Below are 112,496 nucleotides of genomic sequence, written 5' to 3' on the forward strand. Positions count from 1 at the left end.
GCGGGTTACTGCTATCTCCCGCCTTGCGGCAGCTCACCCGAGTCCGGCGCATGCTCGATGAGGCGGACTTCACCGAGTCGATTGGTCGCGGCCTGTTGTCCGCAGCTGGAGAACTGTGCATATGTGCTGGTTGGCTGGCTTATGACTCGGGTGATCAGAGTCACGCGCGTCAACTGTTCGGCGAAGCACTCCTGTACGCCGAGCATTCCGGAGACGAGCGACTTCGGGTGAACGTGGCGTCCTACCTCGCCATGCACGCCGTACGGCAGGCGCGCACACGACCTGGCCGCGCCCGAGAAGCGCTTCACGCGGTCGCGGCAGGAAAGGACGCGGCCCGTCCATGGGCGACACCACGGGTGTACGGCCTTCTCGCCATCCGCGAGGCCACGGCTCACGCCGTAGTCGGCGACGAGATCGCGTGCCGTAAGTCCATCGCCACGGCATGGCGCGAGATAGAGCGCGGCACACATGAGGACGACCCTGACTGGACCGGCTTCGTGACTCCCACCGTGCTCACCTACTTCGAGGGCCTGACCGCCATGACCTTAGGGAAGCCCCGCCTCGCCGTCGCTCGTTACGAGCACCTGCTCGCTGATGCTTCCCTGGGGGAGCGGAATCGGACCTATTACCGTTCGTGTCTGGCGGGAGCGTTACTGGCATCTGGTCGCCGAGCTGATGCCCTCGCCGAAGGGGTGGCACTTCTGCCGGATATCGGTGGGTCCCGGCGGACCCTCCAGGAACTTACCGGGCTTCGCGAGGCCGCGGACGAATCATCGGAGTTCGCCTATCGGTATGACCGGCTCCTGGCCGCCTGAACTCGATCCGGCTTTCGGTCGTTTCCCCGGTTCGAGAGAGCGCACGGCGGATCCGGTGCAGATACCAATCGGAGCCTCGGACGTCCGGGAGAATCCTTGGACGGCGGTTCAGTCGGAGCTGCCATAGACGGTCAGGTGTCCGTTGACCGAGCGGGTGCCGCTGGCCATCGTCGCGGTGACCACGAACGTGTACGTGCCCACCGGCGTGGTGAGCGCGGGCTTGAACGTGAGCGTGGCCCCCGTGGGGTCGTAAACGATCGTCACGGCTAGGCCCGGGGGGAGAGGGCCGACCGCCAGGGCGAAGGCGGAGGGGTTGCCGGACAGCAGGACGAGGCGGACCTTGTACTCCACGCTCCCGCCGAGTGTGACCATCTGGTGAGCCGGGTCGATGGTGAGGGCGTAGTCGTCGGCGGCCACGGCGGCGACGTTGCGAACTTCCGTGGCGGCCTGCCCTGCCGGTGCCCCGGCGGGCGTGAAGGTGGTGCCCAGAAGCGCGAGCATCAGCCCCCCGAGCACGCCGAACCGGATGGCATTCCTCGGTGTGTTCGCGAGCATGCGACTCTCCGATCGGCCGACTGGGAAACGGGAGTTCGGCGCGTGACCGGCCCATATTAGAATCGGATATCAGGCGAGTCAAGCAACGCTTGTTATGAGCCGCCTTTAATGCCCGTCAGGCGAATCCGTATATCCGGCACCGCCTGGTCGGTTCCGGTCACCGGGCCGTCGATCGGACGGCCAGGTTTCTTTGAGAAGCGAGGTGAGCCGGCGCCTATTCGACTTTCGCCGCCGAACGGGTTTCCCTAGGTGTAACTTTCGGTGGTATATGGCCGAGGGTTTCGACTGGAATCAGTCGAACAGTATTGTCACGTCCAAGCCGCCCCCGGGGCGTGGGTGGGCCGTCAGCTGCGCGCCGTGTGCTTCGGCGACGGCCTGCACGATGGCCAGGCCGAGTCCGTGGCCGTCGACGGTATGGGTTCGCTGGGTACCGAGTCGCTGGAACGGTTGGAAAAGCCGTCGTAGGTCCTGCGATCGGATGGCCGGGCCGGTGTTGCCGACCGAGAGGCGGGCGCGACCATTCGTGAGTTCGATGGCGATGGTGACATGTCCGCCGGGAACGTTGTGGTGGAGCGCGTTGTCGACCAGGTTGCCGATCATGCTGGTGATCAGGTCGGGGTCACCGCTGATCGGTGCTGGGGCCAGCGATGCCTCGACCGTGATGGTCCGCCGGGTGGCCTCCGCGCGGCGCGACAGCATCACCCCCTTGGTGACATCGGTCAGGTCGACCACTTCCCGGTGCTCCAGGCCCTTCTGTCCTTCTGCCAGCGTGAGCAGGGCGTCGATCAAACGTTGCTGCCGTTCTCCGAGATCGAGTGCTTCCTCGCACGCGGCTCGCAGGCTGGCCTCGCTCGCGCCGGGGTCGGCGAGCGCGACCTGGAGGACGGCGCGCTGACCGGCCAGCGGGGTGCGCAGCTCATGTGACGCGTTGGCCACGAAGTGGCGCTGCGCCGCGAACGAGGAGTCCAGCCGCTCGAACAGGTCGTCGAGGGTGCGCCCCAGCCTGGTCAGCTCGTCGTCCGGGCCGCGCAGGCCGAGCCGCCGGTTGAGGTTGGTGGCCGAGATCTCCTGGGCGGTCACGGTCATGGCGCGCAGCGGGCGCAGGAAGCGCCCGGCCAGCCACCACGCGATCAGCACGGTGAGGACCACGACGGTGATCGCGATGATCGTGAGCGCGGCATCGATTTGCTGCGGGGTCGTTTCGGGCGGAGGGGCGGTGTCCCCGGCCCGGAGGCGGATCCGGTCCCTCCCGAAGAGGAAGCCGGCGAACAGCAGCATCGGGACGACGACGGCCAGGACCAGGCCGGCGTACAGCGTGGTGAGCTGCGCGCGCAGGGACGGCCGGCGCGGGTGGTGCCGGGTGCGGCCGGCACGGCCGGTCACCGTTGGGGCCAAGGCGGGACTCATCGCGGGACTCCGATCCGGTAGCCGCCCTCACGGATGGTCTCGATCACCGGCGGTTCGCCGAGTTTGGCCCGCAACCGGCGCACCGTCGTCTTGACGGCCGTGGTGAACGGGTCGGCGGCTTCGTCCCAGACCCGTTCCAGCAACTCCTCCGGCGACATGACCCGGTCACCGGCGGCGAGCAGGCATTCCAGCAGGGCGAACTCCTTCGGGGTGAGCTCCAAACGCCGTCCGCCGCGAAAGGCCACGCGCCGGCTCGGGTCCAGGGTCAGATCTTCCGCCCGGAGGATCGGAGGCACCGCGGGCGCCGAGCGGCGCCCCAGCGCGCGCACGCGGGCCACGAGTTCGGTGAAGTCGAACGGTTTGGGCAGGTAGTCGTCGGCGCCCAACTCCAGGCCCTCGACCCTGTCTCGCACGGCGCCCGCGGCGGTGAGCATGAGCACCCGCGACCCGGTGCCACCGGCGGCGATGTCACGGCATACGTCGTCGCCGGGTGTGCCGGGCAGGTCGCGGTCCAGCACCACCACGTCGTATCGGGTCTCGGCCAGGTGGGCCAGGGCGTCGTCGCCGTTGAGAACGATGTCCACCGCCATGCCCTCGCGGCGCAACCCGGTCCCGATCGTCCTGGCCAGAACCTCGAAGTCTTCGACGACCAGAACTCGCACGACCGTCCTCCTTCTCGTTGGTGGTGCCGCGTCGGCTGGGCACGACCGCACTGCTCACGATGCCAGGGATCCGGTGTCGGCCGGGTGTCAGCCGCTGACACCCGGCCGACACCGCCCGTGCCGTACAACCATCCCGGAACGGTGTCCGCGAGAGGCGCGACCCGTGAGCACGGTGTCCGCCCCACGAGCGAAATTCCCTTCGGAAAGGACCAGACGTGAAAGTCTCACGGTTGACGCGGCGGAGGTTCCTCGCCGTCACCGGTGCCGGTACGGCAACCGGCGCACTGCTGACGGCCGTCTCGGCGGGCAGCGCTGGCGGGCAGCTGACGAGCAGCTCGACGGACAGGGCCGGGGTGGCCACACGCGACCTCACCCAGGCGGTGCTCTCGGCCTTCGAGGGCCATCGGCTCGTCGCGATCGGTGAGTCACACGGCCAGCAGGAACACGGTGACGCGCAGCAGATGCTGCTCGCGGATCCGAGGTTGCCGCAGGTGGTCGACGACATCGTCGTCGAGTTCGGCAACGCGCTGTACCAGCCGATCGTCGACCGGTTCGTCGCCGGTGCGGCTGTCGACGACCAAGTGTTGCGGCAGGTCTGGCGGAACACCACGCAGTCGCCCGGGGCCACCGGCGACCAGCCGATCCGTGAACAGTTCTTCCGGACGGTCCGCGCCGTCAACTGGACGCTGCCCGCGGAGCGAAGGATCCGGGTGCTGCTCGGGGATCCGCCGATCGACTGGTCCCACATCACCGCCCAAGCCCAAGTGGATGCCCTTCTCGACCAACGCGACGCCCACATGGCGTCGGTGGTGAAACGGGAAGTGCTCGCCAAGAAACGCCGGGCACTGATCTTCTACGGCAGCGGGCACGTGATGCACTCGCCGGAGCCGGGACAGAACGTCGGCCACGGAGTCCCGCTGATCGAGGAACAGAGCGGCCAGCACGTCTACGTGATCGTGGCCGGTAGCCATCCCCGCTTGGTGACCTGTCCACGGCGCACCGTGATCCCGTGCTCAGGCAACTGGCTGGAATCCACCGACGCGGGACCGTTCATGGACGCGCCGCGGCTGTGCGGCGTCCCCTTGGGAAAGCTGGCCGACGCCGTGCTGTACCTGGGGCAACCGGCGGACCTGACACAGTCGCAGTGGGACCCCGCGATCTTCCACGACCCGGTGTACTGGGCGGAACTCCAGAGGCGCAACGCGATCAACGGGAACCTCATCGACCTGGAACAGTACCGGCGGCAGCAGCCGATCACCCTGCCCACGCCACCTCCCGTGAGCTGCGCCGCCGGTCGCGGCGACTGACGGGGAAAAGCACGGATTCACCCCAGGGTTTGGCCTACTCGGGGCCGATCACGGTCAGCTGGCCGAAGGCTGAGCGGGTGAGCATGCCCATTGTGGCGGTGACCACGAAGGAGTACGTGCCGGCCGGAGTGGTGGGGGCGGTCATGAGGGTGAGCGTCGAACTGGAGCCCGGGGGGACCGGGTTGGGGTTGAACGTGTGGATGACCGAGGCGGGAAGCTGGTTGACCACCACGGCGAAGGGTGCGGGGTTGCCGGACAGCATCACCAGGGCGACGGTGTACTGCACGTTTCCCCCGGCCACGACCGTACGGCTGAGCGGGTTGATCGTGAGGTAGTAGTCGTCGGCCTGCCTGGCGCCTTCCACGGCGGCGGCGACCTGGCGAGTCTCCACGGGCGCCTGCCCGGCCGGCGCCCCGGCGGGAGGAAAGGCGGTGCCCAGAAGCGCGAGCACCAACCCGCCGAGCACGCCGAATCGGAGTGCGTTCATCTGTGTGTTCGCCGGCACGCATATCTCCGATCGACCGGACCGTGACACGGAATTCGCTGTGCAACGGCCCAGATTAGAATCGGATATCAGGCGAGTCAAGATGAACTCTTTACGAGCCGCTGCTAATGCCGTTCAAGAGAATCCGTATATCCGGTGCCGCCTTGTCCGTCCGGTCGGCCGGGCCACCAGGCCGTCAATTGGCTGGCCGGCCTCTATCGGAAGGCGCAATTGCGGCGGCGCAATCGCATTTCCCGTCTGCGCCGCCGAACGCGTTTCCCTTCCGCGTGGGAGGGTTACGACAGCAGGCCGTCATAGGCGGCGAAGAGGAGGCCGAGGGCGCGGTCGTCGCCGAGGGTGCCGTTGTCGAGCATCTGGTTCATCGCGTACGCGAACGTGAGGCGGTTGTCGAGGTCGATCACGACCAGGGAGCCGCCGAGGCCGCCCCAGAAGCAGGTGCGCCCGCCGGTCGGCCCGGCCATGATGGCGTACCCCAGGCCGTACCGCATCGTCGCGCCCAGATAGCGGTCCGTGCCGTGGAACTGCTCCTCCAGGGCGCGGGCGCAGCCCTCGGGCGACATCAGCCGCACGCCGTTCACCGTGCCCCCGCAGGCCAGCACCGACTGGACGGCCGCGATCGAGCGGGCGTTGCCGTGCCCGTTGCCCGCGGGGATCTCGGCGCGCCGCCACCCGGTCGTGTTGGCGTCGGAGAAGTCGATCACAGGCGTGAAGGGGATGTCCGGCTGGGGCATGGCCGCGTCGCTCCGGACGGGCGGAGGGATGACCGGGGCGACGCGGTGGTCGTGCTCGGCGGGCAGGCCGATGTGGAAGTCGGCGCCGAGCGGCCCGGTGACCTCCTCGGCGAGGAAGGCGCCCACGCTCAGGCCCGTGACCCTGCGGATGACCTCGCCGACCAGGAACCCCTGGGTGACGACGTGGTACCCCGCGTCCGTGCCCGGCTCCCACAGGGGCGGCTGCGCGGCCAGCCGCGCGGTGGCGGCGGGCCGGTCGTACAGGTCCTCGACGGTCATCGGCGAGGTCCAGGTGGGCAGCCCCGCGGTGTGGGAGAGCAGGTGGCGCACGAGCACGCCATCCTTGCCCGCGGCGGCGAACTCGGGCCAGTACCGGGCGACCGGCGCGTCCACGTCGATCTCACCCCGGTCGGCGAGGATCAGCGCGCACAGCGCCGTCATCGTCTTGGTGGTGGACCAGACGTTGACGATGGTGTCGCGCCCCCACGGGACGGTGCGGGCCGCGTCGGCGTACCCGCCCCACAGGTCGGCCACCGGCTCCCCGTCCACGTACACCGCCACCGAGGCGCCGACGTCGTCCTTGTCCAGCGAGGCCGCCAGCGCTTCGCGCACCGCGCCGAACCGTTCGTCACACGTGCCGTTGATCTCGGCCATGGACGGAACCTAACCCGGGCCTCCGTCACGCCGCCACGCATTAAAACCGCGTGCCAGGCGCCTCACCCGGGCAGGCCGGAGGCCGCGGCCTTCGCCATGGCGATGACCTGGCCGGCGAGCCCGTCCCCTTGGGCCGCGGGATCGCGCAGGTCGACGAGCGACGCGACCGGCTCCGCCCCGTCCGGGGCACGGTCGTGGCTGTAGACGAGCAGCCGGTCGGCGTGCTCACGGATCCGGTCCAGCAGCCGGCGCGCCCGGCCGGGTGTCGTCTCCCGCAGCCGGTTGAGGCCGAGCAGGACGAGCCGGTACGACCGGCCGGGCCGCCACGGCGTCTCGTCGTCGAAGACGTCGCCGACCGTGAAGTTACCGGAGTGGCCGGGCCACAGGTCGCGGGCGTGGGCGATCCTCTCGGGGGAGAGGTCCACGCCGTACGGCACGAGCGCGGGCGCCGCCTCCTCGCGCAGCAGCCGCAGGAGCGCCCCGTTGCCGCAGCCGAGGTCGGCGACGTGCGGCTCCGGCACGGCCAGCGCCGCGCGCGCGGCTCTCAGCAGGCGCCGGTGCGCCCGATCCATGGCGGCGCGGCCGGAGAAACCGTTGTCGGCGTGGTACCAGGCCGGACGGGGGTCGGGCCGCGGGATCGGATTGGCGAGCCCCCGCGCGAAGGCGGCCGCCCGGCCGGCGGGCACCGGCCGCACCCGGTAGGGGAAGTGGAGCCCGCTCGCGCCTTCGCCGGGGTACTCGGTGCCCGCGCGCTGGACGACGCGCTTGCCCGTGAAGGCGTCCGTCGTCGTGGCGATCTTCAGGACGGGCGCGCGTATCTCGGCGATCCCGTGCAGGCTCGACCATTCCACGGGCCACGACAGGATCGCACGGCACCAGCCGGCCTCCTCGGCGAAACCCACGCGCTCGGCGAGTTCCAGGAGCCGCTCGCCGAGCGCGGCGGTGTCCTCGCAGTCGAACGCGCAGGGCAGGTGGGGCACCGCCCGCACGTCCACCCAGCGCCACAGGACGTTGGTGAACACCGGGCCCGACACCCGCAGCGGCCGCGCGTTCTCGCCGTCGGAGCCGCCGGCCATGGCCCACGTCGGGTCGAGCAGGCGCCGCCGCGCCCACACGGCGTCGAAGAAGGCCCGGCAGCAGGGCGGGTAGCCGAGCAGCGTCCCGATGGCGTCGTGGTCGCCGGCCGTCCAGGCGGCACTCAGGCGGCGCAGATCGTCCGCGCCGCCGAAGCCGACGCGCAGCGTCGCGGGGCCGTCGCCGGCCCGTGCCGGGGTTCGCGCCGCGTAGCCGGGGGCTCCCGCGCCTTCCCGGGCGAGGACGGCGGCGCCGACGCCGAGCGCCTCCCAGCGCAGGAAGTGCCGGGGCATCTCGTCCTGCGGCACGCGCAGCACCGCGCACGGCCGGATCCCCGCCGCGACCGACAGCCACTGCACCTCGCGCCACGCGGCCGAGACGCGCCGCAGCCTCGGCTCCCACACCGCGCGGGCCCGGTCGTCCACCCACGTGACCCGGGTGAACTCCGGGAGCTCAAACGGCAGGCGTCGCATGGGCCTCCCCGTCTCGCGCGTCCGCGCCGAAGCGCAGCATCCCGCTCATCGAGGGCGTGCCGCCCCGGCTCCACACCGCCATGAAGGCCGCCTCCAGCCGGGGCCGGATCGGGTGGCGGGAGAGTGGGACGAGCCCGCGCCGCAGGAACTCGCCCTCCAGCCGCTCGTACAGGCTCGTCCACACCGCGCAGTGCTCGGTGCGGTTGCGCCAGTCACCGTCGAGGGCCGTGCCGGGGCACTGCCCCTTGCACATGAGGAAGAACCGGCACCCCTGACAGCCTCCCGCGTCCTGCGGCGTCTGGTAGAGGGCCAGGTAGCGCTCGAAACCCGGCCGGTCGGCCTTGACGAAGTCGATGCCCTCCTTGTTGGTGCGGCCGCAGTTGGTCCGCCGGCCGTCCCCCTCCACGCCGCGCACCGCCCTGGTGGTGTACGGATCGCAGCCGGTCCAGACGCACGTGTTGCGGTCGTCCATCCCGACCAGCATCGCCCGCATGTCCTGGAAGAGGTCGAAGCGGACGGCGGGCAGGCCGGACTCCAGCCGCAGGAACGCCAGCAGGGCGGCGAGGTTCTCCTCCGCGGAGAGCGCGTACTTCAGGCGGACGACGGGGCTGTCCACTTCGAGCAGGTGGAGGCGGATCGAGGTGATGCCCGCCGCCGCCATCTCGCCGATCCAGTCGATGAGCACGGGCAGCCGCTCGGCGCTCGCGTTGCCGCGGTGCAGGGTGACGATCAGGCTGGGCACCAGGTCCGCGGCGCACAGCCGTTCGATCGCGGCCATGGTGCGCGCGGTGCGCTCGCGGGTCGCGGCCAGCGACCCCGCCCACCGCGCGTCGTTGAGCTCCCCGGGGCCGTCGACCGAAACCCCCACGTTCACGTTGTAGCGGGCGAACATGTCGAGGTGCCGGTCATTGAGCAGCGAACCATTGGTCTGGATGGCGCTGCCGCCGAAATGGTCGTGACCCCAGTGGAACAAATCCTCCAGGTCGTCTTCCGGTACCAGGAGCGGCTCGCCGCCGAAAAGGCTGAAAGGCCCGCCTTCGTGGTCGATGGCCGTTTTCATGAGCGCGATGTCGTAGGTGCGCTCCTCGTTCCCGGCGTCGCGCTCGGGATTCTGATAACAGTACTGACATTGGATGTTGCATCGCACGCCGAGCGGGCGAACCTCGACCCCCATGCGCCTACCCCCAGCCCCGTCGTGACGGCCCGGCCGTCAGGCTTCCGTGTCCGTGGTCCCGCGCTGCTCGATGACGCGGCCCTGCCGGGCCACGATCTCCTCGAGGACGGTCAGCCGCTCCTCGAACCTGCTCGCCAGCTGCAGGGCCCAGTGCAGTACGTTGCGCTGCTCGTTGATCAGAACGTTCCACGGCCGCCCCGGCAGGGTCGTGATGTCGCCGTGCAGGACGTCGCCGCCGTCGGCGTGGTCCCAGTGCGGCATGTCGCCGTGCAGGTCGTAATGGCCGTCGTGGAACGCGTCGTTGTGGCCGACGTCCCAGTGCGGCACGTCGGCGTGCGATGTGCCTTCGGCCTGCCCGTCCCTGATCAGCTCGCCGACCGTGTCGCTCAGTTCCACCTGGCCGAAGGTCAGCCGCAGCGCCTGCGCGTAGCGCGCGGCGAGCTCTTCGTACGACCGGGGGGCGGCGGCCGGCGCGGGTTCCGGGTCGTCGGTGTGAGGGGAATTGCCGGAATCGTCGGAGGCTTCGGATATCTCATGATTTTCAGGGCGCTCTTCGTGCGTCATCGGCCATCTCCCGGCGCCTGTTCGCTGTTTCCTTGGAAAATCCTCTCCTCGATCGTTCAGGTGTTCAAGGCCCGGCCGAGGTGAATTCAGCGGATTTCTCCGATATCGGCAGCCGGGAAATACCGTTTACGGTCCCATGATCGAATTCGCCGGTCCGTCGCGCGCCGGGGGCCGCCCGGGTCAGGACCCGCCGTCCCGTCCAGGCGTCCCCGTCGGGGGCGGCGCCGCGCACATAGTTGACATCAACTAGTCGGTAGCTGATAGTTGATGTCAACTAAGAGCGCGGAGGTGTGGTGGAGAAGCGGCGCAAGGTGTCCAACCCGTTGGCGCTGGCGGCGATGGCGTGGCTGGTGCGGGGGCCGATGCATCCCTATGAGCTGGGGCGGCGGCTGCAGGAGACCGGGATGGATCGCAGCATCAAGTACAACCGGGGGTCGCTCTACATGGTGGTGGAGCAGCTCAGGAAGGCGGGGTTCGTCGTCGAGCAGGAGACGGTGCGCGAAGGGCAGCGGCCCGAGCGGACGGTCTACGCGCTCACCGACCAGGGGCGCGCGGAGCTCTACGACTGGATGCGCGAGCTGGTGGCGGAGCCGCGGCACGAGTACCCCTACTTCGGCGTCGCGCTGTCGCTGCTCAGCGTCCTCGACCCGGGGGAGGCCGCCGAACTGCTCGGCCGGCGGCTGGAGACGCTGACCGCCGAGGTGGAGGAGACCCGGGCGGGCATGCAGGCCCTTCTCGACGGCGGCCTGCTGTGGATCTTCCAGATAGAGGAGAAGTACCGCCTCACGGTGCTGGAGGCCGAGCAGCGCTTCGTCACCGAACTGATCGACTCTCTCAGGCGGCCCGGCCACGCCGAGGCGTGGCAAGAGCTATTCAGGAGCGACACATGACGGGGATCAGAACGGCACTGGTCATCGGCGGCGGCATCGCGGGGCCGGTGGCCGCGGTGGCGCTGCGCCAGGCGGGCATCGAGGCCACCGTGTACGAGGCGTACGCCGGGAGCGCGGACGGCGTGGGCGCGACGCTCGTGATCGCGCCGAACGGCCTGGACGCGCTCGGCGTGATCGGCGCGCGGGAGGCGGTCCGCGGGATCGGCCTGCCGATCTCGCACAACCTGGTGGTGGACGGCCGGGGCCGGCCCATCGGCGAGTTCCCGCGGCTCACCGACCTGCCGCCCAGCCGGGCGATGTGGCGGCCGGACCTGTACCGGGTGCTGCACGACCACGCCAGGGCGCGGGGCGTCGCCTTCGAGTACGGCAGGCGGCTCGTCGGCGCGGAGGAGACCCCGGACGGCGTCCTGGCGCGCTTCGCCGACGGGTCCACCGCCGTCGCGGACGTGCTCATCGGCGCGGACGGCGTCGGCTCGACCGTGCGGTCCCTGATAGACCCGCACGCGCCGGATCCCGAGCACGTGCCGCTGCTGAACTTCGGCGGCCTCGCCGACCTGAAGGTGCCGGCCAGGCCGGACGCGGTGTACTTCGTGTACGGGAACAAGGGCTTCCTCGGCTACTGGGTGCAGCCCGACGGCCGTACCGCCTGGTGGAGCAACCTGCCGCACGGCGAGCCGATGACCGCCGCCCAGGCCCGCGAGACCCCGGCCGGGGAATGGCTGCGCCGCCTGGCGGAGGTCTACGCCGACGACGTTCCCGGCCGCGACCTGGTCCGGCACACGAGCCCCCGCGACCTGTCCGTGCTCGGCACCATGCACATCATGTCGTCCACGCCGCGCTGGCATCGCGGCCGGATGGTCCTGGTGGGCGACTCGGTGCACGCCCCGTCGTCCAGCTCGGGGCAGGGCGCGTCCCTGGCCGTCGAGAGCGCGATCGAACTGGCCCGCTGCCTGCGCGACCTGCCCGACGTGCCGGCGGCGTTCGCCGCCTACGAGCGGCTGCGCCGTCCCCGGGTCGAGAGCGTCGCCGCCCGCGCGGCCAGGACCAACAACACCAAGACGCTCGGGCCGGTGGGCCGGACCATGATGAAGCTGATGATGCCCCTGGCGATGAGGACCTTCCTCACCCCGGAGAAGACCCTCGGCCCCGAGCAGCGCCACCACATCGACTGGGACGCCCCGGCCGCCTAGCGCGGCGCCGGGAGGCTGGTCAGAAGGTGAGGGTCCAGCCTTCGCGCCGGGCCTGGTCGCCGGTGTAGGCCACGCCGTGGACCTTCAGCCCTGCCGGGTCCAGCAAGGTGATCGCGCCGCCGCCGTTGCCGAGCTGCAGCTCCGGGCCCGCCGGCAGGGTCAGGAACGCGCCCGCGGCCAGCGGCCCCGGCGGGAGCGGCCGCAGGCGCTTGGCGCGGTCGCTCAGGTTCCACCCGGTCAGGTCGACGGGGCCGGCGGAGGCGTTGAGCACGGTGACCGTCTCGTTCTCCGGCGCGGGACCCACCGGGTTGACCAGCGCGGCCACGATCCGCACCGGCTCCTCCCCGCCGGCCGGACGGCCGGGGGCGGTGACGAGAGTGTGGCCGCTGACGTCGTCGGTGTGCCAGGCCTGCGACTGGAACGCCAGGAAGATCGCGATCCACCGGGGATCGCCGGGCAGGTGGATCAGCAGCCCGCCGTCCTGCCACACCCCGTCGTCCTGGTGGAACCGGCCGCTGTTGCCCTGGTTCATGTGGACGTCGTGCACGCCGTTGCCGGGCAGGAACCCGAAGACCTTGTCCCGGGTGGACGGCTCGGGGCCCCAGCGCTCGCCGAAGACGTACACCGACGCCCCCGGGTCGCCGATCGCCCGCCGCACGTAGTGGTCGAGCTTGTCGCCGAGGTCGTTGTCGTCCCCGGTGACCTCGGGCGGCAGCGGGCGCATCAGCGCGGGGTCGAACAGGTTGCCGCGGATGAAGTCCAGTGCCGCGCCGCCGGGCCCGGAGGCGAGCGGCGTCCACCCCGTGCCCGGGGCGGGCAGGGCCTGGAGGAGCGGATGGGCGAAGTCCTCGACGGCCAGGTACAGCAGCTCGGACGGCGCCTGCTGCGACAGCACGTTCACCGCCGCGCGGTAGGCCGTCCCCGCCTGGTCGGCCAGGTGGATCTGGTAGTGCGGGGTGTCACCCCCGCCCTCACGCCGCCGCGCGACCGCGCGCGCGGCCAGCACCCCGTACGAGCGCAGTGGCATGACCGACCTCCCGTGGAGCGGATCCGGCACGACGGCGTCCGGCGCCGGGGCGCGGCCGCTGACGCAAACCTGCTCCAGGAAGCGCCTGTTGTCCATCACCCGGGCCCGTGCGACGTCCGAATTTCCTGGGCGTTCCATGGTTGTCAGGACATGGTTAGCCTGAGGGAAAGACTCTCCCGTGACTCCCGCCCCGAGGAGTTCAGATGCGCAGAGCGATCGTCGTCATCGGTATGGCCGCATGCGCGGTCACGGCCGTGCTCCCGGTGAGCGCGCGGGCCGCCGCCGCGCCTGTGCCCTCCGGGGCCGCCGTCGACCCCCCTGGCGACTGGCCCTGCTACCGGCAGGGGCAGATCGTCTACTTCGGCGGCCTCCCGTGGCGGGCCAGGCGCGACATCTGTGGTCCGGGTTTCGACCCGGCCAGCGTGCCCGCGCTCTGGGAGCCCGCCTGGTAGAGGCGCGCGCCTGAGCGAGGGCGGCTCGCGGGCGGCGGGTCAGCCGGCGCCGGGGACGGTGACGGGCTGCTCCTTGAACTCGAAGCCGCGCTTGGCGGCGTCCTGTTGCAGGCTGTCGATGGAGTTCTTGCTGCCGGCCAGGTCGGCCTCGGTGGCGGTGCCGCCCTTCAGCTTGTCGGTGAGGCTCTGGAACTTGCCGGTCACGCCTTCGACCGCCTTGCACAGCGTGGGGTTGGCCTGGGCGAAGCGCTTGGCGACCTTCAGCTCGTGCAGGGCGAACGCGCCGGCGACCGCCGCCTTGACGAACGTGCGCTTGCGCTTCTCCGCGCCCTCCTTGAACCCGCCGGCGCGCAGCGGCTTGTAGATGTACCGGTGGAAGGCGCCGAGGGCGAGGCCCGCGTGCAGCGCGAAGCGGGTCTTGGCGAACCTGCGGGTGTTGCCCTCGGTCGGGCACGCGCCGGTGTACTCGCCGTCGTCCGTCGCCGTGGGCGCCGCCGCGGCCGGGCTCGTGGCCACCACGGCGCCCGGCGGCGTGGTGGTGGCGGACCTGCCGCCGCAGCCGCCGACCAGGGCGGCCGACACCGCCGCCGACAGGGCCAGCGCGACCACCGTGCTCCGCGCCCGGCGCGGCACCGCCCCCGGGCGCACGCCGCCCTCGCTCTCCGCAGCCATCAGTTCCCCCCAAGGACGTCACGGCGCCCGATCCGCGCCCCCTCCTCCCTGTTCCCTCCGTGGTTGATCCAACACTCTCGGTGACGGCACAGGAGGGTCAGGCGCGGCGGGCGCGGAAGGCGGCGGTCTTGACCCGGTTCTGGCAGGTCGTCGAGCAGAAGCGGCGGGTGCCGTTGCGGGAGGTGTCGACGTAGACGCGGTCGCAGTGCGGGGCGGTGCAGACGCCGAGCCGGTCGTGCAGCTCGCCGCCGAGCACGATCGCGAGGCCGGTGGCGCAGGCGGCGGCCCAGTCGTCGCCCGCGGTGCCCGCGGGGCCGTGGAAGTGCAGGTGCCAGGGCTCGCCGTCGTGGCGTTCGAGGTGCGGGCGGGCCTGGGTGCGCTCCAGCAGCCGGTTGACCTGCAGGGCCGCGGTGTCGACGTCCCCGGCCTCGACGGCGTCGAAAACCACGCGCAGCTCGGCGGCCACCTGGGCGAGCTGAAGGGCCGTCTCGTCGGAGACCTCGCGGTCGCGCCCGCCCCCGGCCCGCAGGGCCTCGCGGGCCGCGTCGCGCCGCGCCGGCCCCTCGGGCGGCGAGAGGTGGGGCCTGCCGTGCGCCTCGCCGGGGGTGAGGCGGTTGACCAGCGCGGCCGCCACCGCCACCACGGCATCGGAGTGACTGTTGAAGTTCACTTGACCGGTTACATCCTTCGGTTCTAGCCTGTCACTATCCACAGGATAGACGACAGTTACCAGGAGGCTTTCGTGTCCATTCTCACGCGTGAGGCGGCCCAGAACTGGATCACCCGCTGGGACCGGCAGCAGGAGGGCTACCTGCCCGACCGCGAGGAGCGGTTCACCGCCCTGATCGACGCCGTCGAGGCGGGCGCCGGGCGGTCCGACCCGCTCGTCCTGGACCTCGGGTGCGGGCCCGGTTCCCTGTCCTCCCGCCTGCTGGACCGGCTGCCCGGCGCCACCGTCGTGGCCATCGACGCCGACCCGCTGCTGCTGGCCCTCGGCGACGCCGTCAACGCCGGACGTCCCGGCCTGCGCTTCGCCGACCACGACCTGCGCGAGCCCGGGTGGGCGGCGGCTCTCGGGCTGCCGCGCCCGGCCGACGTCGCCGTGAGCACGACGGCCCTGCACTGGCTGTCGCCCGGAGACCTGCGGACGATGCTGGCCGAGCTGACCTCGGTGCTGCGGCCAGGCGGGCTGTTCCTCAACGGCGACCACATGGAGGCCGGCGACGTCGCGCCCCGCCTCGGCGAGCTGGAGCGCGCCGTCCACGACCGGGCCACCGCAAGGCGGTTCGGCGCGGGCATGCCCGAGGACTGGCGCCAGTGGTGGGACGCCGCGGGCGCCGACCCGGAGCTGGCCGAGCTGTGCCACGCGCGCGAGCGCAGGGTCGCCGGCGCCGACCACCACGGCTCGGAGTCGCTCTTCCTGTCCACGCACGTCGCCGCGCTGCGCGAGGCCGGTTTCGGGGAGATCGGCACGCTGTGGCAGAACGGCCACAACCGCCTGCTGGGCGCCATCTACGGCTGAGCGGGGCCGAATCTGCCAAGATGGTGTCAGATTCCGGGTAATTCACTCGCCGGGACCGGGCCGGGCTGCCTAGGGTCGGGCGTCATGAGTACCCCATCGGCCCCATCCGCCGGCGCGTTCATCGCGGCCCTCCCGAAGGTCGAGCTGCACGTCCACCTGGTCGGGTCCGCCTCGGTGCCCACGGTGCTGGATCTGGCCCGGCGGCACCCCGGCGGCCCGGTCCCGACCACCGAGGAGGAACTGCGGGAGTTCTACGTCTTCCGCGACTTCCCGCACTTCACCACCGTCTACGAGGGCGTCAACAGCCTGGTCCGCGAGCCCGAGGACGTCGCCACCCTCGTCACCGGCGCGGCCCGCGACCTGGCCGCGCAGAACGCCCGCTACGTCGAGCTCACCGTCACCCCGTACTCCCACCACCGCATGGGCATGACCCCGCGGGCGGTCACCGAGGCGCTCGACCTGGCCGCCCGCGAGGCCGCCGGGTTCGGCGTGCGCGTCGCCTACATCTTCGACATCCCCGGCGAGTACGGCGCCGACGCCGCGCGGGCCACCCTGGACCACGCGCTGGCGGAGCCGCCGCGGGACCTCATCGGCCTCGGGCTCGCCGGCCTGGAGGAGGTCCGCGCGCGGCACCGCGACACGTTCCATGACGCCTTCCGCGCCGCCACCGCGGCCGGCCTGCACAGCCTGCCGCACGCCGGGGAGGTCGGCGGCCCGCCCATCATCTGGGAGGCCGTCGAGGACCTGCGGGCCGAGCGCATCGGCCACGGCATCCGCTGCCTGGACGACCCGCGGCTGGTCGCCCACCTGCGCGAGACCCGGCTGCCCCTGGAGGTCTGCCCGACCTCCAACGTCCGCACCCGCCAGGTGCCCGACCTCGCCTCCCACCCGCTGCCCCGGCTGCTGGAGGAGGGCCTGTACGTCACGCTCAACAGCGACGACCCGCCCATGTTCGGCACCACGCTGGAAGGGGAGTACCAGGTGGCCGCCGAGGTCTTCGGCCTCGGGCCCGCCGCGCTCGCCGACCTGGCCCGCGCCGCGGTCCTGGCCTCGTTCCTGGACGAGCAGGGCAAGCGCGAGATCATCGCCGAGATCGACCGGGTGCCGCTCCCGGCCTAGGCGCGGCCGTCCAGGCCGGTGGACCCCTGGACGGTCAGGGAGACGCGAGCCGGCCCAGGTCCGGCGGGATCTTGGCCGCCGCGCCCCTGTCCAGCAGGAACACCGTGCGCAGCCGTCCCCGCGCGCCCGCGCCCGGCACCTGGAACGGCCCCGAACCCTGGAGCGCCAGGCGGACGGCGCCCGCCTTCTCCTCGCCCGCCGCGATCACCCACACCTCGCGCGCGGCGCCGATCGTGGGCAGCGTCAGCGAGATCCGGGTCGGCGGCGGCTTGGGCGCCCCGTGCACGGCGACCACCGGCCGCTCGTCGTACAGGGCGGGCATCTCGGGGAACAGCGAGGCCACATGGCCGTCCGGGCCGAGGCCCAGCATGAGGACGTCGAACGACGGCACCGGCCCGTGGTCCTCGGGCCGGGACGCCCGGCGCAGCTCGGCCGCGTACCGGTCGGCCGCCTCCTCGGCGGTCAGACCGGAGTCGGGACCCGGGATCGGATGGACCCGCTCGGGGTCGGTCTCGACGTGGTCGAGCAGCGCCCGCCGGGCCGCGGTCTCGTTGCGCTCGGCGTCGCCGGTGGCCAGGAAGCGCTCGTCGCCCCACCAGATGTCCAGCCGCGGCCACTCCACCGCGTCGTGCGCAGGGTTGGCCGCCACCTCGGCCAGCGAGGCGGTGCCCATGCCGCCACCGGTCAGCACCAGGTGCGCCGAGCCCTTGGCGGCCAGCGCGTCGGCCAGCCCGGTGATGAGCCGGGCCGCGACCGCCTTGGCCAGCACCTTGGAGTCCCGGTGCACCAGGACCGTGGGAACACTCACGACAAGAACCGTCCTTTTGCTAGGGATGCGCCCCGGCGCGCGCCGCCGCGCCGGGGCGGGGAACCTCAGAGGGCGGCCACGCCCCTGATCGTCTCCTCGTACACCTCGTCGGGGTCCAGGCGGCGCAGCTCCTCGGCCAGCAGCTCGGCGGTGGACCTGCGGGCCAGCGCCACCTGCCGGTCCGGCTGCCCTGGCCGCTTCAGCGTGGCGGTGCGCGAGTCGTGCCGCTCGACGATCACCTCGCCGTCGTTCGTGCGCAGCCGCACCGTCGTCAGGCCCGGCCCCTTGGACTCGGCCACGCGGATCGGCGCGTCCAGCTTGGACGACAGCCACACCGCGAGCAGGCAGGCGCTCGGGTGGCCCGCCTCGCCCTCGACGTAGCCGTCGATCACCTCGCCGACGGGCTGGTCGAACGCCGCCGCCAGCAGGCTGCGCCACGCCGTGATGCGCGTCCAGGTCAGGTCGGTGTCGCCGGGGGAGTAGCCGTGGATCCTGCTCTTGATCGCGGCGACCTGGTCCGGCGCGGAGCGGGCGTCGGTGACCCGGCGCTGGCCGAACGCCCCCACCGGGTCCTTGGCCGGGGCCTGCGGCGCGTCGCCCGGCCACCAGACCACCACGGGGATGTCGGTGAGCAGCAGCGGCGCGAGCACCGAGTCGGCGTGCTCGGTCAGCTCGCCGTACAGGCGCAGCAGCACGACCTCGCCCGTCGTCAGCTCGCCGACCCGCAGCTCGGCGTCCAGGCGGGTGCCCTCCTCGCGCTCTCTCGGGATGACCGCGAGGATGCGCGAGGGATGCTCGCGCGAGGCCTCGGAGGCGGCGCGCACCGCGTCGTACTGGTGGCTCTCGTCGCACACCACGACGATGGTGAGCACCATGCCGACGGCCGGGGCGCCGAGCTGGTGGCGCAGGCGGGTGAGCTGCGCGGCCACCTCGGAGGCCGTGGTGCTGCTCATGAGGAAGCTGGTCACGGCGCCGCCCCTTCCACGCGCGTGTCGAGTGTGTTCACCGGAAGGGTCACAGCCGCCTCCAGGCGCGCCCGTCGCGGGCCATCATCGCGTCGGCCGAGGCCGGGCCGCCGGTGCCGGCGGCGTAGCCCTCGGGACGCCGGACGCTCTCGGCCCAGAACTTCTCGATCGGGTCGATGATGCTCCACTGGAGCTCCACCTCCCGCTGGTGCGGGAACAGCGGCGGATCGCCGATGAGCACGTCCAGCAGCAGCCGCTCGTAGGCCTCGGGGGAGGACTCCAGGAACGCCTCGCCGTAGGCGAAGTCCATGTTGACGTCCCGGACCTCCATGGCCGTGCCCGGCACCTTGGAGCCGAACCTGACCGTGATGCCCTCGTCCGGCTGGACGCGGATCACCAGCGCGTTCTGCCCGAGGATCTCGGTGTCGGTCTTGCTGAACGGCAGGTGGGGCGCCCGCTGGAACACCACGGCCACCTCGGTCATGCGCCGGCCGAGCCGCTTGCCGGTGCGCAGGTAGAACGGCACGCCCGCCCAGCGCCGGTTGGCGATCTCCAGCTTGACCGCGGCGTAGGTCTCGGTCCTGGAGTCCGGCGGGATGCCCTCCTCCTCCAGGAAGCCCGGCACCGGCACGCCGCCCTGCCAGCCCTCGGTGTACTGGCCGATGGCCGTGGAGGTCTCCAGGTCCGCGGGCAGCTTGATCGCCTCCAGGACCTTCTCCTTCTCGCGGCGCAGGGCCGAGGCGCCGAAGGCGGTCGGGTCCTCCATGGCGACCAGCGCCATGAGCTGCAGCAGGTGGTTCTGGATGACGTCGCGCGCCGCGCCGATGCCGTCGTAGTACCCGGCCCGCGTGCCGACGCCGATGTCCTCGGCCATCGTGATCTGCACGTGGTCGACGTAGCCGCGGTTCCAGATCGGCTCCCACAGCGTGTTGGCGAACCGCAGCGCCAGGATGTTCTGGACGGTCTCCTTGCCCAGGTAATGGTCGATGCGGAACACCGAGTCGGGCCGGAACGCCGAGTCGACGATCCGGTTGAGCTCCTTGGCGCTCTCCAGGTCGTGGCCGAACGGCTTCTCGATCACCACGCGCCGCCAGGCCCCCGGCGGCGGCTTGTGCAGGCCGGTCCGCTTGAGCTGCTCGATGATGACCGGGAAGAACTTCGGCGGGGTGGAGGTGTAGAACGCGTAGTTCCCGCCGGTGCCGCGGGTCTCGTCGATCTCCTTCAGCACCATCGCCAGCGCGTCGAAGGCGCCGTCGTCGTCGAACGAGCCCGGCACGAAGTGCAGGCCCTCGCAGATCTGCTTCCACACCTCCTCGCGGAACGGCGTGCGGGCGTGCTCCTTCACCGCGTCATGGGTGATCTTGGCGAAGTCCTGGGAGGCCCAGTCGCGCCGGGCGAAGCCGACCAGGGAGAAGCCCGGCGGCAGCAGCCCCCGGTTGCCCAGGTCGTAGATCGCCGGCAGGAGCTTGCGCCGCGACAGGTCGCCGGTCACCCCGAACAGCACCAGCACCGACGGCCCCGCCACCCGCGGCAGCCTCTTGTCGCGGGGGTCGCGCAGCGGGTTGGCCTCGGCGACCTCCAGCGTGGTGGTCGTGCTCGCCGCCGCCTGCGCGATGGCGACCGCCTCGTCCGGCGCCGCGGCCTCGGGGGACGCCGGCGGCTCGCTCTGGTTCATCAGACCTCCCGTGCGGCGTCCAGCAGGTGCCTGACGCCGGCCTTGCGATCGGTGAGGTGCAGCCGCACCACCGGACGGCCGCGGCCGCGCAGCGCGTCCAGGTCGCCGAGCGCCTGCGCGAGCTGGAGCCGTCCGAGGGTGTACGGCCGGCCCGGGACCTGCAGGTCCTCCTCGACGGCGCCGGTGATCTCCAGGAAGACGCCGTTCTGCGGGCCGCCCTTGTGGTACTGCCCGGTCGAGTGCAGGTAACGCGGGCCCCATCCGAACGTGACCGGGTGGTCGGTGCGGAACGCCAGCAGGCCCTGCAGGGTCGCCGGGTCGTGCGCGGCCCAGATGTCGGTGATCTCCTCGAACGACGCCTCCGGCGGCACCGGCACGTCGAAGGCGGCCTCGCGGTCCAGGAACGCCAGGATCGCCAGGTAGCCGCGGTCGGGGATCTGCTCCAGCAGCGCGGTGAACACGCCCGACAGGTCCTTCACGTCGGCGGGGAGGTCGCCGTAGACCTCCACCGGGCCGTCGACCAGCGCCGGGGCGCCCGTCGGCAGCGCGCCGTCGCCGCCGTCGCCCAGGATGCGGGCGGTGTTCTCCTTGGACTCGGCGACGTTCGGCTGGTCGAAGGGGTTGATGCCGAGCATCCGCCCCGCGACCGCGGTCGCGTACTCCCAGATCAGGAACTGCGCGCCGAGCGGCCCGTCGACCTGGACGCCGCCTTCGGTGTCGATGCCGGCGACGAGCTCGTCATCGGCCTCGTTCGGGTCGGCGCCGACGACGGGCAGGATGCCCTTGCCCTGCTTGCCGGTGGACTCGGCGATGAGCTGCTCGATCCAGTCGGGCAGGCCGTTGATCGCCGACAGGCTGTCCTCCAGGACGAGCTTGTCGCGGCCGGCCAGCGCGGCGGCGCCGAGGGCCGCGCCGAGCTCCAGGCCCGGGTTGCCCTCGCCGCCGGCGAGCTGCGGGCGCACCTCGGCGGCCTGGTCGAGCAGGCGCCCGATGTCGGCCCCGGCCAGCGCGCTCGGCACCAGCCCGAAGGCGGTGAGGGCGCTGTAGCGGCCGCCCACGTTGGGGTCGGCGAGGATCACGGTGTAGCCGGACTCGATCGCCGCCTGCTCCAAGGGGGAGCCGGGGTCGGTGACCACGACGATGCGGTCGGCCGGGTCGATGCCGGCGTCGCGGAACGCCTGCTCGTAGATGCGGCGGTGGCTGTCGGTCTCGACGGTCGAGCCGCTCTTGCTGGACACGACGAGGATCGTGCGGTCGAGGCGGTCGGCGAGCGCGCGCCGCACCTGGCCGGGATCGGTGGTGTCCAGCACGGTGAGCGCCACGTCGGAGGTGGCGCAGATGACCTCGGGGGCCAGGGATGAGCCGCCCATGCCCGCGAGCACGACGTGCTCCAGGTTCTCCGCGCGGGCGCGCTCGACGAGCTTGCTGATCTCGGGCAGCAGCTCGCGCGAGGTGGTGGGGAGGTCGAGCCAGCCGAGGCGTATCCGCGCCTCGGACTCCGCCTCCCCGCCCCACAACGACGCGTCGCCGCGGGACAGCGCCTCGGGCACGCCTTCCTCGGCGAGCTTCCGCACGGCCGCGGCGGCCTCCGCGGCCACCGCCTCGTCACCGAACGTTATAGACATATCCATCCTTGAGGTCGTCTTCTCGCGCGAGGGCGGGCCGCGCGGTCCCGAGGACGTCCGGGGCGGCCCCGCGCGATGCGGGCCGCCCCGGAGGAGGCCGCCGGTCGCTCAGCTCGCCTTTTTGAGCTCGGCCGCGACGGTCCCGAGCAGCTCGTTCCACGAGGTGACGAACTTCTCGACGCCTTCGTCCTCCAATGCCCTCACCACGTCGTCGTAGTCGATGCCGGCCTGCTTGAGCGCGGCCATGGTGTTCCACGCCTGCTCGTAGTGCGGCCGGACGGTGTCGCCGTCGATGTTGCCATGATCGGCGACCGCGTCGAGCGTCTTCTCGGGCATGGTGTTGACCGTGCCGGAGGTGACGAGCTGGTCGACGTACAAGGTGTCGGGATACTCCGGGTTCTTCACACCGGTGGACGCCCACAGCGGCCGCTGGGGGCGCGCCCCGGCCGCGCGCAGCGCCTGCCAGCGCGGCCCGCTCATGACCTCCTCGTAGGCGGCGTAGGCCAGGCGGGCGTTGGCGACCGCCGCCTTGCCCTTCAGCTCCTGCGCCTCCGGCGTGCCGATCTTCTCCAGCCGCTTGTCCACCTCGGTGTCGAACCGGCTGACGAAGAACGACGCCACCGACTCGATCTTCGACAGGTCCAGGCCGCCGGCCTTGGCCTGCTCCAGGCCGGTTAGCCAGGCGTCCAGGACCGCGCGGTAACGCTCCAGCGAGAAGATCAGCGTGACGTTGACGCTGATGCCCTCGGCCAGCGCCTGCGTGATCGCCGGCAGGCCCGCCAGCGTGGCGGGGATCTTGATGAAGACGTTCGGGCGGTCGACCAGCCACCACAGCGCGCGGGCCTCGGCCACGGTCCGCTCGGACGACTCGTTGGCCAGGCGCGGGTCCACCTCGATGGACACCCGGCCGTCCACGCCGCCGGTCGCCTCGAACACCGGCCGCAGCACGTCGGCCGCCCAGCGGATGTCGAAGGTGGTGATCGCCCGGACCGCCTCGCCGACGTCCACGCCGCGGACCGCCAGGTCGCGCAGCTGCGGGTCGTAGGCGTCGCCCTTGCTCAGGGCGGAGGCGAAGATCGTGGGGTTGGAGGTGACGCCGGCGACGTGCTTGTCGCGGATCAGCGACTGCAGGTCGCCGGTGCGCAGGCGCTCGCGGCTGATGTCGTCCAGCCAGATCGAGACGCCCTGGTCGGTGAGGCGCTTCAGGTTTTCGCTCATGACGGTGAGTCCTCTAGTTTCCGGTCGTCTGGCCCTTGTCGGCCCCGGTCTTGGCGAGGCTGCCCTTGGCGGCGGTCGCCACACGCTCGGCGGTGAGGCCGAACTGCTCGTACAGCGTCTTGTACGGCGCCGACGCGCCGAAGTGCTCAAGGCTCACGACCTCTCCCTCCTCACCTACGAACTGCCGCCAGCCGAGCGCGATTCCCGCCTCCACCGCGACCCGCGCGCGCACCGACGGGGGCAGCACGAGCTGCTTGTAGGCGTCGTCCTGGGCGTTGAACCACTCCACGCACGGCATCGAGACCACGCGGGCCGGGATGCCCTCGTCCTCCAGGATCCGGCGCGCGCCGATGGCCAGCTCGACCTCGCTGCCCGTGCCGATGATGACCACCTTCGGCTGCCCGGTGGAGGCCTCCTCCAGGATGTAGGCGCCCTTGGCGACCTTCTCGAAGTCGCGGGTGCCCTCGTAGACGGGGAGGTTCTGCCGGCTCAGCGCCAGCGCCGCCGGGCGGTCGGTGTGCTCCAGCACGGCCTTCCACGCCGCCGAGGTCTCGTTGGCGTCGGCGGGCCGCACCACGTCCAGGCCCGGGATGGCGCGCAGCGCCCACAGGTGCTCCACCGGCTGGTGGGTGGGGCCGTCCTCGCCGAGGCCGATCGAGTCGTGCGTCCAGACGTAGGTGACCGGCAGGCCCATCAGCGCGGCCAGGCGCACCGCGGGGCGCATGTAGTCGCTGAAGACCAGGAACGTGCCGCCGTAGGGCCGGGTGCCGTCGTGCAGGGCGATGCCGTTGAGGATGGCGCCCATGCCGTGCTCGCGGATGCCGAAGTGCAGCGTGCGGCCGTAGCGGTTCCCCGGGAACAGCTTGGTCTGGTACTCCTCGGGGATGAAGGACGGCTCGCCCTCCATGGTCGTGTTGTTGGACTCGGCCAGGTCCGCCGAGCCGCCCCACAGCTCCGGCAGCACCGGGGCCAGCGCGTTCAGCACCGTGCCCGACGCCTTGCGGGTCGCCATGGCCTTGCCCGGCTCGAAGACCGGCAGGGCCTCCTCCCAGCCCGCGGGCAGCCTGCGCACGCTGATCCGGTCGAACAGGGCGGCGTTGTCGGGGTTGGCGGCCCGCCAGCGCTCGTACTCCTCGTTCCACCGCGCGTGCGCGGCCCGGCCGCGCTCGGCGACCTCGCGCGCGTGGCCGAGGACCTCCTCGGGCACCTGGAAGTTCTTCGCCGGGTCCAGGCCCAGGATCTCCTTGGTGGCGGCGACCTCCTCGGCGCCGATGGCCGCGCCGTGGATCTTGCCGGTGTTCTGCTTGTTCGGCGCCGGCCAGCCGATGATCGTGCGCAGCTTGATCAGCGTCGGCCGGTCGGTCTCGGCGACGGCGGCGCGGTAGGCCTCGTACAGCTTGTCGACGTTCTCGACGTACTCGCCGGTCTCGGTCCAGTCCACGCTGATCACGTGCCAGCCGTACGCCTCGTACCGCGCGGCGACGTCCTCCGACAGCGAGATCGCCGTGTCGTCCTCGATCGAGATGTGGTTGGCGTCGTAGATGACGTTGAGGTTGCCGAGCTTCTGGTGGGCCGCCAGCGCGCTGACCTCGTGGCTGATGCCCTCCTCGATGTCGCCGTCGGAGGCGATGCACCAGATGTGGTGGTCGAAGGGGCTCTCGCCCGGCGCGGCGCCCGGGTCGAACAGGCCGCGCTCGCGGCGCTGGGCCATGGCCATGCCGACGGCGTTGCCGATGCCCTGCCCGAGCGGGCCCGTCGTCGTCTCCACGCCCAGCGTGTGGCCGTGCTCGGGGTGGCCGGGGGTCAGGCTGTCCCACTGGCGCAGCCCGGCCAGGTCCTCCACGGTCAGGCCGTAGCCGGACAGGAAGAGCTGGATGTACAGGGTGAGGCTGGAGTGCCCGGCCGACAGCACGAAGCGGTCGCGGCCCACCCAGCCCGGGTCGGTGGGATCATGGCGAAGCACGCGCTGGAACAGCAGGTACGCGGCGGGGGCCAGGCTCATCGCGGTACCCGGGTGTCCCGACCCGGCCTTCTCCACCGCGTCCATGGCCAGAGCGCGTATGACGTCGACCGCGCGCCGATCGGAGTCGGTCCACTCAAGGTCTGGCACGAGTTCGCTGCTCAACTGCTCGCTCTCCTCATTCGGCTATTCGGCGCCGGCCGGGTTCCGCCGCCCGTCCGGTACTGGTTTTGCACCCCACACCGGACCTTAACGGGTCGATCCCCTCACCGTAGATGCATCGTGCGTCTGGCACGTGACCGGGGAATGCAGGGCTCACATCGTTAGAACCATCCCCATGAGAAGCCGCGTCGAACGCGACGCGCCGCACCGGCCGCGGCGGGCCGGCGCCCAGGGGGAACCCCGCCTCGACCTCGCCGGCCGGGCGCGGGCGCACGTGGCATTCGCCCCCGATGCCGGGACCGGCGACCCCGCGCACTACAGTGAGACCTCGAAGTGTGGCTCATGCCCGCAATCACGGACCCGCTCAAACTCAAAGGTTACGCGTTGACCCCGCACCCGCTGGAAGCGCCTTGACGGTGCTCACGACCAAGCCGCCGGCCGTTCCGCTCGCCGGCGCGCGCAGAACGCCGCTCGCGGTCGTGCGCGCGTACGTCGCGCTGACCAAGCCGCGCATCATCGAGCTGCTGCTGATCACGACGCTGCCGGTGATGTTCCTCGCAGCCCGGGGCTTCCCGCCCCTGTGGACGGCCGTCGCCACGCTGGTCTTCGGCACGCTGTCCGCGGGCAGCGCCAACGTCCTCAACTGCTACATCGACCGCGACATCGACGCGACCATGCGCCGCACCCGGCGGCGCCCGCTGGCGATGGCCGCGGTCGCGCCGCGGAACGCGCTGATCTTCGGCGTCGTGCTCGGCGTGCTGTCGACCCTCGGGCTGGCGGTCACGGTGAACGCCCTCGCGGCCGGGCTGTCCCTGGCGGCGATCCTGTTCTACGTCTTCGTGTACTCGATGCTGCTCAAGCGCCGCACCTCCCAGAACGTCGTCTGGGGCGGCATCGCGGGCTGCATGCCCGTGCTGATCGGCTGGGCGGGCATCACCGGGCGCGTCGACTGGGCGCCGGTCGTGCTGTTCGGCGTGGTGTTCTTCTGGACGCCCCCGCACACCTGGACGCTCGCCATGCGCTACCGCGAGGACTACGCCGCCGCCGCGGTCCCCATGCTGCCGGTGGTCGCCACCGAGCGGCGCGTGGCCCGGGAGTGCGTCGCCTACACCTGGGCGACGGTGGCCTGCTCGCTGCTGCTCTGGCCGATCGCGGGCACGACCCCGGTGTACGGCGTGGTCGCGGCCGTGCTCGGCGCGGTGTGCCTGTGGGAGGTCTACCGGCTGCTCGGCAGGGTCAACGCCGGCAAGACCGGCGTCGCCCTGCGGCCCATGCGCTTCTTCCACTGGTCCAACGCCTACCTGGCCCTGCTGTTCCTGGCCGTGGCGGTCGACTCCCTGCTGTGAGCCTCACGACAGCGCCCCGGCCCGCGCGGGCCGGGGCGCTGTCGTGTCAGGAGGTCGTGTCAGGAGGAGGGCAGGCAGCCGTACACGCCGTACCTGGCGCCCTGGGTGAAGGAGGAGACCCGCTGGGTGGCGTTGCCGTGGTCGCCCACGTCGGTCCACGGGGTCTCGTCCGCCAGCTCGGTCAGCGCGTCGGAGAGCTCCTCCACGTCCCCGGACTCGAACCGCAGCGTCCCGTCGTAGGCGGCCCCGTATAGCACCGCCCCCGCCAGGCAGTCCGCCTGGAGTTCCTTGGCACGGGAGACCAGCCCCGCGTTCAGCCGCGCCTGGACGGCGTGGCCCCACTCGTGGGCGATGATCAGGTACACCCAGGCGTCGCCGGAGGCGTAGCCGTCGCGCATCAGCCCGAGGTCCCAGGCGATGTAGTCGCCGGGACGGCAGTAGAAGGCGTTCTGGTAGCCGAGCCGCTTCCCGCCGCACACCGGGGGCCTGCGGTAGCCGCGCGCGTAGCCCCCGAAGACCGTGGGGCGGGTGTAGCGGCCGGTGAAGAACTGCCGCCAATGGGAGGACCAGTAGCGGTTCACGACGTACAGGGCGGTGGAAATGTCCTGCCCCATGTCATCCGCCGTGGACCGGGACACCTCGTGCGTTCTTGCCGTACTCGTCGTGCTCGCCGTCCGGGCCGTGCCCGCCGTGCCCGCTCCGGTGCCGGTCTTCCCGGTGGAGGCCAGGCCGGTCTCCCCGGTAGCCGCCACGGCAAGGCAGGAAACGACCGCGATCGTCAGGACGCTTTTCGCCCCTCGTCCCACGCGAGGACCACCTCTCGTATCCGGACCCCCGCCAGAATGGTAGATATCCGTGTTCGTCGGTGGAAGTTGTCAAATGACATCTGAATTGTTGGCACGGTCCGCGTGAGGAACACGGCCCGGCGCCAAGGGCGAAAAGGGGCGGGCGCCGGGCCGGACGAAGGGGCGATTCCGGCTCAGCGGCCCGCGATCAGCTCCGCGATGCGGGCGTAGGCCGAGGTGCGGCTCATCCGCGCGTTCTCGTGGCGGTCGGCCGCGCGGAACAGCGTGTAGATCGCCTGGACACCGATCCAGCGCAGCGGCTCCGGCTCCCACTGCCGCACCCGGCGTCCCACCCACGGCAGGGCGGTCAGCTCGGTGTCGCGCCGCAGCACCAGGTCGCGCAGCGTGCGCCCGGCCAGGTTCGTGGTCGTCACGCCGCTGCCCACGTAGCCGCCCGCCCAGCCGAGGCCGGTCGCGTGGTCCAGATGGACGGTCGAGCACCAGTCGCGCGGCACGCCGAGCACCCCGCACCAGGCGTGCTGGACCCTCGCCCCGGACGCGGCCGGGAACAGGCCCGTGAGGATCTCGCGCAGCGCCGCGACGGTCCGCGGCTGGGTGGCGCCCCGGTGGTCGGTGCGGGACCCGAAGCGGTACGGCACGCCGCGCCCGCCGATGGCGATGCGCCCGTCGGCCGTCCGCTGCGCGTAGCAGTACGCGTGCGCCTCGTCGCCGAGCAACTCGTTGTTCCGCCAGCCGACGCGCTCCCACACCTCCTCGCCCAGCGGCTCGGTGACGATCATCGAGCTGTTCATCGGCAGCCACTGGCGGCGCTGGCCCTTGATGCCCGCGGTGAACCCCTCGGTGGCCCGGATCACGTACTCGGCGGTGACCGTCCCGCGGTCGGTCACCGCGCTCGCCCGGCCCGCCGCCGTCCGCGGGCGGATCTCGCGCACCGTGGTGCCCTCGAAGACGTCCACCCCGAGCGCCTCGACCGCCCGCGCCAGGCCGACGGCGAGCTTGGCGGGCTGGATGCGGGCGCAGTGCGGGCTGTAGACGGCCGCGTACGCGCCGGCGATCCGGACGCGGTCCTCCTGCTCCTCGCGGGTCAGCAGCCGCGCGTCCTGCTCGCCGAAGCCCCACCGGCGCAGGTAGGCCAGTTCGGCGTGCAGGCGGCGGTTCTGCGCCGGGTTGGTGGCGACCTGCATGAGCCCGCCCTTGTGGACGTCGGCGTCGATGCCCTCCGCGCGCGCGACCGCGATCACCTCGTCCACGGCGGTGAACATGGCGTGCTGCAGGTCGATCATGGCCTGCCGCCCGCGCGCCCGCGCGTACCGCTCCCGGGAGCCGGCGAACTCCGCCGACAGCCAGCCCCCGTTGCGGCCGGAGGCGCCGAACCCGGCGAACTCCTTCTCCAGGATCGCGATCCGCAGGTCCGGCTGCGCCTTCTTCAGGTAGTACGCGGTCCACATGCCGGTGTAGCCGCCGCCGACGATGGCCACGTCGTAGTCCCGGCCGCCGGGCAGGGCGCGGCGGCGGGCCGGCAGGCCGATCTGCCGGTACCAGAACGAGACCCCGCCGTTGGCGAAGTCGCCGGCCAGCGGGGTGCCGTCCAGCCGCCTGCCACCAGTGCCGTCCACGCCGATACCTCCACATGCCACAACAGAAGCCAAGATCCCTCGTGCCCGCGCCGCGGGTCCCTGCGCCCCGAAGCGCTAGGACGGGGTGGGCGGGCTGATCATCCACACCACTTCCAGCGGCCCGTCGCCGTCGTTCTCCAGGCGGTGCGGGGTCGCGGTCCGGTACTCGGCGCTGTCCCCGGCCTCCAGCCGGTGCGCCGCCGCCGCGCCGGGCGGGCCGATCCATAACAGGGCCGTGCCGCGCAGCACCAGCAGGATCTCCTGCGCGTCGCCGTGGGTGTAGGGCTCGTCCCCGGTCGAGGCGCCGGGGTCGAACTCGCCGCTGTAGACCTCCAGGTTCTGGAGGGGCCGCTGCGAGACGAGGTGCTTGCGGGTGCCCGGCCCGGCCGGCAGCTCCGGCCGCTCGGCCCGGCGCACGACCCGGTGCGCCGTGGAGTCGTCCTCACTGAACAGCTCGGCCACCGTGAGCCCGAGCGCCCCGGCGATCCGCCGCAGCATCCCGACGCTGGCGCTGGTCAGCCCACGTTCGAGCTGACTGATGAACCCCGGGCTGGCCTGCGCCCGCGCGGCGAGATCACGCAACGACATGCCCCGCATACCGCGATAGGCCCGAATCCGCGCCCCCAGCCGGACGACATCCCCCCGCCCCGCCTCCCGCAGGTCCTCGCCACCCACCGAACGCCCCGATCATCCCCACCGAACAAACTGTTCACCCACCAGCCCAGAACTGTACAAACCCCCACCTTCGCGAACAACCCCACCAAACCTAACGAAGCCATCACAGCCCGCAGTTTTCTCCACACTTCAGGCGCCCCCGGCGGCCGTCCATGCGAACACTCCACGCCGACGTCGTGGCCGCCGCGGCGGCGCGGGGTACGGACACGCGGAGAGTCGGGTGATTCGGCGGTGGGTGGGAAAGATGCGGGGGTTCCGGGGATTGTTCGGGTGTGGGAGCGTTGTTCCGGGGGAAGACCTGAATGCTCGGCGAGCCGTTCTGGTGCGGGGTGGTGCGGTGATGGCGGGGTGCCGGCCTTGCGGATCCGGTGGGGGTGCGGCGCGGGCCGTGCCGGGCGAATACGCTCACGGCCATGACAGACCGTGATCCGCGCAGCGTGCTGCAGGAGCGGCCCTCGGTCGGGCTGATCTTCGGGCTTGTCGCGGCCGGCATCTGCGCGCTGGTGTCGTTCTCGTTCGACGTCTTCAACGGCGAGCCCGTGCAGTTCTTCATCGCCCTGACGCTCGCCCTGGCCCCGGTGCCGCTGCTGCTCGCCGGGCTCCTCGCCCTGGACCGCCTGGAGCCGGAACCGCGCAAGGACCTGGCGTTCGCGTTCCTGTGGGGCGCGGGCGTCGCCGTGCTCATCGCCGGCGTCCTCAACAGCCTCAACCTGAGGTACCTCACCATCGCCACCCAGGACCCGGCCGGGGCGCGCAACTTCGTGGCCACCTTCCTCGCCCCCGTCGTCGAGGAGACGATGAAGGGCCTGGTGCTGCTCGGGCTGCTGCGCTGGCGCAGGCAGGAGCTGGACGGCCCCACCGACGGCATCATCTACGCGGGCATGGTCGGCCTCGGCTTCGCCATGAGCGAGAACGTCAGCTACTACATCATGGCCCAGGACCAGCACGGCGTGCAGGGCCTGGCGGTCACCGTGGTGCTGCGCGGCATCCTGTCGCCGTTCGCCCACCCCCTGTTCACCTCGATGATCGGCATCGCGGTCGCCTCGGCGGCGCAGAGCCGCGGGCCGGCGCGCACCGGGGTCGTCGTCCTGGGCTGGATCGGCGCGATCATCCTGCACGGCATCTGGAACGGGTTCACCTCCTACGGCGGCCTGCCCGGCCTGAGCGCGGCCTACCTGCTGCTGATGATCCTGTTCTTCGTCGAGCTCGGCGTCGTCGTCAGGGACCGCAAGCGCATCGTGGGCTTCATCCAGTACTACCTGCCGCCGTACGGGGGCCTCGGCCTGGTCACCGACGTGGACGTGTACATGCTGTCCTCGCTGCAGGGGCGAAGACAGGCGCGGCAGTGGGCCAAGGCGTACGGCGGGGCGCGCGGGCTGCGGGCCATGCGCGACTACCAGGTCGCCGCGACCGAGCTCGGCCTGCTGCACGAGCGCGGCCGGCGCGGCGCGATCTCCAGGGACGTCTTCGAGCGGCAGCGCGAGGCCCTGCTGGCCTGCATGAGCGCGGCCAAGGCGGCGTTCCCCGTCCCGGAGAGACACCAGGACACGATCGCCAGGGGGCAGGCGCCGCCCGGCTACGCCCCGGGGCACGACGTCCGCCACTCGGCCTCGCCCTACCCGCCGCCGGACGGCATGCCGGGCGACCCGCGCCGGCCCGCCTGACCGGCGCCGCTCACGATCGCGCGCCGACGATCGCGTCCAGCGAGGTCTCGCGCGGGCCGGGGAAGACCGGCGAGGACCGCAGCACCACCGCGTCCAGCAGGCCCTTCGCCGTCGCGCCGAACTCCCGCACCGCGTACGCGGTCGTCGGCCCCGGCCACACGGGGAAGGAGTCGTCGCCGACCCCGAACGCGTCGATTCCCGCCGTCCGGCACAGCGCCACCGCGCGCGGCAGGTGGAAGTTCTGCGTGACCACGGTCGCGCGCCGGGCGCCGAACACCTCCCGGGCCCGCACGCAGGAGTCCCAGGTGTCGAAGCCCGCGTAGTCCAGGACCAGCACCCCGGCGGGCACCCCGCGCGCCACCAGGTAGTCGCGCATCGCGGTCGGCTCGTCGTACCCCACCCGGCCGTTGTCGCCGGACAGCAGCAGCGCCCGCACCTTGCCTGACCGGTACAGCGCGGCGGCGATCTCCAGCCGCGTGGCCAGCATCGCCGACGGCGAACCGTGGTACAGGCCCGCGCCGAACACCAGCGCCACCGGGGCGGCGGGCACCTCGCGCAGCCACCCGCCCCCAGGGGCCGCCGTGACGTGGTGGCCGAGCGCGGACGCCCACGCCCAGGTCATCGGCGCGAACGGGAGCAGGCTGAGCGCGACGGCCGACAGGAACAGCCGGCGGCGCGCCCGCGGCGGCCGGCGCGACCACCACGCCCGCGGGGGCGGAAAAGACCGTGATCGTTCGGAGAGGCTGGGCACGCAGGCTTAGACGCCGGCCGCCCGCACTTCGTTCGCGGCGGGGGCGGCGGGTGGGGCGGACGAGGGAGCCGTGCCGCGGGAGCGCATGAGGAACACCACGCGCAGGGCGGCGATCCACACCAGCGTCGAGCCGAGCACGTGCATGCCGACCAGCAGGGCGGGCACGGCCAGGAAGTACTGCACGTACCCGATCACGCCCTGGGCCAGCTCGACGCCGAGCAGCACCAGCGCGCCGCGCCGGGCCCGGCCGGGGGAGTCGGTCACGTGCAGGGCGAACAGCAGGGCGAACGTCAGCCCCAGCACCACCCACACCGCGTCGGCGTGCAGGCGGGCCATCGCCTCGATGTCGAACGAGAAACGCGAGGCGGCGTCGTCGCCCGAGTGCGGGCCGGTGCCGGTGACCACGACGCCCGCCACCAGCAGGACGAACACCGCCGCGACCAGCACGAACCCCAGCGTGCGTATGTCACGGTGCACCAGGCGCCGCGGGGGGGCGTCGCCCTCGCCCGCGCGGGCGTACAGGGCGAGCGCGGCGGCGATCATGCCGATGGACAGCAGGAAATGGACGCTCACGGTGACCGGGTTGAGCAGGCTGCGCACCACGACGCCGCCCCACAAGCCCTGCACCCCGACCCCGAACGGCTGGATCAGGGCGAGGCCCACCAGCGAGCGGCGGCGCGGCACCCGGCGGAAGGCGGCCACCAGGCAGGCCACCGCCACCGCCAGGACCAGGAAGGACAGCAGGCGGTTGCCGAACTCGATCGCCATGTTCAGCGGCGAGTGGTCGTCGTGCGGGGCGGGGACGAAGCTGCCGGGCGTGCAGCGCGGCCAGCTCGGGCAGCCGAGGCCCGAGCCGGTGAGGCGCACCGCGGCCCCGGTGACGGAGATGCCCACGTTGACCACCACGGCGGTCAGCGCCCACCGCCTCATCGTCACGGCGGTCGGCGACCACACGGAGTGGAACAGCCCCAGCCCCCAGCTCCGCAGCCGCCCGGGCAGCCCATCCCCCCGCCTACCGTTGACCCGCGTCTCCTGCTCTGTTGCCGTCACGCCACACATGGTAGGCCGTGCCTATGGTGCTCTCTTCGTTCGCACGGCGTGAGGGCCGTGTTGATGGCGCCGCCTCCGGCGTCGCGGCGTGAGGGCGCCTTTGAGCCGGTGCTCTTCCGTCGTCGCTCGGAAGGGGGCTCGTTCCTCACCCCCTTCCTCCCTCCTCCTCCAGAGCACCGGCGCGCCCTCACGTGCGCGGAGGGTTCGAGCAGGTCATCCGGGTGTTGATTGGGTTGGTGGATATGTGACATATTACTGATGCGGATGGAGCGCCGGGTGGGGGAGGGTGGATGGCGGACGTCGTGGTCGTCGGCGCGGGGGTCGTCGGGGCGGCGTGCGCGTACTTCGCCGCGCGGGCGGGGATGTCGGTGACCGTGGTGGACCGGGGGGCGGTCGCGGCGGGCACCACCGGGGCGGGCGAGGGGAACATCCTGGTCTCCGACAAGGAGCCCGGGCCGGAGCTGGAGCTGGCCCTGCTGTCCGGCCGCCTGTGGCGGGAGCTGGCCGGGTCCGGCGGGTTCGAGTACGAGCCCAAGGGCGGGCTGGTCGTCGCCGAGACGCCCGAGGTGACGCGGTCGCTGACCGCGCTCGCCGCCGCGCAGGCCGCGCACGGTGTCGAGGCGAGGCCCGTCGCCGCCGGGGAGCTGCGGGACCTCGAGCCCCACCTGGCCGAGGGCCTCGCCGGAGGCGTCCACTATCCGCAGGACGCGCAGGTGCAGCCCATGCTGGCCGCCGCCCGGCTGATCCGGCACGCCCCCGGGGCCGTCCTGCGCACCGGCGTCCGCGTCACCGGCCTGCTGCGCGACGGCGACCGCGTCACCGGCGTCCGCACCGACAAGGGCGACATCCCCGCCGGAGCCGTGGTCAACGCCGCGGGCACCTGGAGCGGCGAGGTGGCCGCGCTCGCCGGGATCCGCCTGCCGATCCTGCCGCGCCGCGGGTTCATCCTGGTCACCGAGCCCGTCGGCGGACGCCTCGGGCCGCCGGTGATCCGGCACAAGGTCTACACGGCCGCCTACGTCACCGCGGTGGCCAGCGACTCGGCCGATCTGGAGACGAGTGCGGTGATCGAGGGCACCCCGGCCGGGACCGTGCTCATCGGCGCCAGCCGCGAGCGCGTCGGCTTCGACCGCACGACCTCGATCCCCGTCCTGGCGGCGCTGGCACGCCAGGCCGTCGCGCTGTTCCCCGGGCTCGCCGCCCGCCGGGCGATCAGGTCCTACTGCGGCTTCCGCCCGTACTGCCCGGACCACCTGCCCGTCATCGGCGCCGACCCCCGCGCGCCCGGCCTGTACCACGCGTGCGGACACGAGGGCGCGGGCATCGGCCTCGCCCCCGCCACCGGCCACCTCGTCGCCGCCCTGCTCACCGGGGCCGCGCCCGGCCTGGACCTCAGCCCCTTCCGCCCGGAAAGGTTCGCCGCGTGACCACCTCACCGCCTCCCCACGCCGGCCGTCTCGTCGGCGCGCGGCCCGAGCCCGCCTTCGAGATCACCGTGGACGGCCGCGCCCTCTCCGCCGTGCCCGGCCAGACGATCGGCGCCGTCCTGCACGCGGCGGGCGTCGTCTCCTGGCGCACCACGCGGTTCGGGGGACGCCCGCGCGGCCTGTTCTGCGGCATCGGCGTGTGCTTCGACTGCCTGGTCACCGTCAACGGCACGCCGTCCCTGCGCGCCTGCCAGACCGAGGCGCTGCCCGGCGACCGGGTGAGCACCGGATGAGGGATCTGGCCATCGTCGGCGGCGGCCCGGCGGGCATGGCGGCGGCCGTCGCCGCCTCACGCGCGGGCCTGGACGTCGTGCTGATCGACGCGCAGGCGCGGCTCGGCGGCCAGTACTTCCGCCACGCCCCCGAGGGGTTCCGCGCCCGCCGTCCCGGCGCGTTGCACCACGGCTTCGTCCGCTTCACCCGCCTGGCCGCCGCGCTGCGGGACGCCGACGTCCGGCTCGGCCACCGGGTCTGGGCCGTGGAACGGGCGCGAGGCGACGGCGAGGAGGCGTTCGCCGTGCACTGCCTGGCGGGCGCCCGGGAGGAGCGGCGGGTGACCGTCCGCGCCCGGCGCCTGCTGATCGCCACGGGGGCGCACGACCGGCCGCTGCCCTTCCCGGGCTGGGACCTGCCGGGCGTGCTCACCGCCGGGGGCGCGCAGGCGCTGCTCAAGGGCGACCTGGTCGTGGCCGGGCGCACGGTCGTCGTCGCCGGGACCGGCCCCTTCCTGCTGCCCGTCGCGGCGGGCCTGGCGGAGGCGGGCGCGCGCGTGGCGGGGGTGTTCGAGGCGGGCGGCGGGTACGGCCTGGCGCCCGCGCTGGCCGCCGATCCGTCCAAGATCGCGGAAGGCGCCGGGTACGCCCTGCGCCTGGCCCGGCGCCGCGTGCCGTACGCCGTGCGGCACGCCGTGGTCGAGGCGCACGGCGCGGACCGGCTCACCCACGTGACCGTGGCGCGGCTCGGCCGCGACTGGGCGCCGGGGGAGCGGCGCACGATCGCCTGCGACGCGCTCGCCGTCGGCTACGGTTTCGTCCCGCAGATCGACCTCGCCGTCCAGCTCGGCTGCCCCACCCGAGCGGGCCGCGACGGCGAGCCGGTCGTGGTGGTGGACGCCGGGATGCGCGCCGGTGTGCCGGGGGTGTACGCGGCGGGCGAGCCGACCGGTGTGGGCGGCGCCGAGCTGGCCGAGGTGGAGGGCTGGACCGCCGGTCGCTCCGCCGCCGCCGACCTCGGCCGCCCGGTGCGTCCCGCGCCCGCCCTGGCGAGAAGGCGGAGCCGCCTGGCCGCCTTCGGCGCCGCGGTGCTGGACGCCTACCCTGTCCGGGACGGCTGGAAGGGGTGGTTGCGCGACGACACCCTGGTCTGCCGCTGCGAGGAGGTCCCGTACGCGCGGGTGCGCGAGGCGCTGGAGCTGGGCGCGGTGGACGCGCGGTCGGTGAAGCTGCTGTCCCGCGCCGGGATGGGCTGGTGCCAGGGCCGGATCTGCGGCCACGCGGTGGCCCGCCTGGCCGGGGAGGAGCCCTCGCCTCCGCGCAGGCCGCTCGCCCAGCCCGTACGGCTCGGGGACCTGGCGGCGGGCCCGGCATCGGACACGGCCACGCAGACGGCCACGGAGACGGACGCGGAGACGGCCACGGAGACGGACGCGGTGGTGGGCCCGGTGAGAGGCCCGGAGACGGACACGGCAAGCGACCTTGCAGGACATTCCGGAGGAGAGGACCCCCGATGACGACCCGTGAGAAGCCCTGGCACGGTGTGATGGTGGCGACCGCGCTGCCGCTGCGCGAGGACCTGAGCGTCGACGAGGACCGCTACGCCGAGCACTGCCGCCGTCTGGTCGGCGAGGGATGCGACGGCGTGGTGCCGAACGGCTCGCTCGGCGAGTACCAGACGCTGACCCCGCGGGAGCGCGCCCGCGTGATCGAGACCGCGGTCGCGGCCGTGGGCGGCGACCGCGTGATGCCGGGCGTGGCCGCCTACGGCGCGGCCGAGGCCCGCCGCTGGGCCGAGCAGGCCGCCGAGGCGGGCTGCCGCGCCGTCATGCTGCTCCCCCCGAACGCCTACCGCGCCGACGCGCGGGCGGTCCTCGGCCACTATCGCGAGGTCGCCAAGGCCGGCCTGCCGATCGTCGCCTACAACAACCCCTTCGACACCAAGGTGGACCTGGTGCCGCCGCTGCTGGCGGAGCTGCACGCCGAGGGCCTGATCGCCGGGGTCAAGGAGTTCACCGGCGACGTGCGGCGCGCCTACGAGATCGCCGAGCTGGCCCCGGAGCTGGACGTGCTGATCGGCTCGGACGACGTGGTGCTCGAACTGGCCCTCGCCGGGGCGGTCGGCTGGGTCGCCGGGTACCCGAACGCGCTGCCCGCCTCCTGCGTGGCGCTGTACCGCGCGGCGGTGGCGGGCGACGTGGCCACCGCGCTGCCGCTGTACCGCGCCCTGCACCCGCTGCTGCGCTGGGACTCCAAGACCGAGTTCGTCCAGGCCATCAAGCTGTCCATGGACATCGCCGGCCTGTACGGCGGCCCGTGCCGCCCGCCGCGGGTCCCGCTGACCCCCGAGCACGAGGCCGTGGTGCGGACCGCGACAGAGAAGGCGCTCGCCGGAGGGCTGCGGTAGCCGATGCGGACCAAGAAGATCTTCCACGTGGTCGACTCCCACACCGAGGGGATGCCCACGCGGGTGGTCACCGGGGGAGTCGGCGTGATCCCCGGCGCGACCATGGCCGAGCGCCGCGAGCACTTCGTGGCCAACCTCGACCACATCCGCAGGCTGCTGATGTTCGAGCCGCACGGCCACTCGGCGATGAGCGGCGCGATCCTGCAGCCGCCCACGCGCCCGGACGCCGACGTCGGGGTGGTCTACATCGAGGTGTCCGGCTGCCTGCCGATGTGCGGCCACGGCACCATCGGCGTGGCGACGGTCCTGGTGGAGACCGGCATGGTCGAGGTCACCGAGCCGGTCACCACCGTGCGCCTGGACACCCCGGCCGGGCTGGTCGTGGCGTCGGTGCGGGTGGAGGACGGCGCGGCGGCCGCGGTGACGATCACCAACGTGCCGTCCTTCAGCGCCGGGCTCGGCCGCACGGTCAAGGTGCCGGGCCACGGCGAGGTGACCTACGACCTCGCCTACGGAGGCAACTTCTACGCGATCCTGCCGATCGAGTCGGTCGGGCTGCCGTTCGACCGGGCCAGAGGCCGCGACATCCTGGACGCGGGCCTGGCGATCGCGGCGGCGATCAACGAGGCGGACGAGCCGGCGCACCCGCTGGACCCGGGCATCCGGGGCGTCCACCACGTGCAGTTCGTCGCTCCAGGCTCGGACGCGCGGCTGTCGCGGCACGCGATGGCCATCCACCCCGGCTGGTTCGACCGCTCGCCCTGCGGCACGGGCACCTCCGCCCGCATGGCCCAGTTGCACGCGCGGGGCGAGCTGGCGCTGGGAGAGGACTTCGTCAACGAGTCCTTCATCGGCACCCGCTTCACCGGGCGGCTGGTGGAGGAGACCGAGGTGGCCGGGCTGCCCGCCGTGGTGCCGACGATCACCGGGCGCGCGTGGGTCACGGGCACCGCGCAGCACTTCCTCGACCCGTCGGACCCGTTCCCCGAGGGATTCCAGTTGTGACAGGCGCTCCGCGCGGCGGGACGCCCGCCGCGCCGGCGCTGGAGAGGGATTGACGATGGACGTTGTGGTGAGCCGCTCGCCGCAGAACCCCGCCGACGTGGTGGCGAGCGCCCCCGCGGCCGGCGGGCCCGGCGTCACGGAGGCGGTGCGGCGGGCCCGGGCGGCGCAGGCGCGGTGGGCCGGGTCCGGCGCCGCCGGGCGGGCCGCCGCGCTGACCCGCGCCGCCGAGGCCGTCGCCGCGAACGCGGGCGAGCTGGCCGCGCTGGTGGTGCGCGAGGCCGGCAAGCCGGTGACCGAGGCGCGGGGCGAGGTGGCGCGGTCGGAGGCGATCCTGCGCTACTACGCCCAGCAGGTGTTCGACCCGGTGGGCGCGGTGCACGAGCCGTCCGGGGCCGGGCTGGCCTTCACCCGCAGGCGGCCGCGGGGCGTGGCGGGGCTGATCACGCCCTGGAACTTCCCCCTGGCCATCCCGCTGTGGAAGGCCGCCCCCGCGCTGGCCTTCGGCAACGCGGTCGTGCTCAAGCCGTCCCCGCACGCGCTGGGCTGCGCGCTACGGCTGGCCGAGCTGCTCGGCCTGCCCGAGGACCTGTTCCAGGTGACGCCCGGCGGGGCCGAGGAGGGCGCGGCGCTGGTGGAGGCGTGCGACGTCGTCTCCTTCACCGGCTCCGCCGCCGTGGGCCGCGCGGTGAGCGTGGCGGCGGCGGGCGCGGGCGTGCCCGCGCAGGCCGAGATGGGCGGCCAGAACGCGAGCGTCGTGCTGCCCGACGCCGACCTGGAGGCCGTGGCCGCGCAGATCGCCGCCGCCGCGTTCGGGTACGCCGGGCAGAAGTGCACGGCCACCCGGCGGGTGATCGCGGTGGGCCGCGGCGCGGAGGTCCGCGAGGCGCTGGTCGCCGCGGTCGCCAAGCTCGGGGTGGGCGACCCCGCCGACCCGGGCACCGCGGTCGGGCCGCTGATCGACGAGGCGGCCCGCGACCGCGCCGTCGCGGCGGCGGAGGGCGGCCGGGTGCTCGCCGGGGGAGCCGCCCTGGACCGCGAGGGCTGGTTCGCCGCCCCCACGCTGGTGGACGGCGTCCCCGCCGGGCACGTCCTGGCCGGCGAGGAGGTGTTCGGGCCGGTCTGCCTGGTGCAGGACGCCGCGTCCGTGGACGAGGCCGTGGCGCTGGCCAACGGGGTGCGCTACGGACTGGTCTCGGCCGTCTACACCCGCGACCTGGACCGCGCGCTGGAGGTCTCCGCGCGCCTGGACACCGGCCTGGTGAAGGTCAACGCGCCGACCACCGGCGTGGACTTCTACCTGCCGTTCGGCGGCGAGAAGGACTCCAGCCACGGCCCGCGCGAGCAGGGCAAGGCGGCGCAGGACTTCTACACCTCGATCCGGACGGTCGCGATCGCCCCGGCCGGCGGCTGACGGCCCCACGCGCGTTCTCACCCGCCGCTCCCTCCGCCCGCCTGGCGCGGGGAGCGGCGCCGCGCCGGCCGGCCGAGGGCCGCGGGAGCCCCGTTCCCGCCGGGCTTAACAACTCGCTTAACGGTCTGATATCAGATCTTGACGCTGCCCTGACCTGCGTGTGCAATGTCACACGTCATATGAGACGGTGCTGTTCCGCAAGGAGAGACACGATGGGCAGATCGCGCATATCGGTGCTCGGCACGCTGCTTGCGGCCGTCACCCTTCTGACCGCCGGCTGTGGCCAGGGCATCCTCGGCGGCGGGTCCTCCTCCAAAGGAGGGGGCGGGGACGAGGGCCCCATCACGCTCGGCATGCTGATCCCGCAGTCCGGCAGCGAGGCCGCCATCGGCCCGTACATGCAGAACGCCGCCCAGCTCGCGGTGGACGAGATCAACGCCAAGGGCGGCGTGCTCGGGCGCAAGCTCCGGCTGCAGGTCGCCGACGACGCCTGCGACGCCCAGACGGCGGTCGCCGGCGCGAACAAGCTGGTCACCGAGGGCGTCAAGGTGTCGGTGGGCGGCTACTGCTCGGGCGCCACGCTCCCGACCCTGCCGGTCTTCGGCAAGGCGAACATCCCGATGATCATTCCGGCCGCCAACTCCCAGGAACTCGTCGATCAGCACCTCAAGCACGTCTTCCTGATCAACGGCACCGGCACGCAGCAGGCGACCGCGGCCATGGCCTGGATGACCAAGCAGGGCGCCAAGAGCGTCGCGCTGGTGCACGACAACACCAGTTACTCCAAGGACATCGCCGTCCGCACCCAGAAGCTGCTCGACGAGGCGGGCGGCGCCGAGACCGCGATCCTGGAGGCCGTGACCCCCAAGGAGAGCGACTACAGCGCGAACATCCACAACATCCTGGCCAAGAAGCCGGACTTCGTCTACTGGACCGGCTACTTCCAGGAGGGCGGCCTGATCATCCGCCAGCTCAGGCAGGCCGGCTACACCGGGAAGATCATGGTCGGCGACGGGTCGGTGTCGGAGAAGCTCGCCGACATCGCGGGCGGCGAGGCCGCCGAGGGCGTCTACGCGACGATGACCCAGACGCCGGACACGCTGCAGGGGGCCGAGGGCTGGATCGACGCCTACAGGAAGAAGTTCAACGCCGCGCCGGGCCCGTACTCCAACCAGGCCTACGACGGCGTGCGGCTGGCCGCCGAGGCGGTCACCAAGGCCGGGTCCACCGACAGCGCCAAGGTCATCGCGGCGCTGGAGGCGATCGACGGGTTCCAGATGTTCTCCGGCCCGCTCAAGTTCACCCCCGACCACACCCTGGCCTCCGGCGGCTTCCAGATCCTCGTCGTCAAGGGCGGCAAGTTCGCCCTGCAGGACGCGCTCAAGTGAGCGTGCCCGAGGCCGCGCCCGCGGCGACCGGCACCCCCTGCGCGCCCGGCCGCCACGGGTCGCCGGGCGCGCGGGCGTCCGGCGACGGCCGGGGACGGGAACGGGAACGGGACGCCGGAGCCGCACGCGAGATCGGCGAAGGAAACTGAAGGGGACATGGCACAACTGATCTGGAACGGGTTGTTCGTCGGCTCGTTCTACGCCCTGGTGGCGCTGGGCTACAGCATGGTCTACGGGATCATGAAGCTCCTCAATTTCGCGCACGGCGACCTGTACATGCTGGGCGCCTTCACCGGGTTCGCCGTGCTCGGCGCGGTGGGCGGCGTCTCCCCGGGCATGGCGCTGCCCGTCCTGCTCGGCGTGATGGTGGTCACGATGGCCGTCACCGGCCTGTCCGGCGTCGTGCTGGAACGCGTCGCCTACCGCCCCCTGCGGGGCGCGCCGCGGCTGTCCCTGCTGATCACGGCGGTGGGCGCGTCGTTCGCTCTGGAGTACGGCATGCGCACCGCCGCGGGCGCCGACCCGCAGGTCTATCCGGTTCGGCTCGGCGGAACGGCCCTGGAGGTGCTGGGCGCGCGGATCACCGTCCAGCAGGTCGCGCTGATCGTCGTGGCGGTCGCCCTCATGATCGGGCTGAACCTGCTGGTCACCCGCACCCGCGAGGGCCGCGCCATGCGGGCCATCGCCCTGGACCCGCGCACCAGCGCGCTGATGGGCATCAACGTCAACGCGGTGATCTCGCGCACGTTCTTCCTCGGCTCGGCGCTGGCGGGCGCGGCCGGCGTCATGGCGGGGGCCTACTACGGCAAGATCGACTTCCTGATGGGCTTCATGATCGGGCTGAAGGCGTTCACCGCCGCCGTCATCGGCGGCATCGGCAACATCCCCGGCACCATGCTCGGCGGCCTGCTGCTCGGCCTGCTGGAGTCCTTCGGCACCTACTGGCTGGGCGGCGAGTGGCGTGACGTGTTCGCCTTCGGCGTGCTGATCCTGTTCCTGACCGTGCGGCCCACCGGCCTGCTCGGCGAGCGCGTCACGGAGCGCGTATGACCGCCCCCGCCAAGGCCCCCGGCGCGCGCCGGCCGCGGCACGGCACCCCGCTCGGCCGCGCCGTCGGCCGCCTGCTCGACGACAAGTGGACCGGCGCGGCCGGGCTGGCCGTCGCGCTGCTGGCCCCGTTCGTGATCGCCACGCCCTACGCGCTGTCGGTCATGACCAGCGCGGCGATCTTCGTGATGCTGGCCTCCGGCCTCAACATCGTCGTCGGCTTCTGCGGCCTGCTCGACCTCGGGTACGTCGCCTTCTACGCCGTCGGCGCCTACACCAGCGGCGTGCTCGCCACCCGGCTGGACCTGCCGCTCTGGGCGACCGTGCCCGCGGTCGTCGCGGTGACCGCCCTGGCGGGCGTGGTGATCGGCGCGCCCACGCTGCGGCTGCGCAGCGACTACCTGGCCATCGTGACCCTCGGCTTCGGCGAGATCATCCGCATCACCGCCAACAACCTGGAGATCACCGGAGGCCCCTCGGGCATCTACGGCATCCCCGGCCTCACCGGCAGCCCGGTCGTCTTCTACTACATCACCGTGGCCGTCGTCGCCCTCGCCGTGGTCGGGGCGTCCCGCCTCGGCCGCTCCCGGCTCGGCCGGGCCTGGCGGTTCGTGCGCGAGGACGAGGACGCCGCCGAGGCCATGGGCGTGCACACCTACCGCGTCAAGCTCGCCGCCTACGTCGCCGGGGCCGTCTGGGGCGGCCTCGCCGGGGTGCTGTTCGCCGCGCAGGTCTCGGCGATCTCGCCGGGCAGCTTCACGTTCCTGTCGTCGGCGCTCGTGCTGATGGCGGTCGTGCTCGGCGGCATGGGCTCCTCGCCCGGCGTGGTGATCGGCGCCGTCGTCGTCAGCCTGCTGCCCGAGGTGCTGCGGGACTTCGCCGACCACCGGTTCCTCCTGTTCGGCGTGCTGCTCATCGTCGTCATGCTGCTGCGGCCGCAGGGGCTGTGGCCGCACCGCTCCCGGGAGGCGGGCCCATGACCCTGCTCGAGGTACAGGACCTGCGGCTGTCCTTCGGCGGCCTGCTCGCCATCGACGGCCTGACCTTCTCGGTGGGACGCGCCGAGATCGTCTCGGTCATCGGGCCGAACGGCGCGGGCAAGACCTCGGCGTTCAACTGCGTCACCGGCTTCTACCGGCCCACCGCCGGGCGGATCACCCTGGACGGCAGGGACGTCACCGGCCTGCGCCCCTCCAAGATCGCACGGCTCGGCGTGGCCCGCACGTTCCAGAACCTGCGCCTGTTCGGCGAGATGTCGGTGCTGGACAACGTCCGCGCCGGCGCCCACCTGTGGCTGCGGCAGAGCGTCGCCGACGCCCTGCTGCACACCCCGCGCTACCGGCGCACCGAACGCGAGTGCACCGAGCAGGCCCACCACTGGCTGGACTTCGTCGGCCTGCGCGGCGACCGGTTCGGCCGGGCCCGCGCCCTGCCGTACGGCGAGCAGCGGCGGGTGGAGATCGCCCGCGCCCTGGCCCGCAGGCCGGAGCTGCTGCTGCTCGACGAGCCCGCGGCCGGGCTGAACCACGGCGAGAAGGCCGAGATGCTCGACCTGATCCGCAGGATCCGCGGCCTCGGCGTCGCGACCGTGCTCATCGAGCACGACATGGGGCTGGTCATGGAGGTGTCCGAACGCGTGGTCGTGCTCAACTTCGGCCGCGAGATCGCCGACGGCCGCCCCGAGGACGTCCGCCGCGACCCCGCCGTCATCGAGGCGTACCTGGGCAAGGACGACGAGGACGACGAGGACGACGGCCCGGACGCCGGGGACGTGCCGCGGGACCGCGACGAGCACCGGGAGGCACGCGATGGCGGCGCTTGAGGTCGACGCGCTCGACGTCCACTACGGCGGCGTGCACGCCCTGCGCGGCATGTCGCTGACCGTCGGGGACGGTGAGATCGTCGCGCTGCTCGGCAACAACGGCGCGGGCAAGACCACCACCCTGTCGGCGGTCTCGGGCCTGGTGCGCCCGAGCGGCGGGCGCGTGGTCTTCGACGGCGCCGATCTCACGCGGGCCAGGCCCGAGGCCATCGTCAGGGCGGGCCTGGTGCACGTCCCCGAGGGCCGCCGCGTCTTCAGCACGCTCAGCGTGCACGAGAACCTCCTGATCGGCGGGTACCTCGTCCGGGACAAGGCCGAGACGCGCCGCCGCGTCGAGCGGGTCTACGGCCTGCTGCCGCGCCTGGCCGAACGCCGCGGCCAGCAGGGCGGCACGCTGTCGGGCGGCGAGCAGCAGATGCTCGCCATCGGCCGCGCCCTGGTCTCCGGCCCTCGGCTGCTCCTGCTGGACGAGCCGTCCATGGGCCTCGCGCCGCTCGTCGTCGCCTCGGTCATGGAGCTGGTCCGCGAGATCAACGACGAAGGGGTCTCGGTGCTGCTGGTGGAGCAGAACGCCAAGGCCGCGCTGAAGATCGCCCACCGCGGGTACGTCATCGAGAACGGGGCCTGCGTGCTCGGCGGCCCGGCCGGGGAGCTGCGCGGCGACCCCCGGGTCGTCGAGGCCTACCTGGGAGGGGTCCGATGAGCGCCGCGCCGCCGGAGGTCCGCACCGTCGACTACCACACCGGCGGCGAGCCGTTCCGGATCGTCACGGCGGGCGTGCCCGAGATCCCCGGGGTCACGGTCCTGGACCGCAGGGCCGCCGCCGCGGCGCCGGAGGTCGACCGGGTGCGCCGGCTGCTGTGCCACGAGCCGCGCGGCCACGCCGACATGTACGGCTGCTTCCTGGTGCCCCCGGACGACGCGGGCGCGCACCTCGGCGTGCTGTTCTGGCACAAGGACGGCTACTCCACCGCCTGCGGCCACGGCACGATCGCCCTCGGCGTCCACGCCGTGGAGACCGGCCTGGTGGCGGGCGACCCGGACGGCGACACCGACGTCGTCGTGGACGTGCCCTCCGGCCGGGTCACGGCCCGGGTGCGCAGCGCGGGCGGCGTCATCGCGTCGGTGACGTTCAGGAACGTGCCCTCCCATGTCGTGGCGAGGAACGTGCCGGTCACCGTCGCGCACCGCGGCGCCGCCGTCGAGGCCGCGGTGGACGTCGCCTACGGCGGCGCGATCTACGCCTCGGTGCCCGCGGCCGCGTTCGGGCTGGCCGTCGAGCCCCGGCACCTCACCGAGCTGATCGCGCTCGGCCGCGCGGTCAAGGCCGCGCTGGCCGGCCACCCGGCCGCCCGGCACCCCTCCGACGACCGGCTGTCGGGCATCTACGGCGTCATCTTCCACGAGGACGTCGCCCCCGGTCACCAGCGCAACGTCACGGTGTTCGCCGACGGCGAGGTGGACCGCTCGCCGTGCGGGTCCGGCACCGCCGCCCGGCTGGCCCTGCTCCACGCCGACGGCTTCACCGGCGAACTCACCCACGAGAGCATCGTCGGCAGCGTCTTCACCGGGCGGGTCGCCGAGGCGCGCGGCGACGCCGTGATCCCCGAGATCACCGGCATGGCCTACCGCACCGGCGCCCACGCCTTCACCCTGGACCCCCGCGACCCCCTCGGCGCCGGGTTCACGCTCCGATGACGGCCCCCGCCGTCATCGGAGCGGAACACGTGCGCGCCCTGGTGCCGATGGAGGCGGCCGTGACGGCGCTGGCGGACGCCCTGCGCGGCGGCCTGGACCCCGGCGCCGACCCGCCCCGCCCGGTCGTGGAGGTGCCCGCCGGGCAGCTCCTGCTCATGCCCGCCGCCCACGGCCGCCACGCGGGCGTCAAGATCGCCGGGGTCGCCCCGGCCAACCCCGCGCGCGGGCTGCCCCGCATCCAGGGCGCCTACCTGCTGCTGGACGGCGCCACGCTGGCCACGCTCGCCGTGATCGACGGGCCCGCGCTCACGGCGCTGCGCACCCCCGCCGTCTCCGCCCTGGCCGTGCGCCGCCTGGCCCGCCCGGACGCCCGCACGCTCACCGTCTTCGGCGCCGGGCCGCAGGCGTGGGGACACGTCGAGGCGCTGCGCGCGGTGCGCCCGGTGGAACGCGTCACCGTCGTGGGCCGCGACCGGGGCCGCGCCGAGGCCCTGGCGGCCCGCTGCGCCGCCGCCGGACTGCACGCCGCGGCCGTCCCCGCCGCCCGCCGCGCGGAGGTGGAGCGCGCCGTGGCCTCGGCGGACCTGATCGCCTGCTGCACGAGCGCCAGAGAGCCGCTGTTCCCCGGCGCGCTGGTCGCCGGCGGCGCCACCGTCGTCGCCGTCGGCTCCCACGAGCCGGAGGCGCGTGAGGTGGACGGCGCGCTGGTCGCCCGCGCCACCGTCGTGGTGGAGACGCGGGCCGTCGCGCTGGCCGAGGCGGGCGATGTGATCCTGCCCCTCCGCGAGGGGGTGATCGGCGCGGATCACCTGGTCGCGGACCTGCGTGAGCTGGAACGCGGCACCCTCACGCCAGGACCGGGCCCCCGGCTGTTCAAGAGTGTCGGGATGGCCTGGGAGGATCTGGTGGTGGCCGCCGCGGTGCACGACGCGTGGCGGAGCGGATCTGGAGGGGATGCGAAGATGGCGAGCGGGCCTGAGCGGAGCGGGCCGTGAGCGAGGAGGGCAGGCTGCACCTGCCCGTCATGAGCGGGCGCCAGAGCCTGCGCGAGCAGGTCGCGCAGGCGTTGCGGGACGCCCTGGTGGCCGCCGAGATGCGCCCGGGCGTGGTGTACTCGGCCCCCGTGCTGGCCGCGCAGTTCGGCGTGTCGGCCACGCCGGTGCGCGAGGCGATGCTCGACCTGGCCAAAGAGGGGCTGGTCGAGGCCGTGCGCAACAAGGGGTTCCGGGTCACCGAGCTGTCCGAGCGCGACCTGGACGAGCTCACCGACATCCGCGCGCTGCTGGAGGTCCCCACGGTGGCCCGGCTGGCCGACGCCTCGCGCGCCGAGGAGTTCGAGCGGCTGCGCCCGGTGGCCGCCGAGATCGTCGCGGCCGCCGAGGCCGGTGACCTGCTCACCTACGTCAACGCCGACCTGCGCTTCCACGTCGAGCTGCTGAGCCTCGCGGGCAACGCGCACCTGGTCGAGATCGCCCGCGACCTGCGCTACCGCGCCCGCTTGTACGGTCTGAAGGGCATGTCCGAGCGGGGCACCCTCGTCCATTCCGCGCGCGAGCACCTGGAGGTCCTGGACGCCCTGGTGCGCGGCGACGCCGGCGCGGCCCGGCGGGTGATGGAGCACCACATCCGGCACGTCCGCGGCATCTGGGCCGACCGCCCCGAATAGCCGGCCGCCCCGGACGGCCGTCCGGCCCCGGCGCGGCGAACCCGTGCCCGGACGGCTCTCGGGGGTGAAGAGGACACCTCAGGCGGATGTTCTTCCTCCCGGACGTAAATGTCACATGGGGTTACCCTATTGACTCGGTAGGTAATGCGGACAATCCTGGGTCAGCGACAGCCAGAGTCACCGACCTTGGAGGGCCGCATGAGTGTCACCGACGATCTCCTCGCCAACGCCCAGCGCTACGCGGAGCACTTCGACAAGGGGCACCTCCCGCTGCCGCCCGCCAAGGGCGTCGCCGTGCTCGCCTGCATGGACGCCCGGCTCAACGTCTACGGCCTGCTCGGCCTGTCCGAGGGCGACGCCCACGTGATCCGCAACGCCGGGGGAGTGGTCACCGCCGACGAGCGCCGCAGCCTCGCCATCAGCCAGCGCCTGCTCGGCACCCGCGAGATCATCCTCATCCACCACACCGACTGCGGCATGCTGACGTTCACCGACGACGGCTTCAAGCACACCATCGAGGCCGAGGTCGGCATCAAGCCCGACTGGCCCGCCGAGGCGTTCGCCGACCTCGACGAGGACGTCGTGCAGTCCATCAACCGGATCAGGGCCGACCCGTTCATCCCCAACAAGGATTCGGTGCGCGGCTTCGTGTACGAGGTCGAGACCGGGCGCCTGCGCGAGGTCAAGGCCTGACGGACCGGCCGCCGCGCCCGCTCACGCCCCGGGCGCGGCGGCCCGCCGGTTCTCAGCTCGTGCGCGTGGCGCCCACCGAGGCGACGACCACGCAGCCGATCGCCGCCCACTCCCGCAGCCCCAGGATCTCGCCGAGCACGAGCAGGCCCACCAGCGCGGCGGCGGCGGGCTCCAGGCTCATCAGGATGCCGAAGACCCGCTTGGGCATGCGCCGCAGGGCCTCCAGCTCCAGGCTGTAGGGGATCACCGAGGACAGCAGGCCGACGCCCGCCCCCAGCAGGAGCAGCTCCGGGCGCAGCAGGTCCGCCCCGCCGGCCGCCACGCCCGCGGGCGCGCTCACCGCCACCGCCACGATCATGGCGAACGACAGCCCGGTCGTCCCGGGGAACCTCTTGCCCACCGCGGCCGACAACAGGATGTAGGCCGCCCAGCAGGCCCCCGCGAGCGCGGCGAACGCGATGCCGAGCCCGTCCAGCCCGCTGTCACCGTTCCACGGGGCCAGCAGCGCGATGCCCGCGGCCGCCAGCACCACCCACAGCAGGTCCAGCCGGCGCCGGGACGCCGCCACGGCCACCCCGAGCGGGCCGAGGAACTCGATCGTCACGCAGATGCCCATCGGCAGCCGGGCCAGCCCCTCGTAGAACGAGAGGTTCATGACGCCGAGCGTCACGCCGAAGGCCAGCCCGGCCGCCAGGTCGCGCCGCGTCAGCCCCCGCAGCCGGGGCCGGGCCACCAGGCCGAGGATCAGCGCGCTCGCGGCGATGCGCAGGAACACCACCGCGCTCGGCGGCAGCGCGGCGAACAGGTTCTTGGCGATCCCGGCGCCGAGCTGCACCGACAGGATGGCCAGCACGACCAGGCCCGAGGGCGGCACGGCGCCCGCGGCGGCCCGCGCCAGCGCGGCGGGCCGCCCCCGGCCCCGGGGCAAGGGGACGCCTGAGGAGGACAGGGCCGGCGCGGACATCATCGGCGCGGACGGCATCGGCACGGTCATGGCGTCTCTCACGTTCCTCGCACGCGCCCGTGCGGTCGGGGGAAGGGGCCGCTCACTCCCAGCGGAAGGTGCGGGAGGCCAGGGCCAGGGTGCCCGCGGCCCAGGCGAGCAGGATCAGCAACTGCCCGATCGGCAGCCCGCCGCCGTGCGCGAGCACCTCGCGCAGGCCCCCGGTCAGCGCCGTGATCGGCAGGGCCTCGGCCACCGCGCGCAGCGGCTCAGGGAACGCGGTCACCGGCAGCACCACGCCGCCGATGCCGAGCAGCACCAGGTACACGAGGTTGGCCGCCGCGAGCGTGGCCTCGGCGCGCAGCGTGCCCGCCATCAGCAGCGCGAGCCCGCTGAACGCGGCCGTGCCCGCGAGGATCAGCGCGAGCGCGGGCAGCGCGCCGCCGGCGTGCGGGCGCCAGCCGAGGCCCAGGGCGACGGCGGCGATCACGACGACCTGGAGCGCCTCGACCGTGACCACCGCGAGGGTCTTGGCGAGCATCAGGCCCGTGCGGGACAGCGGTGTGGCGCCGAGGCGCTTGAGCACGCCGTACCGCCGCTCGAAGCCGGTGGCGATGGCCTGGCCCGTGAACGCCGTCGACATGATCGCCAGCGCGAGCACCCCGGGGGTGACGAAGTCGACGCGGTGTCCCGGGACCTCCAGCAGCGGCGCGGCGGAGAAGCCCACCAGCACCAGGATCGGGATGATCAGCGTGAGCAGGAGCTGCTCGCCGTTGCGCAGCACCGCGCGCACCTCGGCGCCGGCCTGGGCGAGCACCATGCGCCGCAGCGGGGCCGCGCCCGGCCGCGGGGTGAAGTCGAGGGCGGCGCTCACCGCAGCTCCCTTCCCGTCAGTTCGAGGAAGACGTCCTCCAGCGTGCGGCGTTCGACGCTGAGGTCGTCGGCGGTGACGCCCTCGGCGGCGCACCAGGCGGTGACCGTGCCGAGCAGCTCGGGCCCGACGTGCCCCTCGATCACGTAGTGGCCGCTCGGCGACTCCTTGGCGGCGCTGCCCGTGGGCAGCGCCTTGAGCAGCTCGTCCAGGTCGAGCCCCGGCCGGGCGCGGAACCGGAGCTGCCGCTCGGCGCCGGTGAGCGCGCGCGGGCTGCCCTCGGCCACCACCGTGCCCCGGTCGATGATGACGACCTTGTCGGCGAGCCGCTCCGCCTCGTCCATGTGGTGGGTGGTCAGCACCGTGGAGACCCCGCGGGCGCGCAGCTCGCCGACCACGTCCCAGCAGGCGTGCCGGGCCTGCGGGTCGAGCCCGGCGGTCGGCTCGTCCAGGAAGACCAGCTCGGGACGGCCGATGATGGCCGCGGCGAGCGAGAGGCGCTGCTGCTGGCCGCCCGACAGGCGGCGGTACGGGGTGCGGGCGTGCTCGGCGAGACCGAGGCGCTCCAGCAGCGCGCCGGGGTCGAGCGGGTGGGCGTGGAAGCGGGCCACCAGCCGCAGCCACTCCCCGGCGCGCATGGCCGGGGGCACGCCGCCGGACTGCGGCATGACGCCGACGCGGGGCTTGAGCGCGGCGGCGTCCCGCGCCGGGTCGAGGCCGAGCACGCGCACGGTGCCGCCGTCGGCCTTGCGGAACCCCTCGCAGATCTCGACCGTGGAGGTCTTGCCGGCGCCGTTCGGGCCGAGGATCGCGGTCACCGCGCCGCGCCCGGCGCTCAGCGTCAGGCCGTCCACGGCCACGGTGCGGCCGTACCGCTTGACCAGGCCGGTGAGCGCGACGGCTGGGGAGTCCATGGTGACGAGTCTAAGGACCGGCCGGGGCGGTCTTTCCGCCGGACCGCGCCGTGCGTGCCCGCTCGCGGTAAAGGTTGCGGGCGCCTGCGGCCAAGACGGGCCCGCCGCCCGGCCCGCGGGCCGCGCCGCCGTGTGACGCTGTCCCTGTCCTCCCGCCCTGCGCCGGAAGGACCGGGCGCGCAGCGTACGCAAGGAGGTCGCGGATGCCGGCCCGTAGCGGTTACAAGCCCGGCGTGCCCTGCTGGGTGGATCTCTCCTGTCCCGACACCGGCGCCGCCGCGGCGTTCTACGCCGAGCTGTTCGGCTGGCGCGCCGCGTTCGACCCCGACCCCGAGGCCGGCGGCTACGGCCGCTTCCTGCGCGACGGCAAGCCGGTCGCGGGCGTGGGCGCGACCTTCGCCGCGGGCGTCCCCGCGGTCTGGAACACCTACGTCGCCACCGACGACGCCGAGTCGGTCGCCGACCGGGTCAAGGAGGCCGGGGGACGGGTGTGCACCGGCCCGGTGCAGGTGTTCGACGAGGGCACCATGGCGGTCTTCCGCGACCCGGCGGGCGCGTCGTTCATGGTCTGGCAGCCCGGGCGGCACTACGGGGCCGGGCTGGTCGGCGAGCCGGGCTCGCCGTGCTGGTACGAGCTGGACTCCTGCGACCCCGAGGGCGCGAAGGCGTTCTACCCGGAGGTGTTCGGCTGGGAGCGGCGCGGCTCGGCCGACCCGGCGGGCGGGGAGTACACCGAGTGGCTGCAGGACGGCAGGCCGGTCGCGGGCATGCCCCCGGCCGGCGACAAGCTGCCTCCCGACGTGCCGTCCCGCTGGCTGGTCTTCTTCGCGGTCGCCGACTGCGACGCCGTCGTGGCCCGGACGACCGGGCTCGGGGGCGCGCTGCTCCGCCCGGCCCGTGATCTACCGCTCGGCCGCTGTGCCGTCCTGGCCGATCCCCAGGGCGCGGTGTTCGCCGCGCTCGCGCTCAGGACCCCGGCGTAGGCCCCGCGGACGCCGTCCCGGCGGGGGCCGCCGGGCTCCCATATGCCCTCTGACCAGGAGTTAGGTAAGCCTAACCTGCGTGACGGACTCCATTCCGGTGGTGCACGTCTCAAGTTGTGCGGCGGGAAGGAATTACGGCACACTGATGTTGTGAAAAACATGGCCGGGATGACGAACGCCGAGAAGGGCGCCGAGCGTGGTACACGCGCGCGCGTCGCTCGGCTCATCCTGGAGCACGGCCCGGTCGACGCCGCCGCCCTGGGCGAGCGGCTCGGGCTGACGCCCGCGGCGGTCCGGCGTCATCTGGACGCGCTGGTCGCCGAGGGAATGATAGAGCCACGCACGGCGCGCCCACGCGGGCAGCGCGGGCGCGGCAGGCCGGCGAAGCTGTTCATCATCACCGACGCCGGCCGCAGCGCCTTCGAACACGCCTACGACGGCCTGGCGGGCAGCGCGCTGCGCTTCCTCGCCGAGCACATGGGCGAGGACGCCGTGGCGAGGTTCGCCAGGTCGCAGGTCAGCGGCCTGGTCCGGCGTCTGGAGCCCCAGATGCGCGAGGTACCCGCCGAGCAGCGGGTGCGCGTGCTCGCCGAGGCCCTGACCGCCGACGGCTACGCCGCCTCGGCCAGCACGGCCAAGTCCGGCGGTGAGCAACTGTGCCAGCACCACTGCCCGGTCGCCCACGTGGCGGCGGAGTTCCCGCAGTTGTGCGAGGCCGAGACCGAGGCCTTCGGGCACCTGCTCGGCACGCCGGTGCAACGCCTGGCGACGATCGCCCACGGCGACGGGGTGTGCACGACCCACGTGAGCCCGAGGGTCCTGGCGTCGCAGCGTACGCCGCGGCGTGACGACGCGGACGGCGCCGACGACGCGGACCCCGATGACGGTAACTCGCGCAACGCGATCGAGAAGAACAAGGAGACCGGAAGGTGACTGTCACCGACCGCCCGGAGCTTGAAGGCCTCGGGAACTATAAGTTCGGCTGGGCCGATCCCGACGTGGCCGGCGCGACCGCGCGCCGGGGCCTGTCCGAGGAGGTCGTGCGGAACATCTCCGCGCTGAAGGGCGAGCCGGAGTGGATGCTCGACCTGCGCCTGAAGGGCCTCCGCCTGTTCGGCAAGAAGCCCCTGCCCACCTGGGGCTCCGACCTCACGGGCATCGACTTCGACAACATCAAGTACTTCGTCCGCTCCACCGAGAAGCAGGCCGCCTCCTGGGAGGAACTGCCCGCGGACATCAAGAACACCTACGACAAGCTCGGCATCCCCGAGGCGGAGAAGCAGCGCCTGATCGCCGGCGTCGCGGCCCAGTACGAGTCCGAGGTGGTCTACCACAAGATCCGTGAGGACCTCGAGGAGAAGGGCGTCGTCTTCCTCGACACCGACACCGGCCTCAAGGAGCACCCCGAGCTCTTCAAGGAGTACTTCGGGTCGGTCATCCCCGTGGGCGACAACAAGTTCGCCTCGCTGAACACGGCGGTGTGGTCGGGCGGCTCGTTCATCTACGTGCCGCCGAACGTCAACGTCGAGATCCCGCTCCAGGCCTACTTCCGGATCAACACCGAGAACATGGGCCAGTTCGAGCGCACGCTGATCATCGTCGACGAGGGCTCCTACGTCCACTACGTCGAGGGCTGCACCGCGCCGATCTACTCCTCCGACTCGCTGCACAGCGCGGTCGTCGAGATCATCGTGAAGAAGAACGCCCGCTGCCGGTACACGACCATCCAGAACTGGTCGAACAACGTCTACAACCTGGTCACCAAGCGCGCCGTCGCCTACGAGGGCGCCACCATGGAGTGGATCGACGGCAACATCGGCTCCAAGGTCACGATGAAGTACCCGGCGGTCTACCTCATGGGCGAGCACGCCAAGGGCGAGACCCTGAGCGTCGCCTTCGCCGGCGAGGGCCAGCACCAGGACGCGGGCGCCAAGATGGTGCACCTCGCGCCGAAGACCTCCTCCACGATCATCTCCAAGTCGGTCGCGCGGGGCGGCGGGCGCACGTCCTACCGCGGCCTGGTCCAGATCGAGGAGGGCGCGGCGGGGTCGGCCTCGACCGTCAAGTGCGACGCGCTGCTCATCGACCAGATCAGCCGCTCGGACACCTACCCCTACGTCGACGTCCGCGAGGACGACGTCTCCATGGGCCACGAGGCCACGGTCTCCAAGGTCTCCGACGACCAGCTCTTCTACCTGATGAGCCGCGGCCTGACCGAGGACGAGGCCATGGCGATGATCGTCCGCGGCTTCGTCGAGCCGATCGCACGCGAGCTCCCGATGGAGTACGCCCTGGAGCTCAACCGCCTGATCGAGCTGCAGATGGAAGGGGCGGTGGGCTGACCATGGGCCTGGACACCAAACCCGTCTCCAGCCTGCACGGGAAGTCCTCCTACGACCTGGCGGACTTCCCCGTGCCGACCGGGCGCGAGGAGTCCTGGAGGTTCACCCCGCTCTCGCGCCTGCGCGGCCTGCACGACGGCACCGCCCCGGTGGCGGGCACCGTCGTGCTGGAGGTCCACCCCGGGCCGGAGGTCTCCGTCGAGACCGTCGGCCGCGACGATCCCCGCGTCGGCAAGGCGTACGTGCCCGCCGACCGGGTGAGCGTCCAGGCGTACACCTCCTTCGAGAAGGCCACCGTCATCACGGTGCCCAAGGAGACCGTGACCTCCGAGCCGATCGTGGTCGACGTGCGCGGCCACGGCGCGGGCGGCGCGACCTACGGCCACCTGGTGATCCGGGTCGAGCCGCTGGCGCAGGCCGTGCTGGTCCTGGACCACCGGGGCAGCGCCGTGTACGCCGACAACGTCGAGTTCGTCGTCGGCGAGGGCGCCTCGCTCAAGGTGGTCAGCCTCCAGGACTGGGACGACGACGCCGTGCACGTCTCCCACCACCACGCCCAGCTCGGCAAGGACGCCACCTTCAAGAGCTTCGTGGTCACCCTGGGCGGCGACCTGGTGCGCCTGGCCCCGTCGGTGTCCTACACCGGCCGCGGCGGCGACGCCGACCTGAGCGGCCTGTACTTCGCCGACGCCGGTCAGCACCTGGAGCACCGCCTGCTGGTCGACCACACCGTGCCGGACTGCCGCAGCCACGTCGACTACCGCGGCGCGCTGCAGGGCGAGGACGCCCACGCGGTCTGGATCGGCGACGTGATCATCCGCGTCGAGGCGACCGGCACCGACACCTACGAGCTGAACCGCAACCTCATCCTCACCGACGGCGCCCGCGCCGACTCGGTGCCGAACCTGGAGATCCTCACCGGCGAGGTCGCGGGAGCCGGGCACGCCTCGGCCTCCGGCAGGCTCGACGACGAGCACATCTTCTACCTTCAGGCCCGCGGCATCCCGCACGACGAGGCGCGCCGCCTGGTCGTGCGCGGCTACTTCGCCCAGCTCATCGAGAAGATCGAGGTCGAGGAGATCCGCGCCCGGGTGCTCGCCGCGGTGGAGGCGGAGCTCGCGCGATGACGTTCGAAAAGGTCTGCGTGCTGTCCGACATCCCTGACGGCGGCGTCGCCGGGGTCGAGGTGGACGGCACGCCCGTGGCGCTGGTCCGCAAGGACGGCGAGGTGTTCGCCCTGCACGACGTCTGCTCGCACGCCGAGGTCCGGCTGAGCGAGGGCGAGGTGTACGACGGCACGCTGGAGTGCTGGCTGCACGGCTCGTGCTTCGACATCCGCTCCGGCAAGCCCACCGGCCCGCCCGCCACCCGACCCGTTCCCGTGTACCGCGTGAAGGTCGAGGGCGACGACGTCCTCGTCGCGCTCGACGCCGCGGACGCTGACACCGCCCAAGATCAGGAGTCGTAAGTTGTCCACCCTGGAAATTCGTGACCTGCATGTCGCCGTGGAGGACAAGGAGATCCTGCGCGGCGTCGACCTGACCGTCCGCTCCGGCGAGACCCACGCCCTGATGGGGCCGAACGGCTCGGGCAAGTCGACGCTCGCCTACGCGATCGCCGGTCACCCGAAGTACACCGTCACCTCCGGCACCGTCACCCTCGACGGCGAGGACGTCCTGTCGCTCGGCGTCGACGAGCGCGCCCGCGCCGGCCTGTTCCTGGCCATGCAGTACCCGGTCGAGGTCCCGGGCGTCTCGGTGTCCAACTTCCTGCGCAGCGCCGTCACGGCCGTGCGCGGCGAGGCGCCGAAGCTGCGCCTGTTCACCAAGGAGCTCAAGGAGGGCATGGACGCCCTGTCCATCGACTCCTCCTTCGCCCAGCGCAACCTCAACGAGGGCTTCTCCGGCGGTGAGAAGAAGCGCCACGAGATCCTCCAGCTCGAACTGCTCAAGCCGAAGATCGCCATCCTGGACGAGACCGACTCCGGCCTGGACGTCGACGCGCTGCGCGTCGTCTCCGAGGGCGTCAACCGGTTCCGCTCCTCGGGCGAGACCGGCGTGCTGCTGATCACGCACTACACCCGCATCCTGCGCTACGTGAAGCCCGACTTCGTCCACGTCTTCGCGGGCGGCAGGATCGTCGAGGAGGGCGGCCCCGAGCTGGCCGACAAGCTCGAGTCCGAGGGCTACGAGCGCTACACCAAGGCGACTGCATGACCGACAGCACGTTCGAGGTGGAGAGGATCCGGAAGGACTTCCCGATCCTCTCCCGCGAGCTGCCCGGGGGCCGGCCCCTGATCTACCTGGATTCCGGCAACTCCTCGCAGAAGCCCGCGCACGTCATCACCACCATGCGCGACCATCTGGAGCAGCACTACAGCAACGTCGGCCGGGCGCTGCACGTGCTGGGCAGCGAGTCGACCGAGGCCTACGAGGGCGCCCGCGACGCGGTGGCCGCCTTCGTCGGCGCGCCGAGCCGTGACGAGATCATCTTCACCAAGAACGCCTCCGAGGCGCTGAACCTCGTGGCGTACGCCTTCGGCAACCCCGTGGGCGAGGACGAGCGCTTCCGCCTCGGCCCGGGCGACGAGATCGTGATCTCCGAGATGGAGCACCACTCCAACATCGTGCCCTGGCAGCTCCTGGTCCAGCGCACGGGCGCCACGCTGCGGTGGTTCCCCGTGACCGACGAGGGCCGGCTGGACCTGTCCGGGCTGGACGAGCTGGTCACGGAACGCACGAAGATCGTGTCGATCGTCCACCAGTCCAACGTCCTCGGCACGGTCAACCCGGTCGCGCAGGTCCTGGCGCGGGCCCGCCAGGTCGGCGCGCTGATGATGCTCGACGCCTCCCAGTCGGTGCCCCACCGCCCGGTGGACGTGGCCGCGCTCGGCGTCGACTTCGTCGCCTTCACCGGCCACAAGATGGTCGGCCCCTCCGGCATCGGCGTGCTGTGGGGGAAGAACGAGCTGCTGGAGGCCATGCCTCCGTTCCTCGGCGGCGGCGAGATGATCGAGGCCGTCTGGATGGACCACTCCACGTTCGCGCCGGTGCCGCACAAGTTCGAGGCCGGCACCCCGCCGATCGTCGAGGCGGTCGGGCTCGGCGCCGCGGTCGAGTACCTCACCGGCATCGGCATGGAGGAGATCCGGCGGCACGAGCACGAGCTCACCGAGTACGCGCTCGGCGCGCTCGCGGAGGTCCCGGGACTGCGGGTGATCGGCCCCACCACGGCCGAGGACCGCGGGGGCACGCTGTCGTTCACGATCCCCGGCATCCACCCGCACGACGTCGGGCAGATCCTCGACGACCGGTTCGGCATAGCCGTGCGCGTCGGGCACCACTGCGCCCGGCCGCTGCACCTGCGCTTCGGAATACCGGCGACCACACGGGCGTCGTTCTACCTGTACAACACCACGGACGAGATCGACGCGCTGGTCCGGGGGCTCCGCCACGTCCAGAAGGTGTTCGGATAAGACATGATCGCCGAGTCGCTGTACCAGGAGCTGATCCTGGAGCATTACAAGCACCCGCAGGGCCGGGGCCTGCGCGAGCCGTACGACGCCGAGGTGCACCACGTGAACCCGACCTGCGGCGACGAGGTCACCATGCGGGTGAAGCTCGGCGACGGCGGCAAGGTCGAGGACGTCTCCTACGACGGGCAGGGCTGCTCGATCAGCCAGGCCGCGGCGTCGGTGCTGCACGAGCTGGCCACCGGCTCGACCGTCGAGAGCACCCTCGCGGTCGTGGACGAGTTCACCCGGCTGATGCAGGGCCGGGGGCAGGTCGAGCCGGACGAGGACGTCCTCGGGGACGCGGTGGCGTTCGCCGGGGTGGCCAAGTACCCGGCGCGGGTCAAGTGCGCCCTGCTGGCCTGGATGGCCTACAAGGACGCCCTGGTGAGGAGCTCGGCATGATCGGCGTGCGAGCCCTGGACGACAACCGCCGCGCGTGGGCGCGGCGAGGCGAGGAGGCGGCGTGAGCAAGCCCGTGGAGACCCCGACCGGGGCCGAGGCCGGATACGACGGCGAGACCACGCTCGAAGAGGTCTTCGAGGCGCTCAAGGACGTCGTGGACCCCGAGCTCGGCGTCAACGTCGTCGACCTCGGCCTGGTGTACGGCGTCAACCTCGACCCGGGGCAGCCCGGCGGGGCGCCCGTGGCGACGCTGGACATGACGCTGACCAGCGCCGCGTGCCCGCTCACCGACGTCATCGAGGAGCAGGCCCACTCCGCCCTGGACGGCATGGTGTCCGATGTGAAGATCAACTGGGTCTGGCTTCCCCCGTGGGGTCCCGACAAGATCACCGACGACGGGCGCGAGCAGCTCCGCATGCTCGGCTTCAACGTCTGAGCCCGCGTCCCGGCCCGGGCGTCCGCCCGGGTCACCGTCGCAGCCGGCGCCAGGAGCCACCGTCCGGGCCACGACGCGCGCCCACGGCCACGCCGTCCCGGGGACGGTGACGCACGCCGTCGTCGCGCGCCTCGGACCGCGGCCGCGCGATCCGGGCGGCGCAGCGCGTTCCGCCCGCCGGCCGCGCCGTCACGTCCGGCGCCCGGCCCCGCGCCGTCCCCGTGATCGCCCTCGTTGATCGCGGCCCCGCCCGGGTCGGGTAGACTGGACACACACCCCTTCATGAGCGGCGCTCGCGTCCGTTGCGAGGCGCACTCCCGCGTCCCCCGGGCGCCCTCATGTTCACTACGGCGCACGCCGTACGTCCCGGCTCGTCCTTTCGCAGAAGTGACGTGCCATCTCTCGTCGATCGAAAGGCACGTCACTCGTGACAACCAGCAACGCCGCCATGCCCGCGCACGCCCAGGCGGAGCCGCAGGACGCGCCGCCGGCGCGTCAGGGCCGGGCGGCGTCGGAGTCCGCCCCGTCGGAGTTCGCCCTCCTCGGCCTCCCGAAGCCCCTGATCAGCGCGCTCGCCCGCCAGGGCATCACCAGCCCGTTCCCCATCCAGCGGGCCACCATCCCCGACATCCTCGCCGGGCGCGACGTGCTCGGCCGGGGCCAGACCGGCTCGGGCAAGACCCTGGCCTTCGGCCTGCCCGCCATGACGCGCGTCGCCGGGACCAGGGCCGCCGCGGGCCGTCCCCTCGCCGTCGTCCTCGTGCCGACCCGCGAGCTCGCCATGCAGGTCACCGACGCGCTGGAGCCGCTCGGCCGCGGCCTGTCCCTGCGCATGAAGACCGTCGTCGGCGGCATGTCCATGGGCAGGCAGATCGAGGCGCTGCGGCGCGGCGTCGAGATCGTCGTCGCCACCCCCGGGCGGCTCACCGACCTGGTCCAGCAGGGCGAGTGCTCGCTGGCCGACGTCAAGGTCACCGTGATCGACGAGGCCGACCACATGTGCGACCTCGGCTTCTTCCCCGTGGTCAGCGCGCTGCTCGCCCGGACCCCCGCCGACTGCCAGCGCCTGCTGTTCTCCGCCACCCTGGACGGCGACGTCGACAAGCTCGTCCGCCGCTTCCTGGACGACCCGGTGACGCACTCCCTGGCCCCGGCCACCTCGCCCGTGGACACCATGGAGCACCACATGGTCCAGGTCACCCGGGACGACAAGTTCGCGGTCACCGCCGAGATCGCCGGCCGTGAGGGCCGCACGATCATGTTCGTGCGCACCCAGCACGGCGTCGACCGCCTGGTGAAGCAGCTCGCCCGGGTCGGCGTCCGCGCGGGCGGCCTGCACGGGGGCAAGCGCCAGAACCAGCGCACCCGCATCCTGTCGGAGTTCCGCGACGGCGCGGTCGGCGTCCTGGTCTGCACCGACGTGGCCGCCCGCGGCATCCACGTCGACGACGTCAGCCTCGTCCTGCACGTGGACCCGCCGATGGACCACAAGAGCTACCTGCACCGCGGCGGGCGCACGGCGCGGGCCGGCGAGCGCGGCACGGTGATGACCCTGGTGCTGCCCGGCGAGCGCCGGTCGGCGGAGTCGATGACCCGCCGCGCCGGGGTGCGGCCGCAGCGCCTGAAGGCCGTGCCGGGAGACCCGCTGCTGGCCGAGCTGGCGGGCGCGCGGACGCCGAGCGGGATCGCGGTCCCGGTCTGGGAGCCGCCGGCCCCGGTCGCCGAGCGGCGCCCGCGCCGTGAGGGAGGCCAGGGCGGCGACCGCCGTCCGCGCCGCTACCACGACCGCTCCCGCGAGGAGGGCGAGCGCCGCGACGGCGACCAGCGGCCGGGCGAGCGCCGTGAGCGCAGGTTCGACGGCGAGCGGCGCCCGGAGGGCCGGTCCGGGTCCCGCGGCGCGGGCCCGCGCACGCGGCGAGCCGCCCAGGGGTGACCCGGGCGGCCCGCCGGGCCGGGGAAGCCGGCGCGGTGGGTCTCGGTGGCCTGACCGGGCCGGGACCCGATCGGACGTGATCCGGCGGGCGGGCGCGGTCAGGCGTGGTCGGCGCAGCAGGGCGTCGGGTCCGGCACCTCGGCCGGCATGAGCGCGCCGCCGATCGCGGGCATGGTCAGCAGCACGATCCGGCCGTCGCGCCACTGCGGGCGCACGAAGCCCTGCGTCACGACCGGTGTGCCGGGCTCGGGGTCGCCGGCGTGGGCCAGCACCGCGACGCGCTCGATCGCCGAGCGGTCCAGCAGCTCGGCGACGGTCAGCGTCCCGGTCAGCGCCTCGTGCCCGGGGTAGACGACCAGGCGCCCGCCGGACCGCGCCGCGTGCTCGGCCGCGGCCAGCGCGGCGCCCTCCGCCAGAGCCCCGGGCCCGGCGCGGCGCCCGCCGAGCGCGGCCCCGAGGCCGTCCGGCGGCTCGGGAAGCCGAGGCGGCCCGCCGGGCGCGGTCGCGCCGAGGTCCAGGGACAGGGCGACGTGCGGCAGGCCCGTCGCCGTGCGGACGAAGTGCGTGCAGCCGACGATCCCCGCCGGTCCGCCGGGCGCCTCCGCCCCGTCCGTGAGCTCCAGGGAGTCCAGGACGTGGCGGAGCAGGTGCTCGGCCTCGGGGACCGTCCGCGAGCCCGCGTCAAGGCCGAGGATCATCCGCGCGGCACGATCCAGATCGGGTTGCTGTAGAACCACAGGTCCTTCCACGGGTCGGCGTCGCCGAAGACGTCGATCGCGGGGCCGGCCGGGTCGACGGCCGCGCCCAGCAGGCCCGGGGCGCCGCGGTTGCCGTCCGTGCCGCGCAGGCGCACGTACACCGGGCGGGCGATCGCGCCGAGCTGGTAGGTGAAGCTCACCGTGCCGGTGTTCTTGCCCACCTCGAAGGACTTGACGACCTTGGTGGCCGGGGTCGTGAACACGTCCTTGTCGGCGGCCGGGCCGGTGACGTCGCCCTGGATGACGTCCACGCGGGCGAGGGCGGGGACGAACTGCGCCCAGTTGGGCCGGTCGGCCAGGGTGATCTCGATGGCGACCTCGACCTTGGCGCCCTTGCGCACCTGCAGCGTGTCGCCGAGGGTGACGCCGCGCTCGCCGCCCTTGACCTCGCGGACCCGCACGACCAGGCCGCTGATCAGGCCGCCGTGGTCCACCCAGACGCGGCCGGCGCGCAGGGCGTCCATGACGGCGCCGTAGGCGAAGCTCTTCGCGCCGACGTGGGTGCGGCTGTAGTAGCCGGGCCAGAAGTCGCCGTTGTTCAGGTTGGGCGTGCCGCCGTGGACCGGGTCGTTGTACCGGCCGTTGGCGTCGAAGCCGCCGCCGGGCCCGCGCACGCTGGTGTCGCCCCACACGGTGTGGGAGTCGGAGTTGGCGGTGATCCACCACGGCTTGCCCTCGGCGAGGAGGCTGTCCCACAGGCCGCCGACCGTCGCGGTCATCCAATCGAAGCCGCCGAAGGTCTTGTAGCTCTCGGCCGGGTAGCCGGGGAAGGAGTCGGCGCTCGGGCCGCCGTCGTAGTACCCGCGCCCGCCGCCGGGTCCGGCCGGCTTGGGGATGCCCGCCGCCTGGTGCCCGGGGGCGCCCTCCATGCCGACGGCGATGCCGGGCGCGGCGTCGCGCCAGCCGCGGATCTCGTGCGGGGAGTCGATGCCCTTGCGCGAGGGGTGGTTGGCGAGGAACAGCGCGTCGTCCACGCGCCGCCGCTTGACGGCCTGGGCGAGGAAGTTCAGGCCCGCGATGGCCAGGGCCTCGTTCTGCGGCGTGCCGGCGGTCGCGCCCTTGACCGCGCCGTCGAAGGAGTTCTCGAACTCCTTCAGCGTGGCGACCTCCTCGCGGCCCGGGGCGACGAAGACGGTGCCGTGCTCGGCGGCGGGGATGTTCCACTCCAGGCCCTGGAAGACCAGGGTGTCCTTGACGAGCCGGCGCGCGGCGACGATGTCGGGGTTGACGATCTCGACGCCGATCTTGGCGTGCGTGGCGCCGCCGTGGTCGGTGATGACCATCCAGTCCAGGCCGAACGCGTTGGCGTGCCGGACGTGGTCGATCACGCGGTACTGGCCGTCGGAGCTGTGCTGGGTGTGGATGTGGTGGTCCCCGGCCAGCCACCGGTAGCCGTCGCGCGGTTCGTCGCCGTGCCGGGCGCGGGCGGCGGAGGACGCCGAGGCGGCGGCCTCGCCCTGCGCGCCGAGCACGCCCGCGGCGGTCAGGCCCGCGCCGAGCAGGCCCGCGCGCCGGAACATCTGGCGCCGCGACAGCTCGGAGGGGGAGAGCTCGGCGTCCGGGACGGTCAGGTCGGCGACCGGGCCGAGGCCGGCCCCTTCGGCGTCGTGCGCGTGAGGGTGTGCGTGATCGTGGGGGTGTGCGTGATCGTGAGGGTGATCGTGCCCGTGGCCCAATTTCTTGCCTTTCCCGATGCGGACCGGATCGATCTTGGTCCGGTCCACCAGGAACCCTCGCAAAAGGCACTGAACTCGATGTGAACACTCCGGATCGGGCGGGGGTCCAACGGCTTGCGATCGTGGCTCCCGGACGGCCGCCGCCCTCGCGCGCGTTTTCTGTGCCGCCGGCGCGCGCCCCGGGCGGGGGAGCAAGCGCGCGGGGACGCGGCACGCGATCTCGCCAGATGGGCGCCTGCCGCGTCGCACGCTCCGGGCCGACTACTCTTGACGGGCAGGCACACCCACGTGAGAGAGAACATGAAGACCTTCGAAGAGCTGTTCGCCGAGCTGTCGGACAAGGCGCGCACCCGTCCCGCCGGGTCGGGCACCGTCGCGGCCCTGGACGCCGGTGTCCATGCCATCGGCAAGAAGGTCGTGGAGGAGGCGGCCGAGAGCTGGATGGCCGCCGAGCACGAGTCGGCCGACCGCGCGGCGGAAGAGATCTCGCAGCTCCTCTATCACGTGCAGGTCCTGATGATCGCCCGGGGCATCGGGCTCGACGAGGTCTACAAGCATCTCTAGGCCGGCTCCGACCGGCCTTCGCCGACCGGCCTCGTCCTCTCCGATCCGAAGGAACCATCCGTGACCATGCTGCGCCTGGCCGTGCCCAACAAGGGCGTTCTCACCGAGGCCGCCCAGACCATCCTGAAAGAGGCGGGCTACCGCGCCCGCAAGGACTCCAAAGAGCTCGTCGTCGTCGACCCCGAGAACGCCTGCGAGCTGTTCTTCCTGCGCCCCCGCGACATCGCCGTCTACGTCGGCGAGGGCACCCTGGACGCCGGCATCACCGGCCTGGACATGCTGTTCGACTCCGGCGCCCCGGCCGAGGAGGTCATGCCGCTCGGCTTCGGCGTCTCCACCTTCCGCTTCGCCGCCAAGGCCGGGGTGTTCTCCTCGGTCAGGGACCTCGACGGCATGCGCGTGGCCACCTCCTACGCCGGCCTGCTCGGCAAGCACCTCGCCGAGGTCGGCGTCGAGGCCCGGGTGATCAAGCTGGACGGCGCGGTCGAGACCGCGATCCGTCTCGGGGTGGCCGACGCCGTCGCCGACGTCGTCGAGACCGGCACCACCCTGCGCAACGTCGGCCTGGACGTCTTCGGCGACCCCATCGCCCACTCCCAGGCCGTGCTGATCAAGCGGGCCGGCGCGGAGGAGACCTCGGGCCTGCGTCAGCTCGTCCGCCGCCTGCAGGGCGTCATCGTCGCCCGCGACTACGTGATGATCGACTACGACATCCGGGCCGAGCGCATCGACGAGGCCATCGCGCTCACCCCCGGCATGGAGGGGCCGACGGTGTCCCCGCTGCACCGCGAGGGCTGGGTCGCGGTCCGCGCGATGGTGCCCCGCAAGGGCCACCAGCAGGTGATGGACCAGCTGGGGGAGATCGGCGCCAAGGCCGTCCTCGCCACCGCCATCTTCGCCTGCCGCCTGTAGCGCCGTTCCGGGCCGCGCCGCCTCCGCCCGGCGCGGCCTTCTGATCCTTTCGCGCGGAGTTCACCCCGGCCGGGACGCGGCGACATCCGCGTGCCCGGCCTTCGTGTTCCCGGCGCCGCCGGACGGGAATTACTCAACACCTCACCGTTGACGCGTGAAACCTATTGCGCTTAACTAGCCACATGGCTAACACTAGCCATCTGGCTAACCCGGCGGAAGCTACCGATTCCGAGGCTGAGATGACCATCAGCGACGACCGAGCCGCCCGGCTCGCGATCGACGAGATCAACCTGGCAGACCCCGACTTCTGGCTGCGCGACGACTACCACGACGCGCTGACGGTGCTGCGCGACGAGCGGCCGATCTCCTGGCACGAGCATCCCGAGAGCGGCAAAGGCTTCTGGGCGTTCCTCGACCACGCCGACATCGCCGCCGTCACCCAGGACTGGAAGAACTATTCGAGCAAGTACGGGATGCGGGTGCACCACGACTGGGGCACCGGCCAGCTGCGTCCCGGCACCGGCGTCTTCATCGAGATGGACCCGCCGGAGCACACCGCCAACAGGAAGAACGTGAGCGTCGGGTTCACCCCGCGCCAGATCCGGCGGATGGACGAGTACATCCGCGCCCAGGCCCGCAGGATCGTCGCCCGCTACAGCGCCGGCGACGAGATCGACTTCGTGGCCGAGATCTCCGCCGACCTGCCGATCCAGATCGTCTGCGACCTGATGGGCGTCCCCGACGCGGACCGCCCGTACATGCTGGAGCTGTCCAACAAGACCGTCGGCGACCAGGACCCCGAGTACGGCGTCTCCACCGACGAGGGGGCCCACGCCACGCGCGCCCTGCGCGAGTACGGCGTGGCGCTCGCGGCCGAGCGGCGCGCCAACCCCGAGGAGGACCTGATCTCCTCGATCGCGCGGTTCGAGGTCGGCGGCGAGCTCTGCCCGCCGGAGATGATCGGCGGCTACTTCGCCCTGCTCGTCGCCGCGGGCAACGAGACGACCCGCACCGCGATCTCCCACGGGATGCACGCGTTCACGCTGTTCCCCGAGGAGCGCCGCCGCTTCCTCGCCGACCCGGTCGGCCTGCAGCACACGGCCGCCGAGGAGATCGTCCGCTGGGCCACGCCCGTGCGGCACATGGGCCGGGTGCTCGAACACGACTACGAGTACAAGGGCTTCCAGATGCGCAAGTGGCAGAAGGCCGCCGTCTGGTACGCCGCCTCCAACCGCGACCCCGCCGTCTTCGAGAACCCCTTCCGGTTCGACATCGGCCGTGACCCGAACCCGCACCAGAGCTTCGGCGCCGGCGGCCCGCACTTCTGCATGGGGGCCAACCTGGCACGGCGCGAGATCTGGATGCTCTTCCAGGAGCTGTTCGCCCGCTTCCCCGAGTCCGAGGTCGTCGCGGAGCCGGTCAAGCTGCGCTCGATCCACGTCAACGGGATCAAGTCGATGAAGGTCGTGCTGCGATGACCGGCGCGGTGCGGACCACCCGGCTGCTGTCGGTCGAGGCCGACGTGTGCGAGGGCAACGCGGTCTGCGCGCGCATGGCGCCCGACCTGTTCGTGCTCCCCGGCGACGTCGAGGTGGTCACCGTCGTCAGGCAGCCGGACACGGCCGAGCTCGTCAGGCGCGCGGAGATGGCCGTCCGCCGGTGCCCCAAGCGCGCCCTGCGCTACGACGAGGTGCTGTGACCATGGCCGAGGTGACGCTCATCAGCCACTCCGGCACCCGCACCACGCTCGAGGTGCCGCCCGGCACCAGCGTCATGCGCGCGGCCATCGCCAACGGCGTCCGCGGCATCTACGCCGAATGCGGCGGCGACACCATGTGCGCCACCTGCCACGTCTACGTCGACCCCGAGTTCGCCGGGCTGTTCCCGCCCGTGAACGAGGACGAGGACGAGATGCTGGAGGCCACCGCCTGCGACCGGCTGCCGAGCAGCCGCCTGAGCTGCCGCCTCACCATCCCCGACGGGTGCGGCGCGGTCGTCGTCCGGCTCCCCGAGTCGCAGCGATGAGCGAGCGCGTCGTCATCGTCGGGGCCGGCCACGCCGGGATCTCCACGGCTTTCGAACTGCGCGAGGCCGGGTTCGCCGGGCCGGTCGTCGTGCTCGACCAGGCCGGGCACGAGCCCTACGAGCGCCCGCCGCTGTCGAAGGCGTGGCTGGCCGGCGCCGTCTCCACCGGCGAGCTGGCCTTCCGCGGCCCCGAGGTGTACGCGCGGCGGCGGATCGAGCTGCGCACCGGCGTGCGGGTGAGCGCGATCGACCGCGGGCCCCGCGAGGTGGTCACCGCGGACGGCGCGCGCCTGCCCTACGACCACCTGGTGCTGGCCACCGGCGCCCGCCCCCGCGCGCTGCCGGTCCCCGGCGCCGGCCTCGCCGGCGTGCACCGCCTGCACACCCTGGCCGACGCCCTGGCGCTGCGCGCCGCCCTGGACGGCGCACGCGCCCTGGCCATCGTCGGCGGCGGGTTCATCGGGCTGGAGGTCGCCGCCGCGGCGCGCAAGCGCGGGGTCCCGACGACCGTCGTCGAGGCGGCGCCGCGGCTGATGCGGCGCGTCGTGAGCGAGCCGGTCTCGGCCTTCTACCACCGTCTGCACGAGGAGGCGGGCTGCGTGATCCGCACCGAGGCGGCCGTCGGCGCGCTGACCGGCGAGGACGGGCACGTGACCGGGGTGCGGCTCGCCGACGGCGCCACGGTGCCCGCCGACATGGTGGTGGCCGGCATCGGTGTCGTGCCCGAGACGGGCCTGGCCGGCGCGGCCGGGCTGGCGACCGGTGACGGCGTGCTGGTCGACGAGGCGCTGCGAACCTCCGACCCGGCGGTCTTCGCCGTCGGCGACTGCGCCCGCTTCCCGCTCGGCGAGGCGATGGTGCGCCTGGAGTCGGTCCAGAACGCGGCCGACCAGGGACGCGCGGTCGCCGCCGCGATCACCGGCGACGCCCGGCCCTACCGGGACGTCCCGTGGTTCTGGACCGACCAGCACGGATGCAAGCTGCAGATCGCCGGGATCGCCACCGGCGCGGACGAGTGGGCCGTCGTCGGCGACGTCCAGGAGCGGCGCTTCACGGTGCTGTGCTGGCGCCGCGGCGCCCTGGTGGCGGGCGAGTCGGTCAACAGGCCGGCCGACCACCTCGCGCTGCGCCGGCTGATCGCGGCCAAGGCGTCGATCTCGCCCGCGGCCGCGCGGGCCGGCGGCTTCACGCTCAAGGACCATGCCCGCTCACTGGCCGGATGAGGCCCTGCCCGAGAAGGGACCACCCATGAAGCCCGACCCCGAGAACGTCCCGGCTCCCGAACGCATCAAGGAGGCCGCGATCCGGCTGATGCGCGTCAAGGCGCCGAGCCGGATCACCGGCCGGGAGCTGGCGGCCGAGGCCCAGGTCAACTACGGCCTCGTCCACCACTACTTCGGCGGCAAGAACCAGGCGCTGCGCGAGGCGTTCCGCGAGCTCGCCCGGCAGTACGTCGACGCCGTCCAGACCATGCCCGACCACGAGCGGATCCTGCCCAACGCCGGGCCCGAGCTGAGCGACGTGTGGTTCGTGCTGGCCAACCTGGCGATGGACCCCGACTCCCTGGACATCGTCGACTGGGACTACCCCCTGCTACGTAACCGGCTCGCCGCCCGCCTGGCCGCGGAAGGCGAGGGCGCCGGCGCGGCGCGGGAGCACATCAGGCAGGACATCGCCGTCGCCTTCGCGCTCGCGCTCGGCTGGACGGTCTTCCAGCCCTTCATCTGCGACGCGCTGGAGCTCGACGCGGAGGCCCGCAAGGCCGTCGACCGCGCGACCGCCGACATGGTCGCCGAGCGCTGGTGAGACGGCGATGCCCGCCCCCCGCGACGACGGCCACCCCATCTCCGGCGCGCACGCGCGCCGGTCACGACCAGGCGACGGGAAGCGGCGCCGGATATCGGAGGTACACCAGTGAGCGGTCGAGCACGCGACATCGCGATCGTCGGAGCGGGGCAGCTCGGGCTCCACCTGGGGATCGGCCTGCTGCGCCAAGGACACCGCGTCCGGCTGATCACCAATCGCACCGGCGAGCAGATCCGCGAGGGCGGAGTGCTGTCCAGCCAGGCGATGCTGGCGCCGAGCCTGGACCTCGAACGGCGCCTGGGCCTGGAGCTGTGGGAGGGCGCCTGCCCGCCCATCCAGGGCGTCCACCTCACCTGGGTGGACCGGTCCGGCGCGGAGGTGACCCGCTTCTCGGCCCCCCGGGCGCGCCCGGCGCTGTCGGTCGACCAGCGGGTGAAGATGCCCGAATGGATGGACAGGTTCACCGCCGCCGGCGGCGACCTGGCCATCGAGGACGTCGACGCCGGCGGGCTGAGCGCCCTGGCCGACGGGCACGACCTGGTCGTGGTGGCTGCGGGGAAGGGCGACATCTCCGGGCTGTTCCCCCGGGACACCGAGGCGACCGAGTTCGACACGCCGCAGCGCCACCTCGCGCTCGCCTACGTCCGCGGCGTGCGCCCGCACGAGGTGTTCGAGGGCAACGACTTCGGCAAGGCCGACGGCGTGGGGGAGATGTTCATGTTCCCCGCGCTCACCGTGTCGGGACCGTGCCACATCATCACCGTCGAGGCCGAGCCGGGCGGCCCGCTCGACGTGTTCGCGCCGCGGACCGCCCCCGAGCGGGTGCTCGACCAGATCAAGGAGGCCGCCGCGGCGCACTTCCCGTGGCTGGCGCGGCGGATCGCCGGCGCCGTGGTCACCGACGCGGGCGCCACGCTGGCCGGGCGCTTCGCCCCCACCCGGCGCCGGCCGGTCGCGCACACCGCCTCCGGCCGGGCGATCCTCGGCGGCGGCGACGTGCTCGTGCTCAACGACCCGGTCACCGGGCAGGGCGCGAACAACGCGGCCCGGTGCGCGCAGCTCTACCTGGACGAGATCGCCGGGCGCGGCGACGCGCCGTTCGACGAGGCGTGGATGACGCGCACGTTCGAGCGCTACGAGCGCCTGGTGTCGGCCTCCACGCGCTGGACCAACCAGGTCCTGCGGCCGTGGCCGCCGCACGTGCGCGACCTGCTCGCGGGCGCCCGGGACCGCGGCGACCTCGCGCAGGCGTTCGCGGAGGGCTTCGGGGACCCGGCCTCGATCCTGTCCTGGTGGGAGAGCCCGCGCGAGGCCGCCCGGCTCCTCGGCCGTGAGGGCGACACCGCCGGGCACGCGGTGACGGGCGGCCCGCGATGACGGCCGCGGGCGAACCGTCCGGCGCCGAGTACCGGGATGTCATCGGGCGGTTCGCCTCCGGGGTCACGATCATCACGGCCCGCCACGACGGCATCGACTACGGGATGACGGCGAGCGCGGTGTGCTCGCTGTCGCTCGATCCGCCCATGGTCGTCGTCTGCGTGAACCGCGACGCGACGACCGGCGTGGCCATCGCGGCCGGCGGCACCTTCGCCGTGAACGTGATGTCCTCCGACCAGGGCTGGCTGGCCCACCGGTTCGCCACCCCGCTGCCCGACCGGTTCGCCGGGGTCGGCGTCCGCCGCGCCGCCCCGGAGGCGGACCCGCTGTTCGAGGACTGCCTCGCCTACCTGGAGTGCGAGGTCGAGGAGGAGGTGGCGGGCGGCACCCACCGGGTGTTCCTCGGCCGGGTGCTGCGCGCCGCCGCCGCCGAGCTGGAACCGCTGACCTACTTCCGCGGGAGGTTCGGGCGCTTCGAGCTGGAACAGCACGCGCAGGCGTACCGCGACCTCTACCGGATGGTGGTGGAACGCGCGCTGCCGCTGCACGAGCCGCTGGCGCCGGCGGCGCTCGCCGAGCGGCTCGGCATTCCCGTCTCGGCCGCGTTCCACGCGCTGGTCCGCCTCACCGCCGACGGGCTCGTCCACCGCGACCCCGAGCGCGGGTTCCTGCAGGTCGTGTTCAAGGCCGAGCAGGCGATCGAGGGCTACGAGGTCAAGCGGATCCTGGACATGGCCGTGGTGGACCTGACGGTCGGCGCGGTGCCCGGGGAGGGGTTGCGCCGGCTGGAGGAGCTCTGCGACCGGGCCAACGAGCTGGTCGACGACGAGCACGGCGTGCTGGACGTCGCCGCCTACCGCGAGCGCGCGCTCAGGTTCCAGGAGGCGATGATCGGGCTGACCGGCAACGCGACCCTGGTCGCGACCTTCCGCACCCTGCGGATCCCCGAGCTGATCTCCCTGCCGCACCAGATCGGCCCCGCCACCGCGCCCAGGATCGCGGCCAACCGCCGCCGCATCGTGGACGGCTACCTGGCCGGCGACCCGGCGCTGGTGCGCGCGGCGCTGCTCGACCAGTACGAGCTGTGCAAGAGCCTCACCGTCGCCTACATCGGCCGGTCGGGCGGTGAACTGTGACGGGCGGGGACCGGGTCGCCCTGGTCGCCGGAGGCGCGACCGTGCTCGGCGAGGCCGTGGTGCGCGGGCTGGCCGAGGACGGCTTCACGGTGGTCGTCGCGGACATCGACGCAGAGGCGGGCGAGCGGCTGCGCGGGGCCGTCGGCGGGACCTGCGTGTTCATGCCCATGGACATCACCGACGAGGACTCCGTCCGCGCGGTGGTGGCCGAGGCCGCGCGGCGGGGGCGGCTGGAGGTGGTCGTGACCATGGTCGCCTCCTACGCCGACCCCGGCCTGGCGGCCGACGCGGACGCCTGGGTGCGGAGCCTGCGCGTGAACGTCGTCGGCCCCGCGCTGGTGATCCGCGAGGCGGCGCCGCACCTGGCCGCGTCGGGCCGGGGCGCCGTCGTGAACGTCGCCAGCGTCAGCGCGGACCGCGCGCAGGCGAACAAGCTGCTCTACCCCGCGGGCAAGGCGGCGCTCGGCCAGCTCACCCGCAACCTCGCGCTCACGCTGGCGCCGTCGGGCATCCGGGTGAACGGCGTGTCGCCGAGCTGGGTGTGGTCGGCCCCGATGGCACGGCGTTCGGGAGGCGACCGCGCCCTGGCCGACGAGGTGGCGGCCGGCTTCCACATGATCCCGCGGATGGCCGACGCCCGCGAGGTCGCCGACGCGATCCGCTTCCTGTGCTCGGCGTCGGCGTCGTTCATCACCGGCGAGGACCTGCACGTCGACGGCGGCTACTCGGCGCTCAGCCCCGAGGGCAAGGTCAACCCGTGGGAGCGGCACGCGCGGGCCGCGGCCGGTCGGCCGGAATAGTAGACACCTCATAATTCTGCTGTGTAATCTATAGTTATCAGCGCATTTCCCCGAGAGGCGGGACCCATGAAAATCCAGCGGCAAAAGCTGTTGTCCACGATCACCTATATTCCGGAAAAGGCGTTCGACGGATACACGATCTTCACGCCGCTCGCCGAGACGCCCGGCACCACTTGGCTGGTCGACATGCACGGACGCATCATCCACCGCTGGGACCTGCCGGGCCAGGTGCGCCTGCAGTCGCACCTGCTGGACAACGGCAACATCCTCACCGGCCTCGCCCACAGATCGAATTACCCGTTCCTGCCGTTCTCCGGCGGCGAGATCGCCGAAATCGACTGGAACGGCGAAACGGTCTGGAGTTACGAGGACAAGGACCTCGACCTGCACGACTGGGTGCTGCGCGAGAACGGCAACCTCATCGTCCTCAAGTACACCGACGTGCCCGACGAGATCGCGCGCCGCGTGCAGGGCGGGCGCAGCGGCGGCCTCGCCGCCGAGATCGACGGGAAGATGACCTCCTACGTGATCCAGGAGATCACGCGCGAGGGCGACGTCGTCTGGGAGTGGACCGCCTACGAGCACATGGACCCCGAACTCGACGCCGTCGACCCCACCGGCACCCGCTCGATCTGGCCCGGCTGGAACGCCATCGAGGAACTGCCGAACGGCGACCTGATGATGAGCTCGTACAACACCAGCACCGTCGTCATCGTGAACCGCGAGAGCGGCGAGGTGACCTGGCGCTGGGGCAAGGGCGACATCGCCTTCCAGCACAACCCGACGTGGCTGGACAACGGCCACATCCTGCTGCTCGACAACCAGCGCGTCAGCACCAGGTGGATGCCGCCGGACTCCAGCCGCGTGATCGAGGTCGACCCGGAGACCAAGAAGGTGGTCTGGGAGTACCGCACCGAGAACCCCGTCGACTTCCACAACACCTACATGGGCGGCGCCGAGCGCCTGCCCAACGGCAACACCCTGGTCTGCGACGCGGCGCACGGCCGCATCTTCGAGGTGACGCTCGACGGCGAGCCGGCGTGGGAGTACGTCGTCCCGTTCTTCGGGCGCAACGACTCCTACGGCCTGAGCAACGCGATCTTCCGGGCGCACCGGTACGCGCCGGACCACCCCGGGCTCCGCGGACGTGACCTCAGCGGGTCCGCCCACGAGCACCTCAACGCCGAGTTCGGCCCCGGCGCGAGGTTCGGCGAGAAGAAGGCCGTGCCCACCCGCGCGCCACGGTCGGCGAACGGCGCATGAGGCGCGTGCGCGGGGCGGCCGTGGCGGCCGCCGTCATCGCGCTGGCCGGCGTCACCGCGTGCGGGTCGGACTCCGGCGGGCCCGGCGGCGCGGACGGCAAGACCCTCACGGTGTCGGTCGTGCCCTCGGCCGAGGCCGCGATGCTCTACGTGGCCCGTGACCAGGGCTTCTTCAAAGCCGAGGGCCTGACGGTCCAGCCGTCGCTGTCCGCCAACGGCCCGGCGAACGTGGCGTCGGTCGTCAGCAACAGCTCGCAGTTCGGCCACGGCGCGGACACCGTGGTGCTGCTCGGCCGCGCCAAGAACCTGCCGCTGGTCGCGGTGGCCGCGGCCGCGGGCACCACGGCGGATCCGAAGCTGAACAACAGTCAGACCCTCGTGATGCCCAAGAGCGGGATCACCCGGTACCGCGACCTCACCGGCAAGGCCGTGGGCGTCGTCGCGGTCAAGAACCAGCTCGAGCTGTTCATCCGGCGGCTCGTCGACGAGGACGGCGGCGATTCCGGCAAGGTCAGGTTCCTGCAGCTGCCGTTCGCCGACATGCCGGACGCGCTCACCAGCGGCCGGGTCGACGCGGTGACCGAGCTGGAGCCGTTCGTGACCGAGCTGGAGTCCAAGGGCGCGGTGAGCATCGGCTCGTACTACGGGATGGTCCTCGGCGACCAGATGCCGTACAACTACTGGTTCACCAACGAGAACTACGCCAAGCAGAACCCCGCGGTCGTCGCCGCCTTCACGCGGGCGCTGGAGAAGGCGGGCCGGTACTCGGTGGACCACCCCGAGGCGGTGCGCAAGGCGCTCACCGAGTACACCGGGCTCCCGGCGGCCCAGGTCGAGAAGGTCAGGCTGCCGGACTACAACGTCAAGCTCGACGCCGGCGTCCTGGAGAAGGTCGCGGACATGCTGGACAAGTACCGGTTCGGCGCCGGCAAGGACAGCGTGAAGGGAGCCGTCTTCACCCCCGCCCCATGACCCCGTCCCGACGGGACGACGCCCCCGGAAGCCTCACAAGGGCTTCCGGGGGCGTCTGTCGTGGGCGCGGCCGGTCAGTCCCGGCGCGGCTCGCCGCTGGTGCGGGGGACCAGGGCCATCACGCGGGCGGGGCTGCCCGTGCCGCCGACCAGGCGCAACGGCGCCACGATCACCACGGCGCCGCGCGGCGGGAGCCTGTCGAGGTTCGTCAGCGAGGTGACGCCGTACTTGCCGGCCCCGAGCATGTAGTAGTGCACCGGGGTCGGCGGGTCGAAGGTGGGCGCGGCGCCCGCGTCGGTGCCGACCGTCTCGACGCCGACGCCGACCAGGCCGGTCTCCTGGGCGATCCAGCGGGCGCACTCGGGGGCGATGCCGGGGGTGCGGGGACGTCCGGAGGCGTTGTTGAGGAACAGCGCGGGGTCGTGGACGCGGGCGTCCCATCCGGTCCGGTAGAGCAGCCAGCCGCCGTCGGGCATCGGCCCGTGCTCGCGCGCGAAGTCCTGCAGCTCCTCCTTGGTGAGCAGGTAGTCGGGGTCGGCCGCCGCCTCCGCGGACCTGTCGATGACGACGGCGGGGCCGACCAGGCGCCGCAGCGGCACGCCGGCGACGTCCTCGCCGCCCTGTCCGCTGACCCAGTGGATCGGGGCGTCCAGGTGCGTGCCCACGTGCTCGCCGAGCTCCAGGTCGTGCCAGCGCCAGCGCGGCCCGCGCTCGTCGTAGTGGGAGATCTCCCGCATGCGCAGGCCGCGGGTGTTGACGAAGGGCTCGGGCACCCGCATCACGGGCGTGCGCTCCGACAGCGGCTGGGTGAGGTCGACCAGGTCGACCTCACCGCCGGCGAGCGCGGCGAGCAGGGAGCCGAGCGGCGTGGTGGCGGTCACTTTCAGATCTCCAGAAGGTCGGTGCCGAGCAGGATCTCGCCGTCGAACGTCTTCGCCACGAGGCGCACCCACTCGTCGTCGCCGACGAGGTCGTTGTCGGGCAGGATGTGGTTGAGCACGACGGTCCGCACGCCCGCCTCGGTCGCGATGCGACCCACGTCCTCCGGAGAGGTGTGGTCCTCGCGGTAGTGCCGCAGCACGGCCTCGGGCGCGGCGGGGAAGGTCTGCAGCATGGCCTCGTAGTGCAGGACCTCGTGGACGAGGACGTCGGCGCCCCTGGCGAAGCCCGCGATGTCGTCCTGTCCGCCGCGGTCGCCGCTGAACACGATGTCGCGGCCGGGCGTGCGGAAGCGGTAGGCCACCGACGGGACGAGCCCGTGGTTGACCCGGATGGCGCTGACGCTGACGCGCTCGTCGGTCATCACCACCACGGGCTCCCGCTCGATGGGCCCGCTCATCTCGAGCTCGTGCGCGCGGGGGATGGGGTCGAAGGGGGGCCGGCCGGTCTCCCGCTCCCGCAGCCGGAAGTCGAACCCGTTCTGGCGCGCGTAGTCGGCCAGCAGGCCCTCCAGGCGGGGCGGCCCCCAGACGTCGACGGGCGCGCGGCGGCCGGCGAACCACGTGTAGGCGAGGAAGTTCCCGAGCTCGCTGTTGTGGTCGAAGTGCTGATGGGTGACGAAGACGTTGTCCACCTCGGTGAGGGACAGTCCCGCCCGGACGAACTGGCGCGGCGCCCCCTCGCCGCAGTCCACGAGATAGGGCACGCCGTCGACGACCACGGCGTTGGCCGGGCCGTGCCTGCTCTCGTTCTTGTGGATGGTCGGGCCGCCGCCGCTGCCCAGGAGGATCAGCCTGCTGCGGGCGGGCGCCGGCGGGCCCCCGGGGTCGGTTGACATGTGCGCGCTCCTTCTCAGCTCCGTGCAGAACATTCAACACCTAACTCCGGAAAGGTGTCTACTTAGGTCCGCCTCCAGCGCCCGACGTGGAGGAACGCGAGAAGGCCCGATCCATATGAGGGATCGGGCCTTCCTCCTCCAGGGCGGCGGACACGTGCCCCCGCGGATGACGTGACCGTCCTGCCGAAACGGATGGGCCCTCTCACCGCGTCACGGACGCGGCGCCGGTGCCCGCCGTGTTCACCGGCCGGCTACCGTCCATGTGAGCCCGGCCATCGCCGGAACAGCGGACGCGCGCATCTGGTACTCCTTTCGCGGTCAAAGGATGAGCTGCGGATTCGGCTCCCGCGACGCGTGGCGGTGATCGGCGGGACACGTTGATGGGCGGATCCGGTGAAACCTAGGATTCTCACCGGCGCCGTCCGTCGTCGCTCGGGAGGAAAGTCTGCCGAGAGCGCGCACGGCGCTGAAGAGAGTTTCGGCGCCGGCTGAAACATCCAGGTCGGACGGCCGGCGGGCACGCGCCGCCGGCGCCCCGGAGCCGCCGCGGACGGCACAGAGAGGTGAGGCATGCTGCGCGTCCATTTCACCGCCGAGGATCTCGCCCGCACCCGGGTCGCCGCGTCGCCCTGGCCGTACGCCGAGGCGCTGCTGGCGACGCGACTGCTCGGCAGGCGCGACGGGACGGGGATCTTCGACGGCTGGCGGCGGCAGGTCCGGCGACGGCTCGGCCCGGGCGTGCGATTACTCGGCCGGCTCTACCCCGGACACGGCCTCATGCTCGACCTGTTCACCATGGTCGGTCCCGGTTCCTCGCTGGAGGAGAGCCTGGACCGGCTGATGTCCGCGCCGCGCGCCCAGCTGCGCCACGAGCTCTGCGTCCTTGGCGGACGCGACCTGCCCGCGCGGGTCGCCGACCTCGCCGCGGGAGACGCCACGGCGCTCGCCGAGCTCGCGGACGGGATCCGGGAGGTCGGCTGCGCGCTCGACCCCGGCCACAACGGCGCGGCGGCCTACCTGGACGCCGTCAACGCGCTCCATGCCCGCGACCTGTGCACCGGCGGGGTCGAGAAGCTGCTGGCCGGACTGCATCACAGCATGGTCTGGCGCTTCCCGGTGCTTCGCATCTCCGATAAACCCGATGTGACCTACGACTTTCACCTGGGTGGCCGGGGGTTGACCGCGATCCCCTCGCTGTTCTGCTGGCCCACTCCGGTATTCCTGTGGGACCCCTTCGACGACGCGGCTCCGGCCCTGCTGCTCTACCCGGCGGTCGGCACCCTGGCCGACTTCGCCGAGGCGTGGAGCCCGCCCGGCGGCGGCCCCCAGGCGCTGCGCACGCTGCTCGGCCGCACCCGCGCGGCCGTGCTCGAGACCGTCGACGTCGCCGCCACCACCACCGAGATCGCCCGCAGGCTCGGCATATCCCTGCCCTCGGCCAGCCAGCACGCCACCGCGCTCCGCGACGCGGGGCTGGTCGCGAGCCGCCGGACCGGCCCCGCCGTCCACCACACCCTCACCCCGCTCGGCCGTGACCTGCTCCAAGGGGACCGGCCCGGCAGGGGCGTCAGGAGCGGACGCCGCTAGGCGCGCGGCGGGCGGCCGCGCAGGGCCGCGCGGAGCCGGTGGGGCCCGCCGAGCAGGTCGGCGGCGGCGGCGTACCCGCTGGCGCCGGACAGGCCGGGGCCCGGGTGGGTGCTGGCGCCGATGTGCCACAGGCCCTTGACCGGGGTGCGGTGCGACCGGGTCGAGCCGAGGGGCCGCCACAGGAGGTTCTGGTCGAGGTCGGTGGCCCCGCCGTACGGGTCCCCGTCCACCAGGTTGACGTCGCGGCGTTCCAGTTCCGCGGGCGGCAGGACGGCCATGGCCGCGATCCGCGCGCGCAGGCCGGGCGCGTGCGCGTCGATCCGGTCGAGCACGCGGCCGGCGTACCGTTCGACCAGCTCCGGGGTCCAGCCGTCCAGCACCTCCGCGCGGTCGGCCGCGTCGCCGGTCGGATGGCGGGGCACCTCCTGGAGCTGGATCCAGAGCGCCGCGCCGCCGGGCGGCACCCGGCTCGGATCCAGCACGTACTGCTGCCCGACCACGATGGTCGGCTGCGCGGGCAGCAGCCCCGCCTCCGCCTCGGCGCAGGCCAGTGCCACCCCCGCCCCGCCGTCGCACAGGTGGACCAGGGGGACGGCGCGCAGCTCGGCCCGCCGCCAGGCGAGCGGCTCGGTCAGGGCGAGGTGGATCTGCATGGCGGCCCGCCCGTGCCGGAACCTGGACGCCTCGGCGCGCACCCGGGCCGGCACGGCGGGGGCGCCGGCGAGCAAGACGTCGTAGAGCGCCCGCGGGGTCACCGACGCCATGACCCGGCGGGCCGCGAAGAAGCGGCCCGCCGCGACCACGCCGCCGACCCTCCTGCCCCTGGTCGCCACGCGGGTGACCTCCGCGTCCACCCGCACCTCGCCGCCGTGGTCCTCGATGACGCCGCGCAACGCCTCGGCCAGGCGGCCGGCGCCGCCTTCCAGCACCGGAAGCCCGGCCCGGTGCAGGCCCGACAGCATGAGCATGCCGGCCACGCCGCCCGTCGCGCCGCCGGGAGAGAGGCCCGCGTGCAGCAGCCAGGGGGCGAGCAGCGCGTCCACGTCCCCGCCCGCGAAGCGCCGGGACGCCCACCCGTGGCCGCTGGACAGCGCGTCGCGGACGAACTCCTTGATGCCGGGCAGGCCGACGGTGCGGGCGACGCCGAGCAGCGCCCGCGCGGCCGCCGGCGACCGCGGGTCGTGGTTGAGCACCCCGCCGAGATGGGGGGCGAGCGCGCGGATGCGGGCCAGCTCGGCCAGGTAGGCCCGCCCGTCGCCGGGCGGCAGGCCGGCCGCCGTGCGCTCCGGGTCGCGGTGCAGGAGCACGGCGCCGCCGTCGCGGCGGACCGTGGCGGTGACGACGTCCTCGGCCGAGCGCCAGCGCAGCCCCCGCCCGCGCAGCTCGGCCGCGAGCAGCGGCCAGGCGGGGCCGCCGAGGAAGGTGCCGTGCCAGGAGCTGAAGGTGTCGTGGAGGTAGCCGGGCAGCGTCAGCGGTTCGGTGGCCACGAGCCCGCCCGGCCGTGCGGCGCGTTCGAAGACGACGACCCCGCGGCCCGCCTTGGCGAGCAGGGCCCCGGCGACGAGCCCGTTGATCCCGCTGCCGATGATCGCGATGGGGCCGCCGGACGTCATCGGGCGGCCTCGCTGCGGGTCCCCATCCGTCCTCCTTTGATAGACATAGCAGAGGGTTGAGATGTTACCCTTTTGCCCGGCGCCTTCAACCGGGCGGAAAGAGGATTCGATGAGTTCGTGGACCACGGCAGGCACCCCCCGGATCCACCCGGTGATCCACGTGGCCGGCGTCGCGCAGGTGCTCTCCGAGATCGGCAAGGCCGTCGCGCACGGGGTGGACGGCGTGTTCCTGATCGACCACGACGCCGACGACGCCCGCCTGGTCCGGTGCGTGGCCGCCGCGCGCGAGCGCCACCCCGGCCTGTTCCTGGGGGCCAACGTCATCAAGCGCGGCCCGCACGCCGCGCTGGCCCTCCTGCACGAGGCCTTCCCCGGCGGCGTGCCGCTCGACGCGCTCTGGACGGACCGGGCGGCGGTCGGCCTCGGCGGGCCGGAGCCCGAGTTCGAGCGGTTCGCCGCCCTGCGCGCGGGCATCGGCTGGCACGGCCTGCAGTTCGGCGGCGTGGCCTTCAAGTACCAGGACCCGGTGCCCGAGGCCGCGCTGCCCGGCCTCGCGCGCGCCGTCCGCGACCACGTGGACGTGGCGACGACGTCCGGCCCCGGCACCGGCCAGGCCGCCGGCCGCGCCAAGCTGGAGGCGCTGAGGTCGGGGCTCGGGGACCGTCCGCTGGCGCTGGCCAGCGGTGTCACCCCGGGCAACGTGCGGCTCTTCGCCGGCCTGGTGGACCACATCCTCGTCTCGACCGGCATCAACGCCCCCTCCGGCGGCATCGACGAGCGGCTGCTCGCCGCCCTCCTGCGCGCGGTGCGCGAGGATCGCTGAGAAGCAGGTGCGGAGGCCGCCACCGGGCGGCCTCCGCACGCTCCGGGCCGGAGCGGGTCACGGGGCCTGGCGGATCAGGCTCTTGAGGTCGGGGGCGTCCTTGATCCAGCCGTACTCCTTCATGAATCCTCCGAGCACCTCGAAGGTCTTCTCGTCCACGCCGGTCCGGTAGTCGGCGATGGCCATCCGCGCCGCGACGTCCGGCTTGATCGCCGTGAACGTCGGGATGATCTTCCGCACCTCGTCGGGGTGGGCCTGGGCGTACTCGTTGGCCTCCCTGAGCGCCGCGACGAAGTCGTCCACCGTCTTGGCGTGCTCCGCCACGTAGGACCTGGAGGAGAAGTACGTGGAGAACGCCGTGCCCTTGCCGGCCAGATCGCCCTGCGGGTTGCGCAGGACGACCTCGTCGCCCGCCGCGCTCGCGCCGCTCAGGAACGGCTCGATGAGGAACGCGGCGTCGACGCGCCCGCCGTCCAGGGCCGCCCGCATGTCGGGGTAGGGCAGGGGGAGGAACTTCAGCGAGCCGGGGTCGCCGCCGGCCTTCTCCATGGCCGCGCGGAGCACCAGGTCGTTGACGCCCTGCAGCGCGTTGACCGCGACGGTCTTGCCCGCGAGGTCGCCGATCGCCTTGATGGGGCTGCCCTTCCTGACCACGATCGCCTGGCTCAGCGGGTCGCCCTGGGCGATGGCCCCGGCGATCACCGTGATGGGCAGCCCCTTCGCCTGGGCCTGGATCTCGGGCACGGGCGCCGCGAAGCCGAACTGGTACTCGCCGCTCATGACCGCCGCCGTGGCGGCCGCCCCGGTCTGGACCTCCTTGAGCTCCAGTTCCAGCCCGTGCTCGGTGAAGAAGCCCTTCTGCTTGGCGAGGTAGAGAGGGGCGACGTCGATGGTCGGGATGATCCCGACCTTGACGGTGGTGGTTCCGCCCGCCCCGGGCGCCTGGTCGGCGGGGCCGCCGCAGGCCGCGGCCGCGATGCAGATGAGGAGAACCGCGCTGGCCAGCTTGCGCATGGACCACTCCTTGCGGGTGGGAGTTGCTGATGGGAGGTGCTCGGGGCGCCGGCCACCCGGAGTGGAGACAAGTTACGCATTACTTCGGCGGGGTGTCAACGATCCGTCGCCGGCCTTGACGGTGGGCGGCTCCGCCGATTCAATGGTCAACGCATCACCAGAGTGACATGTTCATCGTTGGGAGCGCGTATGACCCGTCCGTTGTCGCGGGAGACCGGCATGAAACTCGGCATCTTCTCCGCGAACTGCAGTAGCGGGCTGGCCGTGACCAAGGTGCCGGAGCGCTGGTCGGGGAGCTGGGAGGACAACCTGGCCATGGCGCGGCTCGCCGACGCCGCCGGCATCGACTTCCTGCTGCCCATCGCGCGCTGGATCGGCTACGGCGGCGACACGAACTTCCACGAGGGCGTCCTGGAGCCCATCGCCTGGGCCGCGGGGCTGCTGGCCAGGACCGAGCGGATCACCGTCTTCTCGACGGTCCACACCGCCTTCAACCACCCGCTCGTCACCGCCAAGCAGATGGCGACGCTGGACCACATCGGCGAGGGACGCGCCGGGCTCAACATCGTGGCCGGGTGGAACAAGCCCGAGTACGACGCCTTCGGCGTGGAACTGCCCGAGGGGCACGACGCGCGGTACGCGCTCGGACAGGAGTGGTTCGACATCATCCGGCGGTTGTGGACCGAACCCGGATCATGGGATCACCACGGGACGTACTTCACGCTCAAGGGGGCGGCGAGCGACCCCAAGCCGTTCGCCGGGCCGTTGCCGATCTTCAACGCGGGCGCGTCCCCGCAGGGCAGGGAGTTCGCGGCGCGCAACGCCGACTTCATCTTCACGCCCTTCGTCGACCTCGCCATGGCCGCGCGGGTGCGGGCGCGGGTGACCGAGGCCGCGGCGGCGCACGGCCGGACCGTCGGCATGCTCACCTCCAGCCACGTCGTCTGCCGGCCCACCCGTGAGGAGGCCAGGGAGTTCTACCGGTGGTACTCCGAGGAGAACGCCGACTGGGACGCGGTGGACAACCTGATGGCGTTGCAGAACCTGCACGCGCAGTCGTTCTCCAAGGAGATGCTCGCCGGCTACCGCTGGCGCTTCGCCGCGGGGCACGGCAGCTATCCGCTGGTCGGCACCCCGGACGACGTCGCCGCCGAACTGGAGGCGATGTACGGGGCGGGGGTCGGCGGCACGACGCTGGCCTTCTTCGACTACGTCAAGGAGCTGCCGTACTTCGCCGACGAGGTCCTGCCGCGCCTGCGGAAGAAGGGCGTCCGCCTCGTGTAGGCGCGCGGCGAACCTCCAAGGACCCCGCCGGACGCTCCGTCCGGCGGGGTCCCGGTGTTCAGCGCACCGAGAACGGGTCCCGCGTGGCGCCGGTGAGCTCCACCCACACGGTCTTCAGCTCGGTGAAGTCGCGCATCGCCTCGAAGCCGTTCTCACGGCCCATGCCGCTCAGCCCGTAACCGCCGAACGGCGCGGCGGGGGAGTAGGCCCGGTAGGTGTTCACCCACACGGTCCCGGCCTTGACCCGGTGCGCGACCCGGTGGGCGCGGTGGACGTCGCGGGTCCACACCCCCGCGGCGAGGCCGAAGCGGGTGCCGTTGGCCAGCTCGACCGCCTCGTCCTCGGTGGAGAACCGCATGACGGTCACGACCGGGCCGAAGACCTCCTCCTGGACGATCTCCATGTCCGGCGTCACGTCCGTCAGCACGGTCGGCGCCACGAACAGCCCCGGGAGGCCCTCGACCGGCCCGCCGCCGCACGCCACCGTCGCGCCCTCCGCGCGCGCCCGCTCGACGCGGGCGAGGACCTGCTGGTGCTGGGCGGCGTTGACGAGCGGGCCCATCTGGGTGTCCTCGTCGGTGGGCGACCCCAGCCTGATGGCCTTGGTGCGCTCGACCACCTGGCGCAGCACCTCCTCATGCAGGGAGTCGTGCACGAGGAGCCGCGAGCCGGCGACGCACGTCTGCCCCGAGCCGATGAAGACGGCGTTCATCGCCCCGTTGACCGCCGCCTCCACGTCGGCGTCGCCGAACACGATGTTGGCGGACTTGCCGCCGAGCTCCAGCGTCAGGCGGGTCATGTTGCCGAGCGCGGCCCGTCCCACGGCGATGCCGGTCGCCGTCGAGCCGGTGAAGGCGATCTTGTGCACGCCGGGGTGCGCGGTGAGGGCCTGCCCCACGGCCGGGCCGTACCCGGTGACGACGTTGTAGGCCCCGTCGGGCAGGCCCGCCTCGGCGAGCGTCCTGCCGAGTTCGACCGCGGTGACGGGGGTGTGGTCGGAGGGCTTGACCACCACCGGGCACCCGGCGGCCAGCGCGGGGGCGAGCTTCCAGGCGAGCAGCAGCAAGGGCGCGTTCCACGGGATGATCGCCCCGACGACGCCGACGGGCTCGTGGCGGGTGTAGACGAACATGTCGGCGCGGTCGGTGGGGATCGTCTCGCCCTGGAACTTGTCGGCCAGGCCGGCGAAGTAGTGGAACCATTCCGCGACGTAGCCCACCTGCGCGCGGGTGTCCTTCAGCAGGCGTCCGCTGTCCCGCGACTCCAGGACCGCCAGGTGCTCGAGGTCCCGGAGGATCAGGTCGCCGGCGCGGCGCAGCACGCGGGCCCTGTCGAAGCCGGTGAAGGCGCCCCAGGAGCCGTCGAGCGAGGCGGCGGCGGCGCGGACCGCGGCGTCCACGTCGGCCGCGTCGCCGTCGGCGACCCGGGCCCAGACCCGGCCGGTGGAGGGGTCGAGGCTGTCGAACGCGCGGCCGGAGAGCGCGGCGCGCCGTCGTCCGTTGACAAGCATCGGGAAGGTCTGCGCATCGGCGGGAGGGCGGACGTCTGCGGTCATCGATGCCTCTTTCGGTGGGGGACCCCGGCAGAATAGTTAACAGATCACTGAGGTGACAAGTTTAGCATTGTGCCTCCCGTTCCGGACCGGCGATATGGGGGTGGCTATCATGACCCATGGGCAAAACGTGCCATAGGGGTTGATATGGCAAAGGAGTGGTCGATGTTCCAGGGCAGCGCCCATGTGGACACCTTCGTCCTCGATCGTCTGCCGCCCCGCTCCCAGTGGCCCGAGTTCGGCTACGAGCTGCCCGACCTGCGGCTCCCCGACCGGCTCAACTGCGCGCAGTGGCTGCTCGACGACCAGGTGGCCCGCGGCGCCGGGCCGCGTCCCTGCCTGATCGGCGAGGAGACGAGCTGGAGCTACGCCGAGCTCCAGGCCGCCGCCAACCGGGTGGCCGCCGTGCTGCGCGACGATCTCGGCGTGGTGCCGGGCAACCGGGTGCTGCTGCTCGGCCCCAACACCCCGATGCTCGTGGCCTGCTGGTACGCCGTCATGAAGGCCGGCGGCGTCGCCGTCACCCTGGTCCCGCACCTCAAGGCCCGGGAGATCGCCGAAGTGGCCCGCCACGCGGCGATCGAGGTCGCGCTCTGCGATCGGCGGTCGGCGGGGGAGCTGGTCGCGGCCGGAGAGTGGTCGGAGCTGTCCCGGATCGCCGCATGGGGCGCGGCGGCCGGCGACGCGGCGGACGCGGGCGGCGGGCTGATCGACCTCGACGGGCTCATGGCGGAGCGGCCGGACGACTTCGCGACGGTGCCGACCTTCGCCGACGATCCCTGCCTGATCGCCTTCACCTCGGGCTCGACCGGCCGCCCCAAGGCCGCCGTGCACACCCACCGCGAGGTCGCCGCCATGTGCGCCTGCTTCCAGGGGGCCGCGCTCAACCCGGCGGCCGGCGACGTGTTCACCGGCAGCGCGCCCATCGCGTTCACGTTCGGCCTGCTGGCGCTGGCCTGCTACCCGATCCACTGCGGCGGCTCGGTGGTCCTGCTGGAGAAGGGCGGCCCCGAGCCCCTGCTGCGGGCCGTGGAGCGGCACGCGGCCACCTTCTGCTTCACGGTCCCGACGGTCTACCGCACCTGGCTGCGCGACCACGAGGGCGACCTGGCCCGGCGGCTGCCCGCGCTGCGGGTGGCGGTGTCCTCGGGCGAGCTGCTGCCCGCCGCGACCTGGCTGGCCTTCCGCGAGGCCACCGGCATCTCCCTCGTCAACGTCCTCGGGTCCACCGAGATGCTGCACGGCTTCATGAGCACCGGCGCCGACCCGCCGCGGCCGGGTTCGGTGGGCAAACCGGTCCGGGGGTACCGGGCCACGATCCTCGGGGCCGACGGAACCGAGCTCAAGGACGGCAGGACCGGGCTGCTCGCCGTGAAGGGGCCCACGGGCTGCCGGTACCTGGACGACGCCCGGCAGGCCGAACAGGTGCGCGACGGGTGGAACCTCACCGGGGACCTGGCCCGCCGCGACGCCGACGGCTACTTCTGGCTCGAAGGCCGCTCCGACGACGTGATCGTCTCGGCCGGGTACAACATCTCCGCCATGCAGGTCGAGGAGACGCTGCTGGAGCACCCCCAGGTCAGGGAGTGCGCCGTCGTCCCGCGGCCGGACGGGCTGCGCGGGCACGTGGTCAAGGCCTACGTCGTCCCGGGGGAGGGCATGCCGCCGGGGGAGGAGGGGGCGCGCGCCCTGCAGGCGTTCGTCACCGAGCGGATCGCGGGCTACAAGTCACCCCGCGTGATCGAGTTCCTCGACAGGCTGCCGCGCACGGCCAACGGCAAGATCGCCCGTCAGGCGTTGCGGCACCGGTCGGCGGGCCACGGGCAGGTGCGGCTGTTCCCGGACTGAGCCGTCCCCGGGCCGCGCGCCCTAGCGCACGCCCTCGTCCGGCGTGGCCAGCACGTCGAAGTGCCGGTGCGCCTGCTCCTTGAGCGCCGGGTAGACCGTGTGGAACAGCTCGACCGACCGGTCCCGCGCCGCGTCGGCGGACGGCAGCCCGGGGTCCAGGAACGGGAACTGCCGGAAGTTGTGCACGAGCTGGGTGCGCACCCGGAACGCCTCGCCGTCCGTCAGCTCGCGGCGCCTCTCCTCCGCGCCGAAGGGCGAGAACTCGGCGAGGAACGCCTCGTAGCGCGCGGTGAGGCCGGCGAGGTCCCAGGCGCGCTCGATCAGCGGCCCGAGGCCGAAGTCGGGGGAGGGCTCGCCGGTCATCAGGCTGACGAACCGGTCGATGTCCAGGTCCTTGACGAGGTTGACGACCTCGGGCTCGCGGTCGCCGAGCGAGATCCAGGTGGCGTCCTGGACCGAGCCGAAGCCCAGGAACCGCAGCCGGCGGGCCAGGCGGGCGCGTTCGAGGCGGGAGTCCTCGGGGAGGGTGTGCCACAGGACCGTCATCCGTCCCGCCGACATCTCCTCGCGGCCCAGCCGGAAGATCCGGTCGTCGCCCTCGGCGATGACGCGCTCGGTGCGCTCGGTCAGGCGGTAGGCGACCAGGCGCCCCTTCTTCGCGCGGGAGATCAGGTCACGGCGGGCCAGCCGCGTCAGCGCCACACGGGAGGCGCCGACGGAGAAGCCGAACTCCCCGAGCAGCCGGACCAGGCCGCCCGACCACACGCTGTCGAGCCGGTGGCGGACGTTGTCGGCGAGTAACGTCACCACGAGATCCTGGGGCTGCGGCGGCTCCAGCCATCCCGCCATGGGCACCCCGGATGCCTCGTTCGTCTCCGCGACCTTGGATGTCTTGCTGTTCTTGGTCATCTGCGCCCTTTACCCCTTACCTGGCCCCGTGTCCTAGAAGGCTGTCAAGTGTCCGATTGGTGACCGGCCCCTTGACAGGCGCTCCCGCCTGACTGAGTATACCTAACACCTCAGTGCGTTGAGCTGTTTACTGATTTAGGAGGAGCGCCATGGCGTCTCCGCGTACTCATGCACCACCGGAGGTCACCGCCGTGCTCGCCCCTCCCTTGCGCGGTCGCGGCCCGGCCCGCCCGGCCCCTCCCTGGGTGCTGCCCACGGCGACGGTCGTCGGCGTGCTGGTGGCGGCCGAGCTCGTGATCCGCAGCGGCGTGGCCGGCACGCACTTCCCCACCATCACGGCGACGGGCCGGGCGCTCGGGCAGGAGATGACCAAGGCCGGCTTCTGGACGGCCATGGGCGAGACGACGTACGCCTGGCTCGCCGGATTCGGCCTCGCCACGCTGATCGCCATCCCGCTCGGGCTCGGCATCGCCTCGTCCCGGTTCGCCTTCCGCAGCAGCCGGCTGCTCATCGACTTCCTGCGGCCCATCCCGCCGGTCGCGGTCCTGCCGCTCGCGGTGCTGGTCCTCGGCACCGGCACCCAGATGAAGATCTGGCTCGTCGTCTTCTCCGCGCTGTGGCCGGTGCTGTTCCAGACCATCTACGGCGCCCAGGACGTCGACCCCGTCGCCCGCGACACCGCGCGCGCGTACGGGCTGAACCGGCTGGAGCGGTACCGGTACGTCGTCGTCCCGAGCGCCGCCCCGTACATCGCCACCGGCCTGCGCCTCGCGGCGACGATCGCGCTGGTCGTCACCATCGCGACGGAGCTGATCGTCGGCTCCGCCGGACTCGGGTACCGCATCAACCAGGTCAGGTACGCCGACGACACCCCCGCGATGTACGCCCTCATCTTCGTCGCGGGCATCCTCGGCTGGCTCATCACCGTGGGCTTCCGGTTCTTGGAGAAGCGCCTGCTGCACTGGCACCACTCCCAGCGCGTGGAGGCCGGCCGATGAGGCGCCGCCTGCTCGGCCTCGCGGCCGAGGCGTGGCTGCCGGTGGCGATCCTGCTGGTCTGGTGGTTCGCCTCAGCATCGTCCACCTCGGCATACTTCCCGTCCCTGCGGACCATTGCGGTGTCCTTCTACGACACGTGGATCTCCGACCGGATGATCACCGACGTGCTGCCGAGCCTCGGCCGGTTCGTCGCGGGGTTCTGCGTCGCGTCGATCATCGGCATCGCCCTCGGCACCGTGCTCGGCACGATACCCACCTTGCGCCGCGCGGTGGACCCGATCTTAGACTTCTTCCGCTCCCTGCCCAAGCCGGCGTTGCTGCCGATCGCCATCGTGGCGCTCGGCGTCGGCGACGGGATGAAGATCTTCATCATCGCCTTCAGCACGCTCTGGCCGATCCTGCTGAACACCATCGACGGTGTGCGGGGCGTGGACCCGCTGCTCCTGGAGATGTCGCGGGTCTACGGCATCGGCCGTGCCCAGCGCGTCCGGCGCGTCGTCCTGCCCGCGGCGAGCCCGCAGATCTTCGTCGGCGTGCGGGTGTCCCTCTCGATCGGCCTGATCCTCATGGTCGTGTCCGAGATGGTCGCCTCGACCAACGGCCTCGGGTACTTCGTGCTGCTCTCCCAGCAGACGTTCGCCATTCCCGAGATGTGGGCGGGCATCATCCTCCTCGGCGTCATCGGCTACCTCACCAACTTCCTGTTCGTGCTGGCCGAACGCCGCGTCCTGGCCTGGCACAAGGGCTGGCGGGCCACCGCGCTCGGTGAGGCGCCCCCCATGCCCGTGCCCGCGAGGACGACCACCGACACCACACCCCCGGCCGCGACGGCCTGACCGCCGCGACCAGCCGATCGGAGAAGACACATGCTCGAGGTCACAGGGCTGTCCAAGTCCTACGGTGAGGGAGGCGGCGCGGTGCGCGCCATCGACGACCTCACCTTCACGGTGAACCCTCACGAGTTCGTCTGCATCGTCGGGCCGTCGGGCTGCGGCAAGACGACGCTGCTCAAGTGCCTGTCAGGTCTCATGGCGCCCACCGGCGGCAGGGCGGTGCTCGCCGGCACCGTCATCAAGGACCCGCCCGAGACCCTCGCCCTGGTCTTCCAGGAGTACACGCGCTCCCTGCTGCCCTGGATGACCGTCCTCGACAACGTCGTGCTCCCCCTGCGCGCCAAGGGGGTGGACAAGGCCGAGCGGCGCCGGCTCGCGCTGGAATCGCTGGAGGCCGTCGGCCTGGCCGAGTTCACCCACGTGTACCCGTGGCAGCTCTCCGGCGGCATGCAGCAGCGCGTCGCCATCGCCCGGGCGCTGGCCTACCAGCCCAAGGTGCTGCTGATGGACGAGCCCTTCGCCTCCGTCGACGCCCAGACCCGCGCCGAGCTGGAGGACCTCATGCTCCGGGTGCGCGACGCCTTCGACGTCACCGTGGTGCTGGTCACCCACGACATCGACGAGGCGGTGTACCTCGCCGACCGCGTGGTCGTGCTGTCCAAGCGCCCGACGCGCGTGCGCGAGATCGTCGAGATCGACCTTCCCGGCCCCCGCGACCAGGTGACCACGAAGGAGAACCCCCGCTTCGCCCAGCTCCGCGGGCACGTCGCGCGGCTGATCGTCGGCGTTCCCGCCGGACGGCCGGAACACGGCGAGGTCCCGTCCGCGCCCGCCGAGGTGGCCTGATGCCCCTCGTCCTGGAGGCCATGGGCCGGGCCCTGCGCGACCTCGGCGTCCCCGTGATGTTCGGCCTGCCGGGCAGCGGCAACTACGAGCTGGTCCACGCCGCCCGCGCCGCCGGCGTCGCCTATCACGGCGCCAACCACGAGGCCGGCGCGGTGGGCATGGCCGACGGCTGGGCCCGGGTGACCGGGGCGACCGGCCTCGCCATGCTCTCGCAGGGGCCCGGGCTCACCAACGGGCTGACCGCGCTCACCGAGGCGGTCAAGAGCGGGACGCCGCTGGTCGTCGTCGTCATCGACACCCCGAGGTCGTCCCTCCACGGCAACCTCAACATCGACCAGACCGCGGTGGTGACCGCGCTCGGCGCCGGCGCCACCACGGTCCGCTCGGCGGCGACCGCCGTGGACGACCTGCGGCGCTCCCTGCGCCGCGCCGCGGTCGAGCGGCGTCCCGTCGTGCTGATGGTCCCGCTCGACCTGGTCCACGCCGAGGTCCCGCGGGACGCCGCCGTCAGGGAGGGGATAGCCCCGCCCTCGGCGCCCTGGCCGGACCCCGAGGCCGTCGCCGAGGCGGCGAAGCTCGTCAGGTCCGCAGCCCGGCCCGTCGTCCTCGGCGGGCGCGGGGCCGTGCGGGCCGGCGCCCGCGAGGAGCTTCTCGCCCTGGCCGGCCGCATCGGCGCGCTGCTGACCGTCTCGGCCCCCGCCAAGGGCCTGTTCGCGGGCGCGGAGTTCGACCTCGGCGTCTCCGGCAGCTTCGCCTCGCCGCTGGCCGCGGACCTGCTCGCCGAGGCGGACCTGGTGCTGGCGTTCGGGGCCGGGCTGAACGCCTGGACCACCGGAAACGACCGGATGCCGCCCCCCGGCGTGCCCGTCGTCCAGGTGGACGCCGACCCCCGCGCGATCGGCGCGCACCGTCCCGTCGCGGTGGCGATCCAGGCCGACGCCCGGGTCGCGGCCCGGGCCCTGCACGAGGAGCTCGGGCCCGGCGACCGGCCGGGCTTCAGGACCGAGGCGGTCGCCGCCCGGATCCGCGGGCACGACCCGGCGCGGGAGTTCACGCCCGCCGACGGCGTCCGCGGCCTGGATCCGCGCGTGTTCACCCTCGCCCTGGACCGGATCCTGCCCTCCGAGCGCACGGTCACCATCGACTCCGGGCACTTCATGGGCTGGCCGGCCAAGTACCTGTCGGCCCCCGACGCCGCGGGGTTCCTCTACCCGCAGGCGTTCCAGTGCGTGGGCCTCGGCCTCGGGAACGCCATCGGCGCCGCCGTGGCACGTCCCGACCGGATCAGCGTCCTCGCCGTCGGCGACGGCGGCATGATGCTGAGCCCGCAGGAGCTCGACACCGCCGTACGCCACGGCCTGCCGCTGCTCGTCGTGGTGTACGACGACTCCGCCTACGGGGCCGAGGTGCACCGGTTCGAGCCGATCGGCCTGGCGGTCGACCTGGTCCGCTTCCCCGACCGCGACTTCGCGGGAATGGCACGTTCCGCCGGCGCGCGCGGGATCACCGTCCGCGCCGTCGAGGACCTGGAGGAGCTGCGCGGCTGGCTCGGCGACCCCCGCGGCCCCATGGTGCTGGACGTCAAGATCGATCCGACCGTGATCGGCGGCTGGGTCGCCGGCAACTCCAAGGCGGCACTCGCATGACAGGACGGACACAGGCGCCGGGCGTCAAGGACTACCCGCGGTTCGTCGCCGCCGCCGTGCAGGCCGCCCCGGTGTTCCTCGACCCGGACGCGACCGTCGCCAAGGCGCGCTCGCTGATCGCCGAGGCGGCGCGCAACGGCGCCGAGCTGGTGGCCTTCCCCGAGGTGTTCGTCCCCGGCTACCCGTACTGGAACTGGACCATGACCCCCGTCCAGGGCGGCCCGTGGTTCGAGCGCCTGTACCGGGCGTCGGTGGACGTGCCGGGCCCGCACGTGGACGCGATCCGCGCCGCGGCGCGGGAGCACGGCTGCCACGTCGTCATCGGCGTCAACGAACGCGGGCCCTACGGGGCGGGCACCCTCTACAACACCGTGCTCGTGATCGACGCCAGGGGCGAGCTGCTCGGCGCGCACCGCAAGCTCGTCCCGACCTGGGCGGAGAAGCTCACCTGGGCGGGCGGGGACGGCGGCTCGCTGCGCGTCCACGACACCGACGTCGGGCCCCTCGGGGTGCTGGCCTGCGGCGAGAACACCAACACGCTGGCCAGGTTCACCCTGCTGGCGCAGGGCGAGCTCGTCCACGTCGCCAACTACATCGCCCTGCCGGTCGCGCCCGAGGACTACGACATGGTCGAGGCGATCAAGGTCCGCGCCGCCGCGCACGCCTTCGAGGGCAAGGTGTTCAACATCGTCGCCTGCTCCACCGTCTCGGAGGAGATCATCGACACGGTCGCGGGCGGGGACGAGGCGGCGCGCGAGCTGCTGAGCCGGAAGCACAGCGCGTTCTCCGGCGTGTTCGGCCCGGACGGACGCCTCATCACCGAGCCCCTCATCGACGACGAGGGCATCGTCTACGCCGAGATCGACCTGTCCCGCTGCATCCAGCCCAAGCAGATGCACGACATCATCGGCCACTACAACCGCTTCGACATCTTCGAGCTGCGCGTCGACACCCGCAGCCGGCGGCCGGTGGTGCTGCTGGGCGACGACCTCGCGCCCGTGAACACCCCCATCGCGACCACCCGCGTAAGCAACGACCAGCAGCCCGTGCGCGCCCGGCGCGCCGACGGCGACGAATGAAAGGGAAGCCCATGAGAGAGGACGTCATCGGCCGTTCCCGTGTCGAGGACACCGAGGAGCTGGAGCGGTACTACGAGGAACTCAGGAAGTTCGACGCCGGGGCCCTGTGGACCGTGGCGAACGAGATCGAACCCTGGTACCCCCAGCCCCGCTCCGTGCCCATGCACTGGCGCTACGAGGACCTGCGCCCGATGGTCCTGAAGTCGGCCTCCCTGGTCAGCGGCGACGACGCGGGGCGCCGGGTGGTCATGCTCGTCAACGAGGGCCGCCAGGAACTCAGCGCCGCCGTCGGCCTCCTGTACACCGGTCTGCAGATCATGAACCCGGGCGAGTCGATGACGGCGCACCGCCATGCCGCCGCCGCGCTGCGCTTCGTCATCGAGGGTGAGGGTGCCTGGACCATCGTCGACGGCGACCGCCTCAAGGTGGGGCCCGGCGACTTCGCCATCACCCCCAAGGGCACCTGGCACGAGCACGGCAACGACTCCTCGCAGACCCCCGTCATCTGGCAGGACGGCCTGGACATCCCCCTGGTCAACGCCCTCGACGCCAACTTCTACGAGGTGCACCCCGAACTGCACCAGGTGCCGGGCAAGGTCGTCAACACCTCCTTGCTCCAGCACGGCGCGGGCATACTCAAGCCGGACCGCCGCGGCTGGAGCAAGCGGTACTCCCCGCTGCTGGCCTACCCCTGGGAGATGACCTACCAGGCTCTGCTCGACCAGGCCAAGGTCAGCGAGGGCACCCCTCACGACGGGGTGATCATGGAGTACGTCAACCCCGTCACCGGCGGCTCGGTCATGCCGACCATGGGCGCCCACATGCAGCTCCTCCAGCCCGGCCAGGCCACCCAGGCCCACCGGCACACGGGTTCGGTCATCTACCACGTGGCCAAGGGCCGCGGCCACTCCGTCATCGCCGGCCGCCGGTTCGACTGGAAGCAGAACGACATCTTCGCCGTCCCGTCCTGGGCCTGGCACGAGCACGCCAACGACGACGACCGCGACGACGCCTGCCTGTTCTCCTTCAACGACTTCCCCATGATCCACTCGCTGGACCTGTGGGCCGAGGCGGCGTACACCGAGGACGGCGGCCACCAGCCGGTCGGCTGACCCCGTCCCCGCCCGTCCCTTCCGGCTCCGGCCGCGGCGTCGGGCGAATCCCCTGAAAACCGACCTGATTTCCAAGGAGTTCCCTTGCGACTGCTCACCTTCCAGACCGCCAGCCTGGAGCCTCGTGCCGGTGCGCTCGAAGGCGAGATCGTCATCGACCTGGCCGCGCTCGCGGCGGCGGCGGGACGACGCCTGCCGGAGAGCGCCGGAGACTACGTCGCCGACGAGACCGCCTTCGCCGCGGCACGCGACCTGCTCGGCGCGCACCGCGGCGCCTGGCCCGCGGGCACGGCGCACCGGCTCGCCGAGGTGACCCTGCGCGCCCCCCTGCGGCCCGGCAAGATCGTCGGCGTGGGGCTGAACTACGTCGAGCACGTGGCGGAGTCGAGCCGCTCCCTGGACACCGCCAAGGAGCTCCCCACCCGGCCGGTGCTGTTCTCCAAGCCGGCGACCGCCGTGGTGGGGCCGGGCGAGCCGATCCTGCACAACGCCGCGCTCACCGAGCAGCTCGACTGGGAGTGCGAGCTGGCCGTCGTCATCGGCAGGACCGCGCGCGGCGTCGCGGCGGGCGACGCGCTCGCGCACGTCTTCGGCTACTCGATCACCAACGACATCAGCGCCCGCGACCAGCGGCGCTCGGGACAGTGGTTCTTCTCCAAGGGCCAGGACTCCTACGCGCCGCTCGGGCCGTGGATCGTGACGGCCGACGAGATCGGCGACCCGCAGGACCTGGACCTGTCCCTCCGGGTCAACGGCGAGGTGAAGCAGAAGTCCAACACCCGCCACATGCTCTTCTCCATCGCCGACCTCATCGCCGACATCACCTCCGGCATGACCCTGGAGCCGGGCGACGTCATCGCGACGGGCTCGCCGTCCGGCGTCGGGGCCGCGCAGGTCCCGCCGCAGTTCCTGCGGCCGGGCGACGTCGTCGAGCTGGAGATCCAGAACATCGGCCGCCTCGTCAACCCCGTCGTCGCCCACCCCTGAGCGCGGCGCGCCCGCCACCACCACCGAAGGAGGACCGTGATCCCCCGCCGTATCAGGATCGGCCAGATCGTCCCCAGTTCCAACATCACCATGGAGACCGAGATCCCCGCCATGTTGCGGGCCAGGGAGCGGGTCGAGCCCGAGCGCTTCACCTTCCACTCCAGCCGCATGCGGATGACGGAGGTGACCAAGGAACAGCTGGAGGCGATGGACGACGACGCCGGGCGCTGCGCGGTCGAGCTCACCGACGCCCGCGTGGACGTCATGGGCTACGCCTGCCTCGTCGCGATCATGAGCCGTGGCCTCGGCTACCACCGGGACTCCCAGCGGAGGCTGCAGGAGAGCGCCGCCGCGGCCGGAGCCGACACGCCGGTCGTCACCAGCGCGGGAGCCCTGATCGAGGGGCTGAACGCGCTCGGCGCGAAGAAGGTCGCGCTGATCGCGCCCTACATGCTGCCCCTGACCAAGGCGGTCGTGGAGTACATCGAGCACGAGGGCATCACGGTCACCGACTACATCGCGCTGGAGATCCCCGACAACCTGGAGGTCGGCGCGCGCGACCCGCGCGTCCTCACCGACATCGTCCAGGACCTCGACCACCAGGACGCCGACGCCGTGGTGCTCTCCGCCTGCGTGCAGATGCCCTCCCTGGAGGCCGTGCAGGAGGTGGAGGACGCCATCGGCAAGCCCGTCGTGTCGGCCGCGGTGTGCACCGTCTACCAGATGCTCAAGCGGCTCGGCCTCAAGACCTACGTGCCGGACGCCGGCGCGCTGCTGTCCGGCCGGTACTGACACCGGCACCGCGGCGCACGCCGCGGGCGGACGGCCGCGGCGTCCGCCCGGGATGACGAATGTCATCGCGAACGCCGGAGAAGGGGCACTGAGCACGGTCCCCGGCCCTGCCTAGGGTCGACTCCATGAACGCGATCACCTTCACGGACGTGAGCAAGGCCTACGGCGAGGCGCCCGCCGTGGACGGGCTGAACCTCACCATGGAGACCGGGCGCACGGTCGCCCTCCTCGGCCCCAACGGCGCCGGCAAGTCCACGACGATCAACATGCTGCTGGGGCTCGTCCGCCCCGGCGCGGGCCGCGTCGAGATCTTCGGCCGCACCCCCGACGAGGCCGTCGCGGCCGGGATGGTCGGCGCCATGCTGCAGGACGGCGCCCTCATCCCCGAGCTGACCGTCCGCGAGACCGTCGACTTCGTCCGCCGCCTGTACCCGGCGCCGCTCCCGCTGGAGGACGTCCTGGAGATGGCCGGGCTCACCGGCCTGGCCGGGCGGCGCGCGGGGGCGCTGTCGGGCGGGCAGGCGCAGCGCGTCCGGTTCGCCCTGGCCGTCGTGGGCGCCCCCCGCCTGCTGGTCCTGGACGAGCCCACCACGGCGATGGACGTCGAGTCCCGCCGGGCCTTCTGGGAGAGCATGCGCGCCTACGCGGAGGGGGGCCGCACGGTGCTGTTCGCCACGCACTACCTGGAGGAGGCCGACGAGAACGCCGACCGGGTGATCGTCATGGTCCGGGGCCGGGTGGCGGCCGACGGCACGGCCGCGCAGATCAGGGCGGGCGCGGGCGGCAGCTCGGTCTCCTTCTCGCTCGGCGGGCAGTCCTTGGCGGGCCTGGACGCGCTGCCGGGGGTGAGCTCCGTCGAGGTCGACGCCGCCACCGTGCGGCTGCGCACCGCCGACGTCGACGCCACGGTGGACGCCCTCTACCGTGGGACCACGCTCCAGGTGCGCGACCTGCGCGTGCGGGACGCCGCCCTGGAGGACGCGTTCCTCGCCCTCACCCGGCACGCGGAGGACTGACCATGCCGAACACCATGCCGAACCCGATCCCGGCCGGCCCCGCCCCCGCCGCCGTGACCGGGCGCGCCCCGAACCCGTTCCCGCGCTACGTCAGGCTCGAAGCGCTCCGCATGCTGCGCAACAAGCGCTACGCCATCTTCGTCGTGGCGTTCCCCGTCGGCCTCTACCTGCTCTACGCGAACCTGTGGGGCGGCGAGGTGGACGAGGCGTCCGGCCTGCGGACCAGTGTCCTGCTCATGGTCTCGATGGCCGCCTACGGCGCGCTCGCCGCGTCGATCATGTCCACCGCCGTGCCGTGGTCGCAGGAACGGCAGGCCGGGTGGCTGCGCCAGCTCCAGGTCACCCCGCTGCGCGGCCGTACCGTCATCGCCACCAAGCTGGTGTCCTCGCTGCTGCTGGTGCTGCCCGCCCTGGTGCTCGTCGTGGCCGCGGCCGTGCTGACCCAGCACGTGACGCTGCCCGCCGGGCGATGGGCCGCGCTGATCGCGGTCATGTGGGCGGGGACGGTCCCGTTCGCCGCGCTCGGCCTGATCATCGGCTCGCTGGCCAGGCCGGACACCGCCCAGCCGCTGGCGATCGCGGGGATGTTCGGCCTCGCCCTGCTCGGTGGCCTGTGGTTCCCCGTCGACATGCTGCCGGACGCCCTCGGCGCGGTCGCCCGCGCGCTGCCGTCCTACGACTACGCCGACATCGGCCGGCAGATCGTCGCCGGCGGCGCGCCGCACGCCAGGGCCGTGGGCGGCATCCTGGCCTGGAGCGCGGCGCTGTGCGCCCTGGCGGTCCTGGCCTACCGCAGGGCGACGGCGCGGGGCTGACCGTCATGAGCCTCGGCGACCGCATCGGCAGGACGCTCAACTTCGGCGGGACGGACCGGCCGTCCCGCTGGAGGCGACTGCTCGGCACCTCGCTGGGCCTGGTCTACCTGTTCTACCCGATCACCGACGTCACCTCGGGCGAGATCACCGGGGCCAAGGCGGCGTGGGCGGTGGTCGCGCTGGCGGCCTTCACGGCGTCGTACGTCGCCACCGTGCTCAGCCCCGCCGACTACGGCGAGCCGGGCCGGTGGACCCCGGCGCTGCTCGCGTCGACCGTGCTCATGGCGGTGACGCTGCCGCTGATCTTCGGCGGCGGCTGGCTGGCGCTGCCGATCTACGTCACGGTCCTGCTCAGCATGGCGCTGCCGCTGCGGCGGGCCGTCGCCGGCGTCGCCGGCATGGCGGTGGTCGTGACGGCCGAGGGGCTGGTGAAGGGCGCGGACGCCGCCACGATCGGGCTCCTGCTGCTGCAGATGACCACGCTGTCGGTGCTGTTCATGAGCGTGCGCAACACCCGGAGCCTGCTGGTCCGGCTGCACCGCGCCCAGGGCGAGGTCGCCCGGCTGGCGGCGGGGGAGGAGCGGCTGCGCATCGCCAGGGACCTGCACGACCTGCTCGGGCACACCCTGTCGCTGATCGTGCTGAAGAGCGAGCTGGCCGGGCGGCTCGCCGAGCAGGGCTCGCCGCGCACCGCGGCGGAGATCCGCGACATCGAGCAGGTGGCGCGCACGGCGCTGCGCGAGGTGCGCGAGGCCGTCAACGGCTATCGCCGGCGCGGCCTGGCCGAGGAGCTCGACGGCGCCCGCGCCGCGCTGGACGCCGCCGGCGTCGCGGTCACCGTCCGCACCGCCGGCACTCCCTTGCCGGACGACCTCGACGGCCTGCTCGGGTGGGCCGTGCGGGAGGGCGTGACCAACGTCGTGCGGCACGCGCGGGCGCGCAGGTGCGAGATCTCCGTCACCCTGCGGGACGGGGACGCCGTCCTGGAGGTCCGCGACGACGGCCGCACGGGCGCGGCGTACACGCCCGGCACCGGGCTCACCGGCCTGGCCGAGCGGGTCCGCGCCCGCGGCGGCTCCCTGGACGCCGGTGTGGCGCCCGCCGGAGGCTTCCGGCTGCGGGTCGTCGTGCCCGCGCCCGTAGACTCGCGCACCTAGACCCTCCCCCCGGCCCCTGCGCACGCGAGGCCCTTCTCCGAGGAGACCGCGATGATCAGGGTGATCCTCGCCGAGGACCAGGCGATGGTCCGGGGCGCGCTCGCGTCCCTGCTCGGGCTGGAGCCGGACATCGAGGTGGTGGGGGAGGCCGCCACCGGCGAGGAGGCCGTGGCCGTCGCCGTGGCGGCCCGCCCCGACATCGCGCTGCTGGACATCGAGATGCCCGTGCTGGACGGCATCGCGGCGGCCGCCCGGATCCTCGGCCAGGCGCCCGGCTGCCGCGTCATGATCCTGACGACGTTCGGCAGGCCGGGCTACCTGCGCAGGGCCATGGAGGCGGGCGCCTCGGCGTTCCTGGTCAAGGACAGCCCGGCCAAGGAGCTGGCCGCCGCGATCCGCAGGGTGCTGCGCGGCGAGCGGGTCATCGACCCGGGGCTGGCCGCGGCGGCGCTCAGCGCCGGGCCGAACCCGCTGTCGGGACGGGAACGCGACGTGCTGAGAGCCGCCTCCGACGGCTCCACGATCATGGACATCTCCCGGCGCCTGCACCTGTCGGAGGGCACGGTCCGCAACTACCTGTCGGCGGCGATCCAGAAGACGCACGCGCGCAACCGGATCGAGGCCGTGCAGCGCGCCGAGGCCCAGGGCTGGCTCTGAGCCCGCCCGCGAGCGAATCTACGCTGTAAAGGCGCCGGGCCGGGCGACGGCCCCGATCACGGGAGACGGGCCACGCCGCCGAGGATCGCGGGCTTCGACAGGTCGTACTCGGCCTCCCACTCCACCTCCGGCCGCCAGGCGGCCACCGGCACGAGCCCGGGGCGGAGCAGATCCATGCCCGCGAAGTAGGCGGCGATGTCCGCGTGCGACCGCGGCTTGGCCGCGCCGCCGGCGGTCCTGGCGTAGAGCGCGCGCACCTGCCGGTCGGCCGGGTCGCCGATGTCGCGGCGGTAGCCGTGCGACAGGACCAGGTAGCTCCCGGGCGCCATCTCCGCGCGGAACCGCGCGACGATCCCGCCCGCCAGGGCGTCGTCCGGTACGAAGTGCAGGATCGACACCATCAGCACCGCGACCGGCCGGGACAGGTCCAGATGCCCGCGGACGGCCGGATCGCCGAGGATCCCCTCCGGCTCGGTCAGGTCGCCGGGCACCACGATCGTGTCGGGGTTGTCGGCCAGGAGCGCCCGGGCGTGCGCGAGCACGATGGGATCGTTGTCCACGTAGACCACGCGGGAGCCGGGCGCGGCGTCCCTGGCGACCTCGTGCACGTTCTGCCCGGTGGGCAGGCCGGTGCCGATGTCGAGGAACTGCCTGATCCCGAGCTCGGCCAGCAACCGCACGGCCCGGCCGAGGAAGGCGCGGTTGGCACGGGCCATCTCGCGGATGCCCGGCACCAGGGAGATCACCTGCTCCGCCGCCGCACGGTCGGACTCGAAGTTGTCCTTGCCGCCCAGGTAGTAGTCGTACATCCGGGCCACGCTCGGGACGGAGGGGTCGACACCCATGGGAACGTCGCCGCGTTCCGTCATGCACCTGTCTCCATGCCGCAGATCCTACGGTGGATCGCCCTTATAGGGATCATCCTGTCCGGTGATGCGCGCGGCTCAGGGTCGGATTTATCCCGCGGTCCCGCTACGGGGCGGCGGGGCGCAGGTCGGCGACATGGCGGATGAGGTCGCCGACATGGACGATGCCCATGCACCGGCCCACCTCGTCCACCACCACCAGGTCGTCGTACACGCGGGCGGAGTCCTTGCCCGCGACCTGCATCGCCGCGATGGCGGGCGTGGTCTTGGGGACGATGCGCGGCGGGTCGGCCAGGCGGTGCGCGGGCTTCTTGGCGTGCAGCGCGTGCCCGTACGGGCCCGCGATCGACAGCAGGAAGCGGCCACGCTCCACGCTCGCCCGCGGACGCTGGTACTCGTCCACCAGGATCACGCTGGTGATCGAGGGTCCCGCGGCGAGCGCGTCGGCCACCTCCTCGGCCGTGACCTGCGTGCCGAACGTCACCGCGGGCATGAGGAACTCCTGCACGCGCGGGCCGAGGTCGATCGTGGACGGCTCGGGCTCGGCGGGCACCGGCAGCGGGACGTGCACGCGGCCGTGCGAGGGACGCCAGTCGATCGGGGCCAGCAGCGGGCCATGGGCCAGCCGGATGCCCCAGCGGCGCAGCATGGTGAGCTGGGCCTCCTCCCGCACCAGGGGCGCGAGCACGTGGATGCCCATGCCCCTGGCCATCTGGGCGACGGCGCGGGCGAGCGTGCCCCGCCGCGGGTCGCCGGGGATGCGGTCGACCAGCTCGGGGGAGAGCACGGCCGCGTACGGCGAGGCGTCCGCGACCAGGTCCAGGGGCATGTGGGAGGCGCCGAGGCCGCCGATGGCCACCAGGTAGCCGATCGTGCGCAGGCCCTCGATGCCCACCAGCAGGCCGCGCCGGTGCTCGGGCGGGAAGTCGCCGGAGACGACGAGGATCACCTCGCGCGGGCGCCGCCGGGTGGCGCGCATCGCCTCGTGGAGGGGCGCGAGGGCGGCCGAGCCGTCGATCACCGCGCCGGAGGGGACGGTGAGCACGAGCGGCAGCCGCGCCTCCTCACGCCCGGCGGCGTAGGCGGCGGCGACGGCGGGGGTGATGTCGCGCGAGTAGCCCGCGGGCGTGCCGCCCGCGGCGGCCTCGACGGCGATGACCCCGCCGGTGTCGAGGTCGACGATCGGCCGGAACATCGGGAGACCGCCCGGAGCCGGGTGGGCGGAGCGGGCCTCGGAGGGGGCCGCCAGGGGTGAAGCGGCCGAGGAGGTCGGACTGTGGACCGTCACATCGCGATTGTCCTGCGGTTTCAGCGGGATCTACCAGTCACAAGGGCGAATTCACCCACTTTTCGTTGAGCGTTGGAAGGAAAGTACGTCTTTACAGGAAGTGCGGAACCGGGTAACGGCCCGTGGTCGTGCGGCGTCCGCCGCGGGCCCGGGCCCGCCGTCGCGCGATAGGGTGTGCCGTCGGCGCGGCGCGCGCCCGGGGCCGGGAGGGGGCATCGTGGCGTCACGTCCCGCGGCCGGCGGAGGGCGCTGGGTTCCGGTCGCGCCGGAGCGCATGGCCGGCTGGGCGCGCGGGTTCGCCGAGCGGCACGGCCCCGCCGAGGCCGTCGTCGCGGGCGCGGAGCGCGATGTGGTCGTGCTGCACGCCGCGGACGGCGCGGTGGCCGAGTGCCACGTCCCCTTCCCGCCGCTGACCTTTTCTCCGGGCTCCCCGGACTCCCCGGAGCAGGACCCGCTGGAGGCCCTGGTGGCGCACGCGGTCCGGCCGCGGCGCGTCGGAGTCCTGCTGGTGCGCCTGGGCGGGCACGCGGCCGGCGTCTTCGAGGGCGAGCGCCTGGTGGTCTCCAAAGTGGGTGCCCGGCAGGTCCACGGGCGCAGCGCGGCCGGGGGATGGTCGCAGCAGCGGTTCGCCCGGCGCAGGGAGAAGCAGGCCGGCGAGGCCGCGCGGGCGGCGGCCGAGGTCGCGCTGCGGGTGCTCGGCCCCCACGTGCCCGGCATGGAGGCGGTCGTGCTGGGCGGGGACCGGCGCGCGGTGGAGGCCGTGCGCGGGGACGCGAGGCTCGCCGGGGTCTTCGCGCTGGCGGGCGGCCCGTTCCTCGACGTGCCCGACCCCCGCCTGGCCGTGCTGCGTGAGGCTCCCGGGATGTTCCGCGCGGTGCGCGTCCGCGTCCTTGATCCGGGCGAGGGCTGACCCTCAGGCCGCCAGCGGGATCATGAACACGAAGCACGCCCCGCCGCTCGGGGAGTCCTCCACGTGGACGCCGCCCTCGTGGGCCCGGGCGATCTCGTCCACGATCGCCAGGCCGAGACCGCTGCCCGCGCCGTCGCGCTCGGGGTAGGCGCCGAGCCGGGTGAAGCGCTCGAAGATCCGCTGCCGGTCGGGCTCGGGGACGCCGACGCCGTCGTCGGACACCGCGAGCACCGCGACGGCGCCGCGCCGGCCGACCTCGACGCCCACGTTCCCCCTGGCGTAGCGCTGAGCGTTGTCCAGCAGGTTGGCGAGCACGCGGGAGATCTCGGCGGGCACGGCCTCCACGGTCACGTGCGAGGCGATGTCCAGGGAGACCTGGCAGTGGTCGGCCCGGTCCTTCAGCTCCCGGTGGACGCGCTCGCCGAGGTCGAACCGCTCCCGGTGCCCGGCGCGCCGCACCCGCGTCCGGGCCAGCAGCAGCAGGTCGGCCACCATGGCCTCCAGGCGGTCGGCGCACGGCAGCAGGCGGGCCGCCAGCGTGGGGACGTCGGTCTCGTCCGGGTGGGAGATCGCGTCCTCCAGCTCCGTCCGCAGCGCCGTGATGGGGCGGCGCAGCTCGTGGGCGACGTCGCCGGCGAAGCCGCGTTCGCGTTCGAGGTGGTCCAGCGTGACGCCGAGCGCCTCCAGGAGGCCGGCGATCTCGGCGGGGTCGTCGCCGTCCGGCGCCAGGCGCCGGGCGTGCCCTTCATTGATGGAGGTCAGGGCGGCGGTGACGGCGGCGACCCGCCGGAGCGGCCGCCTGCGGGCCGCCCGGCCCGCCAGCGCGGCCACCGCGGCGAGGGCGGCCGCCGGTCCCATGTGGTGGGCGAGGCTCCGCGGGATCCCGCCGGCGTGGCCGTCCGCGCCCGGCCTGGGATGTCCGCCTGCGTGGCGTGACGGCGAGCGTGTGTGCCCGATGCCCACGAGTGCCTCCCCTGCGAACGCTCCCGGCGCCCGTGTCCCCGGCCGGGCCCGCCGGAGCGACCTCCGGCCCGGCGCCGGCCGGGTCGGCGAGGGCGCCCGCCCGCGCCGCGAACCCGTGGCGCCTCTCAGACAACTGTACGTCGCGATGGTTCTGACCTGCGAGGACGCCCGTCCGGAGGTCGCCGGTCCCCGCCGCGCGCGCCGGCCGCCGCGGGGACGGGGTGACGTGGCGCGCGAACCGCCTGGGGCGGGGTTCGCCCTCGTGGCGCGGCCGGTACGGGCTCTCGCGGGGACGCTGGCCGTACACTAGGCGTATGCGCACTCCCGATTGATCGGCGCACTCACGGAGGCGGGCCGTCCCGCGCGGCCGTCCCGCGCCCCCCGTCACCTTCCGACAGCACGTTCCTCGCCCGAAAGTTCCCCCGTTCTGGGAGTGTTCCCTCATCATGATCATCGCCTCCGACATCGAACTGCGCGCCGGTTCCCGCCTGCTCATCGAAGGGGCGTCCTTCCGCGTCAACCCGGGCGACCGCATCGGCCTGGTCGGCCGCAACGGCGCGGGCAAGACCACGCTGTGCAAGGTGCTCGCCGGGGAGGGCCTGCCCGCCGCGGGCACGGTGACCACCAGCGGAAGCGTCGGCTACCTTCCCCAGGACCCGCGCACCGGCGACCTGCACGTGCTCGCCTCCGACCGCATCCTGTCGGCCCGCGGCCTGGACGAGGTGCTGCGCGAGCTGCGCGAGGCCGAGGGCGGCATGGCCTCGGCCGACGATCGCGTCCGCGACCGCGCGGTGCGCGCGTACGGCCGCCTGGAGGACCGGCTGCACGTGCTCGGCGGGTACGCCGCCGAGGCCGAGGCCGCCTCGATCGCCTCCAGCCTCGGGCTGCCCGACCGGGTGCTCAAGCAGCCCCTGGAGACGCTGTCCGGCGGCCAGCGCCGCCGGGTCGAGCTGGCCCGCATCCTGTTCAGCGGAGCGGAGACTCTCCTGCTTGACGAGCCGACAAACCACCTCGATGCAGACTCAATCGGGTGGCTTCGTGATTTTTTACGATCCCACCAGGGCGGCTTGATCATTATTAGCCACGATGTCGGGCTACTTGAAGCGACGGTCAACCGCGTCCTGCACCTCGACGCCAACCGCGGCGTCGTCGACACCTACAACGTCGGCTGGACCGCCTATCTCGCCCAGCGCGAGACCGACGAGCGCCGCAGGAAGCGCGAGCGCGCCAACGCCGAACGCCAGGCCTCGCAGCTCCTCGCGCAGGCCGACCGCATGCGCGCCAAGGCCACCAAGGCCAGGGCCGCGCAGGACATGGAGCGGCGGGCCCGGCGCCTGCTCTCGGGTGTGGAGGAGGAGCGCCGCAGCGACAAGGTGGCCAAGCTCCGCTTCCCCGACCCCGCCCCCTGCGGGCGCACCCCGCTGACGGCGACGGGCCTGTCGAAGTCCTACGGCTCGCTGGAGGTCTTCACCGACGTGGACGCCGCCGTCGACCGGGGCAGCAGGGTCGTGGTGCTCGGCCTCAACGGCGCGGGCAAGACCACCCTGCTGCGCATGCTCGGCGGCCTGGAGAAGCCCGACAGCGGCGAGGTCCGCCCCGGCCACGGCCTCAAGCTGGGCTACTACGCCCAGGAGCACGAGACCCTGGACGGCGGGCGCAGCGTGCTGGAGAACATGCGCTCGGCGGGCCCCGACGTGCCGGACGTGGCCCTGCGCAAGGTGCTCGGCTCGTTCCTGTTCAGCGGCGAGGACGCCGACAAGCCCGCCTCCGTGCTCTCCGGAGGGGAGAAGACCCGCCTGGCCCTGGCCACGCTGGTGCTGTCCAGCGCCAACGTCCTGCTGCTGGACGAACCCACGAACAACCTGGACCCGGTCAGCCGCGACCAAGTACTTTCGGCGTTGAGGTCCTATTCTGGGGCAATTGTCCTCGTTACGCATGATGAGGGCGCCGTGGAGGCCCTGCAACCAGATAGGGTGATCTTGCTACCGGACGGAGTGGAAGACGCGTGGAGCGATGAATTTTCCGATCTTGTGGCACTTGCCTGATCTTAATTTGAGCGGGTACGGATCTTTTCCCGTGGAGTAGGTAGCCGATCCGGCAGAAATGACTGATCATGGCGTGAGTAACGCTGCGGAAGTCTGGCACTACAGGAGGTACTCGTGGCCGAGACTCTGAAGAAGGGCACCCGGGTGACCGGAGCCGACCGTGAAAAACTGGCCGCCGATCTCAAGAAGCGCTACGCCGCGGGTGAGAGCATCCGCGCGCTGGCCGCTTCCACCGGCAGGTCGTACGGGTTCATCCACCGCATCCTCAGCGAGTCGGGCGTGACTCTGCGCGGGCGCGGCGGGGCGACCCGGGGTAAGTCGAAGCGCTAGACGCGGCCGCCTCGAACGCGCGACCGCACCGCTCGGAGGTTCGGCCGGCGGCCGTTCCCGACACACCGATAGAATCTCATTCTGGAGACTCGGGCGTGCCGGGACCGCGACTGCACGAACGGAGCGAGCGATGCCGGAAGCGACGGTTGGGGGGAGTGCGGCGAAGATCTCGGCGGACGAGGGCGCCGGACCGGGCACGAGAGGAACGCGGACGCGTTCCGCGGGGGTGCGCGGCGAGGCTGACAGGGCCCTCGGCAGCGAGGAGCTCGCGGAGATCGGCATGCGCTTCGAGGTGGACGGCGAGATCGCGACGATCACGCTGGACCGGCCGGACAAGCGGAACGCACAGACGTTCGCTACCTGGTCGGCCCTGGCCCGGATCGGCAACACGTTGCCCGGGCAGGTGCGCGTCGTCGTGGTCAGAGGCGAGGGGCCGTCCTTCTCAGCGGGCATAGACCTGCGAATGTTCACTCCGGAGGGCGTACCGGGGCAGGGCTCGTTCGCGTCCGTGGCCGCGCTCGACGCCGATGTGTCCGGCGAGCGGATCAGGCAGGCCCAGCAGGGGTTCCTGTGGCTGAGACGTCCGGACATCGTGTCGATCGCGGTGGTTCAGGGGTACGCGATCGGGGCCGGATTCCAACTGGCCCTGTCCTGCGACCTGCGGATACTCGGGGAAGACGCCAAATTCTGCATGAAGGAGCCCGCGCTCGGGCTCGTCCCGGACCTGACCGGCACCAAGCCGCTGGTCGAGCTCGTCGGCGTGTCCAAGGCCCTGGAGATCTGCCTGACGGCCCGCGTGGTGGAGGCCGGAGAGGCGCTGAGGATCGGGCTCGCCGAGCAGGTGGTTCCCGTGGCCGAGCTGGAGGCGGCCACCGCGAGGCTCGCGTCCGCCCTCCTGACGACCGACAGGGCGGCCGCGGCGGCGACCAAGCGGCTGCTGCGCGGCGCGCAGGGGCGCTCGCTGGAGGACCAGAGCGCGGCGGAGCGCGCGGAGCAGGTGATGCGCATCCAGACCATGTTCGGTGCTCACGGCGCCGCGGGCAATGACGAGCGCACGAAGAGCATGCGAAACGTGCGGGACCACCCGGAGAACGACCCCGGCGGCCGGGCGCCGTCCGCGGGGTGATCGTTCGCCCTGAGCTGATCGGGGAATGCCGCGTCCGGCCGGCGCGCTGCGCCCGAAGAAGATGACGGGCATCCCGGGCTCATAAGACACGGGGAGAAGATTCGGCGAAGGGCGACGATGTCGATGCTGGGCGGGGGAATGGGCGGCGGATACGGCCCCCAGGTGATGCGGTCCCTGCGGCGGGACAGCTCCGTGACCAAGGAGCGGCTGACCCCGGGCACCGTCCCGCGCATCGCCCGCTACGCCAGGCCCTACCGATGGCACATCGCCGCGTTCCTCGCGCTGGTCGTCCTGGACGCGGCCATCGTGATCGCCAACCCCCTGCTGCTGAAGGCGATCATCGACCACGGCATCCTCCCGCGCCGCACCGACGTCGTGATCAACCTGTCCCTCGTGATCGCGGGCCTGGCCGTGGTGGACGCGGGGTTCGGGCTCGCGCAGCGGTGGTTCTCCTCGCGCATCGGCGAGGGGCTGATCTACGACCTGCGCACCGAGGTCTTCGACCACGTGCAGCGCATGCCGGTCGCCTTCTTCATGCGCGCCCAGACCGGCGCGCTGGTCTCCCGGCTGAACAGCGACGTCATCGGCGCGCAGCGCGCGCTGACCAGCACCCTGTCGGCCGTGGTGTCCAACGTGGTGAGCCTGATCATGGTGCTCGGCGCGATGCTGCTGCTGTCGTGGCAGGTGACGCTGGTCGCGCTGGTGCTGCTGCCGATCTTCATCCTGCCCGCCCGCTGGGTCGGCCGGCGCATGTCCGGCCTCACGCGTGAGCAGATGCAGCTCGACGCCGAGATGAGCTCGGTGATGACCGAGCGCTTCAACGTGGCCGGCGCCATGGTCGCCAAGCTCTACGGCCGCCCCGACGACGAGGCGCGCCACTTCGGCGAGCGCGCCGGGCGGGTGCGCGACGTCGGCATCACCGTCGGCATGTACGGCACGGTCTTCCGCGTCGCGCTCGGCCTGGTCGCCGCGCTGGCCACCGCCCTGGTGTACGGCGTGGGCGGCGTGCTGGTCGTCGACGGCGCCTTCGCCATCGGCACGCTGGTCGCGCTGGCCGCCATGCTCATGCGCCTGTACGGGCCGCTGACCAGCCTGTCCAACGTGCACGTGGACGTGATGACCGCGCTGGTCAGCTTCGACCGGGTCTTCGAGGTGCTGGACCTGAAGCCCATGGTGGCCGAGCGCCCGGACGCCAGGCCCCTGCCGGGCGGGCCGGTCACGATCGAGTTCGACGACGTGAGCTTCCAGTACCCCTCGGCCGAGGAGGTCTCCCTGGCCTCGCTGGAGTCGGTGGCCCGCCCCGACACCGGGCCCGGCCAGGAGGTCCTGAAGGGGGTCGACTTCACCGCCGGCCCCGGGCGGCTGGTCGCGCTGGTCGGCCACTCCGGCGCGGGCAAGACCACGATCACCTCGCTGGTCTCCCGGCTGTACGACGTCACCGGCGGCACGGTGCGGATCAACGGCGTGGACGTGCGCGACGCGACGCTGGCCTCCCTGCGCGACACCATCGGCGTCGTGACGCAGGACGCCCACCTGTTCCACGACACCATGGGCGCCAACCTGCGGTACGCGCGGCCGGACGCGAGCGACGAGGAGATCTGGGAGGCGCTGCGGGCCGCCCAGATCGCCGACCTGGTCGAGGCGCTGCCCGAGGGCCTGGACACCGTGGTCGGCGACCGCGGCTACCGGCTGTCCGGCGGCGAGAAGCAGCGGGTGGCGCTGGCCCGGCTCCTGCTCAAGGCCCCGCGGGTGGTCGTGCTCGACGAGGCGACCGCGCACCTGGACTCGGAGTCGGAGGCGGCGGTGCAGCGGGCCCTGAAGACCGCGCTGTCCGGCCGGACGTCCCTGGTGATCGCGCACCGCCTGTCCACGATCCGCGAGGCCGACATGATCCTGGTCGTCCAGGACGGCCGGATCGCCGAGCGCGGCCGGCACGACGACCTGCTCGCCCGGGGCGGCGCCTACGCCGAGCTGTACCGCACCCAGTTCGAGCACCAGCGGTGAGGCGCGCGGCCCCCCGGCCGCCTCACAGGTAGCCGAGCCGCCCCAGCTCGTCCTTGGCGATCTTCTCCACCAGCGCGGCCTGCTCGGGGCGCAGCCCGGAGCGCCACACCCCGACCCGGGGAGCGGACGCGCCGTACAGGCCGACCGTGGCGACCCGGGCCTCCAGGAACGCCGAGACCGAGGCGATCGTCTCGTTCGGCGAAGCGGCCATGTCCTCGTAGCGGATCGTCAGGAGCTGCTCGCGCGGCATCTCCTGGCGCAGCGCGGCGCTCAGGCGCACGGCGCTGCGCCAGCGCAGGGCGCACTTGCCCGCCGGGTCCATGCGCGACCACTTGTCGCGGTGCTCGCCCGCGTTGACCCCGAGGAACGGGTTGGGGAACTCGGTCTCGTCGCTGAGCAGGCCGGGCCTGGCCCACGTCATGGACGACCGGTCGGCCAGCATGTCGGCGGCGACGTCCCTGCCGTCGCGGATCACCTGCACCAGCCGGGCGTCGGGGAACGCCTGGAGCAGGATCGGCGCGCTGTAGAGCAGGTCGGGGTTGGCGTCGCCGAACCGGACGACGGCGCCGGGGGACGCGCACGGGCCGCCGCCGCTCACGGCGCCGGCCTCCCGGCACACCACCGGGCAGTCGGCGCAGGCCCCGGGGACGATCTGCCAGGCCTCGGCGAGCGCGTCGCGCAGCACCCGCACCGCGCCGCCGCCCTTCCTGCGCATGATCGAGGGCCGCCGCGCGAAGGCGTACACCACGTGGGCGACCGCGGCCCGGCCGATGGTGACGTGGAAACCCGGGGAGCGTTTCAGCGCACGGGCGAGGAGGTCCGCGCCGGACTGCGGGGCGCCGAGCACGAACACCGGTCGACGGACCTTGATGCCGTTGACCACGAGAATGTGGGGCGGGGGTCGCATAAGTGAGGACAGTCTGACACCCTTTGCGAGGTGAACGAACCGGCTACGCCCCGCCTCTCGGTGGTGCATGGCGTCACCTGGGTAAGAGTACTCACCATGGCGGAAGTTTCACCCGATTCGCGGGGCATCGCCGCCATTGATGGCGCGGGCGTCCTCCCGGCGCCGCGGCCTGTCTCCGAAGTCTCCAGAGTCTCCGCGGTCTCCGAAGCCCCGCGAGTCCCGGGCGGCGTCCGGTGAACGGCCGGCGCCTGTGGGTGCCCTCGCGCCTGCGGCCGGGCGACCGGGTGGCGATCGTCGCCCCGTCCGGCCCCGTCGACCCGGTCGGCCTCGCGCGGGGCCGCCAGGTGCTCGCCGAGACGGGCCTCGAGGTCGAGGTCATGCCGAGGGTCATGCACCGGCGCGGCTACCTGGCGGGATCGGACGCCGGGCGGGCGGCCGACCTGCAGGAGGCCTGGTGCGACCCCGCCTACCGCGCGGTGGTGTGCGCCCGCGGCGGGTACGGCGCCACCCGGCTGCTGGAGCTGTTCGACTGGCACGCCATGGAGGCGGCCCGCCCGAAGATCCTGCTCGGGTCCAGCGACATCACCGCCCTGCACCAGGCGTTCGCCGTCCGCCTCGGCGTCGCGAGCTGCTTCGGGCCGATGCCGGCCTGCCAGACGCTCGGCGACCCCGAGGGGCCGGACCCGGCCTCGCTCGCCCACCTGCGCGCCTCGCTGTTCGAGACCGAGGCGCCCGGCCCGATCACCGGGGACCGGGTCATCGTGCCCGGCCGCGCCGAGGGCCCGCTGACCGGCGGCAACCTGGCGCTGCTCGCCGCCCTGTGCGGTACGCCGTACGCCCTGCGCGGGCGCGGGCGCCTGGTCCTGCTGGAGGACGTCGGCGAGGAGCCCTACCGCGTCGACCGCATGCTCACCCAGCTCCTCCAGGCGGGCTGCCTGGACGGCGTGGCGGGCATCGCCCTCGGCTCCTGGGTGGACTGCGGCGACCCGATGGCGGTGCTGATCGAGCGGCTGGCCCCGCTGGGCGTCCCCATGATCGCGGGACTGCCGGTCGGGCACGGCTCACCACAGTTCACCGCCTGGATGGGGGCGGACGCGGTTATTGATACGGAATCGTGCTCTTTGGCTTGCCTGTTCCGCGACCCTGCCACGGCAATGTAGGCGACGGTCCGGGGAAAGACAGCGGTAGTTGGGAGCCTCGTGTGGGCTTGTTCAGGCGGCGCCGCGACCGGCGGGCCGGCGCGCGGCGCGCGATCGAGGACGTCGACCTCGACTCGCTGCTCGCGCTGGTCGCCGACGATCTGGGGTACTCCTGGGAGTTCACCCCCGACGGCGCCACGCTCGTGCTGTCCGGCCCCCGGCGGGTCGCCGTCCCCCTGACGGGCCTGCGCCGTGAGGTCGCGCGCCGTCCCCGCGAGGACTGGCCGACGCTGGCCGCCGGCCATCTGACCCGCGCGGTCGAACGGGGCGACCACCTGCCCGACGTGTGCGACCTCGCCCGCGTGCGCCCGCTGCTGCGCACCCGCGTCGTGCTCGCCGACGACCCCCGGGAGGACCCCTCCCGGCTGATCGGCCGCCATCTCGGCTCCGACCTGGTCGAGATCCTCACCGTCTACGGCAGGCCGGTGCGCCCGGAGGAGGCGTTCTGCTGGCCCGTCACCCCCGCCGAGGCCCTGGACCTGGCGGCGGCCAACGTGCTGGCCGACGAGCGGCTCACCTCCGAGCGCGTCGACCTGGACGGCACGCCCGCCTGGATCATGTCCGGCTCGGACTCCGGCGCCGCGGTGCACCTGCGCCGCATCGAGGACTACCTGCTCGTGTCGTCCGACGGCGTCATGGTCGCGATGCCGCGCCCCGGCGAGATGATCGTCCACCCGATCGGCGGGCTGTCGGTGATGCGCGCCATCGAGCGGCTGTGGCTGCACGCCCGCCGCGAGTACCGCTCCCGCGACGACGGCCTCAGCCCGCACGTCTACTGGTGGAAGGACGGCAGGCTGACCAGGATCCAGGCCGACCTGGTGGTCCAGGACGGCCAGCGGCGCCTGGTCGTGGCCCCGCCGCCCGAGTTCGCCCGCATGCTCGCCGACCTGGCCCGGGGCCGCTAGCCCATGAGGCCGGCGGTGCGGTGCGGGGCGCCCTCGGGCTGGGAGAGGGTGTGGGCGGCGTGGATCAGCGGGACGTGGCTGAACGCCTGCGGGAAGTTGCCGACCAGCCGGCCGTAGCGCGGGTCGTACTCCTCCGCCAGGAGCCCGACGTCGTTGCGCAGGGCCAGCAGCCGCTCGAACAGCTCGATCGCCTCGTCCCGCCTGCCGATCATGGCCCGCGCCTCGGCCAGCCAGAAGCTGCAGGCCAGGAACGCGCCCTCGCCGCCGGAGATGCCGTCGACGGCGTTGCGCTGGGCGAGGGGGTAGCGCAGCACGAAGCCGTCCGACATCAGCTCGCGCTCGACGGCCTCGACGGTGCCGATCACGCGGGGGTCGTGGGGCGGCAGGAAGCCCGTCTGGGGGATCAGCAGCAGCGCCGCGTCCAGCTCCTCCGAGCCGTAGGACTGGGTGAAGGTGTTCCGCTCGGCGTCGAACCCCTTGGCCATGACCTCGGCGTGGATGCGCTCGCGCAGCGCGCGCCACCGGTCGGCGGGCCCGTTCTGGCCGAACCGCTCGACCTGCCGTACCGAGCGGTCGGCGGCGACCCACGCCATGACCTTGGAGTGGACGAAGTGGCGCCGTGGCCCGCGGACCTCCCACAGGCCCTCGTCGGGCTCGTCCCAGTGCGACTCCAGGAAGTCCATCAGCGAGCGCTGGATCGCCCAGGTGCGCGACAGGGCGGGCAGCCCGGAGGCCCGCGAGACGTACAGGCAGTTGATCACCTCGCCGTAGACGTCGAGCTGGAGCTGGTCGACGGCGGCGTTGCCGATGCGCACGGGCCGGGAGTCCTCGTAGCCGTCCAGCCAGGACAGCTCCATCTCCGGCAGGCGCCGCTCGCCCGCGACGCCGTACATGATCTGCAGGTCCTGGGGACGGCCGGCGATGGCGCGCAGCAGCCACTCCCGCCAGTCGCGGGCCTCCTCGACGTAGCCGGCGCCGATCAGCGCGTCGAGCGTCATCGTCGCGTCGCGCAACCAGCAGTAGCGGTAGTCCCAGTTGCGGACGCCGCCGAGGTCCTCGGGCAGCGAGGTGGTCGGGGCGGCCACGATGCCGCCGGTCGGGGCGAACGTGAGGGCCTTCAGGGTGATCAGCGAGCGGGACACCGCGTCGTGCCAGCGCGTCTCGCCGTCCGGCTGCCACTGCCCCGACCATTCGGTCCAGATGGCCTCGGTCTCGGCCAGTTCCGCGATCGGGTCGATGTCGTGCGGCTTGGGGGAGTGGGAGGGGTGCCAGGTGAACACGAACGGCAGCCGGTCGCCCGCCCGCATGCGGAACGTGGCGCGGTGGGCGTAGTCGCCGCCCTGCAGCGGGACCGGCGAGTGCAGCCAGACCGAGTCGGGGCCGCCGATGGCCTGGAGGATGCCGTCGCTGCGGCGCACCCAGGGCACGATGCGGCCGTAGTCGAAGCGGATGCGGATCTGCGTGGCCATCTCGACGGTGCCGGCCAGGCATTCCACGACCCGCACCAGGTCGGGGTTGGCCTGGCGGGGCGGCATGAAGTCGGTGACGCGGACGGTGCCCTCGGGGGTGTCCCACTCGGTTTCGAGGATCAGCGTGCCGGGGCGGTAGCGGCGGCGGGTGCTGAGGCGGCGGCCGGGGCCGGCCGGGCCGATCCACCAGCTTCCGTTGCGCTCGCCGCCGAGCAGGGACGCGAAGACGGCGGGGGAGTCGAACCGGGGCAGGCAGAGCCAGTCGACCGAGCCGTCCCGCCCGACGAGCGCGGCCGACTGCATGTCCCCGATGATGGCGTAGTCCTCGATCCGCATGCCGTCACGCTAGTACCCCGTGGCGGTGGGTGGGTCACGATCCCTGCGGCGGGACCTCCCCGGGCTCCGGGCGCGGGCGGGGGCGCATCCGGGGCATGAAGAACTGGGTCAGCGGGCCGATGGTCAGCGCGAAGACCACGGTGCCCACGCCGACCGTGCCGCCGAGCAGCCATCCGGCGGCCAGGACCGTGAGCTCCACGAGCGTGCGCGCGGCGCGGATGGACAGG

109 protein-coding genes (2 of these 109 cut by a window edge) are annotated in these 112,496 nt (G+C 72.9%); 70 read left to right on the top strand and 39 right to left on the bottom strand.

Annotated features, from left to right (window positions below; all coding sequences use genetic code 11):
• Positions 1-815, top strand: partial view of a helix-turn-helix domain-containing protein gene (locus tag BJ981_RS33370; RefSeq protein WP_184617336.1) — the 3' portion only. It extends 571 nt beyond the left edge of the window; only the last 815 of its 1,386 coding nucleotides appear in the window; the start codon falls outside the window, past its left edge; its stop codon occupies positions 813-815.
• 108 nt (positions 816-923) lie between these two features.
• On the opposite strand, the gene BJ981_RS33375 is transcribed toward BJ981_RS33370, so the two are convergent.
• From BJ981_RS33375 to BJ981_RS33385, 3 genes are all read right to left on the bottom strand, one after another.
• The gene (locus BJ981_RS33375) at positions 924-1,370 is read right to left on the bottom strand and encodes a hypothetical protein (protein ID WP_184617337.1); all 447 of its coding nucleotides are present in this window, start codon (positions 1,368-1,370) and stop codon (positions 924-926) included.
• 291 nt (positions 1,371-1,661) lie between these two features.
• A complete protein-coding gene (locus tag BJ981_RS33380; protein ID WP_184617338.1) occupies positions 1,662-2,777 on the bottom strand; it encodes a sensor histidine kinase in 1,116 nt (371 codons plus the stop codon).
• Positions 2,774-3,439, bottom strand: a complete 666-nt coding sequence (locus tag BJ981_RS33385; protein ID WP_184617339.1) for a response regulator transcription factor — start codon at positions 3,437-3,439, stop codon at positions 2,774-2,776. The genes BJ981_RS33380 and BJ981_RS33385 overlap by 4 nt, the downstream gene beginning before the upstream one ends.
• A gap of 215 nt (positions 3,440-3,654) precedes the next feature.
• On the opposite strand from BJ981_RS33385, the gene BJ981_RS33390 reads away from it, so the two are divergent.
• The gene (locus tag BJ981_RS33390) at positions 3,655-4,746 is read left to right on the top strand and encodes a hypothetical protein (protein WP_184617340.1); all 1,092 of its coding nucleotides are present in this window, start codon (positions 3,655-3,657) and stop codon (positions 4,744-4,746) included.
• 34 nt (positions 4,747-4,780) lie between these two features.
• Here the strand turns inward: BJ981_RS33390 and BJ981_RS33395 are convergent, their stop codons facing one another.
• From BJ981_RS33395 to BJ981_RS33415, 5 genes are all read right to left on the bottom strand, one after another.
• Positions 4,781-5,233 carry a hypothetical protein gene (locus BJ981_RS33395; RefSeq protein ID WP_184617341.1) on the bottom strand — a complete coding sequence of 151 codons (453 nt, stop codon included), beginning with the start codon at positions 5,231-5,233 and terminating at the stop codon, positions 4,781-4,783.
• A 293-nt stretch (positions 5,234-5,526) separates the two neighbouring features.
• Entirely contained in the window at positions 5,527-6,636 is a 1,110-nt protein-coding gene (locus tag BJ981_RS33400) for a serine hydrolase domain-containing protein (protein ID WP_184617342.1), read from the bottom strand.
• A 62-nt stretch (positions 6,637-6,698) separates the two neighbouring features.
• Positions 6,699-8,183, bottom strand: a complete 1,485-nt coding sequence (locus tag BJ981_RS33405; RefSeq protein ID WP_184617343.1) for a class I SAM-dependent methyltransferase — start codon at positions 8,181-8,183, stop codon at positions 6,699-6,701.
• Positions 8,164-9,357, bottom strand: coding sequence for a radical SAM protein (locus tag BJ981_RS33410; RefSeq protein ID WP_184617344.1), 1,194 nt, complete (start codon positions 9,355-9,357; stop codon positions 8,164-8,166). The genes BJ981_RS33405 and BJ981_RS33410 overlap by 20 nt, the downstream gene beginning before the upstream one ends.
• 36 nt (positions 9,358-9,393) lie before the next feature.
• Positions 9,394-9,921 (bottom strand): hypothetical protein, encoded by a 528-nt coding sequence (locus BJ981_RS33415; protein WP_184617345.1) that lies wholly within the window; start codon positions 9,919-9,921, stop codon positions 9,394-9,396.
• A 293-nt stretch (positions 9,922-10,214) separates the two neighbouring features.
• Here BJ981_RS33415 and BJ981_RS33420 point away from each other — a divergent pair, with 293 nt between their 5' ends.
• Both BJ981_RS33420 and BJ981_RS33425 read left to right on the top strand, forming a co-directional pair.
• Positions 10,215-10,811: a PadR family transcriptional regulator gene (locus BJ981_RS33420; RefSeq protein ID WP_184617346.1), complete on the top strand. Its 597-nt coding sequence runs from the start codon at positions 10,215-10,217 to the stop codon at positions 10,809-10,811.
• A complete protein-coding gene (locus tag BJ981_RS33425) occupies positions 10,808-12,001 on the top strand; it encodes an FAD-dependent oxidoreductase (RefSeq protein WP_184617347.1) in 1,194 nt (397 codons plus the stop codon). The genes BJ981_RS33420 and BJ981_RS33425 overlap by 4 nt, the downstream gene beginning before the upstream one ends.
• A 19-nt stretch (positions 12,002-12,020) precedes the next feature.
• Here BJ981_RS33425 and BJ981_RS33430 read toward each other — a convergent pair whose 3' ends face one another.
• A complete protein-coding gene (locus tag BJ981_RS33430; protein WP_184617348.1) occupies positions 12,021-13,028 on the bottom strand; it encodes a DUF2278 family protein in 1,008 nt (335 codons plus the stop codon).
• 203 nt (positions 13,029-13,231) lie between these two features.
• On the opposite strand from BJ981_RS33430, the gene BJ981_RS33435 reads away from it, so the two are divergent.
• Positions 13,232-13,480, top strand: coding sequence for a hypothetical protein (locus BJ981_RS33435; RefSeq protein WP_184617349.1), 249 nt, complete (start codon positions 13,232-13,234; stop codon positions 13,478-13,480).
• 39 nt (positions 13,481-13,519) lie between these two features.
• On the opposite strand, the gene BJ981_RS33440 is transcribed toward BJ981_RS33435, so the two are convergent.
• Positions 13,520-14,152, bottom strand: a complete 633-nt coding sequence (locus tag BJ981_RS33440; RefSeq protein ID WP_239139642.1) for a hypothetical protein — start codon at positions 14,150-14,152, stop codon at positions 13,520-13,522.
• A gap of 97 nt (positions 14,153-14,249) precedes the next feature.
• Positions 14,250-14,822, bottom strand: coding sequence for a CGNR zinc finger domain-containing protein (locus tag BJ981_RS33445; RefSeq protein WP_184617350.1), 573 nt, complete (start codon positions 14,820-14,822; stop codon positions 14,250-14,252).
• A gap of 72 nt (positions 14,823-14,894) precedes the next feature.
• Between BJ981_RS33445 and BJ981_RS33450 the strand changes: the two genes are divergently transcribed.
• Complete coding sequence (locus tag BJ981_RS33450) at positions 14,895-15,674, top strand: class I SAM-dependent methyltransferase (protein ID WP_239139643.1); 780 nt, start codon at positions 14,895-14,897, stop codon at positions 15,672-15,674.
• Positions 15,675-15,758: 84 nt separating this feature from the next.
• Positions 15,759-16,793, top strand: coding sequence for an adenosine deaminase (gene add / locus BJ981_RS33455; RefSeq protein ID WP_184617351.1), 1,035 nt, complete (start codon positions 15,759-15,761; stop codon positions 16,791-16,793).
• A gap of 34 nt (positions 16,794-16,827) precedes the next feature.
• Here add and pgl read toward each other — a convergent pair whose 3' ends face one another.
• The 6 genes from pgl to tkt form a co-directional block, all read right to left on the bottom strand.
• On the bottom strand, positions 16,828-17,601 hold the full coding sequence (gene pgl / locus BJ981_RS33460; protein WP_184617352.1) for a 6-phosphogluconolactonase: 774 nt from the start codon (positions 17,599-17,601) through the stop codon (positions 16,828-16,830).
• A 65-nt stretch (positions 17,602-17,666) separates the two neighbouring features.
• Positions 17,667-18,569, bottom strand: coding sequence for a glucose-6-phosphate dehydrogenase assembly protein OpcA (locus BJ981_RS33465; RefSeq protein WP_184617353.1), 903 nt, complete (start codon positions 18,567-18,569; stop codon positions 17,667-17,669).
• Between the two features lie 46 nt (positions 18,570-18,615).
• Entirely contained in the window at positions 18,616-20,241 is a 1,626-nt protein-coding gene (gene zwf / locus BJ981_RS33470; protein WP_184617354.1) for a glucose-6-phosphate dehydrogenase, read from the bottom strand.
• Positions 20,241-21,872: a phosphoglucose isomerase-related protein gene (locus BJ981_RS33475; protein ID WP_184617355.1), complete on the bottom strand. Its 1,632-nt coding sequence runs from the start codon at positions 21,870-21,872 to the stop codon at positions 20,241-20,243. Before BJ981_RS33475 ends, zwf begins: the two co-directional genes overlap by 1 nt.
• A 102-nt stretch (positions 21,873-21,974) precedes the next feature.
• Entirely contained in the window at positions 21,975-23,084 is a 1,110-nt protein-coding gene (tal, locus tag BJ981_RS33480) for a transaldolase (RefSeq protein WP_184617356.1), read from the bottom strand.
• 13 nt (positions 23,085-23,097) lie between these two features.
• Positions 23,098-25,209 (bottom strand): transketolase, encoded by a 2,112-nt coding sequence (gene tkt / locus BJ981_RS33485; protein ID WP_184617357.1) that lies wholly within the window; start codon positions 25,207-25,209, stop codon positions 23,098-23,100.
• Positions 25,210-25,622: 413 nt separating this feature from the next.
• Here tkt and BJ981_RS33490 point away from each other — a divergent pair, with 413 nt between their 5' ends.
• Positions 25,623-26,552: a heme o synthase gene (locus tag BJ981_RS33490; protein ID WP_239123407.1), complete on the top strand. Its 930-nt coding sequence runs from the start codon at positions 25,623-25,625 to the stop codon at positions 26,550-26,552.
• A 59-nt stretch (positions 26,553-26,611) separates the two neighbouring features.
• Here the strand turns inward: BJ981_RS33490 and BJ981_RS33495 are convergent, their stop codons facing one another.
• The 3 genes from BJ981_RS33495 to BJ981_RS33505 all read right to left on the bottom strand — a co-directional run bounded on the left by BJ981_RS33495 (position 26,612) and on the right by BJ981_RS33505 (position 29,649).
• The gene (locus BJ981_RS33495; RefSeq protein WP_184617747.1) at positions 26,612-27,403 is read right to left on the bottom strand and encodes a neutral zinc metallopeptidase; all 792 of its coding nucleotides are present in this window, start codon (positions 27,401-27,403) and stop codon (positions 26,612-26,614) included.
• Positions 27,404-27,531: 128 nt separating this feature from the next.
• Entirely contained in the window at positions 27,532-28,974 is a 1,443-nt protein-coding gene (locus BJ981_RS33500) for an NAD(P)/FAD-dependent oxidoreductase (protein ID WP_239139645.1), read from the bottom strand.
• Positions 28,975-29,049: 75 nt separating this feature from the next.
• Positions 29,050-29,649 (bottom strand): helix-turn-helix domain-containing protein, encoded by a 600-nt coding sequence (locus BJ981_RS33505; RefSeq protein ID WP_275422329.1) that lies wholly within the window; start codon positions 29,647-29,649, stop codon positions 29,050-29,052.
• 413 nt (positions 29,650-30,062) lie between these two features.
• On the opposite strand from BJ981_RS33505, the gene BJ981_RS33510 reads away from it, so the two are divergent.
• Positions 30,063-31,313 (top strand): PrsW family intramembrane metalloprotease, encoded by a 1,251-nt coding sequence (locus tag BJ981_RS33510; RefSeq protein ID WP_184617360.1) that lies wholly within the window; start codon positions 30,063-30,065, stop codon positions 31,311-31,313.
• Positions 31,314-31,323: 10 nt separating this feature from the next.
• Here the strand turns inward: BJ981_RS33510 and BJ981_RS33515 are convergent, their stop codons facing one another.
• On the bottom strand, positions 31,324-32,064 hold the full coding sequence (locus BJ981_RS33515) for a SanA/YdcF family protein (protein ID WP_239139646.1): 741 nt from the start codon (positions 32,062-32,064) through the stop codon (positions 31,324-31,326).
• 6 nt (positions 32,065-32,070) lie between these two features.
• Positions 32,071-33,114, bottom strand: a complete 1,044-nt coding sequence (locus BJ981_RS33520; protein WP_239139647.1) for a COX15/CtaA family protein — start codon at positions 33,112-33,114, stop codon at positions 32,071-32,073.
• Positions 33,115-33,404: 290 nt separating this feature from the next.
• Here BJ981_RS33520 and BJ981_RS33525 point away from each other — a divergent pair, with 290 nt between their 5' ends.
• The 16 genes from BJ981_RS33525 (at position 33,405) to BJ981_RS33600 (ending at position 47,950) form a co-directional block, all read left to right on the top strand.
• On the top strand, positions 33,405-34,541 hold the full coding sequence (locus BJ981_RS33525; protein ID WP_184617362.1) for an NAD(P)/FAD-dependent oxidoreductase: 1,137 nt from the start codon (positions 33,405-33,407) through the stop codon (positions 34,539-34,541).
• Positions 34,538-34,834 carry a (2Fe-2S)-binding protein gene (locus BJ981_RS33530; RefSeq protein WP_184617363.1) on the top strand — a complete coding sequence of 99 codons (297 nt, stop codon included), beginning with the start codon at positions 34,538-34,540 and terminating at the stop codon, positions 34,832-34,834. The genes BJ981_RS33525 and BJ981_RS33530 overlap by 4 nt, the downstream gene beginning before the upstream one ends.
• Positions 34,831-36,330: an FAD/NAD(P)-dependent oxidoreductase gene (locus BJ981_RS33535; protein WP_184617364.1), complete on the top strand. Its 1,500-nt coding sequence runs from the start codon at positions 34,831-34,833 to the stop codon at positions 36,328-36,330. Before BJ981_RS33530 ends, BJ981_RS33535 begins: the two co-directional genes overlap by 4 nt.
• Positions 36,327-37,220: a dihydrodipicolinate synthase family protein gene (locus tag BJ981_RS33540; protein ID WP_184617365.1), complete on the top strand. Its 894-nt coding sequence runs from the start codon at positions 36,327-36,329 to the stop codon at positions 37,218-37,220. Before BJ981_RS33535 ends, BJ981_RS33540 begins: the two co-directional genes overlap by 4 nt.
• Before the next feature lie 3 nt (positions 37,221-37,223).
• Complete coding sequence (locus BJ981_RS33545; RefSeq protein WP_184617366.1) at positions 37,224-38,225, top strand: proline racemase family protein; 1,002 nt, start codon at positions 37,224-37,226, stop codon at positions 38,223-38,225.
• A gap of 55 nt (positions 38,226-38,280) precedes the next feature.
• Positions 38,281-39,636 (top strand): aldehyde dehydrogenase family protein, encoded by a 1,356-nt coding sequence (locus tag BJ981_RS33550; protein ID WP_184617367.1) that lies wholly within the window; start codon positions 38,281-38,283, stop codon positions 39,634-39,636.
• A gap of 212 nt (positions 39,637-39,848) precedes the next feature.
• On the top strand, positions 39,849-41,024 hold the full coding sequence (locus tag BJ981_RS33555) for a branched-chain amino acid ABC transporter substrate-binding protein (protein WP_184617368.1): 1,176 nt from the start codon (positions 39,849-39,851) through the stop codon (positions 41,022-41,024).
• Positions 41,021-41,173, top strand: a complete 153-nt coding sequence (locus BJ981_RS33560) for a hypothetical protein (protein WP_184617369.1) — start codon at positions 41,021-41,023, stop codon at positions 41,171-41,173. Before BJ981_RS33555 ends, BJ981_RS33560 begins: the two co-directional genes overlap by 4 nt.
• Before the next feature lie 7 nt (positions 41,174-41,180).
• Positions 41,181-42,074: a branched-chain amino acid ABC transporter permease gene (locus BJ981_RS33565; protein ID WP_184617370.1), complete on the top strand. Its 894-nt coding sequence runs from the start codon at positions 41,181-41,183 to the stop codon at positions 42,072-42,074.
• Positions 42,071-43,051 (top strand): branched-chain amino acid ABC transporter permease, encoded by a 981-nt coding sequence (locus BJ981_RS33570; RefSeq protein WP_184617371.1) that lies wholly within the window; start codon positions 42,071-42,073, stop codon positions 43,049-43,051. Before BJ981_RS33565 ends, BJ981_RS33570 begins: the two co-directional genes overlap by 4 nt.
• On the top strand, positions 43,048-43,893 hold the full coding sequence (locus BJ981_RS33575; RefSeq protein WP_184617372.1) for an ABC transporter ATP-binding protein: 846 nt from the start codon (positions 43,048-43,050) through the stop codon (positions 43,891-43,893). The genes BJ981_RS33570 and BJ981_RS33575 overlap by 4 nt, the downstream gene beginning before the upstream one ends.
• Complete coding sequence (locus tag BJ981_RS33580; protein ID WP_184617373.1) at positions 43,880-44,596, top strand: ABC transporter ATP-binding protein; 717 nt, start codon at positions 43,880-43,882, stop codon at positions 44,594-44,596. Before BJ981_RS33575 ends, BJ981_RS33580 begins: the two co-directional genes overlap by 14 nt.
• A complete protein-coding gene (locus tag BJ981_RS33585; RefSeq protein ID WP_184617374.1) occupies positions 44,593-45,591 on the top strand; it encodes a proline racemase family protein in 999 nt (332 codons plus the stop codon). Before BJ981_RS33580 ends, BJ981_RS33585 begins: the two co-directional genes overlap by 4 nt.
• Positions 45,588-46,586, top strand: coding sequence for an ornithine cyclodeaminase family protein (locus BJ981_RS33590; protein ID WP_184617375.1), 999 nt, complete (start codon positions 45,588-45,590; stop codon positions 46,584-46,586). Before BJ981_RS33585 ends, BJ981_RS33590 begins: the two co-directional genes overlap by 4 nt.
• Positions 46,583-47,257 (top strand): GntR family transcriptional regulator, encoded by a 675-nt coding sequence (locus BJ981_RS33595; protein WP_239139648.1) that lies wholly within the window; start codon positions 46,583-46,585, stop codon positions 47,255-47,257. Before BJ981_RS33590 ends, BJ981_RS33595 begins: the two co-directional genes overlap by 4 nt.
• Positions 47,258-47,455: 198 nt before the next feature.
• Positions 47,456-47,950: a beta-class carbonic anhydrase gene (locus tag BJ981_RS33600; protein WP_184617376.1), complete on the top strand. Its 495-nt coding sequence runs from the start codon at positions 47,456-47,458 to the stop codon at positions 47,948-47,950.
• 52 nt (positions 47,951-48,002) lie between these two features.
• Here BJ981_RS33600 and BJ981_RS33605 read toward each other — a convergent pair whose 3' ends face one another.
• From BJ981_RS33605 to BJ981_RS33615, 3 genes are all read right to left on the bottom strand, one after another.
• Positions 48,003-48,914, bottom strand: a complete 912-nt coding sequence (locus BJ981_RS33605) for an EamA family transporter (RefSeq protein ID WP_184617751.1) — start codon at positions 48,912-48,914, stop codon at positions 48,003-48,005.
• 82 nt (positions 48,915-48,996) lie between these two features.
• Positions 48,997-49,713 (bottom strand): ABC transporter permease, encoded by a 717-nt coding sequence (locus BJ981_RS33610; RefSeq protein WP_184617752.1) that lies wholly within the window; start codon positions 49,711-49,713, stop codon positions 48,997-48,999.
• Positions 49,714-49,763: 50 nt separating this feature from the next.
• The gene (locus tag BJ981_RS33615) at positions 49,764-50,678 is read right to left on the bottom strand and encodes an ABC transporter ATP-binding protein (RefSeq protein WP_184617377.1); all 915 of its coding nucleotides are present in this window, start codon (positions 50,676-50,678) and stop codon (positions 49,764-49,766) included.
• A gap of 203 nt (positions 50,679-50,881) precedes the next feature.
• Here BJ981_RS33615 and BJ981_RS33620 point away from each other — a divergent pair, with 203 nt between their 5' ends.
• From BJ981_RS33620 to BJ981_RS33665, 10 genes are all read left to right on the top strand, one after another.
• Entirely contained in the window at positions 50,882-51,661 is a 780-nt protein-coding gene (locus BJ981_RS33620; protein ID WP_184617378.1) for a VOC family protein, read from the top strand.
• 168 nt (positions 51,662-51,829) lie between these two features.
• Positions 51,830-52,594: a helix-turn-helix transcriptional regulator gene (locus BJ981_RS33625; RefSeq protein ID WP_204070633.1), complete on the top strand. Its 765-nt coding sequence runs from the start codon at positions 51,830-51,832 to the stop codon at positions 52,592-52,594.
• On the top strand, positions 52,591-54,003 hold the full coding sequence (gene sufB / locus BJ981_RS33630; RefSeq protein WP_184617380.1) for a Fe-S cluster assembly protein SufB: 1,413 nt from the start codon (positions 52,591-52,593) through the stop codon (positions 54,001-54,003). The genes BJ981_RS33625 and sufB overlap by 4 nt, the downstream gene beginning before the upstream one ends.
• 2 nt (positions 54,004-54,005) lie before the next feature.
• The gene (sufD, locus tag BJ981_RS33635; RefSeq protein WP_184617381.1) at positions 54,006-55,130 is read left to right on the top strand and encodes a Fe-S cluster assembly protein SufD; all 1,125 of its coding nucleotides are present in this window, start codon (positions 54,006-54,008) and stop codon (positions 55,128-55,130) included.
• The gene (locus BJ981_RS33640) at positions 55,127-55,471 is read left to right on the top strand and encodes a non-heme iron oxygenase ferredoxin subunit (protein WP_184617382.1); all 345 of its coding nucleotides are present in this window, start codon (positions 55,127-55,129) and stop codon (positions 55,469-55,471) included. Before sufD ends, BJ981_RS33640 begins: the two co-directional genes overlap by 4 nt.
• A 1-nt stretch (position 55,472) precedes the next feature.
• Positions 55,473-56,219, top strand: coding sequence for a Fe-S cluster assembly ATPase SufC (sufC, locus tag BJ981_RS33645; protein WP_184617383.1), 747 nt, complete (start codon positions 55,473-55,475; stop codon positions 56,217-56,219).
• Positions 56,216-57,478: a cysteine desulfurase gene (locus BJ981_RS33650; RefSeq protein ID WP_184617384.1), complete on the top strand. Its 1,263-nt coding sequence runs from the start codon at positions 56,216-56,218 to the stop codon at positions 57,476-57,478. The genes sufC and BJ981_RS33650 overlap by 4 nt, the downstream gene beginning before the upstream one ends.
• 3 nt (positions 57,479-57,481) lie before the next feature.
• Entirely contained in the window at positions 57,482-57,919 is a 438-nt protein-coding gene (gene sufU / locus BJ981_RS33655) for a Fe-S cluster assembly sulfur transfer protein SufU (protein WP_184617385.1), read from the top strand.
• A 61-nt stretch (positions 57,920-57,980) separates the two neighbouring features.
• Positions 57,981-58,355, top strand: a complete 375-nt coding sequence (locus tag BJ981_RS33660) for a metal-sulfur cluster assembly factor (RefSeq protein WP_184617386.1) — start codon at positions 57,981-57,983, stop codon at positions 58,353-58,355.
• 427 nt (positions 58,356-58,782) lie between these two features.
• Entirely contained in the window at positions 58,783-60,288 is a 1,506-nt protein-coding gene (locus BJ981_RS33665; protein ID WP_239139649.1) for a DEAD/DEAH box helicase, read from the top strand.
• Between the two features lie 98 nt (positions 60,289-60,386).
• Here the strand turns inward: BJ981_RS33665 and BJ981_RS33670 are convergent, their stop codons facing one another.
• On the bottom strand, positions 60,387-60,986 hold the full coding sequence (locus tag BJ981_RS33670) for a hypothetical protein (protein WP_184617387.1): 600 nt from the start codon (positions 60,984-60,986) through the stop codon (positions 60,387-60,389).
• Positions 60,983-62,770, bottom strand: a complete 1,788-nt coding sequence (locus tag BJ981_RS33675; RefSeq protein WP_204070634.1) for a PHP domain-containing protein — start codon at positions 62,768-62,770, stop codon at positions 60,983-60,985. Before BJ981_RS33675 ends, BJ981_RS33670 begins: the two co-directional genes overlap by 4 nt.
• A 252-nt stretch (positions 62,771-63,022) precedes the next feature.
• On the opposite strand from BJ981_RS33675, the gene BJ981_RS33680 reads away from it, so the two are divergent.
• The 12 genes from BJ981_RS33680 to BJ981_RS33735 all read left to right on the top strand — a co-directional run bounded on the left by BJ981_RS33680 (position 63,023) and on the right by BJ981_RS33735 (position 73,576).
• The gene (locus BJ981_RS33680) at positions 63,023-63,286 is read left to right on the top strand and encodes a phosphoribosyl-ATP diphosphatase (protein ID WP_114030187.1); all 264 of its coding nucleotides are present in this window, start codon (positions 63,023-63,025) and stop codon (positions 63,284-63,286) included.
• Positions 63,287-63,352: 66 nt separating this feature from the next.
• Positions 63,353-64,198 (top strand): ATP phosphoribosyltransferase, encoded by an 846-nt coding sequence (gene hisG, locus BJ981_RS33685; RefSeq protein ID WP_184617755.1) that lies wholly within the window; start codon positions 63,353-63,355, stop codon positions 64,196-64,198.
• A 239-nt stretch (positions 64,199-64,437) separates the two neighbouring features.
• Positions 64,438-65,676: a cytochrome P450 gene (locus BJ981_RS33690; RefSeq protein WP_184617388.1), complete on the top strand. Its 1,239-nt coding sequence runs from the start codon at positions 64,438-64,440 to the stop codon at positions 65,674-65,676.
• Positions 65,673-65,897, top strand: a complete 225-nt coding sequence (locus BJ981_RS33695) for a ferredoxin (protein WP_184617389.1) — start codon at positions 65,673-65,675, stop codon at positions 65,895-65,897. The genes BJ981_RS33690 and BJ981_RS33695 overlap by 4 nt, the downstream gene beginning before the upstream one ends.
• Before the next feature lie 2 nt (positions 65,898-65,899).
• Positions 65,900-66,223 carry a 2Fe-2S iron-sulfur cluster-binding protein gene (locus tag BJ981_RS33700; protein ID WP_184617390.1) on the top strand — a complete coding sequence of 108 codons (324 nt, stop codon included), beginning with the start codon at positions 65,900-65,902 and terminating at the stop codon, positions 66,221-66,223.
• Positions 66,220-67,446: an NAD(P)/FAD-dependent oxidoreductase gene (locus BJ981_RS33705; RefSeq protein WP_184617391.1), complete on the top strand. Its 1,227-nt coding sequence runs from the start codon at positions 66,220-66,222 to the stop codon at positions 67,444-67,446. Before BJ981_RS33700 ends, BJ981_RS33705 begins: the two co-directional genes overlap by 4 nt.
• A gap of 25 nt (positions 67,447-67,471) precedes the next feature.
• Positions 67,472-68,029, top strand: coding sequence for a TetR/AcrR family transcriptional regulator (locus tag BJ981_RS33710; protein WP_184617392.1), 558 nt, complete (start codon positions 67,472-67,474; stop codon positions 68,027-68,029).
• Between the two features lie 108 nt (positions 68,030-68,137).
• Positions 68,138-69,406 (top strand): styrene monooxygenase/indole monooxygenase family protein, encoded by a 1,269-nt coding sequence (locus BJ981_RS33715; protein ID WP_184617393.1) that lies wholly within the window; start codon positions 68,138-68,140, stop codon positions 69,404-69,406.
• On the top strand, positions 69,403-70,542 hold the full coding sequence (locus BJ981_RS33720) for a flavin reductase (protein ID WP_184617394.1): 1,140 nt from the start codon (positions 69,403-69,405) through the stop codon (positions 70,540-70,542). The genes BJ981_RS33715 and BJ981_RS33720 overlap by 4 nt, the downstream gene beginning before the upstream one ends.
• A complete protein-coding gene (locus BJ981_RS33725) occupies positions 70,539-71,342 on the top strand; it encodes an SDR family oxidoreductase (protein ID WP_184617395.1) in 804 nt (267 codons plus the stop codon). Before BJ981_RS33720 ends, BJ981_RS33725 begins: the two co-directional genes overlap by 4 nt.
• Positions 71,343-71,408: 66 nt before the next feature.
• Positions 71,409-72,605, top strand: a complete 1,197-nt coding sequence (locus BJ981_RS33730; RefSeq protein ID WP_184617396.1) for an arylsulfotransferase family protein — start codon at positions 71,409-71,411, stop codon at positions 72,603-72,605.
• Entirely contained in the window at positions 72,602-73,576 is a 975-nt protein-coding gene (locus tag BJ981_RS33735) for an ABC transporter substrate-binding protein (RefSeq protein ID WP_184617397.1), read from the top strand. The genes BJ981_RS33730 and BJ981_RS33735 overlap by 4 nt, the downstream gene beginning before the upstream one ends.
• A 74-nt stretch (positions 73,577-73,650) precedes the next feature.
• Here the strand turns inward: BJ981_RS33735 and BJ981_RS33740 are convergent, their stop codons facing one another.
• Together BJ981_RS33740 and BJ981_RS33745 are read right to left on the bottom strand one after the other, a co-directional pair.
• Entirely contained in the window at positions 73,651-74,457 is an 807-nt protein-coding gene (locus BJ981_RS33740) for a cyclase family protein (protein ID WP_184617398.1), read from the bottom strand.
• 2 nt (positions 74,458-74,459) lie between these two features.
• Positions 74,460-75,353: an MBL fold metallo-hydrolase gene (locus tag BJ981_RS33745; RefSeq protein ID WP_184617399.1), complete on the bottom strand. Its 894-nt coding sequence runs from the start codon at positions 75,351-75,353 to the stop codon at positions 74,460-74,462.
• A 570-nt stretch (positions 75,354-75,923) separates the two neighbouring features.
• Between BJ981_RS33745 and BJ981_RS33750 the strand changes: the two genes are divergently transcribed.
• A complete protein-coding gene (locus BJ981_RS33750) occupies positions 75,924-76,940 on the top strand; it encodes an ArsR/SmtB family transcription factor (protein ID WP_184617400.1) in 1,017 nt (338 codons plus the stop codon).
• Here the strand turns inward: BJ981_RS33750 and BJ981_RS33755 are convergent.
• Positions 76,937-78,553: a phytoene desaturase family protein gene (locus BJ981_RS33755; RefSeq protein WP_184617401.1), complete on the bottom strand. Its 1,617-nt coding sequence runs from the start codon at positions 78,551-78,553 to the stop codon at positions 76,937-76,939. The two genes, BJ981_RS33750 and BJ981_RS33755, sit on opposite strands and share 4 nt — an antisense overlap.
• 109 nt (positions 78,554-78,662) lie before the next feature.
• Between BJ981_RS33755 and BJ981_RS33760 the strand changes: the two genes are divergently transcribed.
• Positions 78,663-79,376: a BtpA/SgcQ family protein gene (locus tag BJ981_RS33760; protein WP_184617402.1), complete on the top strand. Its 714-nt coding sequence runs from the start codon at positions 78,663-78,665 to the stop codon at positions 79,374-79,376.
• Positions 79,377-79,433: 57 nt separating this feature from the next.
• Here the strand turns inward: BJ981_RS33760 and BJ981_RS33765 are convergent, their stop codons facing one another.
• Complete coding sequence (locus tag BJ981_RS33765; RefSeq protein WP_184617403.1) at positions 79,434-80,390, bottom strand: ABC transporter substrate-binding protein; 957 nt, start codon at positions 80,388-80,390, stop codon at positions 79,434-79,436.
• A 189-nt stretch (positions 80,391-80,579) separates the two neighbouring features.
• On the opposite strand from BJ981_RS33765, the gene BJ981_RS33770 reads away from it, so the two are divergent.
• A complete protein-coding gene (locus BJ981_RS33770; RefSeq protein WP_184617404.1) occupies positions 80,580-81,674 on the top strand; it encodes an LLM class flavin-dependent oxidoreductase in 1,095 nt (364 codons plus the stop codon).
• Between the two features lie 58 nt (positions 81,675-81,732).
• On the opposite strand, the gene BJ981_RS33775 is transcribed toward BJ981_RS33770, so the two are convergent.
• On the bottom strand, positions 81,733-83,229 hold the full coding sequence (locus tag BJ981_RS33775) for an aldehyde dehydrogenase (RefSeq protein ID WP_184617405.1): 1,497 nt from the start codon (positions 83,227-83,229) through the stop codon (positions 81,733-81,735).
• A 162-nt stretch (positions 83,230-83,391) separates the two neighbouring features.
• Between BJ981_RS33775 and BJ981_RS33780 the strand changes: the two genes are divergently transcribed.
• The gene (locus BJ981_RS33780) at positions 83,392-85,074 is read left to right on the top strand and encodes an AMP-binding protein (protein WP_184617406.1); all 1,683 of its coding nucleotides are present in this window, start codon (positions 83,392-83,394) and stop codon (positions 85,072-85,074) included.
• A gap of 21 nt (positions 85,075-85,095) precedes the next feature.
• Here the strand turns inward: BJ981_RS33780 and BJ981_RS33785 are convergent, their stop codons facing one another.
• Entirely contained in the window at positions 85,096-85,983 is an 888-nt protein-coding gene (locus BJ981_RS33785) for a PaaX family transcriptional regulator (protein ID WP_204070635.1), read from the bottom strand.
• Positions 85,984-86,132: 149 nt separating this feature from the next.
• On the opposite strand from BJ981_RS33785, the gene BJ981_RS33790 reads away from it, so the two are divergent.
• The 12 genes from BJ981_RS33790 (at position 86,133) to BJ981_RS33845 (ending at position 97,921) form a co-directional block, all read left to right on the top strand.
• Entirely contained in the window at positions 86,133-86,981 is an 849-nt protein-coding gene (locus BJ981_RS33790; protein ID WP_184617407.1) for an ABC transporter permease, read from the top strand.
• On the top strand, positions 86,978-87,817 hold the full coding sequence (locus BJ981_RS33795; protein ID WP_184617408.1) for an ABC transporter permease: 840 nt from the start codon (positions 86,978-86,980) through the stop codon (positions 87,815-87,817). The genes BJ981_RS33790 and BJ981_RS33795 overlap by 4 nt, the downstream gene beginning before the upstream one ends.
• Positions 87,818-87,847: 30 nt before the next feature.
• Positions 87,848-88,660 carry an ABC transporter ATP-binding protein gene (locus tag BJ981_RS33800; protein WP_184617409.1) on the top strand — a complete coding sequence of 271 codons (813 nt, stop codon included), beginning with the start codon at positions 87,848-87,850 and terminating at the stop codon, positions 88,658-88,660.
• Complete coding sequence (locus tag BJ981_RS33805; RefSeq protein WP_184617410.1) at positions 88,660-90,306, top strand: thiamine pyrophosphate-binding protein; 1,647 nt, start codon at positions 88,660-88,662, stop codon at positions 90,304-90,306. Before BJ981_RS33800 ends, BJ981_RS33805 begins: the two co-directional genes overlap by 1 nt.
• Positions 90,303-91,385 (top strand): carbon-nitrogen hydrolase family protein, encoded by a 1,083-nt coding sequence (locus BJ981_RS33810; RefSeq protein WP_184617411.1) that lies wholly within the window; start codon positions 90,303-90,305, stop codon positions 91,383-91,385. Before BJ981_RS33805 ends, BJ981_RS33810 begins: the two co-directional genes overlap by 4 nt.
• An 11-nt stretch (positions 91,386-91,396) precedes the next feature.
• Positions 91,397-92,497 (top strand): cupin domain-containing protein, encoded by a 1,101-nt coding sequence (locus BJ981_RS33815; protein ID WP_184617412.1) that lies wholly within the window; start codon positions 91,397-91,399, stop codon positions 92,495-92,497.
• A gap of 84 nt (positions 92,498-92,581) precedes the next feature.
• The gene (locus BJ981_RS33820; RefSeq protein ID WP_184617413.1) at positions 92,582-93,484 is read left to right on the top strand and encodes a fumarylacetoacetate hydrolase family protein; all 903 of its coding nucleotides are present in this window, start codon (positions 92,582-92,584) and stop codon (positions 93,482-93,484) included.
• A gap of 36 nt (positions 93,485-93,520) precedes the next feature.
• Entirely contained in the window at positions 93,521-94,276 is a 756-nt protein-coding gene (locus tag BJ981_RS33825; RefSeq protein WP_275422331.1) for a maleate cis-trans isomerase family protein, read from the top strand.
• Positions 94,277-94,401: 125 nt separating this feature from the next.
• On the top strand, positions 94,402-95,292 hold the full coding sequence (locus tag BJ981_RS33830) for an ABC transporter ATP-binding protein (RefSeq protein WP_184617414.1): 891 nt from the start codon (positions 94,402-94,404) through the stop codon (positions 95,290-95,292).
• Between the two features lie 2 nt (positions 95,293-95,294).
• Positions 95,295-96,107, top strand: coding sequence for an ABC transporter permease (locus BJ981_RS33835; protein ID WP_184617415.1), 813 nt, complete (start codon positions 95,295-95,297; stop codon positions 96,105-96,107).
• A 5-nt stretch (positions 96,108-96,112) separates the two neighbouring features.
• On the top strand, positions 96,113-97,264 hold the full coding sequence (locus tag BJ981_RS33840; protein ID WP_184617416.1) for a sensor histidine kinase: 1,152 nt from the start codon (positions 96,113-96,115) through the stop codon (positions 97,262-97,264).
• Positions 97,265-97,315: 51 nt separating this feature from the next.
• Entirely contained in the window at positions 97,316-97,921 is a 606-nt protein-coding gene (locus BJ981_RS33845) for a response regulator transcription factor (RefSeq protein ID WP_184617417.1), read from the top strand.
• 56 nt (positions 97,922-97,977) lie between these two features.
• Here BJ981_RS33845 and BJ981_RS33850 read toward each other — a convergent pair whose 3' ends face one another.
• Positions 97,978-98,790, bottom strand: a complete 813-nt coding sequence (locus BJ981_RS33850) for an SAM-dependent methyltransferase (protein ID WP_184617418.1) — start codon at positions 98,788-98,790, stop codon at positions 97,978-97,980.
• A gap of 103 nt (positions 98,791-98,893) precedes the next feature.
• Positions 98,894-100,075 (bottom strand): EAL domain-containing protein, encoded by a 1,182-nt coding sequence (locus BJ981_RS33855; protein ID WP_239139650.1) that lies wholly within the window; start codon positions 100,073-100,075, stop codon positions 98,894-98,896.
• A 217-nt stretch (positions 100,076-100,292) separates the two neighbouring features.
• On the opposite strand from BJ981_RS33855, the gene BJ981_RS33860 reads away from it, so the two are divergent.
• Positions 100,293-100,985, top strand: coding sequence for an acVLRF1 family peptidyl-tRNA hydrolase (locus BJ981_RS33860; RefSeq protein WP_204070636.1), 693 nt, complete (start codon positions 100,293-100,295; stop codon positions 100,983-100,985).
• 3 nt (positions 100,986-100,988) lie between these two features.
• On the opposite strand, the gene BJ981_RS33865 is transcribed toward BJ981_RS33860, so the two are convergent.
• A complete protein-coding gene (locus BJ981_RS33865; RefSeq protein WP_184617419.1) occupies positions 100,989-101,843 on the bottom strand; it encodes a sensor histidine kinase in 855 nt (284 codons plus the stop codon).
• 551 nt (positions 101,844-102,394) lie between these two features.
• On the opposite strand from BJ981_RS33865, the gene BJ981_RS33870 reads away from it, so the two are divergent.
• From BJ981_RS33870 to BJ981_RS33885, 4 genes are all read left to right on the top strand, one after another.
• A complete protein-coding gene (locus BJ981_RS33870) occupies positions 102,395-103,993 on the top strand; it encodes an ABC-F family ATP-binding cassette domain-containing protein (RefSeq protein ID WP_184617420.1) in 1,599 nt (532 codons plus the stop codon).
• 114 nt (positions 103,994-104,107) lie between these two features.
• Positions 104,108-104,323 (top strand): helix-turn-helix domain-containing protein, encoded by a 216-nt coding sequence (locus BJ981_RS33875; RefSeq protein WP_093173121.1) that lies wholly within the window; start codon positions 104,108-104,110, stop codon positions 104,321-104,323.
• A gap of 280 nt (positions 104,324-104,603) precedes the next feature.
• A complete protein-coding gene (locus BJ981_RS33880) occupies positions 104,604-105,449 on the top strand; it encodes an enoyl-CoA hydratase/isomerase family protein (protein ID WP_239139660.1) in 846 nt (281 codons plus the stop codon).
• Positions 105,450-105,566: 117 nt separating this feature from the next.
• On the top strand, positions 105,567-107,453 hold the full coding sequence (locus tag BJ981_RS33885) for an ABC transporter ATP-binding protein (protein ID WP_184617422.1): 1,887 nt from the start codon (positions 105,567-105,569) through the stop codon (positions 107,451-107,453).
• Positions 107,454-107,475: 22 nt separating this feature from the next.
• Here BJ981_RS33885 and BJ981_RS33890 read toward each other — a convergent pair whose 3' ends face one another.
• Positions 107,476-108,360 carry a sulfotransferase family protein gene (locus tag BJ981_RS33890; RefSeq protein WP_184617423.1) on the bottom strand — a complete coding sequence of 295 codons (885 nt, stop codon included), beginning with the start codon at positions 108,358-108,360 and terminating at the stop codon, positions 107,476-107,478.
• Positions 108,361-108,593: 233 nt separating this feature from the next.
• On the opposite strand from BJ981_RS33890, the gene BJ981_RS33895 reads away from it, so the two are divergent.
• Together BJ981_RS33895 and BJ981_RS33900 are read left to right on the top strand one after the other, a co-directional pair.
• Positions 108,594-109,520, top strand: a complete 927-nt coding sequence (locus BJ981_RS33895; RefSeq protein WP_239139651.1) for a S66 peptidase family protein — start codon at positions 108,594-108,596, stop codon at positions 109,518-109,520.
• 41 nt (positions 109,521-109,561) lie between these two features.
• On the top strand, positions 109,562-110,464 hold the full coding sequence (locus BJ981_RS33900) for a hypothetical protein (RefSeq protein ID WP_184617424.1): 903 nt from the start codon (positions 109,562-109,564) through the stop codon (positions 110,462-110,464).
• Here BJ981_RS33900 and BJ981_RS33905 read toward each other — a convergent pair.
• Positions 110,461-112,269: a glycoside hydrolase family 15 protein gene (locus BJ981_RS33905; RefSeq protein ID WP_184617425.1), complete on the bottom strand. Its 1,809-nt coding sequence runs from the start codon at positions 112,267-112,269 to the stop codon at positions 110,461-110,463. The genes BJ981_RS33900 and BJ981_RS33905 overlap by 4 nt on opposite strands.
• Positions 112,270-112,303: 34 nt before the next feature.
• A protein-coding gene (gene yczE / locus BJ981_RS33910; protein WP_184617426.1) for a membrane protein YczE crosses the window boundary here: on the bottom strand, positions 112,304-112,496 show its final stretch. 449 nt of this gene lie beyond the right edge of the window; the window shows 193 of its 642 coding nt (coding positions 450-642); the start codon falls outside the window, past its right edge; its stop codon occupies positions 112,304-112,306.

The organism is Sphaerisporangium krabiense (assembly GCF_014200435.1).
Taxonomy (GTDB): Bacteria; Actinomycetota; Actinomycetes; order Streptosporangiales; family Streptosporangiaceae; genus Sphaerisporangium; species Sphaerisporangium krabiense.

Bases quoted from the DNA above. Each gene is read 5' to 3' on its own strand.
- BJ981_RS33785 (WP_204070635.1), bottom strand. From the start codon at position 85,983: ATGACCAAGAACAGCAAGACATCCAAGGTCGCGGAGACGAACGAGGCA.
- BJ981_RS33380 (WP_184617338.1), bottom strand. From the start codon at position 2,777: ATGAGTCCCGCCTTGGCCCCAACGGTGACCGGCCGTGCCGGCCGCACC.
- BJ981_RS33750 (WP_184617400.1), top strand. From the start codon at position 75,924: ATGCTGCGCGTCCATTTCACCGCCGAGGATCTCGCCCGCACCCGGGTC.
- BJ981_RS33640 (WP_184617382.1), top strand. From the start codon at position 55,127: ATGACGTTCGAAAAGGTCTGCGTGCTGTCCGACATCCCTGACGGCGGC.
- BJ981_RS33430 (WP_184617348.1), bottom strand. From the start codon at position 13,028: ATGCCACTGCGCTCGTACGGGGTGCTGGCCGCGCGCGCGGTCGCGCGG.
- BJ981_RS33435 (WP_184617349.1), top strand. From the start codon at position 13,232: ATGCGCAGAGCGATCGTCGTCATCGGTATGGCCGCATGCGCGGTCACG.
- BJ981_RS33600 (WP_184617376.1), top strand. From the start codon at position 47,456: ATGAGTGTCACCGACGATCTCCTCGCCAACGCCCAGCGCTACGCGGAG.
- BJ981_RS33395 (WP_184617341.1), bottom strand. From the start codon at position 5,233: ATGAACGCACTCCGATTCGGCGTGCTCGGCGGGTTGGTGCTCGCGCTT.
- BJ981_RS33670 (WP_184617387.1), bottom strand. From the start codon at position 60,986: ATGATCCTCGGCCTTGACGCGGGCTCGCGGACGGTCCCCGAGGCCGAG.
- BJ981_RS33620 (WP_184617378.1), top strand. From the start codon at position 50,882: ATGCCGGCCCGTAGCGGTTACAAGCCCGGCGTGCCCTGCTGGGTGGAT.
- BJ981_RS33755 (WP_184617401.1), bottom strand. From the start codon at position 78,553: ATGACGTCCGGCGGCCCCATCGCGATCATCGGCAGCGGGATCAACGGG.
- BJ981_RS33880 (WP_239139660.1), top strand. From the start codon at position 104,604: ATGCGCTTCGAGGTGGACGGCGAGATCGCGACGATCACGCTGGACCGG.
- BJ981_RS33555 (WP_184617368.1), top strand. From the start codon at position 39,849: ATGGGCAGATCGCGCATATCGGTGCTCGGCACGCTGCTTGCGGCCGTC.
- BJ981_RS33510 (WP_184617360.1), top strand. From the start codon at position 30,063: ATGACAGACCGTGATCCGCGCAGCGTGCTGCAGGAGCGGCCCTCGGTC.
- BJ981_RS33890 (WP_184617423.1), bottom strand. From the start codon at position 108,360: ATGCGACCCCCGCCCCACATTCTCGTGGTCAACGGCATCAAGGTCCGT.
- BJ981_RS33400 (WP_184617342.1), bottom strand. From the start codon at position 6,636: ATGGCCGAGATCAACGGCACGTGTGACGAACGGTTCGGCGCGGTGCGC.
- BJ981_RS33830 (WP_184617414.1), top strand. From the start codon at position 94,402: ATGAACGCGATCACCTTCACGGACGTGAGCAAGGCCTACGGCGAGGCG.
- BJ981_RS33625 (WP_204070633.1), top strand. From the start codon at position 51,830: ATGACGAACGCCGAGAAGGGCGCCGAGCGTGGTACACGCGCGCGCGTC.
- BJ981_RS33815 (WP_184617412.1), top strand. From the start codon at position 91,397: ATGAGAGAGGACGTCATCGGCCGTTCCCGTGTCGAGGACACCGAGGAG.
- BJ981_RS33695 (WP_184617389.1), top strand. From the start codon at position 65,673: ATGACCGGCGCGGTGCGGACCACCCGGCTGCTGTCGGTCGAGGCCGAC.
- BJ981_RS33550 (WP_184617367.1), top strand. From the start codon at position 38,281: ATGGACGTTGTGGTGAGCCGCTCGCCGCAGAACCCCGCCGACGTGGTG.
- BJ981_RS33540 (WP_184617365.1), top strand. From the start codon at position 36,327: ATGACGACCCGTGAGAAGCCCTGGCACGGTGTGATGGTGGCGACCGCG.
- tal (WP_184617356.1), bottom strand. From the start codon at position 23,084: ATGAGCGAAAACCTGAAGCGCCTCACCGACCAGGGCGTCTCGATCTGG.
- BJ981_RS33525 (WP_184617362.1), top strand. From the start codon at position 33,405: ATGGCGGACGTCGTGGTCGTCGGCGCGGGGGTCGTCGGGGCGGCGTGC.
- BJ981_RS33790 (WP_184617407.1), top strand. From the start codon at position 86,133: ATGGCGTCTCCGCGTACTCATGCACCACCGGAGGTCACCGCCGTGCTC.
- BJ981_RS33735 (WP_184617397.1), top strand. From the start codon at position 72,602: ATGAGGCGCGTGCGCGGGGCGGCCGTGGCGGCCGCCGTCATCGCGCTG.
- BJ981_RS33405 (WP_184617343.1), bottom strand. From the start codon at position 8,183: ATGCGACGCCTGCCGTTTGAGCTCCCGGAGTTCACCCGGGTCACGTGG.
- BJ981_RS33610 (WP_184617752.1), bottom strand. From the start codon at position 49,713: ATGGTGCTCGCCCAGGCCGGCGCCGAGGTGCGCGCGGTGCTGCGCAAC.
- BJ981_RS33565 (WP_184617370.1), top strand. From the start codon at position 41,181: ATGGCACAACTGATCTGGAACGGGTTGTTCGTCGGCTCGTTCTACGCC.
- BJ981_RS33845 (WP_184617417.1), top strand. From the start codon at position 97,316: ATGATCAGGGTGATCCTCGCCGAGGACCAGGCGATGGTCCGGGGCGCG.
- BJ981_RS33775 (WP_184617405.1), bottom strand. From the start codon at position 83,229: ATGACCGCAGACGTCCGCCCTCCCGCCGATGCGCAGACCTTCCCGATG.
- zwf (WP_184617354.1), bottom strand. From the start codon at position 20,241: ATGAACCAGAGCGAGCCGCCGGCGTCCCCCGAGGCCGCGGCGCCGGAC.
- BJ981_RS33780 (WP_184617406.1), top strand. From the start codon at position 83,392: ATGTTCCAGGGCAGCGCCCATGTGGACACCTTCGTCCTCGATCGTCTG.
- BJ981_RS33745 (WP_184617399.1), bottom strand. From the start codon at position 75,353: ATGTCAACCGACCCCGGGGGCCCGCCGGCGCCCGCCCGCAGCAGGCTG.
- BJ981_RS33650 (WP_184617384.1), top strand. From the start codon at position 56,216: ATGACCGACAGCACGTTCGAGGTGGAGAGGATCCGGAAGGACTTCCCG.
- BJ981_RS33580 (WP_184617373.1), top strand. From the start codon at position 43,880: ATGGCGGCGCTTGAGGTCGACGCGCTCGACGTCCACTACGGCGGCGTG.
- BJ981_RS33425 (WP_184617347.1), top strand. From the start codon at position 10,808: ATGACGGGGATCAGAACGGCACTGGTCATCGGCGGCGGCATCGCGGGG.
- BJ981_RS33690 (WP_184617388.1), top strand. From the start codon at position 64,438: ATGACCATCAGCGACGACCGAGCCGCCCGGCTCGCGATCGACGAGATC.
- BJ981_RS33720 (WP_184617394.1), top strand. From the start codon at position 69,403: ATGACGGCCGCGGGCGAACCGTCCGGCGCCGAGTACCGGGATGTCATC.
- BJ981_RS33615 (WP_184617377.1), bottom strand. From the start codon at position 50,678: ATGGACTCCCCAGCCGTCGCGCTCACCGGCCTGGTCAAGCGGTACGGC.
- BJ981_RS33585 (WP_184617374.1), top strand. From the start codon at position 44,593: ATGAGCGCCGCGCCGCCGGAGGTCCGCACCGTCGACTACCACACCGGC.
- BJ981_RS33440 (WP_239139642.1), bottom strand. From the start codon at position 14,152: ATGGCTGCGGAGAGCGAGGGCGGCGTGCGCCCGGGGGCGGTGCCGCGC.
- BJ981_RS33840 (WP_184617416.1), top strand. From the start codon at position 96,113: ATGAGCCTCGGCGACCGCATCGGCAGGACGCTCAACTTCGGCGGGACG.
- BJ981_RS33590 (WP_184617375.1), top strand. From the start codon at position 45,588: ATGACGGCCCCCGCCGTCATCGGAGCGGAACACGTGCGCGCCCTGGTG.
- BJ981_RS33705 (WP_184617391.1), top strand. From the start codon at position 66,220: ATGAGCGAGCGCGTCGTCATCGTCGGGGCCGGCCACGCCGGGATCTCC.
- BJ981_RS33680 (WP_114030187.1), top strand. From the start codon at position 63,023: ATGAAGACCTTCGAAGAGCTGTTCGCCGAGCTGTCGGACAAGGCGCGC.
- hisG (WP_184617755.1), top strand. From the start codon at position 63,353: ATGCTGCGCCTGGCCGTGCCCAACAAGGGCGTTCTCACCGAGGCCGCC.
- add (WP_184617351.1), top strand. From the start codon at position 15,759: ATGAGTACCCCATCGGCCCCATCCGCCGGCGCGTTCATCGCGGCCCTC.
- BJ981_RS33795 (WP_184617408.1), top strand. From the start codon at position 86,978: ATGAGGCGCCGCCTGCTCGGCCTCGCGGCCGAGGCGTGGCTGCCGGTG.
- BJ981_RS33575 (WP_184617372.1), top strand. From the start codon at position 43,048: ATGACCCTGCTCGAGGTACAGGACCTGCGGCTGTCCTTCGGCGGCCTG.
- BJ981_RS33905 (WP_184617425.1), bottom strand. From the start codon at position 112,269: ATGCGGATCGAGGACTACGCCATCATCGGGGACATGCAGTCGGCCGCG.
- BJ981_RS33850 (WP_184617418.1), bottom strand. From the start codon at position 98,790: ATGACGGAACGCGGCGACGTTCCCATGGGTGTCGACCCCTCCGTCCCG.
- BJ981_RS33865 (WP_184617419.1), bottom strand. From the start codon at position 101,843: ATGGGACCGGCGGCCGCCCTCGCCGCGGTGGCCGCGCTGGCGGGCCGG.
- BJ981_RS33545 (WP_184617366.1), top strand. From the start codon at position 37,224: ATGCGGACCAAGAAGATCTTCCACGTGGTCGACTCCCACACCGAGGGG.
- BJ981_RS33885 (WP_184617422.1), top strand. From the start codon at position 105,567: ATGTCGATGCTGGGCGGGGGAATGGGCGGCGGATACGGCCCCCAGGTG.
- BJ981_RS33700 (WP_184617390.1), top strand. From the start codon at position 65,900: ATGGCCGAGGTGACGCTCATCAGCCACTCCGGCACCCGCACCACGCTC.
- sufD (WP_184617381.1), top strand. From the start codon at position 54,006: ATGGGCCTGGACACCAAACCCGTCTCCAGCCTGCACGGGAAGTCCTCC.
- BJ981_RS33765 (WP_184617403.1), bottom strand. From the start codon at position 80,390: ATGCGCAAGCTGGCCAGCGCGGTTCTCCTCATCTGCATCGCGGCCGCG.
- BJ981_RS33805 (WP_184617410.1), top strand. From the start codon at position 88,660: ATGCCCCTCGTCCTGGAGGCCATGGGCCGGGCCCTGCGCGACCTCGGC.
- BJ981_RS33730 (WP_184617396.1), top strand. From the start codon at position 71,409: ATGAAAATCCAGCGGCAAAAGCTGTTGTCCACGATCACCTATATTCCG.
- BJ981_RS33415 (WP_184617345.1), bottom strand. From the start codon at position 9,921: ATGACGCACGAAGAGCGCCCTGAAAATCATGAGATATCCGAAGCCTCC.
- BJ981_RS33835 (WP_184617415.1), top strand. From the start codon at position 95,295: ATGCCGAACACCATGCCGAACCCGATCCCGGCCGGCCCCGCCCCCGCC.
- BJ981_RS33375 (WP_184617337.1), bottom strand. From the start codon at position 1,370: ATGCTCGCGAACACACCGAGGAATGCCATCCGGTTCGGCGTGCTCGGG.
- BJ981_RS33770 (WP_184617404.1), top strand. From the start codon at position 80,580: ATGACCCGTCCGTTGTCGCGGGAGACCGGCATGAAACTCGGCATCTTC.
- BJ981_RS33870 (WP_184617420.1), top strand. From the start codon at position 102,395: ATGATCATCGCCTCCGACATCGAACTGCGCGCCGGTTCCCGCCTGCTC.
- BJ981_RS33760 (WP_184617402.1), top strand. From the start codon at position 78,663: ATGAGTTCGTGGACCACGGCAGGCACCCCCCGGATCCACCCGGTGATC.
- BJ981_RS33475 (WP_184617355.1), bottom strand. From the start codon at position 21,872: ATGGATATGTCTATAACGTTCGGTGACGAGGCGGTGGCCGCGGAGGCC.
- BJ981_RS33605 (WP_184617751.1), bottom strand. From the start codon at position 48,914: ATGTCCGCGCCGGCCCTGTCCTCCTCAGGCGTCCCCTTGCCCCGGGGC.
- BJ981_RS33535 (WP_184617364.1), top strand. From the start codon at position 34,831: ATGAGGGATCTGGCCATCGTCGGCGGCGGCCCGGCGGGCATGGCGGCG.
- BJ981_RS33410 (WP_184617344.1), bottom strand. From the start codon at position 9,357: ATGGGGGTCGAGGTTCGCCCGCTCGGCGTGCGATGCAACATCCAATGT.
- BJ981_RS33810 (WP_184617411.1), top strand. From the start codon at position 90,303: ATGACAGGACGGACACAGGCGCCGGGCGTCAAGGACTACCCGCGGTTC.
- sufU (WP_184617385.1), top strand. From the start codon at position 57,482: ATGATCGCCGAGTCGCTGTACCAGGAGCTGATCCTGGAGCATTACAAG.
- BJ981_RS33570 (WP_184617371.1), top strand. From the start codon at position 42,071: ATGACCGCCCCCGCCAAGGCCCCCGGCGCGCGCCGGCCGCGGCACGGC.
- BJ981_RS33710 (WP_184617392.1), top strand. From the start codon at position 67,472: ATGAAGCCCGACCCCGAGAACGTCCCGGCTCCCGAACGCATCAAGGAG.
- BJ981_RS33800 (WP_184617409.1), top strand. From the start codon at position 87,848: ATGCTCGAGGTCACAGGGCTGTCCAAGTCCTACGGTGAGGGAGGCGGC.